Below are 115343 nucleotides of genomic sequence, written 5' to 3'. Positions count from 1 at the left end.
CGTCGACGCCGCAGTAAAGTACGCGCTCAAGCACGGGGCGAACCGTGTGACCCTCGTGGGCTGGTCGATGGGTGCGACCGCATGCCTCGTTGCGGCAGCACGGGGTGCGCACCGCGACCGGATCGACGGTCTCATCCTCGATTCACCTGCCGTTGACTGGCCGGGGCTACTCGAACACCAGGCGCGATTGCACCGCGCGCCGGGCTTCCTTGCGCGCCTGGGGATGTCGCTCATCGAGCGCGGTGTCGTGTCGACGGATGCCGCCGAGGGAATCGACCTGTCACAGGTGACGCCGGAGACCCTTGCCCGCGACCTGCGCGTACCCACCCTGATTCACGCAAGCCGAGGCGACACATTCGTTCCCTCGGCCGGCGCTGAGCGGCTGGCTGAGCTCTGCCCGGGGCTCGTGCACCTGCGTCTCGTGGACCGCGGAGAGCACGTCAAGCTCTGGAATGTTGAGCCGGAATCGTGGGAGCGCGTCACCGAGACGTTCGCGCGGGCGTTGCCTCGGCCGGCCTGGCGGGGATGAGCGGGAGGAAAGCGGCCCGGCGACCGCTAGACTGGCTCTGATGTCCGAACAGCAGCTCACGTCCGCACGCCTCGTCGACCGACGCCCGACCATTTCGGGCCCGGAGCTAGTGGCGACGCTCGTGCCCCCGCCCCAGTTCGCCCACGCCACGTTTGAGTCGTATCGACCAGACGACACGTTTGCCTCGCAGGCTCAGGCACGAGACGCCCTGAGTGCGTTCGCCGCGCCCCCTGCCCCCGTGGGACGGGGTGGATTCTTTGGGTTTGGACGCAAGAAGCAGGCCGAGGATCGCCCTGCGGCGCCAACGAAGCCGGGCATCTACCTCGACGGTGGCTTCGGCGTCGGCAAGACGCACCTGCTTGCTGCAACTTGGCACGCCACGAGCGGCCGCAAATACTTTGGCACCTTCATCGAGTACACCGCCCTTGTGGGGGCGCTTGGCTACGCGGGGGCCCTCAACGTGCTGCAGGGTGCTCGCCTCATCTGTATCGACGAGTTTGAGCTCGATGATCCGGGAGACACGATGCTCATGACGAGGCTCATTGGTGAGCTGACTGCGAGCGGCACCCGCATCGTCGCAACCTCGAACACGCCTCCGAACGCTCTGGGCGAAGGCCGCTTCGCGGCCGCCGATTTCATGCGCGAGATTCAGGCGATGTCTGATCGCTTCGAGACGATCCGGATCGACGGTACCGACTATCGCCAGCGCGATATCACCGGAGATGCGGTCGCGCTCACCGAAGACGAATACCGGTTCTCGCTCGCCGACGTTTCGGCCTCGGGTGAACGCATGAGCGACGATGATTTCTCGGAGCTCATCAAGCACCTCGCTACAGTGCACCCCTCGAGCTATTCGGGGCTGCTCGGCGGCGTGCAGTGCATCGGGCTGCGCGACGTGCACGAGTTGACGGATCAATCGGCCGCGCTGCGCTTCGTTGCGTTTATCGACCGCGTGTACGACGCGCAGATTCCGATCCGGGCGACCGGAACGTCACTGACTTCAATCTTTGGCGGCGGCATGATCGACGGTGGATACCGCAAGAAGTACCAGCGCTGCATGTCGCGCCTGAACGCGCTCACCTCGAGCGAGATCGCGTAGCGCGCCGTGGCAGCACGCGGTGTCCTGAAAGCCCTAGCGGCCGCGGTCATCGCTGCGCTGCTGCGGTCCACCAGGCAGCAGGGTGAGCCGCGTTCGCCGGGCGCGAAGCGTCCGCCATCGGGCGGCCAGCCCAGGCTTCGCGCGCAACGCACCCACGGCTCGCCGGTCGCTACGGTATCGGGCGCTACGGTATCGGGCGCTACGATCTCGCCAGCCGAGGGGAGCCCGGGCCAGTTCGGCCGAGACGCCACCCGAGACCTCACAGCGCAGGAAATCGCGAACCTGGCCCCCTCCTATGAACCCAACCCCGATGGCGATCCGGATCCCGGTGAAATCGTGTGGACCTGGGTGCCGTACGCCGAGCAAGATGGCCGCGGCAAGGACCGGCCCGTACTCATTATCGCCCGCACCTCCGACGGGGCGACCGCAGGGTGCTACCTGAGCACCAAGCAGCATCGTGGGTTCATCTCCGTGGGGCAGGGAGCCTGGGACCCACAGGGGCGCGAGAGTTTCCTGTCGCCAGAGCGCGTGCTGCGGGTGACTGAGCCGGGCATGCGGCGAGAGGGCCACGTGCTGAGCCCGGATCACTTCACCCGTGCCGTTTCGGGTCTCGCGCGCGTGCATCCCATGCGGGGCACGCGCTAGATTCGCGAGAAAGAAGTCTCGCGTGTCGTAGCGTTGCAAGACATACTGGTGGTGACGCGACTCGCGTCTCTATCGTATTGAGCGAACGGAGTAGGCAATGGGGCTGGAAGATCTGGGTAAGCAGGCGAGTGACTTCGCAAAGCAGAATGCCGAAAAGATTGATGGAGCGCTGAAGAGCGAGCAGGCCGAGGGCGTAAGCGACAAGGTTCTTGACGGAGCTGCCGGCCTCGCCAACAAGCTGACCGGTGGCAAATTCGCCGACAAGGTCGAGGGCGTGCGCGACACGCTCGACGGCAAGATCGGCAACGAGTAGCTCGCGAGTACACAGCACAAAGGCCGCGGCTCCGAAGAGCCGCGGCCTTTGTGTATCTGAGCGGATGACGAGATTCGAACTCGCGACCCCAACCTTGGCAAGGTTGTGCGCTACCAGCTGCGCCACATCCGCACTGTCTGCCCGCGGTTTTTTACAACCTCGGCGACCTGATTAAGTATATGGTGGCCCGCAGGCATCGGTTTACCGCCAGGGGTTCACCGTGCTGCCCGAATGGGGTGTCTCGCCATATGTGGCCTAGAATTTTGGGCAATCGGCGGGCTTAGGGGCGTGGGATGCTCGGGTGTGTCTTGGGGTGATCGAGTGCTTTGGGTGCCTCGCGGGGGCCTCCAAGCCCTAACCTGACCCTGCTCGCCGCCCAGGTCAGTGCACCGGCGCTGAGGAGCGCGAGCAGTAGGCCAGCGATGTGTAGCGAGAGCGACGGGAGCCCGTGCTCGGGGAGCATGAATCCGTAGGGCACCCAGCCGTCCGTGGCGCCGCGAATCAGAACCACCGTGAGCCAAACGAGGGGATACGGAAGTACGAGAGCCAGATCGTGCGCCAGGGGAGCGTGGGTCGGTCGGCCACGAGCACCCAGTCTGCCGCCACAAAGAGGGGGAGCCCGATGTGCAGCGCGATGCTCACCCACGCGGGGGCGGAGCCGGTGCCGGGCACGATGCCGTTGTAGATCGCGGACACGATCAACATGCAGGCGACGGAGACTGAGCGTGCATAGCTGAGCCAGGCGACGGGTTGGCCCCGCAGGGTCGTGACGCCCGTCGCGATCAGAATCGCGCCCGTGCCAAGGCTTGTCTGGTTGGTGAAGTAGCCAAAGAAGTCAAACGGACTACTGTTGCCGGCGGCGAGCCCATCGAGGTAGGCGTAGCCCACGACCGCAATGGCGGCCGAACCGATGGCGATCCGAATCCAAGCGATTGCGAACCGTGGGGTGCTCATCATGCGGGCCAGCCTACAGCGCAGAACAATGGGAGACTCCCTTTGCCTGGCTGGGGTCTTGTGGTGGTGGGCGCTACTGGGATCGAACCAGCGCAAGAATTTGGGGCCGACGCGAAGCGTTGGTGATTCTCGCGAGGTCACTGGTGGGATGGAAGAAGCCCCGACCGTGGTCGGGGCTTGGTGGTGGGCGATACTGGGATCGAACCAGTGACCTCTTCCGTGTGAAGGAAGCGCGCTACCGCTGCGCTAAACGCCCATTTTGTCATGCTTCCTTACGAAAGCCAACGAGTTCGATAGTACACGGATTTGGGTCGACGCTTGCGAGCCCGACAGGGAAGGCGCGAGATCCTGCGGATTCGCCACCACTAGTTCGGGCGTGTCGTTATCGGTGCGAGTGCGCTGTCGAGGTGGGCCTCGAGTTGGGTACTGACGTTACCTAGGTGCTCGAGTTCGGTGCGCATTTCGTTGTAGTGAGCGATGTCATCCTGGAGTTCAGTGAGGGTCTGGTTGAGGCCAGCACGCCGCTCCTTGAGCGATCTGTTTATTGCCTCGCCGGCTTTGGGGTTCGAGGCGAACTCGCGCTTCTTGTTTCTGCGGTTAAATTCTGCCGTATCCGCATCGAACGCGGCAACGGCCTTGTCGTATTCCACCTTGCGCTCTTCGACATCAATGCGCAGCTCTTTCATGCGAGACCTGAGGTCGCTCGCGTCGTTCTGGAGTCCCCGAAACACGCTCTGGTATCCCCGGTAGCTTTTGGTGATCTCCGCACGGTTTGTGAACCATTGCGCGTAATGCTCTTCAAGCCACTCGGGAAGATCCTCTTGTTCGCTGCCAAAGACCGAGTGGAGTTCGGCCGCAAATGCGGTGCGGGGGAGGCTGGCATACATCTCCATTCGCCGGGTAGGATCCGGTTCCTTCTGCGAACGTTCATCGTAAAGCTTGAGCAGTTTCTCGGCCAGTGCTGTGCGGTCGCCGGGCTGCATGCGCGCGTATGCGGCATGCAGAAGTTCGTGAGCGGCGGTTACCTTGACGATCCCGGATACGCGCGGATCGGCCACGTTGTACAGGTGGATGCGATCTTCGATGAAGCAGCCGAGGACGTGGCCTGCTGCACCGTGCTTCACTTCGGAGCACTGAGTGTTGAAGTACTGGGTACCGTCGAGGGTAGGGCGACTCGCGAGAAAGATGCGTGTTCCCTCATCGGTGAGTTTCAGTGAATCCTTGAGATCAATAACTGCAGCGGTGGGGGTGAAGCTTGCGGCCGAGATTTTGTCTTGAATCAGCTGTCGGTTCATCACCGCGACCACGGTTGCTGCGATGAGTGCGCACGCCAAGACGATCGCGATGATGTGCCGCACACGTGCGGCCGGCGGGCCACTCATGCCACAACCGTATCGGGGTGGAGGGCCCCGGGTCGAGGGGTGGAGGCACAAGAATCCGCATGATTTGGCGCGGCACGCCCGGGGTCGGTAGTGTGATTTGCGTGGGTGCCCGCGGCCCCCCTATAGTTATCTACGTCGCCGCAAACGGAAACGTGATCGGGTCAGACATGCGGATGTGGCGCAGCTGGTAGCGCACAACCTTGCCAAGGTTGGGGTCGCGAGTTCGAATCTCGTCATCCGCTCTAGTAGTTTTAGGTAACTAAGATTACTGCGTGGGCAACCACTTAGGTGGCGTGGCCGAGAGGATAGGCACCGGCCTGCAAAGCCGTTTACACGGGTTCGAATCCCGTCGCCACCTCTCTACAACTGAATAGCCTGAAATATATAGGCGCGATTGGCGCAGCGGTAGCGCACTTCCCTGACACGGAAGGGGTCACTGGTTCGATCCCAGTATCGCGCACTTGAGAAAAGCCTCGACTTCGGTCGGGGCTTTTCGTGTTGGATCTCCAGTGACCCGCGAGAATTGCCAACGCTTCGCGTCGGCTCTGAAATTCTCGCGCTGGTTCGATCCCAGTATCGCGCACTTGAGAAATGCCAGATCAGCCCTGGATTCCTGAAAATGGAATCCGGGGCTTTTTTGTTTTGCTTGGCAAGTGCTTGGCAAACTTAGGACACAAAGAGTGGATGGTGTGGGGCGCGTTTAGCTCCGTCTGGCCCATCCAATGCGTAGCCAGAGTCCTTCTGCCGCCTCTAGTCCTGCGTCGTAGAGACTGAGTGGGATTTCTTTGAACGTGAGGAACCATTCCGCGCCCCGCTGCATATGTCGTTCGCTCATGCCGCGAGAATTGCCAACCTGGCGGTCCCTGAGGGTCACCGTCGCAAGTTTAATTGGGCTCCGGCGCCTCAGGGGGCGTGGCCAATCGATTCGGCGATTCGGGGTCAGGCTGTGCCATCTGCGACGGGGCGCGACGTGCGGTGCCAGGATCATCAACCCGAGTTTTCCAGGGAACCGTGAACACCCCAGGGACACCGGCAAGCAGCTTGTACAGAGCCAGCGCAACGAGGATGGAAATTGCGACTGCGATTGGTACGAAGATCAGCTGAACACCCATCGGGACCTGCACAGTCACCTTGCTCAGTATGAGGGAAAGCGCGAGTAGCGGAAGGAAATGTATTAGGTAGATCGGCATTGTTCGTCGCCCTAGAAGCGCAACCCACCCGAAGCCCTTGATCCGAACGAGAAGGGACGCGAGCGCTACTCCTGCAGCGACGCCGAGAATGCAAATAATGAACCTCACGCCGACCACACTCGGAATGAGTCCGGCGCGATTGAAGACTGAAACCCCGAGGTATACGGTGATGAGAATCACCGCCGTGACCACGTTCAACTGTTCAACTTTGCGCAACGACCAGGCGCGAAGGTTAATGCCTGCAACATAAAAGAAGAAATAAGAAACGGTCTTCAACCATTCCAAGTTCGCAATTGGGAGCAGGCCAGATAGCGCCAACACTGAAATCAGTGCTGCTGCGATAAGCACGATGTTCGAGTTCACTCCACGCAGTGCCCAAATCGTGATGGCATACAGCGCAAGTGCGTAGAGAAACCAAAGACTCGTGTGCGGGCTCGTAAATAATTTGAAGGCGTCCTGCCAGTGGGGATCAAGCGCTGGCGGATGTATGAACTGGACGTACAGCGTCCTGCCCGCAACCCAGACTGCGTACAGGTAGAGGAGCAGTGACAGCCGCTTGTTCCACAGTGTCTTAAACGAATAGGTCGGTAGCTTGTACGAAACTAGCCCTGAGACGAACAGAAATAGAGGCATCCGCAGCGTTTCCAGAAGCTCCAGTGCTTTGTTCCAAAAAGGGGCGTATCCGACCAGCCCCAAGAGCAACGCCGCGTGGAAGAAGACCACAGCAATGATTGCAATGCCGCGGGCTGTGTCAATCCATAAGATACGACGAGGTATCATGCCATGAATCTACCAGGGTGCTGACCAAGTGTCATGAGCATGTTCAACGTGCTTCGGCTCGTCAATCCTGTGGACAGAAGCCAGTTCACTGATAGGCTGTCGTCGTGATCTCTTAAGTTTCGAAACACTCCCGCGCTGCGGCACTGCCCGGCGGGACCCTTCGATGCTTAAGGCTACCCATTGGCTCTATCGCCTCACGTCACCCCTCTTTCTCATGCGAGCGGGCGCACTACCTCTCCGCTGCACCTGAGCATCGATGCGATCTCGGTCGCATTCGCGACGCGCCGCGTGCTCACCAATGTCACCTTCACCGTGGCCTCAGGGGAGCGCACCGGACTTATCGGCGAAAACGGCTCGGGAAAATCCACGCTGCTGCGCGCGGCTGCGGGTCTCATCGTGCCGGATCGCGGCTTCGCGGGTCCCGTCGGCGCCGCGGCCGCGGCTGACGGTCGCGCCACCGTAGGACTCCTGCACTAGGAACCGCCATTTGCCCCTGAATCTTCGATACGAGACGCGCTCGAACAGGCCGTCGCGCCGTCGCGCAATGCTGTGGCCGAGGTCGACCTGGCCGCTGCAGCGCTCGGCGAGTCCATCGAGGGTGCCGCCGACCGCTATGCCGCTGCCCTCGACAATGCCGAACGGCTCGACGCGTGGACCATAGATGCGCGCATCGCGAGCATGTTGGCCGGGCTCGGGCTCGCGGGCATCGACGTCGACCGGGGCGCACATACCCTCTCGGGTGGCCAGCTTGCCCGACTCTCGCTGGCCTGGCTGCTCCTGCGTGCGCCAGACGTGCTGCTGCTCGATGAGCCCACCAATCACCTCGATGACTCAGCAATCGAGCATCTGCGACGCGTGCTCGACAGCTGGCGCGGCCCCGTGCTCATTGCGAGCCACGACCGCGCGTTTCTTGACGAAACGGTGACGAGCCTGGTCGACCTTGATCCCGCTCCGCGCACCGTGCGTGCCGCGGAATCGGGCAATGAGGCAGGCTCTGGGTTGGGTGTGACGCGCTTCACCGGCAGCTACAGCGAGTACCTCGCCGAGCGCGCCCAGACGCGCGCACGATGGGAGCGGCAGTACCGTGATGAACAGTCTGAACTCGCGCGGTTGCGCGCCGGCATCGGGGATAGCCAGCAGGTGGGGCACGAGGATTGGAAGCCGCGTTCTGAATCGCGGATGGCCCAAAAGTTTTACGCCGATCGCAACGCCCGAGTCGTCGCGCGTCGCGTCAACGATGTTCGTGCGCGGTTCGAGGAACTCGATGCCCGGCAGATTCGCAAACCGAGCGAGCAATTGCAGTTCCTGGGGATTGCGTCGATGGAAGACCCTGGTCGGCAGTTGGCCGATCCGGATCAAGACACGCCCGCCCCGCTCATGACCGCGACCCGAGCCGCGGTCGACGGGCGGCTCGGGCCCGTCGATCTGCAGCTCGAGGCGGGGGAGAAGCTGCTCATCACCGGCCCCAATGGCGTCGGCAAGTCCACCCTGTTGGGTCTGCTGGGCGGTTACCTCGCCCCGACCACGGGCGCGGTCGATCTCGCCCCGGGTGCGAGCGTGGGGCTTCTGACCCAGCGCGTACATATCCCTGATCCGGATCAGCGTGGGCCCGGGCGCACCGCGGCCGAGGCCTATCGCGATCGCGTGGGGATCGATCGTGCGGAGCTGGTGCCGCTCGCGACGTTCGGACTGTTGCGGGCAGAGGACGAACGGCAGCCGGTTGCCGTCCTCAGCCTCGGGCAGCAGCGTCGCCTCGCGCTCGCGATCCTGCTCGCAAGCCCGCCCGCCCTGCTCCTGCTCGACGAGCCCACGAATCACCTGTCGCTGACCCTCGTCAGTGACCTGGAACGCGCAATCGAGAGCTACCCGGGGACGGTGGTTGTGGCCTCGCATGACCGGTGGCTGCGCGAGCGTTGGCAGGGGGCGCGGCTCGCCCTCACTGAATAGGTCACGGGATTCACGCGCCGGTTCCCGATAGAATCATTGGGTTAGCATCCGACTTAAAAGGAGTGTGCCCCTGTGGCCGATGGCTTCTCGCTGTTTACCGATCGTTCGATCGTCGCCATGCGCGTCGATGGTGAGTTGAAAGATCTCGCCGCAGAGGTCACGGACACCAGCACAGTCGAGCCGGTGTCCATCGACTCCGAGGACGGCCTGAACATTCTGCGCCACTCGGCCGCGCATGTGCTTGCGCAGGCCGTGCAGCGAGTTAACCCCGAAACGAAGCTCGGCATTGGCCCGCCCATCACCGATGGGTTCTACTACGACTTTGCCCCCGAGACTGCATTCACCCCCGAGGACCTCAAGGCCCTCGAGAAGGAAATGCAGAAGATCATCAAGCAGGGCCAGCGCTTCGTGCGTCGCGTGGTGACTGAGGACGAGGCGCGGGCCGAGCTCGCCGCCGAGCCCTACAAGCTCGAACTCATCGGGCTCAAGGGGGGAGCAACCGGCGACGACAACGAGAGTGTTGAGGTCGGCGGTGCCGAGCTCACCATTTACGACAACGTCGATCCGAAGACCGGCGAGGTGTGCTGGAGCGACCTGTGCCGCGGGCCGCACGTTCCCTCAACGCGCATGATTGGCAACGGTTGGGCGCTGATGCGCTCGGCCGGTGCCTACTGGCGCGGCAGCGAGAAGAACCCGATGCTGCAGCGCATCTACGGCACAGCCTGGCCCACCAAGGACGAGCTGCGCGCCCACCAGACGCGTCTCGAGGAGGCAGCCAAGCGCGACCACCGCAAGTTGGGCGTCGAGCTCGACCTGTTCAGCTTCCCCGACGAGATCGGCTCAGGCCTCGCGGTGTTCCACCCCCGGGGCGGCATCATCCGCCACGAGATCGAAAACTTCATGCGCTCGGAGCTGATCAAGCACGGCTACGAGGTAGTGAACACCCCGCACATCACCAAGGGCAGCCTGTTCGAGACCAGCCAGCACCTGGCCTGGTACAAGGACGGCATGTTCCCGGCCATGCACCTCGATGCGGTCGTGAACGATGAGACGGGCGAGACGATCAAGCCGGGCCAGGATTACTACCTGAAGCCCATGAACTGCCCGTTCCACAACCTGATCTACCGGGCACGTGCTCGCAGCTACCGCGAGCTGCCGCTGCGCCTCGCCGAGTTCGGCACCGTCTACCGCTACGAGAAGAGCGGCACCCTCTCGGGCCTCACGCGCGTGCGCGGCCTGACTCAGGACGACGCGCACATCTACGTCACCGATGAGCAGGCCAAGGACGAAATCAAGCGCCAGCTCAACTTCGTGTTTGACACGCTGCGCGCCTACGGGCTCAACGACTTCTACCTCGAGCTCTCGACACGCGACCCTGAGAAGTCGGTGGGCACCGCAGAACAGTGGGCCGACGCCGAGCAGACGCTGCGCGAAGTGGGCGAGGAATCGGGTCTTGAGCTCGTCGCCGACCCCGGTGGCGCCGCGTTCTACGGCCCCAAGATTTCGGTCCAGGCGCGCGACGCTATTGGCCGCACCTGGCAGCTGTCGACTGTGCAGCTCGACTTCAACCAGCCTGCGCTGTTTGAGCTCGAGTACGCGGCCGCCGACGGCACGCGCAAGCAGCCCGTCATGATTCACCGCGCACTGCTTGGTTCGGTGGAGCGCTTCTTCGCCATTCTGCTCGAGCACTATGCCGGTGCATTCCCCGTGTGGCTGTCGCCTGTGCAGGTCGTGGGCATTCCCGTGGCCGAGCAGTATGGCGAGTACCTCGACGGTGTCATTGCCCAGCTGCGCGAGCAGGGTGTGCGAGCCGAGGTGGATCACTCCGACGACCGCATGCCGAAGAAGATTCGCACGCACACCAAGGCGAAGGTGCCCTTCCAGCTCATCGCTGGCGAGGACGACCGTGCGGCCGGTGCTGTGAGCTTCCGCTTCCGCGACGGCACGCAGCTCAACGGTGTGCCCGTGGCCGAGGCGATTGCGCGCATCACGGGCGCGATCGCGAGCCATGAGCAGGTGTCGACGGCGTGGACGGAGTAGAAACCCTCGCCACCACGGCCGCTGTGGGCTCGCCTGACGAGACGCAGCGGCTGTGGGTGCCGCACCGCATGGTGTACGTGGCAGACCACCATCAGCCCGATCACACCGATTGCCCGTTCTGCGCCGCACCCGCGAAGGCTGATGACGACGCGTTGATTGTCGCTCGCGGCAAGACCGCGTACGTATTGCTCAACCTGTTCCCGTACAACAGCGGGCACATGCTCGTGTGCCCATACCGGCATATTGCGAGCTATGAAGAAGCGACGCCCGAGGAGATCGCCGAGATCGGTGAACTCACCCAGCGCGCTATGCAGGCCGCCCGCGCGGCGCTCAACTGCGACGGCTTCAACATTGGCATGAACCAGGGTGAGGTTGCCGGCGCGGGAATCGCGGCTCACCTGCACCAGCACGTGGTGCCGCGGTGGGCGTCAGACGCTAATTTCTTTCCGATCATCGCAAAGACGAAGGCAATGCCGCAGTTGCTCGGTGATGTGCGCGACGCCATCGCCGCGGCCTGGCCGCACCCATAGAAGCAGCACGCACAGCCTCGCCCCCAGCGGCGAGGCGCACACCTAGACTGATATCCAACGTTTGAACTGAAGAAAGAGGAGCTCCAGTGGCAGGACACTCCAAGTGGGCAACCACTAAGCACAAGAAGGCAATCCTTGATTCGCGTCGCGCAAAGGCGTTTGCGAAGTACATCAAGGTGATCGAAGTTGCTGCACGTATCGGCGGGCCCGATATGGCAGGCAACCCAGCGCTGTCTGAGGCGGTGCACAAGGCGAAGAAGAACTCGGTACCGGGCGACAACATCGATCGCGCGATCAAGCGCGGCGCTGGTCTCGACGGTGACGCGGTCGAGTACATCACGATCATGTATGAAGCGTACGGGCCCAACGGCGTCGCGCTCATGGTCGAGTGTCTCACCGACAACAAGAACCGTGCCGCAGCAGAGGTGCGCACAGCGCTCAGCCGCAATGGTGCAACGCTCGCGGATCCGGGCAGCGTCGCGTACAACTTCGCTCGCAAGGGCGTCATTACGGTCCCCGCTGAGGGCACGACCGAGGACGACGTCATGATGGCAGTGCTCGAGGCCGGCGCCGAGGAGGTCGCGCAGACCCCCAACGGCGAGGCGTTCGAGATCATCACCGAGGCTGCCGACCTGGGCGCTGCTCGCGACGCCCTCGTCGCCGCTGGCATCGACTACGACTCGGCAGACGCTGAGTTCGTGCCGAGCATGAAGGTCGAGGTCGACGCAGACACTGCTCGCAAGGTGTTCCGCATCATCGACGCACTCGAAGACAGCGACGACGTGCAGAACGTGTTCTCCAACTTCGACCTGCCCGCTTCGGTGCAGGAGGAACTGGCGAACGACGAGTAACGTGCGCGTTATCGGAATCGATCCCGGCCTCACGCGATGTGGGGTCGGGATCGTCTCGTCTGGGGCGGGACGGCGTGTGGTGTTCGAGCACGTGGAGGTGCTGCAGAGTGCCGCGAGTGAGAGCCTGCCGCGTCGGTTACATTTGCTGGGATCCGGCATCGAACGCATTCTCGATGGTGAGCGACCAGACGCGATTGCTCTCGAGCGCGTCTTTGCGCAGCAGAACCTTCCCAGCGTGATGGGGGTCGCGCAGATTAGCGGCGTCGTGATGTTTCTCGCGGCCCAGCGCGATATTCCGGTCGCAATGTACACCCCCAACGAGGTGAAGGCGCAGGTGACCGGCTACGGCAGCGCCGAGAAAGCCCAGGTCACCACGATGGTGACGCGGCTTTTGGGGCTTGCCGCCCCGCCTCGCCCCGCTGACGCCGCCGACGCGCTCGCGCTCGCGATCACGCACGTGTGGCATCTGGGGCGCGGTGGTGCGCCGGATCGCGAGGGCCGTAGCCCGGCTCCAGGCGGGGAGACGCCCGCCCAGCGTGCGTGGCGCGAGGCTGAGGCCAGGGCCGGCGCGAAGCGTGGCGCGCGGGGCTAGTTGGGCTCCTCGAGCTTTTAGAGTGGTGCTGGTGCCTTCTGCCTGTATCGGAGGGTGAAATCGCGTCCACCCGCCTTGCTCGATCGGTTTTTGTAGGGCCCTCAACAACGAATCATTCGAAAGTTTGTATGGTGAGGCCCCGAAAATGGGGCCTGAATGTCGGAGGTATGGTCTGTACTTAGTACATGAACATCCCGGCTCCAGATTCCGTTCCCCGCGCGTCGCGTGGCGATGGTGCCGGCTCGGGTGCTGGTGATGGCTCGGCTGCGGCCGGGCCAGCTGGCGCCGACGGGATCGGGCTGGTTGAGTACTTTACTCGGCAGCAGCGGGCTCTGGACCGTGACCGGCTCGCGACCTATGCCGCGCTCCTGGGAGCTGCGGTCGAGGGTGAGGCCTCGACAGAATTTTCTTACCGCGCGTTGCGGGCCGAACTTGCGGCCGCTCAGCATGTGAGTGAGCACTCGGTTGAACGCGAACTCGATCTCGCCTGCGCCATCGATACGCGGTACCCCGGGTTGGGGGAGGTGCTCGGCGCAGGCCTGGTGAGCGTGGCTCATGTGCGCGTGATCTGTGATGCCGGCGTGGTGATCGGAACTGGCAGCGGGGCACTCCTGAACCATGCGCTCTACGAAGCAGCGGTGTTGCCCTACGCGATTGAAGAGACGCCAGCCCGACTGCGGTCGATCGCTAAGCGGCTTGCCGAAGAGTTTGCTGAGGTCTCGCTCGACGAGCGGCATGCGGCGGCGCGCAGATTACGCCGGGTCGAGGTGCACGACTGTGAAGACGGCATGGCTGAGCTCTATGCCTACTTGCCAGCCGAAGTGGCCTACGCCATCAAAGACCGATTGCATCAGATCGCGAAGACCGTGTGGCAAGCGGAACCCGGGGCGGCTCCCGACTCATCGGGGGTGGCTACCGCTGGTTTGCTGGCTGGCAGTGGCAGTGGCAGCGCGGCAGAACACGACTTGCCCCCGGCGCGGAGCCTGGACGAGGTCCGCGCCGACACCCTTGCCGAACTCCTGTTGAACGCGAACCCATATACGGACATGGACCTCAGCGACGGCGCGAAAGCGCGGGTCGCGGAGCGCGGCTACTTCGCTCATCTGCAGGTCCTGGTTCCGGTTGAGGCCCTGCAACCAGGCGATCAATTTTCGGCCGGTAGTTCTGGTTCTGGTTCTGGTTCTGGTTCTGCTTCGGGATCGGGCTTTTGCTCGGACCTCAACCTCACCGGGCGTCAGCGGCCGGTATGCGAGCTTGTCGGATACGGGCCTATCGCCACACTCCTGGCCGTCGAAATGCTCGAATCCTCCCACAACATCTACCGCGTTGATGTCAATGCGGTCGGCAACGTGTTGGCCGTCGAACGGCGGCATCCCTCAAAACGAATGAAAGACCTGCTGCGGGCTCGAGACCAGCGCTGTCGATTCGTGGGGTGTACTCGGCCCGCAGTGCGGTGTGACATTGACCACACCATTGACTGGCAAAACGGTGGACCGACCTCGACCACCAATCTTGAACACCTTTGCAAGGGGCATCACACTTTGAAGCACCACAGCGAGTGGAACCCTGAGCTCGATGAAACGGGTACGCTCACCTGGACGAGTCCTTCCAAGCGGGTCTACAGCGACAGGCCACCGGGGCGCCGCTATGGCGACCCACCGGGCCGCCCACGAACCCCTTCGTTGCGGACGGGGCGAACTGTGAGATTCACCGCCGAGTCCGACGCGGAAACCGGGACTGACGCCGAACCTTCGATACATCAGGCGCATCCATTCGGCGCAGACTTCTACAAACGTCTGGATAGTCTGGACAATCCAGATAGTTCCGACGAGCATGGCACTGATGCCTCCGCAGGCCCGTCCCCGTTCTAAAACGCTTGGAACGGCTATGCCTCCGGGGGGCGAGAATCACGAGTGTCACGAGCGTCGTGAGCGTCGTGAGCGTCGTGAGCGCTGTGGGCGTCGTGGGAATCGTGTGAGCCCCGACCAGTATCCGCATCGCTCGCGCTGGGCAGCGGTTCCGGGAGCGCGTCGAGAAGCGAGCCAGGAAGCGGCCTTGGCAGAGACTCCGGCTGCGTGCTGGGCCGCGAACCATCGTCGAGTGACTCCCCGGGCAACGAGATCGGCAGCGTGATCGCGCCGGTCGCGAGGGCTTCCTCGACGGCCTGTTCGACCTGCCGCTGCCTGCGTAGCTGAATCCGACTCAGGGTGCGCTGCTCGGGGAGGCTCCAGCCGAATCGCACCGCCAGCAACCGCAGCACAGCCGTCACCACGACGCAGACGATACCCGCAGTCATCACGGGCACGCCGAATGAGAGGAGCACTACGAGCGTCCCGACGCCCGCGAGGCTCGCGACCGCATACAGTGACCCGACGTGCATGAGCGCGATCGGAATGTTGAGCATGAGGTCGCGGAGCACGCCGCCACCCACTGCTGCCACGGTGCCGATGAAGAGCGCGGGCACGACGGGGAGCCCAAACGAGAGCGCCTTCGTGGTGCCCAGCGCGCCGAATATGCCGATGCTCACCGCGTCAAACACGGTGATGACAGGGTCAACCTTTTCGAGCAGTCGCGCGAGCAGCATGCCCATGAACGCGGCGAGTGTGCCCACGATGAGGTACAGGTTGTCGGAGAACGCGGCGGGGCTGATTCCGAGCAGCACATCGCGCAAGAATCCACCACCAATGCCCGAGAAGATGCCGATCATCGCCACACCGAGCAGATCGATGCGCTTAAACCCTGCCGCAAACATGGCGCCCTGCAGACTGCCCACGGCAGCGGCAATCAGATCAATCGGAAGGGCAATGCGGAAAGTCTCGTCAAGCACCCTTCCATTTTCCCTCATTCACATGAATGTGCAGAACCGGAGCGTGCCGTGCCAGCGCGCCGTGCCCAGCACCCGCGCACCCGGGTGCGTGATACTGGACGGGTGCCCCTCTATCGCGAAGAAGGCGTCGTCTTGCGCACGCACAAGCTCGGCGAAGCCGACCGCATCGTCACGCTGCTGACGCGCGGTCGCGGCTTGCTGCGCGCGGTTGCGAAGGGCGTGCGGCGCACAACCTCGAAGTTTGGGGCCCGACTCGAACCCTTTATGGTGGTCGACCTGCAGTGCTACGAGGGCCGCAGCCTCGACAGCGTCACCCAGGCAGAAACGCTCGGGGCCTACGGCGCGGCGATCAGCGCCGACTACGACCGCTACCGCGCGGGCAGCGCGATCGTCGAGACCGCCGAGCGGCTGGGCGAGGGAGGCCCGTCGCTGCCGCTCTACGCGTTACTCATTGGCGCGCTGCGCACGCTCGCGGCGGGCAAGATTGATCCGGAACTCGTGCGTGACGGTTACCTGTTGCGGGCGATGTCGGCGGCGGGCTGGACGCCCGGATTTGTCGACTGTGTGCGCTGCGGCGCGCCCGGACCGCACACCGTGGTGTCGGTGCAGGCGGGCGGCGTGCTGTGCGAGGCCTGCCGGGTGGCGGGGCCACCCCGACTCGACCCCGAAAGCGTCGCCCTGTTGAACGCCTTGCTCGAGGGGGACTGGGAGACCGCAGTCGCATCGAATGCGCGCCAGCGCGAGCAGGCCGCGGGGATCGCGGCGGCCTATGCGCAGTGGCATCTCGAGCGTGGGCTCCGGTCACTGGGAGTGGCGCGCCGCTGATCCGGAGACACCGGATCACGGGCCGGGCCGGGTAACGGCCTATGCTTTCAAACATGCCCGTAGCTCCACAATCCCTCGTGCCCGTCGACTGGACGGGTGAGCAGCCCCCCGTGTTTCGGGGCCCCGCGCCGGCGCACGTTGCGATCGTGATGGACGGAAATGGTCGCTGGGCGAACAAGCGTGGCTTGGCGCGTGTCGAAGGGCACCGCATGGGGGAGCAGGCACTGCTCGACGTGGTTGCCGGCGCCATCCAAGCGGGTGTGGAGCATCTCAGCGTCTACGCGTTCTCGACGGAGAACTGGCGCCGCTCGCCCGACGAGGTGCGCTTTCTCATGGGATTCAACCGCGACGTCTTGAGGCGACGGCGGGCGCAGCTTGATGCCTGGAATGTGCGCATGCGCTGGGCAGGGCGCAAGCCCCGGCTGTGGGGGTCGGTGATCAACGAGCTGCGTGCGTCTGAGCGTGCCACGGCCACCAACACGGGCCTCACCCTCACGATGTGTGTCAACTACGGTGGTCGTAACGAACTCACCGACGCAGTGCGAGCGATTGCCGCCGAGGTCGAGGCGGGAAGGCTCTCGCCCAAGGGCATCACGGAGCGCACGATCGAACGGCACTTGTACGTGCCGGAGCTGCCCGACGTCGACCTGTTCTTGCGCAGCTCGGGGGAGCAGCGCACCTCAAACTTCATGCTGTGGCAGTCGGCCTACGCCGAGATGGTGTTTCTTGACACGCTGTGGCCCGACTTTGACCGCGGTGAACTGTGGCGCGCGATCGAGATCTATCACGACCGCGACCGGCGCTTTGGCGGCGCGGTCGATACGCCTGACGACGGGAAATAGCCGGGGCCGTGGCCGGCATAAGAGCCGGGGCGCAGCGTTGGGCCGAACGTCAGTGGTCCATGCGAGAATGGACGCGATGTCTTCTCTTACGCTTTCGCAATCATCATTGACCGCGCCACGGCTGCGCATTGGCCCGATCGAGCTCGACGTACCTGTCGTGCTCGCGCCCATGGCCGGTATTACGAACACCGCGTTTCGCCGGCTCTGCCGCGAACACGGTGCCGGACTCTATGTGAGCGAAATGATCACGAGCCGTGCGCTCGTCGAGCGCACTCCCACGTCGATGCGCCTCATCAAGCACCACGAGAGCGAAACCCCGCGGTCGATTCAGCTCTACGGTGTCGATCCGAAGACGGTCGCCGAGGCCGTGAAGTTTCTGGTGGGCGAAGACCTAGCAGATCACATCGACCTGAATTTTGGTTGCCCCGTGCCCAAGGTGACGCGGCGCGGCGGCGGTTCAGCGCTGCCGTGGAAGAGTGACCTGTTTAACGCCATCGTGACCGATGCAGTGCAGGCGGCGGGCGACATTCCCCTCACGATTAAGATGCGCAAGGGCATCGACGAGGATCACCTCACGTTCCTTGACGCTGCACGCGCGGCTGAGCAGGCGGGTGTTGCCGCGATCGCGCTGCACGGCCGCACGGCAAGCCAGCACTACTCGGGCACCGCCGACTGGAACTCGATTGCAGAGCTGAAGCAGGCAATCACGAGCGTGCCGATCCTCGGCAACGGCGACATTTGGTCGGCCGAGGACGCGGTTCGCATGATGCGCGAGACCGGCTGCGACGGCGTCGTGGTCGGCCGTGGCTGCCTCGGGCGCCCGTGGCTGTTTGGTGACCTCGACGCAGCGTTTCGGGCCGAGGCCGGCGAGATCAGCCACGAGCAAGCTGCACAGCAGATGGCGAAGCCGCCGCTCGGATTCGTGTTGCAGACCATGCGCCGCCACACCGAGCTGCTCTCCGAGTTCTTCGAGGATGAGGCGCACGCGTGCCGCGACATTCGCAAGCACGTTGCCTGGTACTTCAAGGGCTACGGGCTCGGGGGCGATCTGCGTCGCTCGCTAGCGACCGTGGAATCGCTCGAACACATGGACGAAATTTTCGCCACCATGGACTCCGACATGCCGTACCCCGGTATCGGTGCCGAAGGCCAGCGTGGCCGAGCGGGCAGCCCCAAGCGCGTACACCTGCCTAACGGCTGGCTCGAGAGCCGCACCAGCGACAGCATCGACCGCGCGGCACTCGCGGAGGCCGAAATGTCGGGCGTCGGTGTCGACGGTGGCTGATCCGGCACTGCCCTCGGGCTACCGCGGCGAGGACGCCGAGCGGTTCGCCCCCGAGACCCACAGCGGTGCCCGCAGCGACTTCGCGCGCGACCGGGCCCGCGTGCTGCACTCGAGCGGCTGGCGCAGGCTCGCCGCGAAGACGCAAGTGCTGAGCCCCACGAGCGGCATCGACTTTGCGCGCAACCGCCTCACGCACTCCCTCGAGGTCGCCCAAATCGGCCGCGAGCTCGCGGTGTCGCTCGGGCTGTCGCAAGACATCGTGGACACGGCGTGCCTCGCGCACGATCTGGGGCACCCGCCGTTTGGGCACAATGGCGAGCGCGCGCTCAACGAGTGGGCCGAAGGCTTTGGCGGCTTTGAAGGCAACGCCCAAACCCTGCGCATTCTTACGCGCCTTGAGCCCAAGCGGTTCACGCCCGAGGGCGAGAGCATTGGGCTCAACCTGACCCGGGCGACGCTCGACGCGAGCTGCAAGTACCCCTGGGCGCTCGAAGAAGCTCCGGCAGGAAGCGCGAAGTTCGGGTACCTCGCCGACGATGCCGAGGTGTTCGACTGGCTGCGTGCCGGGGCTCCGGATCGGCACAAGTGTGCCGAGGCGCAGGTCATGGATCTGTCAGACGACATCGCCTATTCGGTCCACGATTTTGAAGATGCGATCGTCAGCGAACACATTGACCCGGCGATCCTGACGGCGCGATCGGGGCACGCCTCGCTGATCCGTGCCGTGGCGGAGTGGGCGGGCGGCGAATTCTCGAGCGACGAACTCGGGGCAGCGTTTGATCGGATGTCGCGCAGCGCGACCTGGCTGACGAGCTGGGACGGCTCGCGACGCGACCAGGCCAAGCTGAAGAACTTTACGAGTGACATGATTGGGCGCTTTGCCCGAGATTCGATCAAGGCGACGCTGGCGGCAACGAGCGGGCCACTCGCTCGGTACGGCGGTGATGTGGTCGTGCCACGCCACGTCGAGGCCGAGATTGCCGTGCTCAAGGGGATCGTCGCCGCGTTTGTGATGCAGGCGGGCCGACGACAGCCGACCTATCGGCGCCAACGCTCGCTGCTGACCGAGCTGCTGCACACGCTGTGGGAGTCGGGCCCCAGTCAACTCGAGCCCGCCTACGCCGCCGATTTTCGTGAGGCCGGCTCCGAAGCGGCCGCGCGTCGCGCGATCATTGACCAGGTTGCGTCGCTTACCGACCAGTCGGCGATCGCCTGGTACCAGCGGTTGTGTCAGGTACCTCTGGTCTAAAAGAAATCGCGAAGCGATTTCCGACCAGAGGTAGCGGCGCCACTGCGCCGGCTGGTTTAACCTGGTTGCCGCGCCGCGCTGCCCCGCCAGTCCGTTCACACCCGCGACTGAGTAGACTCTTGAGCTATGGCGGGGAGGATTCGCGCGAGCGACATAGAAGAGGTGAAGCGCCGCGTCAACCTTGCTGATCTGGTGGGCGATCACGTCACGTTGAAGAACGCGGGCGTTGACTCGATGAAGGGGCTCTGCCCGTTCCACGACGAGCGCAGCCCGAGCTTCCACGTGCGGCCAGCAGCGGGCTACTATCACTGCTTCGGCTGCGGCGAATCCGGCGACGCGATCACGTTCGTGCAGCGCACCGACCACCTCACGTTTTCAGAGGCGGTCGAGCGGCTCGCCGCGCGCATCCACTACGTGCTGACCTATGAAGAGGGCACGACGCGCCGCGACGACGGACCCAACCGCGCACGCTTGCTGGCTGCGAATCAGGCAGCCGCGGCCTATTTCGTCACGCAGCTCGCGAGCGACGAAGCGCAGACCGCGCGCGAATTTCTCGCCCAGCGCGGGTTTGACGCCGCCGCCTGTGAATCATTTGGAGTGGGATATGCACCCCGGGGCTGGGATGGCATGTCCAGCGCCCTGTCGCAGCAGGGATACACCGCCCCCGAGTTGATCCAGTCGGGCCTGGCCTCGGAAGGTCGTCGCGGCGCCTACGACCGGTTTCGGGGCCGCATCGTCTGGCCGATTCGAGACACGAGCGGGCAGGTGCTTGGCTTTGGTGCGCGCAAGCTCTACGAAGACGACCAAGGCCCCAAGTACCTCAACACGCCCGAGACGCCGGTGTACCACAAGTCCCAGGTGCTCTACGGCCTCGATCTCGCGAAGAAAGCGATCTCGCGCGGTAAACGCGCGGTCGTGGTTGAGGGGTACACCGACGTGATGGCGTGCCACCTTGCAGGAATTGACTCGGCGGTCGCCACCTGTGGCACCGCATTCGGCAAGGAGCACATTTCGGTGTTGCGGCGCATTATGGGCGACGACACATCGGGCGAGGTGATCTTCACCTTCGACCCGGATGAGGCCGGCCAGAAGGCGGCGCTGCGTGCGTTCGCCGAGGAGAAGCGCTTTACCGCCCAGACATACGTCGCAGTGCCACCGGAGGGTTTCGACCCGAGCGACCTGCGACAGCAGCGCGGCGACGAGGCGGTCCGTGATCTCTTCACCCAGAAGGTGCCGTTGTTCGAGTTTGCGCTGCGGCAGGCCGTGTCACGCTTCGATCTCAACAGCGTGGAGGGTCGCGCACTCGCGCTCCGGGAGTCGGCTCCCATCGTGGCCGAGATCCGCGACCCATCGCTGCGTCCCGGGTACACCCGCGAGCTCGCGCGCATGCTGGGACTTGAGCTTGCCGAGGTGGGACAGGCGATCCGGCGCGCCGAGGGTGCATCGCGACCCAGCGGGCGCCAGCAGCAGCAACGACGCCCTGACGCGCCATCTGGTGGGCAGTTTGGGCAGCAGCCGCAGTTCGCGCAGCAGAACCAGCAGGGCCAGCACAGCCAGCAGGGGCAAGGAAGCTATCAGGGCCAGTTCGGCGCAGAGGCGGCCCCGGCCCGGCGCATTGCCATGTCGACGCTGCGTCAGCAGCCGACGACCTGGCTGGAGCGTGACGCCCTCATGGCGATGCTGCAGCACCCCGACGACGTCGGCAGTGACCTCCTGCTGCAGGCTTCCACGGCACAGATGTTTGATCCGGATCTGGCCGTCGTGCGCGACGCGATCGGAGCGGCGCTCGCATCGACTGGAGCCTGCACGCTTGAATCCGTGCTCAGCGGCGCGCCCGAGACTCATCACGGTCTGATCCGTGAGTTGTCGATCGCGCCGATCCCAGAGCGGCGTGCCGACCAGGTCGCAATTTATGCCCGCGATGTCGTAATTTCGCTTCTGGACCGCGATCTGCTGTCACTCGGGCGCGAACTGCGCGCGCGGTTGCAGCGGATTCCGGATCCATCCGACCCCGGCTCCCGGCGCATTCAGGAGCAGCTGGTTGCGCTCGAGGCAGCCCGCCGAGGGCTGCGCGCGGAGTAGCCTACTAGGGTACTTTCCCCGATCAAGGAGTTTTAGATGGCACACCCGATACCTGAAGCGGACCCCTGCGTCAGCGTGTCTGACCTGTCGCTCGCGTATCCCGCGCACGCTGGGGGTCGGGCGTTCCAGGCCATCGAGGGGTTGAGCTTCGAGGTGCGGCGCGGTGAAGTCGTCGCTCTGCTCGGCGAGAGTGGTTCAGGCAAGTCGACGTTGGCGCGCTTCCTTGCCGCGCGCGGTGACGATGCCGGTGAAAAGTCCGCCCGAATCAAGCTGGTGGGTGGATCGGCGAGCGTAATGGATATGCCGATGAAGCGCTTGGGACGACGCAATCGCGCCCGGCTCACGGCCTACACCGGGTTTCTATCGCAGGAGGCCGGCGCAACGCTGACGCCCGAGCTCAACGTGGGCGACCTCCTAATGGAACCGATCGTTGAACGGGCGAAAGACTTCGATCGCGACGCGGTCGGCGAACGAGTGGCCGAGATGATGGACATCGTGGCCATGCCGCTCGCCAAACTGCAGGAGTACCCCTACGAGCTCTCGAAGGGGCAGCGGCAGCGTGTCGCCGTCATTCGTGCTCTGATGCTCGACCCTGCGCTACTCGTTGCCGACGAGCCCACTCTCGGCGTCGATGCAAACAATCGCCCCAAGATCGTCAACCTGCTCAAGTGGTATCGCGAACGTACCAATGCGTCGATGCTGCTCATTAGCCACGACATCGGCATGCTCGAAGCACTCGTGCAAGAAGTCATCGTGCTCCAGCAGGGCCAGCTCATCGGGCGTGGCGACATCAATGAGATCTTTCGGCATGCCGACCACGGGTACGTGCAGCTTCTCGCGCAGGCGCTGCGGGCAAACGCGTACGACGAGATTGCCGAGGAATAAGCGGCGGCTCGCCCGGGAACCGTGCCAACGCCCCGTCGATTTGCAATCGCTTTCTTGCCCTTGTTAATCTTTAAGAGTTGCAGCACGCAATGATCTCCCGTAGCTCAGTTGGCAGAGCGCTTGACTGTTAATCAGGATGTCGCTGGTTCGAGCCCAGCCGGGGGAGCAACACAGAAAGGCCCTCACTTCGGTGAGGGCCTTTTGCGTATCTGAAACAAAAGACTCGAACTTGAGTCGAAGTGGAACTCGAAGGGGAGTGGCATGCTTGAGGCGTCAGGTGCGGCAGGCGAGATGGGCGCGGCGGGAGCACTGGGGGGCCGACACGGGGTCGTGCTCACCGTGCCGCCATACGGAAGGCCTGAGGTGCACGAGTCGGTGTGGCTCGCACACGGGTCGGTGGTCGTCGGCGATGTCACGATCAGCGAGAACAGCGGCGTTTGGTACAACGCGGTCGTGCGCGGAGACTCTGATGCCGTGCGCATCGGCGCTCGCACGAACCTGCAAGACGGCGTCGTGGTGCACACCGAGGCTGGCCATCCCGCAGTGATCGATGACGACGTGTCGGTGGGCCACGGCGCTATCGTGCACGGAGCGCACATCGAAAGTGGATGCCTCATTGGGATGAACGCCACGGTGCTCAGTGGTGCCGTTGTTGGCCAGGGATCGCTCGTGGCTGCCGGTGCGCTCGTGCCGCAGGGAATGCAGATTCCCCCAGCGTCGTTGGTTGCCGGGGTGCCGGCACGTGTGGTGCGTGAGTTGCGGGAGTCGGACCGAACGGCCGTGCGGCTCAATGCTGAGCGCTACATTGGCTACACCGCGGCCCATCGGAACGCGACACGCGGTTAGCGCGACCGAGGTGCGAAGTGAGGCGTCGCATGTAGTACGATCGTGGAGGCGCAAGCGCCACCCCACCGTTCTTCGGTGCGGGGCTGTAGCTTAGTGGTAAAGCCCCAGTCTTCCAAACTGGTTATGCGGGTTCGATTCCCGTCAGCCCCTCTGAGTCAAAACCCCCACGCTCAACGGCGTGGGGGTTTTGTGTTTCTGTCGACCTGTGTGGGCTGCCTGTACACACCGAACGGGGCCCGAGATGCACGAAGGCACCGGTTTCGGCTAGACTTGCTCAGGTTGCGCGCTTCCGGGCGCCAATTAACACCAGAAACCTACAGGTTTCGGGGCGTAGCTCAGCTTGGCTAGAGCGCCCGCTTTGGGAGCGGGAGGTCGCAGGTTCGAATCCTGTCGCCCCGACCAGGGTCATTTGGCCCGACTCATGCATTTCCAAGATTTCAAACGATGAGAGGCCAAATTGCCGAAGACGACTGCTGAAAAGCTCACCCCGACCCGCGCAAAGCTGAGCGTAGAGGTTACGCTCGACGAGCTTGAGCCGCACCTGAAGCAGGCCTACAAGACCATTTCCGAGCAGGTTTCGGTCCCGGGCTTCCGCAAGGGCAAGGTTCCCGCACAGATCATCGACCAGCGCGTTGGGCGCGAAGCCGTGATCCAGGAGGCAGTCAACGCCTCGCTCGACACCTTCTTCCAGCAGGCGCTGGCCGAGTCGGGCGAGCAGCCCATGGGCCGCCCCACTGCTGACGTAGCGCAGTGGATCGAAGCCAAGGATCCCGAGAGCACCCTCGTTCTCGTGTTCGAGGTCGAGGTGCGCCCCGAGTTCACGCTCCCCAAGTACGACGGCCTGAAGCTGACGGTCGACAACGCTGAGGTTGACGAGGCTGCAGTTGAGGCCGAGATGACCAAGCTGCGCGAGCGCTTCGGCACCCTCGTGACCGTCGACCGCCCCGCGGCGACCGGTGACTTCGTTGAGCTCGACCTCAGCGCCACGATTGACGGCGAAGAGGTTGACCAGGCCAGCGGCGTTTCGTACGAGGTCGGCGCAGGCAACCTCCTCGAGGGCACCGACGAGGCAATCGAGACGCTCACCGCTGGTGAGTCGACCACGTTCACCTCGCAGCTGCTCGGTGGCGAGCACGAGGGCCGCGACGCCGAGGTTGCGGTCACGCTGACCGCTGTCAAGGAGCGCGAGCTGCCCGAGGCTGACGACGAGTTCGCACAGCTCGCAAGCGAGTTCGACACGATCGACGAGCTGCGCGAGAGCCTCAAGGAGCAGGCCGGCCGCGCGTCGGTCTTCGCCCAGGGCCAGCAGGCACGCGACCTCTTCACCGCAACGCTCATCGAGCAGGCCGGTATCCCGATCTCCGAGGAGCTCGTTGAAGAAGAGGTGCACCGTCACCTTGAGGGTGAGGGTCGTCTCGAGGACGACGAGCACCGCGCAGAGGTACGCAAGCAGGCTGAAGAGCAGATCCAGCTCCAGCTGCTGCTCGACGCTCTCGTCGAGGTCGAGGAAGTTACCCCGACTCAGAACGAACTGTCGCAGTACATCTTCCAGTCGGCACAGCAGTACGGCATGGAGCCCACCCAGTTCCTCCAGGCAATCAGCCAGGGCAACCAGATGGGCGTCATCCTCGGCGAGGTTACGCGCAACAAGGCTCTCGCCATCGCGCTTGCTAAGGCCGAGGTCGTCGACCAGGCTGGCAACAAGATTGACCTGACCGAGTTCACCGCCGTCGACAACGAGCCCGTTGAGGACGAGGTGGACGAGGACGCCGCTGAGGCGCCCGCCGCTGTCGAGGTCGCAACCGAGGCTCCTGCCGAGGATGCAGCAGCAGACGAAGAGGCCGCCAAGAAGGCAGCTCGTTCGGCTGCGGCCAAGAAGGCAGCCGCTACGCGCGCAGCCAAGAAGGCCGCCGCAGAGGCTGAGAAGGCCGCGGAGTAATCCAGCGCCTCTTACCTGAGCAATGCCGAGGATCCCTCGCCCCCTTTCGGGGGCGAGGGATCCTCGCATTTGACGCTGTGCCGACGGCGAACACGACCGTTTTTGGATCGGGAAGTCGGTACTCTCGAAACAGACGACAAACGATTGGAGCGCCGCATGGCTGAACAGACGCCACCCAACAGCGTGTTTGAACGACTGCTGAAGGACCGGATCATTTGGCTCGGGTCTGAGGTTCGCGACGATAACGCGAACGAGATCTGCGCAAAGATCCTGCTCCTCGCGGCCGAGGACCCCGAGGCCGATATCTACCTGTACATCAACTCGCCCGGTGGCTCGATCACCGCGGGCATGGCGATTTACGACACAATGTCGTTTGTGCCAAACGATATCGTCACGGTGGGCATCGGTATGGCCGCTTCCATGGGGCAGTTCCTGCTCACCGCTGGCACCAAGGGCAAGCGTTACATTACGCCGAACGCCCGCGTGCTGCTGCACCAGCCGCATGGCGGCTTCGGTGGCACGGCGAGCGACATTCAGACGCAGGCACAGCTCATCACCTCGATGAAGAACCGCCTGGCCGAGATCACCGCAGCGCAGACGGGCAAGACCGTCGAGCAGGTGAACGAGGATGGCGATCGCGATCGCTGGTTTACCGCTGACGAAGCGCTCGCCTACGGCTTTGTTGATTTCATTCGTGATTCGGCCACCGACGTCATCGGCGGCGGCGGCACGAGCAAGTAAGCCAGAACAGGAAGCCAGATTCAATGAACATGAACCACATGCCCAGTTCCGGCGGACCGCAGCTGCAGATGCCGAACTCACGCTACGTGCTCCCCACCTTTGAGGAGCGCACGGCCTACGGTTACAAGCGCCAAGACCCCTACGCCAAGCTTTTTGAGGATCGCATCATCTTCCTCGGCGTGCAGGTGGATGACGCCTCGGCTGATGATGTGATGGCCCAGCTGCTCGTGCTCGAGAGCCAGGATCCCGAGCGAGACATTACGATGTACATCAACTCACCCGGTGGCTCGTTCACCGCGATGACGGCGATCTACGACACCATGCAGTACATTCGCCCCCACGTCCAGACGGTGTGCCTCGGCCAGGCGGCCTCGGCCGCAGCTGTGCTGCTCGCCGGTGGTACGCCGGGGAAGCGCCTTGCGCTGCCGAATGCCCGCGTGCTGATTCACCAGCCCTCCTCCGGTCAGGGCGGCCACGGCCAGGCCTCTGACATCGAGATCCAGGCGCGTGAAATCATGCGTATGCGTGAGTGGACCGAGGAGACGCTTGCGAAGCACTCGAAGCGCACCCCCGAACAGGTGCACCTCGACATCGACCGAGACAAGATCCTGAGCGCGCAGGAGGCCCTCGAATACGGCCTCGTCGACCAGGTTCTCACGAGCCGCAAGAACCCCCAGCCGGTGCTGGGCGAGTAATCGCGTGGGGCCCGGGGGCGATGCCCCCGGGCCCGCGGCGTGCCGCACAGCTTTGTCAGTGGTGCGCGCTATCCTCTTCAGTAGTTCTCATTCGAGCGTAAAGGAGCCTCCGCATGGCGAAGATCGGCGAAAGCAGTGACCTGCTCAAGTGCTCCTTCTGCGGAAAATCGCAGAAGCAGGTGCAGCAGCTCATTGCTGGCCCGCAGATCTATATCTGCGATGAATGCGTTGCCCTGTGTAACGAAATTATCGAAGAGCGGCTCGCCGAAAACCAGACCGCGGAGCCCTCAGACTTTACACTGCATAAGCCCCGTGAGATCGCTGACTTCCTCGATGAGTATGTGGTCGGCCAGGAGCGTGCAAAGCAGTCGCTCGCGGTCGCCGTCTACAACCACTACAAGCGCGTGCGCGCGCTCTCAACCCTGACCAGCGCAGAGAACGCCGCCGATCAGGTCGAGATTGCCAAGTCCAACATTCTGATGATTGGTCCCACGGGCTGCGGTAAGACCTATCTCGCGCAGTCGTTGGCACGCCAACTCGGCGTGCCCTTCGCTGTGGCGGACGCGACCGCGCTCACCGAGGCTGGCTATGTTGGCGAAGACGTCGAGAACATCCTGCTGAAGCTGCTGCAGGCCGCCGACTTTGATGTGCAGCGTGCCGAGACCGGCATCATTTACATCGACGAGATCGACAAGATCACGCGCAAGGCCGAGAATCCGTCAATCACCCGCGACGTGTCGGGCGAGGGCGTGCAGCAGGCGCTGCTCAAGATTCTCGAGGGCACCGTCGCCTCGATTCCGCCCCAGGGTGGCCGCAAACACCCCAACCAGGACTTTATTCAGCTCGACACCACCAACGTGCTCTTCATCGTGGCTGGCGCCTTCTCGGGCCTCGAGGAGATCATCGGCTCGCGGCTCGGGCAGGGCGGTATTGGCTTCGGCGCCACCGTCGCGAGTAAGCGCAACGGCGACCGATTGTTCTCGCAGGTACAGCCCGAGGATCTCCACAAGTACGGTCTGATCCCCGAGTTCATTGGCCGCCTTCCCGTGGTGGCCACGGTCGATCCGCTCGATGTAGCGGCGCTGACTGACATTCTCACCGTGCCGAAGAACGCCCTCGTCAAGCAGTACCAGCGCATGTTCGAGCTCGACGGCGTAAGCCTGGAGTTCGAACCCGAGGCGCTTCACGCCGTCGCGGAGCTCGCGGTGGATCGCAAGACTGGCGCTCGTGGCCTGCGCGCAATACTCGAGGGCGTGCTGGGGCCGGTCATGTTCGACGTGCCTTCGAACGACAGCGTCACCAAGGTGATCGTCACACGGGAATCCGTGACCGGCGAGGCTCCGCCACGGGTGCTGCAGTCGCAGCAGCTCGACCGCGAAAGCGCCTAGGCAACCGCGTCCAGGGGCTCGGCGCCGTCAGGCGCTAGCTCAGCCAGTCGTCGTCGCCATCATCGGGCACGCCCTCAACCGTGGCGGTGCCCTGTGAGAATCGATCGGCCGTGAGGCCCAGCCCACCCTCGACGACGACGGAGCCCGCCGCGTCGAGGGTGACCGTGACGGCATCATCGAGGGCGCACCGGGGGCGGCCCTCCAGAAACGTGAGCGTCCATGCGGAGGCGGCGGGGTGCGCCGCCTCCTGCTCGGCGATCGCCGAGTAGAGCACCGGGGGCACGCCGCGGTGCGGTTCCTCGCCTGCGCGCCAGCGCGCCCCCAGCTGCACGGGTCTAGCCCTCTGCCTGCTCGAGCTGGATCTCGGCGACGGTGACGTGCTCCACGTCGGCCACCTCGATGCGCAGCTCGGTGATGCGGCCGACGGCCGACAGATCTGCCGCAGCGCTCGCGAGACGATCGCGGTCGGCCGCGGGCACCTGAACGACTGCGAGGGTCACCTGGGTGCGCTGCGATGCCTTGGCGTCGGTCTTGGCGCCGCGCACGCGAATTAGGGCGCCGCCGACGAGATCGAGCAGGCCGGCGTCAGCGTCATCCCCGGCGAGTGCCGAAGCCTCGGCGGCCGTTGGCCATGCGGCCTGGTGCACGGAGCCCTCGTTGAACCACGACCATACCTCTTCGGTCGCGTAGGGGAGGAACGGAGCAAACAGGCGCGCGAACACGCTGAGGGCCGTGCGCAGCGCGGTGACGGCAGAGGCCTGATCCTGGCCGGTGGCGTTGTGTGCGCGCTCCTTGACGAGCTCGAGGTAGTCGTCACAGAACGTCCAGAAGAACGACTCGGTGAGCTCGAGGGCCTTGGCGTGATCGTAGTTCTCGAACGCGGTGGTCGCGTTCTCGATGACGGTCGTGAGTCGCGCGAGCATCGAGCGGTCGATGGCCTCGGTGACCGATCCGGCACCCGAAGCGTCGAAGCTCAGCGTGAACTTCGCCGCATTGAGCAGCTTGATCGCGAGGCGACGGCCGATCTTGATCTGCGTGGGGTTCTGCGGATCGAACGAGGCATCCGTGCCGAGCTTCGCGGACGAGGCCCAGTAGCGGACGGCGTCGGAACCGTGCTGCTCGAGCATGCCGGCGGGCGTGACCACATTGCCCTTCGACTTCGACATCTTCTTGCGGTCAGGATCAAGGATCCAGCCTGAGATGCCGGCGTTCTTCCACGGCAGCTGACCGCAATCGAGCTCGGAGCGCAGCAGCGTCGAGAACAGCCAGGTGCGAATGATGTCCTGGCCCTGCGGGCGCAGGCTGTACGGGTAGACCTGTGCGAAAAGCTCGGAGTCGCGCTCCCAGCCGCCCGCGAGTTGCGGGGTGAGCGACGAGGTAGCCCAGGTGTCCATAACGTCGACCTCGCCCTGGAAGCCGCCGGGCTGGCCGCGCTGCTCCTCGGTGTAGCCAGCAGGCACATCGCTGGACGGGTCTACGGGGAGCTGATCGATCGCCGGGATGATCGGCTGGTCAAAGACCGGGTTGCCGTCAACATCGAGCGGGTACCAGACGGGGATCGGCACGCCGAAGAAACGCTGGCGCGAGATCAGCCAGTCACCAGCGAGGCCCTCAACCCAGTTTTCGTAGCGCACACGCATGAAATCGGGGTTCCAGTTGAGTTCGCGGCCGTGGGCAAGCAGACGCTCGCGCAGGCCCTCATCGTGGGCGCCGTTCTTGATGTACCACTGACGGGTCGACACGATTTCGAGGGGCTTGTCGCCCTTTTCGAAGAACTTGACGGGGTGCGTGATCTTGCGAATGTCACCCACGAGCTCGCCCGATTCGGTGAGCTTGTCGACGACAACCTGCTTGGCGCTGAACACGGTCTTGCCGGCGATCTCGGCGAACGCGGCACGGCCGGCCTCGCTCGTGATGGCCTCAGGGGCCTCCGAGATGATGCGGCCGTCAAAGCCCAGGATCGCGCGGTTGGGCAGCTGCAGCTCGCGCCACCAGACGACGTCGGTGACGTCACCGAACGTACAAATCATGGCGATGCCCGTGCCCTTGTCCTTCTGGGCCAGGTGGTGAGCCATGATGGGCACCTCGACGTCGAACAGCGGCGTGCGCACGGTCGTGCCAAACAGCGGCTGGAATCGCTCGTCATCGGGGTGCGCCACGAGCGCGACACAGGCCGCGAGCAGCTCGGGGCGCGTCGTGTCGATCAGAATGTCGCCGCCACCGTCGGTGCGGTGGAAGGCGAGCTGGTGGTACGCGCTCGGCTGCTCGCGGTCCTCAAGCTCGGCCTGCGCTACTGCGGTGCGGAACGTGACATCCCACAGCGTGGGGGCCTGGGCCTGGTAGGCCTCGCCACGCTCGACATTGCGAATAAATGCGAGCTGCGATGCGCGCAGCGAACCCTGGCCGATGGTGCGGTAGGTCTGTGCCCAATCCACGGACAGGCCGAGGGTGCGCCACAGGTCCTCGAACTGCTTCTCGTCCTCGATCGTCAGCTTCTCGCACAGCTCGATGAAGTTGCGGCGCGAGATGGGCTGCTGATCGGCGGCCTTGATGCTCTTGCCGTTGCCACCGTCGTGCGGGGGGACGAAGCCCTCGGTGTAGGGAAGCGTGGGGTCGCAGCGCACGCCGTAGTAGTTCTGCACGCGACGCTCAGTGGGCAGGCCGTTATCATCCCAGCCCATGGGGTAGAACACACGCTTGCCGCGCATCCGGTGGAAGCGCGCAACCGTGTCAGTGTGCGTGTATGAGAAGACGTGACCGACGTGCAGGGAGCCTGACGCGGTGGGCGGGGGAGTATCGATGCTGTAGACCTCGCCAGCGCCGTCGCGATCAAACGCGTAGGTGCCTGCGGTGTCCCAGACGGTTCCCCACTTTTCCTCGAGGCCTTCGAGTTTCGGCTTATCGGGGATCGCGCTCATGCGTGTTGCTCCGGTCTCGACGTGTCGTCGGGTTCGATATGGACGGCACCGTGTCGTCGGCCCGCAGGGCCGGGGTGCCTAATGGTCAACCCCACTAGTCTACCGTGACAGCCCAGATGACAGGCGGGAGACACGACTGCGCTCCTGCTTCATGCACGGGGTGTGCAAGAAGCAGGAGCGCAGTCTGAGGTCAATGTAACGGGACTACGCGGTGAGCGAGTCCACGTACTCCTGGTTCTCGGTGATCCACTCGGCGATGATCGGCTCGAAGTCGTCGCCGTCATACTCGTTGAACATCTTGTTCTCGAGCGAGTGCAGCTGATCCGAGCTCATCTTGAAGTTGCTGATCCACTCGGCGACCTCGGGGAAGTCCTCCGTGAAAGTGCTGCTGCCATAGGAGTAGAGGCTCTCGGCGTCACCCAGGGTGCCCTTGGGGTCCTTGAGGTCCTTCAGATCGTAGGCGTCGTAGGCCCAGTGGGGGCGCCACAGCGTGACGGCGATGTTGTCACCCTTCGACATGGCAGTGTCGAGCTCGGTGAGCATCGCGGGCGTCGATGAGACGATGTAGTCCATCTTCTCGAGGCCGTAACCGGGGATGACCGCATTCTCGGTGGTCTCGGTGAGCCCCGCGCCAGCCTCAATGCCCACCAGCTTGTTGTCGAACAGGTCAGCATTGGCGGCGAGCTCATCGAGCGAGTCGATGGGGGCGTCTGCGTTCACCGCGATGGTGAGCAGGGCCTCGTCGTTCCAGGCGCCCAGCTCGACGATCTTGTCGCCGTACTCTTCGAGGTAGGTGGCGTGCGTGAGCGGCAGCCATACATCGAGCACTGTGTCGTAGGCGCCGTCAGCCAGCCCCTTAAACACGGGACCCGGGTCAGCGGACTCGATGTCGACCTCGTAACCCTGCTCCTCGAGGATTGCCTTCCACAGGTGGGTGACGGCGATGTCTTCGTCCCAGTTGAACATGCCAATGGTGACGGTGCCCTTGCCGTCGCCGCCGTCGGCATTGTCCGTACCGCTGCTCGAGCAACCCGTGAGGGCAAGCGCTGCAGCGGCGCCAAGCGCGACCGCTCCGGTGATAAAACGCTTCTTCATGATGTTCCTTTCCTTCCGCGCCAGGCGCGGTTGTTGGGGATCCCCGCACGTAGCGCGCGGGGGTGCGACGGGCTGAGCCCGCCAAATTTATTGATCCGGATCGCGTGCCTACGCGGCCACGGGTGCTGCGGTCTCGGGCTCGGCCTTGGCCACCACCGCGGCGGCGGCCGGTTTGCGCTTCTTGGTGCGGGTGCCGAGTGCGCCGGTGGTGCGATCGAGAATCATGGCGAGAATCACTACGGATACGCCCGCCTCAAAGCCGAGCCCGACGTCGATGCGGTTTAGGGCCTTGACGACCTCGCCGCCGAGCCCACCGGCACCGACCATGCCCGCGATGACGACCATCGAGAGCGACAGCATGATGACCTGGTTCACGCCGGCCATGATGGACGGCATCGCGAGGGGGAGCTGGATCTGGCGCAGAATGCGGCCGGGAGTGGATCCGAATGCGTAGCCGGCCTCGACCACCTCCGAGTCGACTCCGCGAATGCCGAGCTCCGTGAGGCGAACGCCGGGGGCGAGCGCGAACACTATGGTTGCGACAATGCCGGGCACCGCGCCCACACTGAAGAACATGAGGGCGGGAATCAGGTAGACGAACGCGGGCATGGTCTGCAAGAAGTCGAGAATCGGTCGAATGACCTTCGATGCCGTGTCGTTTCGTGCCGCCAGAATGCCCAGCGGAATCGCGAGCGCGAGCGCGATGATGCTCGCGACCAGCACCAGGGCAAGCGTGTTCATTGCCGCTTCCCACTGATCGACGCCCACGATGATGAGCAGGCCAATGATGGTGCCGACAGCGAGCTTCCATCCCTTGGCGAGCCACGCTGCGGCGGCCAGCACAATGATGATCGCCCAGAAGGGCGGCTCCGCGAGCACAAAGTTGAGGCTCTCAAATGCGCCGTTGAGGATCAACTTGATGACCGAGAAAAGTCCCTCGGCCGAGGTGGTGAGCCAGTCGACGACGGCCTTTGCGCCATCACCGAGGGGGAGTCTGAAGTCGTTCATGCTTGTGCTCCCTGGGTTGAGGCCGGTGATTCGGGCGCGGGTTCACCCATCGGGAAGCCGGGGTGGGTTTGCGCGAGCGTCTCCGTGATGACGGCCTTGGGGACGTCGGGGGTGGGCTCGATGATCGGGATCTCCGTCGTGACTGCGGGCACGTTGGTGAGTGATGCGAGCAGCGTGACGCGGGGGACCACGCCGATGAGGCGATCCTGATCGTCGACCACGGCTACGGGCAGCGGGCTCTCGACTGCGAGCTCGAAGAGGTCGGCGATGTACTGGTCGCGGCCCACGATGGAGGGCGTGGGGCGCACCTTGTCGGTGAGATTCGTGCCGCCCTCTCGCACTTCACGCAGCATGTCCTTGTCGCGCACCACGCCGAGCAGCTTGCGGCCGTTCGTCGTGACGAAGCAGGCGGAGGTCTGCAGATCGCGCATCATGCGCAGCGCGGCACGCGGGCCGGCCGACGCGGGCACGACGGCGCGCGGCGGCTCCATGACGTCGCCCGCGGTCAGCACGCGGGCACGGTCGACGTCTTGCACGAACTGGGCGACGTAGTCGTTCGCCGGGTCGGTCAAGATGTCATTGGGCGTGCCCACCTGCACGATTCGGCCGTCGCGCATGACCGCGATCCGGTCGCCAAGGAACATGGCCTCATTGAGGTCGTGCGTGATGAACACGATGGTCTTGCCCAGCTCCTGCTGCAGCTCGACGAGCTGTTCTTGCATTTCGCGCCGGATCAGTGGGTCGAGTGCCGAGAACGCCTCGTCCATGAGCAAGATGTCGGTGTCAGCTGCGAACGCGCGGGCCAGGCCCACGCGCTGCTGCATGCCGCCCGAGAGCTCGCCTGGAAAGTGGTCTTCCCAACCGGTCAGCCCGACCCGCTCGAGCCAATGCTGTGCGCGCTCGCGTCGTTCGACTGACGCGACCCCTTGGATCTCAAGGCCGTAGGCGGCATTGTCGAGCACGGTGCGGTGGGGGAGCAGCGCGAAGTGCTGAAACACCATCGACATGCGGTCGCGGCGAATAGCCCGCAGCTCTGCACTGCTCATGCCCACGATCTCGTGGCCAAACACCGAGATCGAGCCCTCGGTAGTCTCGCCCAGTCCGTTGAGCATGCGAATCAAAGTCGACTTACCCGAGCCCGACAGGCCCATGACGACGAAGATCTCGCCGGGGTGCACATTAAAGTTCGCATCAATAACTGCGGCGGTGCCGAGCTGCTTAATGTCATCACGCGAGGCACCCGCGCGCAGCCGTTTGGCGGCCTCCTTCGAGCGGCGACCGAAAACCTTGGTTGCGCCGGTCACCTCGATCGCCGGGGCGGTGGGCGTTTCAGGCCCGCCCGGTGTTGCTGTGTTGGTCACGCTTAACTCCTACACGGAACGATCCGCGGTGTTGTGTGGGTATGCCAAACCGAGCGGGTTCGAGGTCGCACGGGCATCCCACTATGGCGGCTTCTCGCTGAAGCCGTTAAGAACCTGTATTGCGGGGCGAAAGGGGCCACTGCACCCGCTTGAGTCTCACGCGGGTCGCCGGCTCTCGACGATTGGGCCCGCGGACAAGTGGCGCAACGATCACGCTCTTTCGCACACAACGCTGTCATTGACGCTAACAACGTCCGTAGCCAAAGCGCAAGGCTTCGAGCGCGCCACGGGCGCGCGTAGCACATCCGCTTACGCCTCTGATCAGGGATTCTAATGTTCGCTGATCGTTACGCCGTCGTTATCTTGGGGCCCTGCTAGACTGAGCGCATACGACTTTGATCCGGCTATCACCGGGGAGTTTCTGGCAGAACAGCGGGCATATCGCGAGATGAACCCGCCCAGTAGATCCAGACGGGTACGGCCCGTTATCGCCGAATGAAGTGGCTCACTTCACGTCACCCGATGGGTGCGTGGGGCGGCAAGCGGGGTGGTACCGCGGGTGGGGTTGAAGGCCCCAGCTCGTCCCGGCGCGAAATGATCGCGCGCGCACTGCGCGTGTGAACAACAGCACCAGTAGCACCGAGTGAGGACCAACATGCCCTACCCCCAGCAGCCAACGGGCGACGCAGCGCAGCACAGCGCGGGCGCAGCTTTCGGAGTGACCCCGTCACCGTCATTGCCCGCCATTGAAACCGGCGTGCTCGACTTCTGGGCGAAGGATGACACGTTCGCCGAGTCGCTGCGCCAGCGTGAGGGCCAGCCGAAATGGGTCTTCAACGATGGCCCGCCGTTCGCCAACGGCCTGCCGCACTACGGCCACCTGCTGACGGGCTACGCGAAGGACGTCTTTCCCCGGTTCCAGACCATGCGTGGTCGCCACGTCGACCGCAAGTTCGGGTGGGATACCCACGGACTCCCCGCCGAGCTCGAGGCGATGAAGCAGCTCGGCATCACCGAGAAGTCTGAGATCGAAGAGATGGGCGTCGCCGCGTTCAACGCGAAGGCGCGCGAATCGGTGCTGCAGTACACCAAGGAATGGGAAGAGTACGTCACCCGCCAGGCGCGCTGGGTGGACTTCGAGGGCGGCTACAAGACCCTCGACCTCTCTTACATGGAGAGCGTGCTGTGGGCGTTCAAGCGGCTCTATGATCAGGGCCTCGCGTACGAGGGCTCGCGGATCCTGCCCTACTGCTGGCGTGACGAGACCCCGCTGTCGAACCACGAGCTACGCATGGATGATGACGTCTACCAGATGCGTCAGGACCCCTCGGTTACGGTGACGTTCCCGCTCGTGGGCGAGCAGGCCGAGGCGCTCGGCCTCGTCGGCACCCGCGCACTCGCGTGGACGACGACTCCCTGGACCCTGCCCACGAACCTCGCTCTCGCGGTCGGCCCCGCCATCGCGTACGCCATTGTGCCCGCGGGCCCCGCGGGTGCTGCAGACGGCGGCGAAACCGGTGTGGCCAGCTACCTGCTCGCTTCGGATCTCGTCGCCAACCACGTCAAGGAGCTGGGCTACGAGAACGCTGCGGAGGCGGCCGAGGCCATCACCCGCACCATCACGGGTGCAGAGCTCGGCGGCGTGCGCTACGAGCCGCTGTTCGACTACTACTCCGACGTTGAGGAGTGGAACACGGGTGCCGCCTGGCAGATCCTCGTCGACGACTATGTGCTCACGACCGACGGCACCGGCATCGTGCACCAGGCCCCTGCCTACGGTGAGGACGATCAGCGCCTCGCACAGGCCGCGGGGATCCCGACGATCCTGAGCCTCGATGAGGGCGGACGCTTCCTCAGCACCGTCAGCGACGTCGCGGGTGAGCTGTGGATGGAAGCTAACCGCCCCCTGATCCGGATCGTGAAGGCTGCGGGCCGACTGCTGCGCGAAGCAAGCTACGAGCACTCGTACCCGCACTGCTGGCGCTGCCGCAACCCGTTGATCTACAAGGCGGTGTCGAGCTGGTTCGTGCGCGTCACCGACATCAAGGGCCGCATGCTTGAGACGAACGAGCAGATCAACTGGGTGCCCGAGAACGTCAAGCACGGCCAGTTTGGCAAGTGGCTTGAGGGCGCACGCGACTGGTCGATCAGCCGCAACCGCTACTGGGGTAGCCCGATTCCCGTGTGGAAGAGCGACGACCCCGAGTACCCGCGCGTCGACGTGTACGGTTCGATCTCCGAGCTTGAGGCCGACTTCGGTGAGCTGCCGCGCAACGGCGAGGGCGAGATCGATCTGCACCGCCCCTACATTGATTCGCTGACGCGCCCCAACCCGAACGACCCCACGGGGCAGTCGACGATGCGCCGCATCGAGGACGTGCTCGACGTCTGGTTCGACTCGGCCTCCATGCCGTTTGCGCAGGCCCACTACCCGTTCGAGAACCAGGAGTGGTTCGATACCAACCAGCCCGCCGACTTCATCGTTGAGTACATTGGGCAGACGCGCGGTTGGTTCTACGTGCAGCACGTGCTGGCCACGGCGCTGTTTGACCGGCCCGCGTTCAAGAACGTGATCAGCCACGGCATTGTGCTCGGCTCAGACGGCAACAAGATGTCGAAGTCGCTGCAGAACTACCCCGATGTCAACGAGGTGTTCAACCGTGACGGCTCGGACGCGATGCGCTGGTTCCTCATGGCCTCGCCCGTCGTGCGCGGCGGCAACCTCGTCGTCACCGAAGAGGGTATCCGCGAGGGTGTGCGCCAGTTCATCCTGCCGCTGTGGAGCACCTGGTACTTCTTCAGCCTGTACGCGAATGCCGATGGCCTGACGGCCGAGCGTCGCACCGATTCCACGGATCCGCTCGACCGCTACATTCTCGCGAAGACGGGCCAGCTCGTGCGCGAGGTGGGCGACCACCTGGAGGGCCTCGACACCACGAGTGCCGCCGAGGCGCTGCGCAACTACGCCGAGGTGCTCACGAACTGGTTCGTACGCCGCTCGCGTGACCGGTTCTGGGAGGGCGTGCACGGCGAGAACGGCAAGGCCACCAACCAGCAGGCCTTCGACACCCTCTTCACCGTGCTCGAGACGGTCGCCCGCGTGGCAGCCCCGATGGCCCCGCTCGTCACCGAGGAGTTGTGGCGCGGCCTCACCGGCGGTCGATCGGTGCACCTCACCGAATGGCCCGACGCCGGCGAGTTCCCCGTCGACGACGAACTCGTCGCCGCGATGGACGAGGTGCGTCAGATCACCTCGCAGGCCCTCGCCCTGCGCAAGGCGCGCAAGCTGCGCGTACGTCTGCCGCTCGCGGAGCTCACCGTCGTGACGCAGCGCCCCGCCGCGCTCGAGCCCTTCGCTGGCATTCTCCGTGAAGAGCTCAACGTCAAGCAGGTGACCCTCATGCAGCAGACCGAGCAGAGCGCGGCCGAGCACGGCATCGTGCAGCAGCTCGCCGTCAACGCGCGCGCCGCAGGCCCCCGCCTGGGCAAGCAGGTGCAGCAGGCCATCAAGGCCGCGAAATCGGGCGACTGGTCTGAGACCAACGGCGTCGTGACCGCGGGCGACATCGACCTCGAGCCGCACGAGTACGAGCTCACGCTGCGCGCGGGCGACGACGGTGACACGGCCCTCACGCTCATCGCGGGCGGCGGCTTCGTGCTGCTCGACACCGAGATGACCCCCGAGCTTGAAGCCGAGGGCATCGCACGCGACGCGATCCGAGCCGTGCAGGAGGCGCGCAAGAACGCGGGTCTCGACGTGAGCGACCGCATCGTGCTCGCGCTGAACGCTGAACCGGCTCACGTGGAGGCACTGATGGCGCACAGCGCGCTCATCGCGGCCGAGACGCTCGCCGAGGGCATCGCGGTGCAGGAGGCAATCGGGATCGACGCGATCGTCGACGACATCGCGTCCCCCGGCAACGGCGTGTTCATCACCGGCGCTAAGGCGCTCGGCACCGACAAGGCTCCGTTCATCATCACCATCGACGCGACCGGCGCCGCTAGCCAGGCTGGGGGCGCACGATGAGCGCCGCCGAACTGGTCTTCGACGCGCTCCTCGAGCGCGTCGGCGAGGCGAACCCGCGGCCCCGGATCGAGCCGGTGCGCCGGCTGGCCGAGCTCGCCGGCTCCCCGCAGCTCGACTTCCCCGTGATTCAGGTGGCGGGTACGAACGGCAAGACGTCGACGAGCCGCGCGATCGAGTCGCTGCTGCGCGCTCACGGGCTGCGCACGGGGCTCTTCACGAGCCCGCACCTGGTTGACTTCACGGAGCGATTCATGATCGACGGCGAGCCGATCGCCGAGGACCTGCTCGCCTCGGCGTGGCAGGAACTGCAGTTGCCGCTCGAGGTCGTCGACGCCGAGCTCGCGGCGGCCGGCCACGGTCCCATCACCTTCTTTGAGGCGCTCGCGGTGCTCGCGTTCGGCGCGTTCGCTGACGCGCCCGTCGAGGTCGGCATCATCGAGGTCGGCATGGGCGGCGAATGGGACGCGACCAACATCGTCGACGCTCAGGTCGCCGTGTTCACGCCGATCGGGCTCGACCACACGTCGATTCTCGGCGACACCCTCGCTGCGATCGCCCGCACCAAGGCCGGCATCGTGAAGGCCGGGGCGACGGTCGTTTCTGCGCAGCAGGAAGATGAGGCCCTCGCGGCCATCACCGCGGCTGCCGAAGCGCATGGCGCTCCGCTGCACGTGTACGGGCGCGACTTTGCGCTTGTCGACGACCGCCTCGCGGTCGGCGGCCGACAGATCGACGTGCGCGGCACCTCGGGCGTCAGCTATCCTCCCTCGTTCGTGCCGCTGCACGGCGGGCACCAGGCCGAGAACGTGACGCTCGCGATTGCTGCGGTCGAGGCGTTCTTCGGCACCGACCGCCCCCTGCCGGGCGAGGTGCTCGAGGAGGGGCTGGGACAGCTCACCGCACCGGGCCGGCTGCAGCTCATCGGCACCGATCCCATCATCTACGTCGATGCCGCGCACAACCCGCACGGCGCCCGGGCGCTCGCGCGCGCGGTCGAGGAGTCGTTCGCGTTTGACGAGCTCGCGCTCGTCGTCGGTGTGCTCGAGGAGAAGGACGCCTCGGGGCTCCTGCGTGAGCTCGCGCCGATCGCGCACCGGGTCACCCTGACCCCCGTCTCCTCGCCCCGCTCGAGCGATGTCGAGGCGCTCTACGCCCTCGCCGAGACCGAGATCCCCGATACCCCGCTCGAGGTCGCGCACTCGCTGCCCGAAGCGCTCGAGGACGCCCGCAACTGGGCGGCTGAAAACAGCGGCCGCGCGGTGCTCGTGGTGGGCTCAGTGGTGCTCGCCGGCGAAGCCATTGCGATCGCCCGTGACGAAGGATGGAACGAGAAGTGAGGAAGCACCCTGCCGGCGCAGCCGGCGATCCGGAGCCCGAGGAGCTCGTGCTGTCGCCCTCCGAGGCCGCAGCCCACGACTCCGCCACGCGGATTGCGGGCAACGGTGTGATGCGCACGCAGAAGGCGCTTGCGTCGATCGTGCTGGGATTCGAGCTCATCATCGTTGTGCTGATCGGACTCACCCTGTTTGGTCTCAGCGCGCTCGAGCCGCGCGAGCTCGGGCTTTACATCGGTGGGGCGCTCGCGCTCGTCACCATCGTAGGGCTCGCGCTGATGCGCGTCGGACGCGCGGGCATCATCACCGGGTGGGTGCTGCACGTACTCATGCTTGCGACCGGATTCCTGGTCCCCATGGCCTTTTTCGTGGGGGGCATTTTCACCGCGCTGTGGATCTACTGCATGGTCAAGGGAGCGAAGATCGATCGCGATCGCGTTGCCTGGCTGTCGGGCCAGTAGCCGAGCCTCAGTAGTATTAACCCGACCTCTTGTATTGATAAAGGAGTATGCATGTCTGCAGAAGAAACCCTGATCCTGGTGAAGCCCGATGGCGTCGCCCGGGGCCTGACCGGCGAGATCCTGCGCCGCATCGAGGCGAAGGGCTACCAGCTCGTCGACCTGCGCATGGTGACGCCCAGCCGCGAACTGCTCGCCGAGCACTACGCCGAGCACGAGGGCAAGCCATTCTTCGAGCCGCTGCTCGAGTTCATGTCATCGGGTCCCGTGGTCGCCGTGCGCGCCTCGGGCAACCGCGTGATCGAGGGCTTCCGCTCGCTCGCGGGCGCAACCGATCCCACGACCGCAGCTCCCGGCACCATCCGCGGTGACCTGGGCCGCGACTGGGGCGTTGCCGTACAGCAGAACCTCGTGCACGGCTCGGACTCGACGCTGTCGGCGGAGCGCGAGCTCGAGCTCTGGTTCGCCTAAACGCATGACGAAGTGAGGCGCAGTTTCACTGAGCCCCGCCGAAGCGCGCCGTGTGGCACTCGGGGCACAGGGGTTTTCCGCTGTGCCCCGTTTGCGTCTGCGGCGTCAGTTTGACCCGGCACTCGAGCGGTTGCACGTATTGCAGATCGACTCGGTCAACGTGTTTGCGCGCAGCCACTACCTGCCCGTGTTCTCCCGCCACGGGGGCTATTCCACTGCGGCGCTTGACTCGCACCTCTGGTCGAGCGGCGAGTACACCGAGTACTGGGCGCACGAGGCCGCGTTCATTCCGGCGGCGGACAGGCCCCTCTTTCAGTGGCGCATGCGTGAGTTTCGCGACCGGCACGCAGACCGGGCCACCGCGCTTGCGCCAGAAATTGCGCGCGTGCGCGCCCAGCTCGCCGATGCTGGCCCGCAGTTCGTACGCGAACTCGAGGAGGGCCCGCGAGAGGCGCGCGGCCCTTGGTGGGACTGGAGCGAGACCAAGCAGGCCGTCGAGCTACTCTTCGCCCGCGGTGAGGTCGTCGCGGCGGGACGCGAAGGGTTTCAGCGCCGCTACGCCCTCGCCGAGCAGGCGCTGCCCAGTCGCGCCCTCGAGGACCGTTCGCGAACCGAGGCCCAGCGGGCGCTGATTGAGCGGGCCGCGCGGTCGTTGGGGGTGGCGACACTCGCTGATCTGGCGGACTACCACCGGATCCAGGTCGCCGATGCGCGGAGTGCCGTGCGCGACCTCGAGGATGCGGGGGATCTCGTGCCCGTGAGCGTGGCTGGCTGGGTGAGTACTCGAGGGGCGCCAGAGCAAGCCTGGATGCATCGCGAGACGCGCCTGCCCGCGCGGCTCGCCCCCGACGCGCTGCTCACACCGTTCGATCCGCTCGTGTGGTTTCGTCCGCGCACCGAGCGGATGTTCGATTTTCACTACCGCATCGAGATTTACAACCCGCAGGCGAAGCGCAAGTACGGCTACTATTGCCTTCCGCTCATGGTGGGTGGCCGCATTGCGGGCCGCATCGATCTGAAGGCCGACCGGGCAGGTCGCGCGCTGCTGGTGCAGGCCGCCTGGCGGGAGCCGGGCGCCCCCGCGCGGACCGTCGAGGCCGCTACGTCCCTGCTGGCGCGTGCGGCCGCGTGGCAGGGGCTCGAATCGATGCGCGTGACGGGGGTCGGCAATCTGCCGCTGCCCGCCGGGTTTCCGGCTGACTCGGGGTAACTCACGCGTTCATCCGTGACTAGGGGAGTTGCTCGCTGTCAAGGGCGGGAAGCAACTCCTTAAAGATGTGTGCGGGCACGTCGGCACCGGCGCCGGTGCCATTCACGAGGATCGCGACCGTACGGTCCGTCGCCGGATCGTGCATCACGAGCGACTGGTACCCAAGCCCGTTACCCGTGTGGCCGACCCAGCCCTCGATCTCGCCGAGGGCGAAGCCGTAGCGGTCATACTCGGGGCTCGCAGTGTCGTCGGTGGTGGGCCCCAGCGACTCGACGCGCTCCAACTGGGTGCTGTCCTCGACGAGCGAGCCGCTGCCCAGTGCCTCGCCCCAGACCGCCAGGTCTTGAATATTGCCGGTGAGTGCGCCAGCGGCGCCGAACCACTCGGGTGCGACCTTCGGCAGCGGCTCGGGCGCCGCGTCGGCGGACACGCTGAACCCCGTGACATCTAGGGGGCCGCCCGAGAAACCTTCGCCCACGCTGTGCAACTGCAGGGGCTGCACGATACGCTTCTCGACCTGCGCGTACCAGGATTCTCCGGTGACGGCCTCGATGATCTCGCCCAACAGGAGCGTATTGGTGTTCGAATACTCATACTCGCTGCCGGGCGCGAACTCGGGCGACGCGGCGTAGGCCCACTCAAGCAGCGTCGAGGTGTCCGGGGGATCATCGAGCCGGGTCTGCATGGCCTCATTCATGGCGGGAAGTGCCGAGTAGTTGGCAAGCCCCGACCGCATCCGCCCCAGGTCGTCGATCGTGATCTCGTCGCCGCCGGGTACCCCGGGCACGTAGCGGTCGACGGTGTCTGAGAGACGCAGTGCGCCCTCGTCGGCGAGCTGCAGCACGACAGTACCGATGAAAGATTTGGTGATGCTGCGGTACGCAAGCACGCTTTCGGTATCAATCGTGGAGTCCGTGGCCTCCTTAGCATCTTCGCTCCAGCCGCGGCTCTCCGATGAACCGTCGCCGTTGATCACGAGGACCTCGCCGCCCGGCATACCGGCCTCCAGGAGCGCGGGCATGAAGACTGCGTCGAGAGCGTCACTCGTGACCTTCGCCGCGCCGGTCGGCAGCCCCGCCGTCGGGGTATCAGGAGCCACCGGGCCCGTGTCTGAGCAGGCGGAAAGCGTGAGCAATGCCGCGGCGAGACCCGCGACGAGGGCGATGCGTCTCATGTTGTCATCAAAGCACGCGGGTCGGACCAGCACCAGAGGCAATCTCACGATATTGCCTGAGCGGGTTACTGCGGTTCGTGCAGTCCCTGGGCCCGCTCGTTCATGTGCCAGAAAACTGCGTTGAGCCCGCGTTCGAAGGCCTCCCGGTCGTCGGGGGCAACCGAGTTGAGGAGTTCGCGAGCAAGCCACTCACGGCTCGCCTGCACCTGCAGCATGGCGCGCTCGGCCTGTTCGGTGAGGGTCACGAGCACAGCACGGCGGTCGGTGGGGTGTGGGTTTCGGCGCGCAAACCCGGCCGCTTCGAGCCCGTCGACAAGGGCCGAAACGCTGCGCGGGGTTGTTCCGAGCACCTTGGCGAGCTGTTGCTGGGTCGACGCTCCGCCGTAGTGGAGCACGCGCAGCGCGTGCACGCGGGTTTCGGTGAGGCCGGTGTCGGCAAACACTAGTTGAGTCTCGCGGTCAAACATTGTCTCAACCGCGAGAATGCGGTCGAGAATCGTGGGCTCCATGTTGGTGACAGTATCACTTAGTTACAGTGTGGATCTAAAGTGTGATGCTTCCCGGGCGGTGCTCGCGGGTCATGCGGCGGCGAGAGCGCTCGCTGCGAGGCCAGCCATGGCATAGAGCGCACACCCGGCGCCGAGCACGCGCTCGGCCAAGGAACCGGTCCTGCCGACAATGGGAAGCGAAACGTAGCCATTTCGCTTCCACAGGCGATTGAGCCCGTGGATCTTGTGGGTGAACTTGGGTGCCTTGATTGTGAGGGGCCAGAGCCAATTGATCCCGCCTACCGTGAGGAAGTCGCCGAGGATGTGGGTGGCGAACCCGACGGTGACGCAGAGCTGAAACCAGCCGAGTTGATCCGGGAGGAATAGAAACATCGCTGCCGATCCGATGGTGCCCAGCTGCCAGGCGAGCGGCCAAGATTTTGCGATCTTGAGCGCGCGCGTCGCAAATGCGAACAGGGCCATGATCATGAACACCCCGGCGGCCGGGAGTGCCTGGTGCCACCAGTTGGGCGACCAGGTGAGGGTGCCGACCCAGCCGGTCACGAACCAGCAGGCCACGATCGCGAGCAGCGAATGCATACCCTTGCGGTGCCCGCCCGAGGCCGTGTTGACGATGCCCGCCGCCATCCGGCCCGCGACCGGGACGGAGCGGGCAATGGTGGCGCTGTGGTGGTCAAGATCCGGGAGGAGCGCGGCGCCCGCGCACACGAGGGTGCCCGTCAGTAGCTGCCAGGGCTCCACGTGGATGAGACCGAGGCTCGGAACGTTTGCGGATGTGGTGGCCACGGCCACCCAAGCGGCCGCGCCAGTCAGCGCGTGGTTGTAACCCATCATGTTGATGCAGTCTGCTCTGGGTTCCATTCGAAAGTCTATTCGACGCGCCGCGTGTATTTGTCGGTGCCCAGGAGTAGGCTCGAGGGCATGGAACCAACGCGCAGCGTCCGCCCCTTCGAGGTCATTTCTGACTACGAACCGAATGGTGACCAGCCGAAGGCGATCGAAGAACTGGCCCAGCGCATCAACGCCGGTGAAACCGACATCGTGCTCCTGGGTGCGACCGGCACGGGCAAGTCGGCAACGACGGCCTGGTTGATCGAGCAGGTGCAGCGGCCGACGCTGATCCTCGCGCACAACAAGACGTTGGCCGCACAGCTGGCCACCGAGTTTCGCGAGCTGATGCCCAACAACGCGGTCGAATACTTCGTCAGTTACTACGACTACTACCAGCCCGAGGCCTATGTGCCTCAAACCGACACCTTTATCGAGAAGGACTCGTCGGTCAACGCCGAGGTCGAGCGGCTGCGCCACTCCACGACCAACGCGCTGCTGAGTCGACGCGACACCATCGTGATCTCGACGGTGTCGTGCATCTACGGCCTGGGCAAGCCCGAGGAATACTACGAGGCGATGGTGCCGCTCGTCGTCGGTGATCGCATCGATCGCGACGTGCTGCTGCGCCGCTTCGTGGACATGCAGTACCAGCGCAATGACATTGAGTTCGTGCGCGGCAATTTCCGCGTGCGGGGCGATACGGTCGAGATCATTCCGATGTATGAGGAGCTCGCGATCCGGATCGAGTTCTTTGGCGACGAAATTGAGGCGCTGTACTACCTGCACCCGGTGACGGGCAACGTTGTCAAGCAGGTTGAGACCGTATCCGTGTTCCCCGGCTCGCACTATGTTGCGAGTCGCGAGGTCATGAATCGTGCCATGGTGCAGATCTCTGACGAGCTCGAGGAGCGCACGCGCGAGCTCAAGCAGCAGAACAAGCTTGTCGAAGAGCAGCGGCTGCGCATGCGTACCACATTCGACCTTGAAATGATGGAGCAAATCGGCTTCTGCTCGGGCATCGAGAACTACTCGCGACACATCGACGGCCGTAAGCCCGGTGAGGCGCCCCACTGTCTGCTCGATTACTTCCCCGACGATTTTCTCGTGGTCATCGACGAGTCCCACGTCACTGTTCCGCAGATCGGCGCAATGTACGAGGGGGACTCGTCGCGCAAGCGCACGCTCGTGGATCACGGGTTTCGGCTGCCGAGCGCGCTCGACAATCGGCCCCTAAAATTCGCTGAGTTTCAGAAGCGAGTCGGCCAGATTGTCTACCTGTCGGCGACCCCGGGCAAGTATGAGATGGAGCGTGCCGATGGGGTGGTCGAACAGATCATTCGCCCCACTGGGCTTGTGGATCCCAAGATTGTCGTGAAGCCCTCTGAGGGGCAGATTGATGACCTGCTCGAGGAAGTGCGGGTGCGCGCCGAGCGCAACGAGCGCGTGCTCGTGACGACGCTCACCAAGAAGATGGCTGAGCAGCTCACCACGTTTATGGAAGAGGCAGGGGTGCGTGTGCGTTACCTGCACTCCGACGTCGATACGTTGCGCCGTGTGGAACTGCTCACCGAGCTGCGGGCCGGAGTCTATGACGTGCTCATCGGCATCAACCTGCTGCGCGAGGGCCTCGACCTGCCCGAGGTTTCGCTCGTCGCGATCCTGGACGCCGACAAAGAGGGATTTCTGCGCTCCTCGACATCGCTGATTCAGACGATCGGGCGCGCGGCCCGAAACGTCTCGGGTGAAGTGCATATGTATGCCGACAGGGTCACCCGCTCGATGCACGCAGCGATCGAGGAGACGACCCGACGCCGCGAGATCCAGGTGGCCTACAACCTGGAACACGGTATCGACCCGCAGCCGCTGCGCAAGAAGATCGGTGACATCACCGAGATGCTGGCGCGCGAGGCAGCCGACACCGAAGACGTGCTCTCGCGCTCGGGTGCACACTCGCAACGCAAGGGTGGATCGCCTCAGCGGGCCAAGGGGAAGGCCGCGGCACGCGCCGGGGCGATCGCCGGCGAGGGTGCCGCAAAGCTTGAAGAGCTCATCTCGGAGCTGACGGAGCAGATGTTGGCGGCCGCCGACGAGCTGAAGTTCGAACTTGCAGCGCGCCTGCGCGACGAGCTCTCCGAGCTTAAGCGTGAGTTGCGCAGCATGGACGCGGCGGGCCACCTGTAACGAGCAACACGCTTACGCAGGGGGCTTTGTGGGGAGCGAAAATTTTTTCGTAGATATGTTCGACCATTCAGGTGTCGCGGCATAAGATGGAGCAGTGACCTCGCGAAGCACTCAAGCCAGCCCAACTCCCATTCGATCCTCTGCTGCTCACGCGCAGATTAGCGTGCAGGGGGCGCGGGTCCACAACCTTCAAAACGTGGATCTGAAGATTCCGCGCGACTCCATGGTTGTGTTTACCGGGCTCTCGGGAAGCGGTAAATCGAGCCTCGCGTTCGACACGATCTTCGCCGAAGGTCAGCGTCGCTACGTCGAGTCGCTGAGCGCGTATGCCCGCCAGTTCCTCGGGCAGGTCGACCGCCCCGACGTCGACTTCATCGAGGGCCTCAGCCCGGCCGTCTCCATCGACCAGAAGTCGACGAACCGCAACCCGCGTTCAACGGTCGGTACGATCACTGAGATCTACGATTACATGCGCCTGCTCTGGGCACGGATCGGCGTGCCCCACTGCGCGAAGTGCGGCGAGAAGATCGCGTCGCAGACGGTGCAGCAGATCGCCGATCAGCTCATGGAGCTCCCCGAGCGCACCCGCTTCCAGGTGCTGGCCCCCATCGTGGTCAAGAAGAAGGGCGAGTTCGTCGACCTCTTCCAGGAGCTGGCGGCGAGCGGCTACTCGCGCGCGATCATCGACGGGGAAGTCTCGCAGCTGTCTGATCCGCCCAAACTGAAGAAGCAGATTAAGCACGACATCTCGGTCGTCATCGACCGGCTCGTCGCGGGGCCCGAGGTGCTCGGGCGCCTCACCGACTCGCTGGAAACGGCGCTCAAGCTCGCCGGTGGCATCGTCACGATCGACTATGTCGATCTCGATGCGAAGGATCCGGGTCGCACGCAGCAGTACTCCGAGCACCTGTCGTGCCCCAATCAGCACCCCGTGCAACTCACCGAAATTGAGCCGCGCACGTTCTCGTTCAATGCCCCGTTTGGTGCCTGCGGCACGTGCTCGGGCCTGGGCACGAGCATGTCGGTCGACGAGGACCTGGTGCTGGGTGACCCGGTGCTGTCGATCTCCGAGGGCGTCATCGTGCCCTGGACCAGCCAGGGGAAGAGCCTGTACCAGTACTACGAGAAGCTGCTGAAGGGTCTCGCAGCCGATCTCGAGTTTTCGCTCGACACCCCCTGGGGTGAGCTGCCTGAAGAAGTGACGCAGGCCGTCGTATACGGAAATAACTTCAAGGTCAACGTGCGCTGGAAGAACCGCTTTGGTCGAGAGGTAAAGTACAGCTCAGGCTTTGAGGGCGTCATCCCGTTCATCGAGCGGCAGTACGCCGAGGCCGAGAGTGATACGAAGCGCGACCGGTGGCGTGAGTTTCTGCGCGAGGTTCCGTGCCACGCGTGTAACGGACAGCGGCTCAAGCCCGAGGTGTTGGCCGTCACGGTCAACGACGAGTCCATTGCGCAGGTGGGCGAGTTCAGTCTCGAGAATGCCAAGCGCTTCTTTGACGAGGTTACGCTCACCGAGCGTGAGGCCAAGATCGCGGCGCAGGTGCTGCGCGAGATCCGGCTGCGCTTCGACTTCTTGATTGAGGTGGGGTTGGGATACCTGACCCTTGCACGCGGCGCCGGCACCCTCTCGGGGGGCGAAGCCCAGCGAATTCGACTGGCGACCCAGATCGGCTCGGGGCTGACCGGCGTGCTCTATGTGCTTGACGAGCCCTCCATTGGGCTGCACCAGCGCGACAACCGACGCCTCATTGAAACGCTCATCAAGCTGCGCGACCTCGGCAATACCCTGATCGTCGTCGAGCACGACGAGGAGACCATCGAGGCCGCCGACTGGATCGTCGATATCGGCCCGGGCGCCGGCGTCGAGGGCGGCACAGTCGTGCACTCGGGGGAGTACGCCGAGCTGTTGCGCAACACCGACTCGATTACCGCCGACTACCTTTCGGGGCGCCGCGAGATCGAGACGCCCAAGAAGCGACGTAAGCGCGACAAGCAGCGCGCGCTGCAGGTCGTCGGGGCCCGCTCCAACAACCTCCAGGGCGTCGACGCGGTGTTCCCGCTCGGCATCATGACGGCTGTGACCGGCGTCTCCGGTTCGGGTAAGTCGACCCTCGTCAATGACATCCTGTACCGGGTGCTCGCCAACCAGCTCAACGGTGCCCGGCTCGTGCCCGGCAAGCACACTCGCGTAACCGGGCTCGAGCACCTCGACAAGGTCGTGCACGTCGACCAGGCGCCCATTGGGCGCACCCCGCGCTCGAACCCGGCCACGTACACGGGCGTCTTCGACAAGATCCGCACCCTGTTCGCGGAGACGCCCGAGGCGAAGACTCGAGGCTACCTGCCCGGCCGCTTCAGCTTTAACGTCAAGGGTGGCCGCTGCGAGGCCTGCTCGGGCGACGGCACACTGAAGATCGAAATGAACTTCCTGCCTGACGTGTACGTGGCGTGCGAATCATGCGGCGGCAAACGCTACAACCGCGAGACGCTGCAGGTTCGTTACAAGGGAAAGAACATCTCCGAGGTGCTCGACATGCCGATCGCTGAGGCCGAGCAGTTCTTTGAGCCCATCTCGTCGATCCACCGATTCATGAAGACCCTCGTCGACGTGGGGCTGGGGTACGTCCGCCTCGGTCAGAGCGCCACGACACTCTCGGGTGGCGAGGCCCAGCGCGTGAAGCTGGCCACCGAGCTGCAGAAGCGATCTAATGGCCGCAGCATCTACGTGCTCGACGAACCCACCACCGGTCTGCACTTCGAGGACGTGCGCAAGCTCTTGCTCGTGCTGAACGGCCTCGTCGACAAGGGCAACACGGTGATTACGATCGAGCACAATCTCGACGTGATTCGCAGCGCCGACTGGGTTATCGACCTGGGCCCCGAGGGCGGCTCGGGCGGCGGCATGATCATCGCTGAGGGCACGCCGGAGCAGCTCGCGAAGCACCCCGAGAGCCACACCGGTCAGTTCCTGGCCGAGGTGCTGCACGGGCGGGCGAAAGTCTCGGCGTGAGCTCCGATGCAGTCACCGAGCCCAGCACCGGGGTGTTCGGCCAGATCGACCGACGGCACGAATTTCGCCCAGACAAGGGTGAGATTCCGGTAAGCCCCGGCGTCTACCGCTTCAGCGACCGGCACGGCAGGGTTCTGTACATCGGTAAGGCTAAGAATCTGCGGGCCCGGCTGTCGAACTACTTTCAGCCGCTGCATGCGCTGCAACCGCGCACGCAGCGCATGCTGGCGCTCGCGGCTCGCGTCGACTGGACCGTCGTCGCGACCGACACCGAGTCGCTCGTGCTCGAGCACACCTGGATCACGGAGTTCAAGCCGCCCTTTAACGTCCAGTTCAAGGACGACAAGACCTACCCGTACCTCGCGGTGACCCTGCGCGAGGACGCGCCCCGGCTGATTATTACCCGCAATGAGAAGATTCGCGGTGCGCGGTACTTCGGCCCGTACCCCAAAGTGTGGGCGCTCAAGGAAACGACCACGCTGCTGCAGGAAGCGTTTCCGATTCGCACCTGCAACGACGCTGACTACAAGCGTGCGATGCGTTCGGGCAAGCCCTGCCTCGCCGGCCAGATCGGCCGGTGTGCGGGGCCGTGCTCGCAGCTGACCACCATCGAGGAGCATCGCGCTCGCGTCAATGATCTGGTCGAATTTCTCAACGGCGGTGACCAGCGCCACCTGCGCGCCCTGCAGCGCAGCATGCGCGATGCGGCCGCCGAGCAGCGCTACGAGGACGCGGCGAAGCTGCGCGACCAGGCGAGCGCCGTGGAACACGTCCTCGAGAAGAATGCGATCGTGCTGGCGCATGACGTGAACATTGACGTGTTTGGGCTCCGATCTGACGAACTCGCGGCGGCCGCGCATCAGTTTATTGTGCGCGGGGGCCGGATCCGGGGCGAACGCAGTTGGATCGTCGATGTTGAGCTCGATGATTCGCCCGCCTCGTTGCTCGAGCAGGTGATTCAGTCGGCCTATGACGGCGATCGCGTCCCCCCGGCCCAGATCATGGTGCCGATGGAACCCGAAAACCATGCGGCGCTCGAGGCCGCACTTAGTGAGCAGCGGCCCCGCGGCGGCAAGGTGAGTGTGCACGTTCCTGAGCGCGGCGATAAGGCGCAGCTGCTCCAGCGCGCCGTGCTGAACGCCGGGGAGCACCTGCTCCGGTACAAGCTCAAGCGCGCGGCCGACATAACGGCCCGCACTGATGCGCTCGCTGAGCTGCAGCAGGCGCTCGATATGCCCGAGCCGCCGTTGCGCATTGAGTGTATTGACGTGTCGCACCTGCAGGGCACCGGTGTGGTTGCGTCGCTGGTCGTGTTTGAGGACGGGCTGCCTGCTAAGGGCGCCTACCGCAAATATCGCATCGAAGAAACGACCGACGATACCGACTCGATTTACCAGGTGGTCTCGCGACGGGCCGCGCAGCTGAACCAGGCACAGGCGGCGGGGGAGGCCCCCACCGGTATTTACCGCGATCGACCGCAGCTGCTGATCGTTGACGGCGGTGAGCCGCAGGTGAAGGCCGCGGCACGGGCGCTGGCCGAGGCGGGCATCGATGATGTGGCGCTGTGCGGCATCGCCAAGCGCCTTGAAGAGGTGTGGTTGCCCGACGACGACTTCCCGGTGATCTTGCCGCGCACCAGCGAGGCGCTGTTTCTGGTGCAGCGCGTGCGCGACGAAGCTCACAGGTTCGCGATCACGTTTCAGCGTCAGCGGCGCAGCACCGCGATCACCAGTCAGCTCTCGGAGGTTCCCGGCCTGGGCCCGAAGCGCGTCACAGCCCTGCTCAAGCACTTTGGCTCCGTGGCTCGGTTGCGCGCTGCTTCGCGCGAAGAATTGGGCTCCGTTCCGGGGCTGGGCGGAGCGCTTGCAGATGCAGTTCTTAGCCACCTGAGTGCGAGCGGCCCACACGAGGGCGCGGCTGACGCTAAGATTGATGAATCAAGCGAAACGAACGAGGGAGGTGCTGTGTGAACGAGTCGGTCTCAAAACAGGAGATTCTCATTGTCACCGGCATGTCTGGTGCCGGTCGCAGTACCGTCGCCAACACCCTTGAAGACCTCGGCTGGTACGTGGTCGATAACCTGCCACTCGCCATGCTCAAGACCCTCGCCGACATGGCGGACCGGTCGGGCGGTGCCCTGCCTCGTATCGTCGCGGTCGTTGACGTGCGTGGCCGTGACCTCTTCGCTGATATTCAAGAGACGGTCTCGCAGCTGCGGGAATCGGCTACGGTTCGTGTCGTGTTCCTCGACGCCACCGACGAAATCCTTGTGCGCCGCTATGAAGCGGTGCGCAGGCCCCACCCGCTGCAAGGCGAGTCGGGCAGCCTCCTCGAGGGAATCCGCCTCGAGCGCGAGCGGCTGCAAGAGCTGCGCGCCTCGAGCGACGTGGTCATCGACACCTCGCGCTACAACGTGCACGACCTGTCGACCGCGACGCGCGAGCTCTTCTCAGACGCAGATACGCCCGGGCTGCAGCTCTCGATTGTGAGCTTTGGCTTTAAGTACGGCACCCCCACGGATGTCGATCTGATGGTGGACATGCGTTTCCTTCCCAATCCTTTCTGGGAGCCCGACCTTCGGGCCCTAACCGGCGTTGATGCCGAGGTAAAAGACTATGTACTCAGTCGCGATGGCGCGGCAGAGTTCCTCGACCACTACGTCGCGGCGCTCACGCCTGTCCTCGCGGGATTTCAGCGCGAGAACAAGAGGCATGCGTCGCTCGCAGTCGGCTGTACCGGCGGTAAGCACCGTTCGGTGGCGACGGCCCGCGAACTCGCGGATCGCCTCGCCGGGCTTCCGGGCGTCAGTGTGAGTCTGCGCCATCGCGACCTCGGTCGCGAATAAGACGCGCTCACGCCCGCGCCGTTTCTTTTTCGCCTTCCTGTTTGAGAGGATCCCTATTCGTGCTGTCTACCCCCGAGGTTAAGAACGAACTCGTTCGTGTTCCGGTGCAGCGCACCGCAGAGCGCATGGCCGAGGTTGCGACCGTATTGCGGGTAGCGGGCGGTCTGCACTCGATCTCGGGCCGCATTGCCCTTGAGGTCGAGCTCCACACGCCTCAGATCGTTCAGCGCGTGCGCAAGGACCTCGCAGAGCTCTATGGCGTTCGCTCTGATGCAAAGCAGTTGCCGCCCTCGACGACTCGTCCCGGTGCCCCGCAGTTCCTCGTACGCGTGATCGATGGCGAGACGCTCGCCCGCCAGCTTGGTCTGCTCGACCAGCGTCGTCGTCAGATCCGCGGTTTGCCGAACCGCCTCACTACGGGCGCTCAGCCCGAGCTTGCTGCCATTCTGCGCGGCGCGTTTCTCGCCCGCGGCAGCCTCACCGCTCCTGGCCGCTCGGCGAGCCTCGAGCTCGCGTGCCCGACGAGCGAGGTCGCGATGGCCCTCGTGGGCGCCGCTAGCCGCCTGGGTGTCGATGCGAAGAGCCGTGAGATCCGTGGTCAGAACCGCGTGATCGTGCGCGACACTGACGCGATCGGGCTGATGCTCGGCGTCATGGGGGCCGAGGATGCTCGCGCCCGCTGGGAGGAGCTCAAGCGCGCCCGCGAGACTCGTGCGACCGCCAACCGCCTCGTGAACTTTGATGACGCCAACCTGCGCCGCTCGGCGCAGGCTTCGGTCGCCGCGTGTGCTCGGGTCGAGCGCGCCCTCGAGATTCTGGGCGATGGTGTGCCCGAGCACCTGAAGTACGCCGGCACCCTGCGCCTTGCGCACCGCGAATCAAGCCTCGATGACCTCGGTGCACGCGCTGAACCGCCGCTCACGAAGGACGCAATTGCGGGCCGGATCCGGCGTCTGCTGGCGATGGCAGACAAGGAAGCCGAGACTCGCGGCCTCCCCGGGACAGAAGCCAGCCTGCCCGACATGATCGATTAATTCGGTTAATTCAGCAGTACCCCGTACGCCGGGGGTCCGCCCTTCGAGAAATCGACGGCGGGCCCCCGGCGTTCGTGTCGTTGGGGGCCTAGACTAGGGATGATAACCGTTCGCCACTCGAATTGGAGGGCCCACATGGCTGCCTACTCACTTCCTGAGCTTCCCTACGATTACTCGGCACTCGAGCCGCACATTAGCGGCAAGATCATGGAGCTGCACCACAGCAAGCACCACCAGGCATACGTGACGGGCGCAAACGCTGCGCTCGAGTCGCTCGCCGAGGCCCGCGATTCGGGCAACCTGGCGAACGTCAACAAGCTGGAGAAGGATCTCGCCTTCAACGTTGGCGGTCACGTCAACCACACGATCTTCTGGAACAACATGTCGCCCGAGGGTGGCGACCGCCCCGAAGGTGAGCTCGCGGCAGCGATCGACGAGTACTTTGGCTCGTTTGAGAAGTTCCAGGCACAGTTCACGGCTACCGCCATGGGCGTTCAGGGCTCCGGCTGGTCGGTGCTCGCATGGGACGCACTGGGACAGCGCGCCAACGTTGTGCAGCTCTTCGATCAGCAGGGCAACCTGCCGGCTGGCACCGTGCCGTTGCTCATGCTCGACGTGTGGGAGCACGCGTACTACCTCGACTACCTCAACGTGCGCGCTGACTACGTGAAGGCGTTCTGGAACCTGGCGAACTGGCAGGACGTTGCCAAGCGTTTCGAGGCGGCCCGCACCCAGACCCCGGGTCTGATCTAACTCGACCAATCACCCCGTGGCCCGCGATTCGCGGGCCACGGGGCGCTTTCATTCTGGCAACCTGAAGGAACCACGCACCGCATGCGCACTATTGAATCACTGGGCTCGCTTCGTTCACGGACCGTTATCGTCCGCTGCGATCTCAACGTCCCGCTTTCCGAAGGCGTCATCACCGACGATGGCCGCATTCGCGCCTCGCTCACCACGATCCGGGAACTGCGTGACGCCGGTGCCCGCGTGGTCCTGATCAGCCACCTGGGACGCCCCAAGGGCGAACCCGAGGAGCGTTTCTCGTTGCGCCCCGTAGCGGCGCGCATGGCGGAGCTGCTGGAAACCCCGGTCGCATTTGTTGCGCAGACCGTGGGTGCCGACGCAGATGCAGCCGTGACCGGTCTGGGTGACGGCGACATCGTGCTGCTGGAGAACCTGCGATTTAACCCGGGCGAGACCAGCAAGGATGCGGGCGAGCGGCTCGCGTTTGCGCAGCAGTTGGCCGCGCACGCTGACGCGTTTGTCTCTGACGGCTTCGGCGTGGTGCACCGCCGGCAGGCGAGCGTTACTGAACTCGCGGGCGTGTTGCCCAGCGCGGCCGGCCGGCTGGTCGCGGCGGAGCTAGAGGTCCTTGAGCGCCTCACCGATCGCGCCGAGCGTCCGTACGCGGTCGTGCTCGGGGGATCGAAGGTCTCGGACAAGCTCGGCGTGATCTCACACCTGATCGAGCGCGTGGATACGCTGCTCATCGGTGGCGGCATGCTGTTCACTTTTCTCGCGGCGCAGGGGCACGACGTTGCCTCGAGCCTGCTCGAGAAGGATCAGCTGGACACGGTGCGTGGTTACCTCGCCGAGGCTGAGCGCCGCGGAGTGCGCATCGTGCTGCCGACCGACGTCATCGTTGCCGAGGCTTTCGCCGCGGACGCGGCACACGAGACCGTGGCGGCAGACGCCATTGGCCGCAGCAGCTTCGGTGCGGCCGCCATAGGGCTCGACATTGGACCCGACTCGGCCGCAGAGTTTGCCCGCGTGATCCGCGAATCGGCCACGGTCTTCTGGAACGGGCCCATGGGCGTGTTCGAGATGGCCGCCTTCGCCGAGGGCACCCGCACGGTCGCCCAGGCGCTCACTGACACCGCAGGGTTCACCGTGGTGGGCGGCGGAGATTCGGCCGCCGCGGTGCGCGCGCTCGGATTTGCCGACACCGACTTCGGCCACATTTCTACCGGCGGCGGCGCCAGCCTCGAATTCCTCGAGGGCAAGCAGCTGCCAGGATTGGAGGTGCTCGTATGAACGACGCACAGAACACCGTAGAGACGGCCGCTGCCGGGCGCGCACCGCTGCCCTTCGTGCAGCGGACCCCGCTGATCGCGGGCAACTGGAAGATGAATCTCGACCATCTGCAGGCCATCGCGCTCGTGCAGAAGCTTTCGTGGTCGTTGAAGGACGCTCGTCACGACTACACCGACGTCGAAGTCGCAGTCTTTCCCCCCTTCACCGATCTGCGTTCGGTGCAGACACTGCTGACCGCAGACAAGCTACCGATCGTGCTCGGCGCTCAGGATCTGTCACCCGAGGCCGCTGGTGCGTTCACGGGTGACATCTCGGCGGCCATGCTCGCCAAGCTGGGCGTGCAGTACGCGCTGGTGGGCCACTCCGAGCGCCGCCAGGGTCACGCCGAGGGCGACGAGCTGGTCGGAGCGAAGGCGGCTGCGGCTCACGGTGCCGGTATCGTGCCGATGATTTGCGTGGGTGAAACCGCGGCTGATCTTGAGGAGCACGGCCCCGCCGCGATCCCGCTCGCGCAAATGCTCGCGGCGGTTGCGCAGCTACCCGAGGGCGCCGAGTTCGTTGTTGCCTACGAGCCGGTCTGGGCGATTGGCAGCGGTCAGGCTGCATCGGCCGAACAGGCCGAAGCCGTCGCAGCGAGCCTGCGCGAGGCGCTGCGCGACGTCGTGGGTGACGATCGTGCCGCGGCGACCCGCATCCTCTATGGCGGATCGGTGTCGAGCCAGAACATTGCTGGCTTCATGTCGCAGCCCAACGTCGACGGCGCGCTCGTCGGTGGGGCAAGCCTCAAATCCGACGAATTCTCGCGGATTATCCAATTTCGTAAGCACGTCACGGGCGCCTAACTAGCCCGACTATACTGGGGCGTAGGTTTTCCACGCCCGCAACCCGTGAAAGGTCACTCGCGTGCTCATTCTAAAGATCGCTCTGATCGTCATCCTCGTGCTGACGAGTCTTCTGTTGACGCTGTTTATCCTGCTCCACAAGGGTAAGGGCGGCGGCATGTCCGATATGTTCGGCGGCGGTGTCACCTCGAGCCTCGGCTCCTCAGGTGTTGCCGAGCGCAACCTGAACCGGATCACGGTCGTCGTCTCCATCGTATGGGTCACGTCGATTGTGGGCCTTGGATTGCTCGATCGGTTCTCGGTCGTTTAAGCGTCATCACGTGTGCTCCGCTGCCGACTCGGCGGCGGAGCACACGTTCGCACTCGAAAGAAAGGTTTCAAGTGGCAGGCAGTAACGCCATTCGCGGCGCACGCGTCGGATCAGGCCCCATGGGCGAACAGGATCACGGCGCACGCGCTGAGCGTACGCAGATTTCGTATTGGGACGCCCTCGGTAACGAGACGGTGCGATACTTCGCGGCTGATGTGGCCGTTGAGGACATCCCCGAGCAGATCGATAGCCCGACTTCGGGTCTCCCCGCTGGGCGAGACCAGGCGAACCCGCCGCAGGTGCTCAAGAACGAGCCGTTCAAGACGCACCTGGCGTACGTCAAGGAGCGTCGCACCGAAGAGGAAGCCGTCGAGCTCCTCGACGCGGCCCTCGACAAGCTTCGTGCCCGCCGCGGCACCGCACGCAGCAAGGCGTAACGGGACACACCGAAACAACGAAGCGGGCGAGACCATTGGTCTCGCCCGCTTTGCTGTGTCCAGATGCTACGCCGTGAGCGCAGCAGTCAGCTGTTCGATTACACTCGCGTCCTGTGACGCAAGCTCGAGCGCGAGGACGGGCCTGCCGCGCTGTACGAGCACCCCGCGATCGCCCCGGGCCTGAGCGTCGATGAGCGTGGCGAAGCTGCTCTCCGATTTCGCGATCGCGAGGTCGGCATCACCGGGGCTCGTGATCTGGAGAAAGGCGCCGAGCGCTGGTCCGCCCTTGTGGAGCTGCCCCACCGAGTGGAGGTAGCTCGGGCCGTAGCCGAGAGATACGGGCACCTGCAGCGCCGTGGCGAGGCTCGCCCGCAAGCGCTCAAGCGGTGCGCGCAGTGCCCCCTGGGGGTCGACATAGGCCTGGATCGCGAGATAACCGGCCGCGGGCGTCATGGCGCGCAGCGTGCGCGCGATGTCCGAGGCGGATTCGACGGTGGCGCCTGCGGGCTGTTCGACGACAGTGACCGCGCCGGTGCGGGGGCCCTCGTGTGTCGCGGGTGCCCCCTGCAACTCGGCGAGCGCCGCGCGAGCGGCGACCTTGGCGGATTCGACGTCGGGCTGATCGAAGGGGTCAATGCCCATCAGTCGCCCGAGCGCGGCGGTGGCGACCTCCCACGCGAGAAACTGCGCGCCCAGGGAGCCCGCGACCGTGATGTCGCGCGATCCGGATCCGGATCCGGATCCCTCGGAGTCACCTGGGTCAATGCCCAGGTCGGCCCCGGGCCCGGCGACGCGCGCCGTGATGGCTGCGACGGGAACCCGCGAGAACTCGGGAGCGTCTGACGGGAGCGCGATCGGCAGGATACCGAGGCCCTCCTTGCCCGTCGACTCGGCTACGAGCTGTTCAGCCCAACGGCCGAGGTCCCAGCGTGCAGAGGGGGCCTCGTCGAGGGCGAGCACAAACCGATCGGGGAGGCCAGCGAAGAGCGCGGCGGCAAGCCGAAGTGCCGGGTTTGATGGGGCATCGGGGACGAGTTCGGCGCGGGCGGCGTCGCCCGCCTCGACGAGGCTCGCGACATCGGCGCCGGCGAGCCCGGCGGGCACGAGACCAAACGCGGTGAGCACTGAAAACCTGCCCCCGACGTTGGGGTCCGCGAGAAATACGTGGCGGCCCGCGTCTCGCGACTCCTGCTCAAACGGCGAGCCAGGGTCGGTGACGATGACGATTCGTGCTTCGGGGGCGATACCAGCCGCCTCGAAGGCCTGCTCGAACGTGTCGAGGTGGCTGCGCGTCTCAATCGTGCTGCCCGACTTTGAGCTGACGACGACTGCGGTGCGGGTGAGGTCGCTGGCGGTGGCCCGCTGTACGGCGACGGGGTCGGTCGTATCGAGCATCGTGAGTTCGACCCCCGCCCAGCGTGCGATCACGGCCGGGCCGAGGCTCGAACCGCCCATGCCGCACAGCACGAAGCGGTCGATGCCCCGCGCAAGAAACGCTTGCCGGAGCGCCTCAATCTGGGGGAGCAGCGCCCGGGCACCCGGCGCGCTGTCGGTCCACCCCAGGCGCATCCGCGCCTCGGGTTCGGCGGCGGGCCCCCACAGCGTGGGATTTTGGGCGAAGATCTGGCCTGCCACGCCATCGTTCACCAACCGGCCGAGGGCGTCGCGGAACGCGAAGGACTCGAGCACCCCGTCGGAGAGGTGAATCCTCAGGTGGGTCACGCTTGGTCCTCCAGCGCCGCCTCAACCGTGGCGGTGAGCTCGTCCCAGGAGACATCGAACTTCGACAGACCCTCGATCTCGAGCAGCTCGGTGACCACGGCGTAATCAATGCCGAGCGCATCGAGGGCGTTAAGCACCTGGTTTGATTCGGCGTACGCGCCGGTGACGGCCGCAGTGGCATCTGCGAAGTCGCCGTGGTCGGCGACCGCCTGCAGCGTGGCCTCGGGCATGGTGTTCACCACGTTCGGCGCGACCAGACCAGCGACGTACAGGGTGTCCGGGAGCGCCGGATCCTTCACCCCGGTCGAGGCCCAGAGGGGTCGCTGGCGATTCGCGCCGAGGGAAGCGAGGTGGCGCGCGCGCTCGCTCGCGAAGGATTCCTCGTAGACCTCGTAGGCGAGGCGGGCGTTAGCGAGCCCCGCCTTGCCCTTGAGCTCGAGGGCCTCGGCGGTACCGATCCGTTCGAGGCGGGCATCCACCTCGGTGTCCACGCGCGATACGAAGAACGAGGCGACCGAGTGAATCTTGGACAGGTCGAGCCCCGCCGCACGCGCCTGCTCGAGGCCCGTGAGGTAGGCGTTAATGACCTGACGGTATCGCTCGAGGCTGAAGATCAGCGTGATGTTGACGCTGACACCCGCCGCGGTTGCCGCGGTGATCGCGGCGAGTCCCTCGACGGTGGCCGGGATCTTGATCATCGCGTTCTCGCGGTTGACCTTGGACCACAACTCCAGCGCGCGCGCGGCGGTGCCCGCCGTGTCGCGGGCTAGGTGTGGTTCTACCTCGATGGAGACGCGCCCATCACGGCCGCCGGTGGCGTCGTAGACGCCCCGCAGCACGTCACACGCGTCGGCGACGTCGGTGCTCGTGAGCTCCGTAATCGTCGCCTCTGCGTCGAACCCGCGACTCGCGCACTCGGCGATGCGGGGGCCGTAGCCCACGCCCGCTCCGATTGCCTTTTGAAAGATCGTCGGGTTCGTGGTGACACCGACGACGCTGAGCGTCTCAACGGCGGCGGCGAGGCTACCCGATTCAATGCGCTCTCGTGAGAGGTCATCGAGCCAGATGCTAACGCCAGCGTCGCTGAGCGCCCGGGTGCGTGAGTTCGTCATGGAACGCGCCTCCTTCAGGGGTAGAAAATGAGTAACTAGGCCTGAGCCAAGCTGTCGTGCGCCGCCGCCACAACGGCGTCGGTGGTGATGCCGAACTTCTTGAACAGCGTCTCATAGTCGGCTGATGCGCCAAAGGTTTCAATCGAAACTGAGCGGCCAGCGTCGCCCACGTAGCGCTCCCAGCCGAGCGAAATGCCGGCCTCGACGCTCACGCGTGCCTTCACATTGGCGGGCAGCACCTCTGCGCGGTAATCGGGGGTCTGCTCGGCAAACCACTCGAGACAGGGGGCCGACACGACGCGCGCGCCAATGCCCTCGGCCGCGAGACGCTCGCGCGCCTCCACGGCGAGCTGCACCTCGGAGCCCGTGCCAATGAGGATGACGTCGAGGTTACCAGTGGGGGAGTCGGCGAGCACGTATGCGCCGCGGCGCACACCCTCGTTCGCGGTGCCCTCGAGCACGGGCACGTTCTGGCGCGTCAGCGCGAGGCCGGTGGGGCCCGCGTGACGGCTCAGCACCTCGTGCCACGCAATAGCGGTCTCGTTGGCGTCGGCGGGGCGCACCATCGCGAGGTTGGGGATCGCACGCAGTGCGGCAATGTGCTCGACCGGCTGGTGCGTCGGGCCGTCCTCACCGAGGGCGATCGAGTCATGGGTCCACACGAAGATGCTGGGCACGTTCATGAGGGCCGCGAGACGCACGGCGGGGCGCATGTAATCAGCGAACTGCAGGAACGTGCCGCCGTAGCTGCGCGTGTTGCCGTGCAGCTGAATGCCGTTGAGGATCGCGCCCATGGCGTGCTCGCGAATACCGAAGTGCAGCACGCGGCCGTACTCGTTACCCGTCCAGGAGGACGTCGAGTGGTTCGCGGGCACGAAGGATGCGGCGCCGGGAATCGTGGTGTTGTTCGAACCGGCGAGGTCGGCAGAGCCGCCCCACAGCTCGGGCATGATCGGGCCGAGGGCGGCAAGCGTCTTGCCGCTGGCCGCGCGGGTTGCGATGCTCGCGCCCGTCTCGAACTCGGGCAGCGCCTCGAGTGCGCCCGCGGGCAACTCGCGCGCCTCGAGCCGATCGAAGAGCGCCTTGCGCTCGGGGTTCGCGGCGGCCCACGCGTCAAAACGCGCCTGCCACTCAGCGCGGCGAGCCGCACCGCGGTCGACCGCGAGGCGAGTGTGCTCAATGACCTCGGGGGCTACGGCGAAGTGCTGATCCGGATCAAATCCCAGAGCGGTCTTCAGGCCAGCGAGTTCGTCAGCACCCAGCTTCGAACCGTGGATGCCGCCCGTGTTCTGCTTACCGGGCGAGGGCCAGCCAATGACGGTCTTGAGGATGATGAGGCTTGGCTTGCCGGTCTCGGCCTTGGCCGCTTCGATCGCACTGTTGAGCTCGGCGATGTCCTCGACATACGCGCCGGTCTTCTTCCAGTCGACCTCGATGACCTGCCAGCCGTAGGACTCGTAGCGCTTCGCCACGTCCTCCGAGAAGGAGATGTCAGTGTCGTCCTCGATCGAGATCTGGTTCGAATCGTAGATCGCGATCAGGTTGCCGAGCTCCTGGTGGCCTGCGAGCGACGAAGCCTCGCTCGTGACGCCCTCCTGCAGGTCGCCGTCGCCCGCGATCACGTAGATGTTGTGGTCGAAGGGGCTCGTGCCGGGGGCGGCCTCGGGATCAAACAGCCCGCGCTCGTAGCGCGCGGCATACGCGAAACCCACGGCGGAGGCGAGGCCCTGGCCGAGCGGGCCGGTCGTGATCTCGACGCCGTCGGTGTCGCCGTACTCGGGGTGACCGGGGGTCTTCGAACCCCAGGTGCGCAGGGCCTTGATGTCCTCAAGCTCGAGGCCGTAGCCACCGAGGTACAGCTGCACATACTGCGTGAGGGACGAGTGCCCGATCGAGAGAATGAACCGGTCGCGACCCGCCCACTTGTGGTCTGCCGGGTCGTGGTTCATGACCTTCTGATGCAGCAGGTACGACACCGGTGCCAGGCTAATTGCCGTACCCGGGTGGCCGTTGCCCACCTTCTCGACAGCGTCCGCCGCCAACACGCGCGCGGTATCTACCGCTTTGTTGTCGAGCTCTTCCCACTGCAGTTCGTTACCCAAGGCACACCTTTCCTCGTTACGTGCGCGTGAATGCGCACCCTCCGAGAGTCTACAGACTCGAATAGGTATCATGGGGTGTGATGTCCACCCAGAATGAAGCTCCGGTTCAGGCTCCCGCGACCCGTCGGTCGGTGGGGCGCACGATCAAGAACTACGTCGCGCTCACGAAGCCGCGCGTTATGGAGCTGTTGCTCGTTGTCACCGTGCCCGCCATGATTCTCGCGGAGGGTGGGCTGCCGAACCTGTGGCTCGTGCTCGCAACCCTCATCGGCGGCGCGATGAGCGCCGGCTCGGCGGGCGCGTTTAACTGCTACATCGACCGCGACATGGATCGCAAGATGAAGCGTACGAAGAGCCGGCCGCTCGTCACGGGAGAGATCTCCGACCGCAACGCGCTCATTTTCTCCTGGGTGCTCGGCGTGCTCTCTGTCGCATGGCTCGCGCTCACGACGAACTGGCTCGCGGCTGCCCTCGGTGCTGGCGCGATCTTCTTCTACGTCGTGATCTACACCCTGCTGCTCAAGCGTCACAGCGAACAGAACATCATCTGGGGTGGCATCGCAGGCTGCTTCCCGGTGCTCATCGGGTGGGCAGCCGTGACCGGTTCACTCGACTGGGCCGCCTGGGTGTTCTTCCTCATCATCTTCCTCTGGACCCCGGCCCACTACTGGCCGCTGTCGATGCGCTACCGCGAGGACTACGCCGCCGCCGGAGTGCCGATGCTCGGCGTGGTGCGTGGGCGAGTCACCGTCGGTCTGCAGATCATTCTGTACACGTGGGCCACCGTCGCATCAAGCCTGCTGCTGATCCCGTTCGGGCCGATGGGCTGGACGTACACGGTCGTCGCCGTCGCCGCCGGCGTGTACTTCCTGGTCGAGGCGCACCGGCTCTATGGCAGCGCGATTCGCGGCCACGAGGGCAAGCCCATGCGCGTGTTCCACAGCTCGATCACGTACCTCTCGGTGCTGTCGATCGCGATTGCAGTGGACCCGCTGCTTCCGTTCTAGCCGATTCGTCGCCCGCCCGGCTGCTACATTGTGGGCCATGGCTGACGATTACGCACATGGGCACCACGCGAGCGTGCTGCGCTCACACACCTGGCGTACCGCCGAGAACTCCGCGGCATACCTGCTGCCCCGGCTTGCTGCCGGGCAGCGCGTGCTCGACGTGGGCTCGGGCCCAGGCACGATCACGGCAGATCTCGCCCGGATCGTGGCCCCCGGGCTCACGGTCGGGCTCGACGCCTCGGCCGAAGTGATCGCGAAGGCCGCCGCCGATTTTGTCTCGTCCGCGCAGCCGAACCTGCGGTTTGAGACCGGGGACGCCTACGCGCTCGAGTACGCGGATGACTCGTTTGACGTGGTGCACGCCCATCAGGTGCTGCAGCACGTCGGCGACCCGGTCGCCATGCTGCGCGAGATGCGTCGCGTCACGGCCCCGGGCGGCACCGTTGCCGTGCGCGATGTTGACTACGAGGGCGTCATCTGGTCGCCGCGGTTTCCCGAGCTCGATGAGTGGCTCGCGCTGTACCTGCGCGTGCACCGCGGTGTGAGCGGAGAGCCGGCTGCCGGCCGCTATCTCAAGAGCTGGGCGCGTGAGGCCGGGTTTACGTCGGTCGCGTGTACGGCCTCGCTGTGGCTGTTTGAAACCGACGAAGACCGGGCGTGGTGGGGTGGCATGTGGGCCGAGCGTGCCCTCGAATCGGCGTTCGCCGACAACGCGCTGCGGCTCGGGCTCGCCGACCGCGTCGCGCTGGAACGGATCTCAGCGGGCTGGCGGCGGTGGGCAGAGGATCCCGACGGCTGGCTGTTGATGCCGCACGCCGAGATCCTCGCCGCTGTGTAGCGCTGCTTCGTTACTTCGCAGTGGCCGTTGCGGCCTCAACCTCGGCCACCGGGCGCTTAAGACGCAGCACCGCGACGGTCATCGTCGCGGTCGTGAGCGTCGCCAGCACCATGTGCACGCCCACCGCAAACGGGGGCAGACCCTCGCGGGCCTGGTAGACGCCCACCAGAATCTGTACGACGAGCACCGCGAGAAGCGTCACGAGCCAGGGGAGCGGCCGCAGCTTCTTCGCTGCAGCCCACACCACGAGCGCTACGGTGCACGCGAGGGCCGCGTATCCGGGCCACGAGTGCACATGGCTCATGAACGTCGCGTCGACACCGTCGCGCTGAATCGTGGCGTCGCCCGAGTGTGGGCCCGAAGCGGTGGTAATCACTCCGAAGAGCACGGTGACGGCCATGACCAGCGTCGACACGTGTGTGGCGATGCCGAAGGGCTTCGGGACGACCGAGACCCGCTTGCCGCGAGCCTCATTCATGCGTGCCAGATACGCCGCGGTGAGGCACACCAGCACGAGTGAGACAACGTAGTGGAAGGCCACGAGGTTGGCGTTCAGGTGCATCCAGACGATCACGCCGCCCACGAAGGCCTGCAGCGCGACAAGGCCCAGGATGACGCAGGAGAGCGAGAAGAGGTCTCGCCGCTCTGCGCGAATGCGCCAGCTGAAGATGACGACGAGCAGACCGGCAATGAGGAGCGGGCCAGAGATTGTGCGGTTCCCGAACTCGATGAGGGAGTGGTACGTCAGCTCCTGGGTGGGGACCAGCGAACCGGGAGCGCAGAGCGGCCACTCGGGGCAACCGAGGCCCGAACCCGTGAGGCGCACCGCGCCGCCGGTCGCGATAATCAGCGTGTTGAGTGCAAATGAGGCCCACGCGCTGAAGCGCAACCACCGCGAGGTGACGGCGCCAGGGGCGAGGGTTTCCCTCGCGGGGGATTTGCTAGCGGTCGCGCGAGACAACGGGGCTCCTCTCAAGCCGCTTCCTATACACCAGGGCAGTTGGCGTGCCCCTCCCGTTTTCAGACAAAAAACTGTAGAATAGGAAGCTGTGGTTGTGATCGTCGATCCGATTGGCAATTTCTCGCTCTCGGATCGCCATCGGTTGCGGCCCAGACTACTGCACCGTGGCAGGGAACCCGATGAGTGCGGCCTTGGCCGCCGGGCCACTAATTCGGCGCGGCATGGGGTTTCTCGCGAGACGGACTGAACTAACTATAGGGAGGGATCATGCCAGAGGTATTGATCGACCGGCCCGAGCTTGAAGGCTTGGGCCAGTACGAGTTCGGCTGGCACGACACCGATAAGGCCGGTGCGCTAGCAAAGCGTGGCCTTAGCGAGCAGGTCGTGCGTGAAATCTCTGCTCTGAAGAATGAGCCAGAGTGGATGCTTGAGCGACGCCTAAAGGCCCTTAAGATCTTCGAACGCAAGCCCATGCCCACGTGGGGTGCCGACCTGTCGGGCATCGACTTCGACAACATCAAGTACTTCGTGCGGTCGACCGAAAAGCAAGCGACCAGCTGGGAAGAGCTTCCCGAGGAAATCAAGGAAACGTACGAGCGCCTCGGTATCCCCGAGGCCGAGCGCCAGCGCCTCGTCGCCGGTGTCGCCGCTCAGTACGAGTCCGAGGTTGTCTACCACCAGATCCGCGAGGATCTGGAGCAGCAGGGCGTTCTGTTCCTGGACACCGACACCGCGCTCCGCGAGCACCCCGAGATCTTCGAGCAGTACTTCGGCACGGTCATCCCGTCGGGTGACAACAAGTTCGCCGCGCTGAACACCGCCGTGTGGTCAGGTGGCTCGTTCGTGTACGTGCCAAAGGGTGTGCACGTCGAGATCCCGCTTCAGGCTTACTTCCGTATCAACACGGAGAACATGGGCCAGTTTGAGCGCACGCTGATCATCGCCGATGAGGGCAGCTACGTTCACTACATTGAGGGCTGCACGGCTCCGATCTACAAGTCGGACTCGCTGCACTCGGCCGTCGTCGAGATCATCGTGAAGAAGAACGCCCGCGTTCGATACACGACGATCCAGAACTGGTCGAACAACGTCTACAACCTCGTCACGAAGCGCACGATCGCTGAAGAGGGCGCGACCATGGAGTGGGTCGATGGCAACATTGGCTCCAAGGTCACCATGAAGTACCCTTCGGTGTACCTCGTGGGCGAGCACGCAAAGGGCGAAACCCTTTCGGTCGCATTTGCCGGCCCCGGCCAGCACCAGGATGCGGGCGCCAAGATGGTGCACCTCGCTCCCCACACGAAGTCTTCGATCCTGTCGAAGTCGATCGCTCGTGGTGGCGGACGCACCGGCTACCGCGGCGAGGTGCGCGTTGAAGCCAATGCTCACCATGCTGCCAACTCGGTGGTGTGTGACGCGCTGCTCGTAGACACGATCTCGCGAAGCGACACCTACCCGGCGATCGACATTCGCACTGACGACGCGACGCTGGCACACGAGGCCACCGTGACGCGCGTGAGCGAAGAGCAGCTCTTTTACCTCATGAGCCGCGGTCTCTCCGAAGAGGAGTCCATGGCAATGATCGTGCGCGGCTTTATTGAGCCGATTGCCCGCGAGCTGCCCATGGAGTACGCGCTCGAACTGAACAAGCTCATTGAGATGAGCATGGAAGGATCCGTCGGTTAACGATGTCAACGCTTCAGACAGAACAGCACGGGTTCAAAGCCCACTCTGACGGAGACTGGGACAACCGGGCACCGATCCAGACGCGCTCACAGCGCTTCAAGTCCACCAACATCGCTGATTTCCCCGAGGTCACCGGTCGCGAGGTCAATTGGAAGTACACGCCCGTCGCACAGCTGAAGGGCCTGCTCTCAGGCGAGCTGCGCGGTGGCGAACTGCCGAGCACGATCAGCGAGGCCGACGGCCTCAAGATCAGCTTCATTCCAATGGACTCCGAGCTCGTTGGCCGTGCGGGTCTTCCCGAGGACCAGGCCGCCGCAAACGCATGGGGTCAGGCCCAGGTCGCTCAGCACATTCTGCTGACGAGCCCCGAGCGTCAGACCGTCACGATCCAGCGCTCGGCACTGGGCAGTGACGCGACCGCCGCTCACACCATCATCGAGGCAGCTCCGCAGGCCGAGGCGCTCGTGATCATCGAGAACTCGGGCAGCGCAAACCTGACCGAGAACGTCGAGATCGTTGTCGGTGCGGGCGCAAACCTCACCGTCGTGTCGATTCAGGAGTGGGACGCAGACGCGATCCACCTGGCAAGCCACAACGTCACGGTCGGCCGCGATGCGAACCTGCAGCACATCGTGGTTTCGCTCGGTGGCAAGGTCGTGCGCCTCAACCCGTCGATTCACCTCGACGAGCAGGGCGCAAACGGCGAATGCTACGGCGCGTACTTCGCCGATGCTGGCCAGCACCTCGAGCACCAGGTCTACATGGATCACAATGCTCCCCGCACCCGCAGCCGCGTCGCCTACAAGGGCGCACTGCAGGGCGAGGGCGCACACGCTGTTTGGATTGGCGACGTGCTGATTCGACGTGTCGCGGCGGGCACCGACAGCTACGAGGAGAACCGCAACCTCACGCTGACCGAGGGCACGCGCACCGACTCGATCCCAAACCTGGAGATCGAGACCGGCGACATCGCCGGTGCCGGGCACGCGTCTACCACGGGTCGCTTTGACGAAGAGCACATCTTCTACCTGCAGAGCCGTGGCATCTCCGAGGACGAGGCTCGCAAGCTGGTTGTGCGCGGCTTCCTCGTCGAGGTGATCCAGCGCATCGGCAACGAGCAGATCGAAGAGCGCCTGCAGCGCGCTATCGATGCGGAGCTCGAGCAGAGCGTGCTCGCGTAATGGCTCGCCAGAAAGCGATTGCCCTCGCAGACCTGACCCAGGATCAAGCGGTCAAGGTCGATGTTGACGGGGTGCCGATCGCTCTCGTGCTCGACTCGAGCGGTGTAGTGCACGCAATTGGCGACACCTGCACCCACGGTCAGATCAGCCTGTCCGAGGGTTTTGTTGAGGACGACACCCTTGAGTGCTGGGCGCACGGCTCCCAGTTCTCGCTCACCACGGGTGTGCCGCAGAACCTTCCGGCGTACGAGCCGGTTCCCGTTTATGTCGTCGAGATCGAAGACGACGACGTGTACATTGACCCCACCATCACGAAAGAGATTTAAAGCTATGGCTTCCGTTCTTGAAATCAAGGACCTGCACGTCAGCGTCACGACCGAGCAGGGCGACAAGGAGATCCTGAAGGGCGTGGACCTCACGCTCAAGCAGGGCGAGATCCATGCCATCATGGGCCCCAACGGCTCGGGCAAGTCCACCCTGTCCTACGCAATCGCGGGCCACCCCCGCTACGAGGTCACGAGCGGCTCCATCACGCTCGACGGTGAGGACGTCCTCGAGATGAGCGTCGACGAGCGCGCACACGCGGGCCTGTTCCTCGCGATGCAGTACCCCGTCGAGATCCCCGGCGTGACCAACTCCAACTTCCTGCGCACCGCGAAGACCGCAATCGACGGCGAGGCCCCGGCCATTCGCACGTGGATGAAGGACGTCAAGGCAGCAATGGACAACCTCCGCATGGACCAGTCCTTCGCGAACCGCAACGTGAACGAAGGCTTCTCGGGCGGCGAGAAGAAGCGCAACGAGATTCTGCAGCTCGAGCTGCTGAAGCCGAAGTTTGCCGTGCTCGACGAGACCGACTCGGGTCTCGATGTTGACGCGCTGAAGATCGTCTCCGAGGGTGTCAACCGCGCCAAGGAGAACACCGGCCTGGGCGTCATGCTCATCACGCACTACACGCGCATCCTCCGCTACATCAAGCCCGACTTCGTGCACGTCTTCGTTGACGGCCGCATCGCCGAAGAGGGTGGCCCCGAGCTCGCTACCCGACTCGAAGAAGAGGGCTACGACCGCTTCCTCACCAAGGCGTAAGCTACTCCTATGGCTGACGAAGCGGTAGTTTCACCTATGTCGATTGATCCCGACTTTCGGGAACAAGCGATCGAGGCGTTGAAGAACGTCTCCGACCCTGAGCTGGGCGTGAACATCTACGACCTGGGCTTGATCTACGATCTAGCCTTCGACGAAGAGCACGATGCGCTCGTTATCAGCATGACGCTCACGAGCGCGGGTTGCCCGCTCACCGACGTCATCGAGAACGACATCGCTGAGTGCCTTGATGGGCTCGTGACGGCGTTCCGTATCAACTGGGTATGGATGCCGCCGTGGACCCCGGCACGGATCACCGACGATGGGCGCGACATGATGCGCGCTCTGGGCTTCTCGATCTGATCCGGTGAGCCCGAACCCGCTCCGTTCGCCCGGCGATCCGCGTCTTAACCGGATCGCCGGGCCGAGCTCCCTCGTCATCTTTGGGGTGACGGGGGATCTGTCTCGCAAGAAACTGATGCCAGCGGTGTACGACCTCGCGAACCGGGGGCTTCTGCCCCCGGGTTTCGCGCTCGTCGGCTTTAGCCGACGGGACTGGGCGGACCGCGACTTCGCGGAGATCGTGCACGATGCCGTGCGTAAGTACGCTCGCACCCCATTTCGGGAGTCCACCTGGCGGCAACTCGTCGAGGGAATCCGGTTCGTGCAGGGCCGTTTCGATGACCCCGACGCCTACGTCCGTTTGCGTGAGACCGTTGACGCGCTGGATCGTGAGCGCGGCACCATGGGCAACCACGCCTTTTACCTCTCGATTCCCCCCAAATCTTTCCCCGAGGTGGCCCACCACCTGTCAAGTTCGGGCCTTGTTGACCGTAAGACCGACGACCAGCGTTGGCGTCGCGTCATCATCGAGAAGCCCTTTGGCGAAGACCTCGAATCAGCACAGGCGCTGAACGCGACGCTCGAACACGCCTTCCCCGCAGATTCGATCTTTCGGATCGACCACTACCTCGGCAAAGAGACAGTTCAGAACATCCTGTCGCTCAGGTTCGCGAACTCGATGTACGAGCCGATCTGGAACCGCAATTATGTCGACCACGTGCAGATCACGATGGCCGAAGACATCGGTGTCGGCGGTCGTGCGGGGTACTACGACGGCGTCGGGGCAGCCCGCGACGTGATCCAGAATCACCTGCTGCAGCTGCTTGCGCTGACCGCGATGGAAGAGCCGATCTCGCTCAGCGCCGATCATTTGCGCGCCGAAAAGGAAAAGGTGCTCGAGGCAGTTCGGCTCCCGGACAACCTCGCTGAAGCTACTGCGCGCGGCCAGTACGGTGGCGGCTGGCAGGGTGGCGAACTCGTGCGCGGGTTCCTCGCCGAAGACGGCATGAACCCGCAGTCGCACACCGAGACGTACGCCGCACTCAAGCTGGTTGTGAACACCAGACGGTGGGCCGACGTACCCTTCTACCTGCGCACCGGCAAGCGTCTCGGGCGCAGGGTCACCGAAATCGCCGTCGTATTCCGTCGCGAGGCCGGCGAGCTGTTTGCCAAGACGCACGGCACCGACATGGGGGCCAACGCCCTCGTGATTCGCGTGCAGCCCGATGAGGGCATCACGATGCGGTTCGACGCCAAGGTGCCGGGAACCGGGACCCGCGTGCGCGACGTCACGATGGACTTTGGGTACGGTCACGCCTTCACTGAGGCCAGCCCCGAGGCCTACGAGCGCCTCATCCTCGACGTGCTGCTCGGCGATGCGCCGCTGTTCCCGCGGCAGGCTGAGGTGGAACTGTCCTGGAAGATTCTTGACCCGATCGAGCGGTTCTGGGAATCCCAACACGAGCCTCCCGAGCAGTACGCGCCCGGTTCATGGGGCCCCGAATCGGCCCACGCGCTCATCGCGCGGGACGGCAGAAGCTGGAGACGGCCGTGATCGAACAGCTCCCCAACACGACCGTTAGCAAGATCGCCAATCGACTCGTGTCGCTGCGTCTCGAGGGCGGCGTCTCGGCTCTGGGGCGCGTGCTCACCCTCGTGATTTCTGCGACTGATCCGGTGGACGAAGCGGCCGTCGAGGCCGCCAACCACGCGTCGAGCGAGCACCCGATGCGCGTGATCGTGTTGGTGGCATTGCCCGAGGCCTCCGAGTCGCGGCTCGACGCGGAGATTCGCGTCGGCGCCGATGCCGGGGCGAGCGACGTGATCATTTTGCGCGCGTACGGCGAGGTGTCCAGCGGGCTCGAGAGCCTCGTGAATGGCCTGCTGCTGCCCGACGCCCCGGTGGTCGTGTGGTGGCCGGGCGAAGCCCCCGAGCTTCCCGGGGCGGACCCGCTGGGCCGCATCGCCCAGCGCCGCATTACCGACAGCGCGGCCGTTGACGCGGACGCTTTTACCGATCGCGTGCTCGCCTACACGCCGGGCGACACGGACCTCGCGTGGACGCGCCTCACCCGCTGGCGGGAATACCTCGCCGCGATCCTGGATCAGGCTGGGTTTGGCCCGGTCACCTCGGTAGACGTGGTGGGCGGCCTCGATTCGCCCTCGACTCGCGTGCTGGCCGCCTGGCTAAAGCTCGCGCTCGAGGTGCCCACCGAGTTTCAGATTGTACGCGACGACTCACCGCTTGGCGGGGTGCGATCGGTCACGCTGCACAGCGCGAACGGCGCGGCGCGACTTGCGCGCGTGGCTCCGGATCGGGCCGTGCTCAGCCAACCGGGTCAACCGGATCACGAGATCGTGCTGCCGCGGCGAACACTGCGGGAGTGCATCGCAGAAGAGCTGCGTATCCTCGACGAGGACGTCACCTACGGTCGCGTTGTTGGGCAACTTGAATTAGACACACGAACGGAGCAGCCCGCATGAGCGTAGGCGCATCACACGGTCCAGCCAACATTGGCGTCGTCGGTCTCGCGGTCATGGGCGCCAACCTGGCGCGCAACCTTGCGAGCCGCGCGGGCAACACGGTCGCCGTGTTCAACCGCAGCCACTCGCGCACCGAGGCCCTCGTTGCTGAGTTCCCCGAGGCAGGCTTTGTGCCCGCGGCCTCCTACGAGGCGTTTGCCGCGAGCCTCACGAAGCCGCGCACCGCGATTCTGATGGTGCAGGCCGGGGCCGCCACCGATGCCACGATCGAGGCACTGACCGCCGTGTTCGAGCCGGGCGACATCATCGTCGACGGCGGCAACGCCTACTTTCCCGACACGATTCGCCGTGAGCGGGCGCTGCGCGAGCGCGGCATCAACTTTGTGGGCGTCGGCATCTCGGGCGGCGAGGAGGGGGCGCTGAACGGCCCGAGCATCATGCCGGGTGGTTCTGACGAGGCGTGGGCCACCCTCGGCCCGATCCTCACGAGCATCGCCGCCGTCGCCGAGGGGGAGCCGTGCGTCTCCCACGTCGGCCACGATGGGGCTGGTCACTTCGTCAAAATGGTGCACAACGGCATTGAGTACGCCGACATGCAGCTCATCGCGGAGGCCTACGACCTGATCCGGCGCGGCACCGGCAAGTCACCCGCCGAGATCGCCGACATCTTTGCGGAGTGGAACACGGGGGAGCTGGAGTCCTACCTCGTCGAGATCACCGCCGAGGTGCTGCGCCAGGTAGATGCCACCACCGGGGCGCCGCTCGTCGACGTGATTCTTGACCAGGCCGGGGCGAAGGGCACCGGGGCGTGGACCGTGCAGACGGCGTTGTCGCTCGGTGTGCCGGTGTCGGGAATCGCCGAGGCAACGTTTGCGCGCTCGCTGTCAGCCCAGGCCGCTCAGCGGGCCGCCGCCACGGCGCTCCCTGGGCCCGATGAGACGTTTGCGGTCGCCGATGAGGCGGCATTTATCGAAGACGTTCGCCAGGCGCTGTACGCCTCAAAGATCGTCGCCTACTCGCAGGGATTCGACGAGATTCGGGCCGGGGCGGCCGAGTACAACTGGAGTATCGATCTGGGCGCGGTGTCGCGCCTGTGGCGAGCCGGCTGCATCATTCGCGCCCAGTTTCTGAACCGCATTGCCGACGCGTTCGCAGCGAATGAGCAGCTCACGCTTCTGATGGCTGCGCCCTACTTCGCCGACGCACTCGCGCGCGGCCAGGGTGCCTGGCGGCGCGTGGTGGCTGCGGCCGCACAGGCCGGGATCCCAGCCCCAGCGTTCTCCTCATCGCTGGCCTACTACGACGGGCTGCGCGCAGACCGCCTGCCAGCTGCGCTCATCCAGGGACAGCGGGACTTCTTCGGCGCGCACACCTACCGGCGCACCGACCGCGACGGGTCGTTCCATACGCTGTGGTCGGGAGACCGCAGCGAGGTGGAGGCATAGCCGTGGAGCAGCAGACCGCGGGAGCACCGCTTTCAATTCGTGAAGTCGCCGGACTCAGCGAGCTGGGACTTGCCTGCGCCGACGAAATTCTTCGCGTGTTTCGGGAGCGCCAGGCGGCGGGCGACGTGCCTTCGATCGCGCTCACGGGCGGGCGCGCTGGCGCCGCGGTGCTCGCGGCGCTTGGCGCGCGTGCGCAGGCTGATCCGGGAGCCGACGGTGTAGCCGCGGGGGTCGACTGGCGCCGTGTGAGGTTCGCATGGGGGGACGAGCGGTGGCTGCCCGCGGGTGACGTCGAGCGCAACGATCTCCTCGCCGACAGCACACTGTTTCAGGTGGTCCCGGTGACGGCGTCGCATGTACACCGCGTCGTCTCGAGCGAGACCGGTATCGATCTCGACGCCGCTGCGTCAACCTATTCGTCGATCGTAGCGGCCCTGGGGCGACTCGACATCGTGCTGTGCGGGGTCGGGGAGGATGCCCACGTCGCTTCGCTCTTCCCTGGCCGCGACGATTTGCTCATGGAGGGCCCCGGTACACCGTTCGCGATCGCCGTGCGTGATTCGCCGAAGCCGCCGGCCGAGCGCGTGTCACTCACGCTCCCCGCGCTGCGTCACGCCGAGCGGGTGTGGCTGCTCGCCTGTGGTGCGGGCAAAGCCGAGGCGGTCGCAGACCTGCGCGCGCGACGCGAGCCGCTCGTGCCCGCTGCCCGGGTGGCCGGGCAGCAAGCGACGGTGCTCTGGGCTGACGCGGCCGCGCTGGGGTCGGCAGGCTAGCGCGGTAGGGCGAGACTAGGGCGACCTCGGGAGCCTCAGCATCGCCCCTGCAGGGAATGCGGGTAGACTAGTGAGGTTGCCCACCCACCGGGTGGGGGCCTACACACCTGCATAAGGAGCTTCATTCGTGATCACCGTTGAGGACCTCGCGATCGACGTCGGCGCGCGCCGACTGATGGGCGGCGTCAACTTCCGCGTGAACCCCGGCGACAAGATCGGCCTCGTCGGCCGAAATGGCGCCGGCAAGACGACGCTCACGCGCACCCTCTCGGGGGAGCTGCAGCCCGCAGAGGGCAAGGTCACGATCTCGGGCGAGCTCGGCTTTCTGCCGCAGGATCCCCGCGTCGGCGACCCCGAGCAGATCGCACGGCACCGGATCCTCGATGCTCGCGGCCTCGGCACGCTCCAGCAGAACATCGAAAAGGCGACCGAGGACATGTCTTCGGAGGACCCGGTCGTCGCCGAAAAGGCGATGAAGCGATTCGGCAACCTGACCGATCGATTCCACGCGCTCGGTGGCTACGCCGCCGAGTCGGAGGCTGCCTCGATTTCGAGCAACCTGGGTCTGCCCGACCGCATTCTGGATCAGCCGCTGAAGACGCTTTCGGGTGGTCAGCGACGCCGTATCGAGCTCGCTCGGATTCTCTTCTCGGATGCCGACACGATGATCCTCGATGAGCCGACGAACCACCTCGACGCCGACTCGATCGTTTGGCTGCGCGAGTTTCTGAAGACCTACAAGGGTGGCGTCATCGTCATCTCGCACGATATCGAGCTCGTGGGTGAGACCGTGAACCGAGTCTTCTACCTGGACGCGAACCGCCAGGTCATCGACACGTACAACATGAACTGGAAGCTGTACCTGCGCCAGCGTGCCGCCGACGAGGAGCGTCGCCGCAAGGAGCGCACCAACGTCGAGAAGAAGGCGTCGGCGCTCAAGGATCAGGCTGCCAAGTTCGGCGCGAAGGCCTCAAAGGCCGCGGCCTCGCACCAGATGGTGGCCCGCGCCGAGAAGATGCTCTCGGGCCTCGACGACGTGCGTCAGGTCGAGCGTGTTGCCAAACTGCGCTTCCCCGATCCCTCGCCGTGTGGCAAGACCCCGCTTATGGCGCAGGGCCTGTCGAAGTCGTACGGCTCGCTCGAGATCTTTGCGGGCGTCGATCTCGCGATCGACCGCGGTTCGAAGGTCGTCGTGCTGGGGCTCAACGGTGCGGGCAAGACCACGCTGCTGCGCATGCTCGCGCAGGTGGACGAGCCCGACACGGGCGAGATCATTGCGGGCCACGGCCTCAAGGTGGGCTACTACGCGCAGGAGCACGAGACGCTCGACGTCAAGGCGAGCGTGCTGCAGAACATGGTCTCCGTGTCGTCGCACCTCACCGAGACAGAGGCGCGACGCGTGCTCGGCTCGTTCCTCTTCACGGGTGACGACGTGCTGAAGCCCGCAGGGGTACTCTCGGGTGGCGAGAAGACGCGACTCGCGCTCGCGATGCTCGTGGTCTCTAGCGCCAACGTGCTGCTGCTCGATGAGCCCACGAATAACCTGGACCCCGCGAGCCGCGAGGAGATCCTCGACGCGCTCGCGCACTTCACCGGCGCTGTCGTGCTCGTCTCGCACGACCACGGTGCCGTCGAGGCGCTCAATCCCGAGCGCGTGCTGATCATGCCCGAGGCTACCGAGGATCACTGGTCGAAGGATTACCTGGAGCTCATCGAGCTGTCCTAGTATCAACGCAGAAAGCCCCCGCGCAATCATTGCGCGGGGGCTTTCTGCATTCGGTGGGCTGCACTTGATTTGTTACATACCCTCACGACTCATGTGCATCGCGCACATGCAGTGAGCATATGTAACGGCCATGCTCGCGCTAGCTGTCGAGCAGCGCGTCCTCTTCGTCAGAGTCGCTTGGCCCGCGGCGCTTCTTGCGTGCGGCGGTGCGGCGGTCCTGTTCACGCACAACGTCGCTGCCGGCGTTGAGCGTGCGGTACTCGCGGCGCGCAGCGTAGCCGACGCCGATGCCCGCGATGAGAATGAAGACGTACCACTGGAGGGCGTACGACAGGTGGGGGCCCTCGTCGCGCTCGGGCTTTTCGGGGAGCGCGCCGTGTTCGGCGGAGGGGGTCTCCGAGATGAGCATGCCGTAGGCACCGGTGTAGGTCTCGGCGTCGATCCCCGTGACCTCCGCCACGACCGGGACATTGATGCTGGCGACGCTCCGCTCGCCCGCCGTGCGGCCCGAGATGACGGGCTCGGAGGCGCGAAGCCGCGCCTCGACGGTGACCGGGCCCTCGGGGGCCGCAGGAACCAGATCCGGATCAAAATCGCCGGCCTCAGCTTCGTTGCCGTTGACCGGAATCCAGCCGCGGTTGACGTAGAAGACTCGGCCGTCGTCGGCCTGGAACGCCTGAATCAGGTCGGACCCGACGCCGTCGGGGCCCGGCCGGTTGCGGGCGAACACGGGCTCGCCGACGTACTCGCCCTCGACCACCACGGGCAGCCACTTGTGCGCGTCGAGATCAAATGCCGCGGGGTCGCTCAGCGCGGAGGCGAGCTCGGTGGCGGGCGCCTCGTAGTTGCTGTCGATGCGGTCGATCTCGGCGCGCGCCTCGGCGCGGCGATCAAACTGCCAGTTGCCCAGCCACACGCAGACAACGGAGAACACGAGCAGCATGGCAAAGTAGCCCAACCACCGGCGCGACCGGAGAAAGCTCCATCCGGGGGGCGGAACTGTAGCGGAGTCAGCGCCGGCAGCCGGTTCGGCGGCGGTCTGCGTGTCAGTCATCGATCTCCTCGATCGTGCGCACCTCGAGCGGAAAATCCCGCGTGGCGAGAAAATCGCGCAGTATGGGCAGGTGTGGCTCGCAGGCGAGCCAAGTCTTACGTCGGTCTTCCGTGTGGATTTTGGGGTTGCGCCACAAAATGGCGAAGTCGGCGCGGTCTCGGCAGCCGGCGCGGGAGCACTCGAAGCGCTCGGCGGCCTCGCCGCCCAGCCCGAGCGGGGAAATGACGCCGCTCACGAGGCATCGTCCGAGGCATCAGGGGGAGTCGCGGCGGTGCGGGTGGACCGGCGTGTGGGTTCGACGTCGAGCACGATCAGCTCGGGTTCCTGGACGGTCTCCGTGGGTTCTGCAGGGAGCAGCTCGAGCGGCTCGGGCGCGTCGACCTCCTCATCGACGGTCTGCGCCACGGCGTTGCCGACCATGACGGCGAACCAGGGGAGCACCACGGTACCGACCGCGGGCAGAATAATCCACCAGCCGTGTACCCAAAACAGGGAAACGACGCAGGCCACGCGCAGCGCCATGGCAATGAAGTACATCCGCATGCGGTGCGCGCGGTCTTCAGCTGCGCTCACGCCCGCGGATGTCACGCGATATTCCTTGCTCATGCGCTCCCTCTTCAACCACCCCAGCCTACTTCTTTCGGCTGAGACCTCTCCGAGGCGTCACCTAAGCTAGAGCGAGGTTGTATCGACGGAAGGACCTTCATGACCACATCGCGCATCGTACTCATCACGGGTGGAAATCGGGGGATTGGCTATGCCATCGCTGAGCGCATGCTCGCCGACGGCCACCGCGTAGCCGTCACGGCTCGTTCAGGTGAGGGCCCCGAGGGCTCACTCACCGTGCGCGCCGACATGGGGGACTCGGCCTCAATCGATGCCGCGTTCACGCAGATCGAGGCCGAGTACGGCCCGGTCGAGGTGGTCGTCGCCAACGCGGGCATCACCAAGGACACGCTGCTGCTGCGTATGACGGAGGAGGAGTTCACGAGCGTCATCGACACCAACCTCACCGGCACCTTCCGCGTCGTCAAGCGCGCCGCAAAGGGGCTCCTCAAGGGCCGCTTCGGGCGTGTCATTCTGCTCTCGAGCGTCGTGGGACTCTACGGCTCGCCCGGTCAGATCAACTATTCTTCGTCGAAGGCCGCGCTCGTCGGCTTCGCGCGGTCACTCACGCGTGAGCTCGGCTCCCGCAACATCACCGCCAATGTCATCGCTCCCGGGTTCATCGAGACCGATATGACTGCGGCGCTGCCCGAGGCGCAGCAGGAGAAGTACCTGTCTTCGATTCCCGCAGCACGTTTTGGGCAGGTCTCCGAGATCGCCGGCGTCGCATCGTTCCTTGCGGGCGATGACGCCGCCTACATTTCGGGTGCCGTGATCCCGGTCGATGGCGGCCTGGGCATGGGCCACTAACCTCCGCAGCATACAAACGCCGCTGGCCCCCGATCCGGATCGGGGGCCAGCGGCGTTTGTGCGTTATGCGGCCGAATGGCCGAGGGGCCGGGCCGGCCCGGGCGGTACTAGCCCAGGCGGTCGAGGAACGGGATCGCCCGCGCGAGGTCATCGGTGATGGCCTCGTCGGCGCGTTCGACGACCACGGGCTTGCCGTTGAAGGAGACGCCGATCGCGGCGACGCCCATCATGTCGAGGTCGTTGGCGCCGTCACCGATCGCGACGGTCGCGCTGAGTGCGATCTCGCTGGCGTTCGCCCACTCCTGCAGGGCCTCAGCCTTTGCGGCGGCGTGAATGATCGGGCCGACCGTGCGGCCCGTGAGCACGCCGTCGACGACCTCGAGCCGGTTGGCGCGCCAGAAATCCAGGCCTAGATCCTTCGCGAGGGGGTCGAGTACCTCGTGGAAGCCGCCGGACACGACGCCGACCTTGCCGCCGCGGCGGTGTACCTCGGCGATGAGCTCGGTGATGCCGGGGGTGAGGCGCACGCGGGCGTAGGTCTCGGCAAACACGGACTCGGGCGTGCCGGCCAGGGTGGCGACGCGCTCGCGCAGGCTCTCGGCGAAGTCGAGTTCGCCGCGCATTGCGCGTTCGGTGACCTCGGCTACGGCCTCGCGGCTACCGGCGGCCTCGGCGATCAACTCGATCACCTCATCCTGGATGGTCGTGGAATCGCAATCAAGCACAACAAGGGGAGATACGGTCATGACTCCCAGTCTATGCACCAGGCGGCCCGCAGATTGTGGCCTGCGAATGCGCCGCGTGCCGTACCGGCCTTGCGCGGGTGAAGTCGTTAGGCTGAGGGACATGACCAACGTGCTGCGCCTCACCGATGTCTCCTACGTGCGAAATCAGCGCCCCATTCTTGACGGCCTGAACTGGGCCGTTGAGGATTCCGAGCGCTGGGTCGTGCTCGGCCCCAACGGCGCGGGCAAGACGACGCTAATGAAGCTGGCGACGGCCTCCGACTTTCCGACCCGCGGCACCGTAGACGTGCTCGACGAGCGGCTGGGCAAGGTCGACGTATTCGAGCTGCGTACCCGCATCGGCTTCGTGTCCTCGGCCTCGGCGCGCCGGATCCCGGCGAGCGAGCTCGTGCGCGACGTCGTGCTGACCGCGGCCTACTCGGTTGAGGGGCGCTGGCGAGAGCAGTACGACGAGATCGATGTGCGGCAGGCCGAGCGCGTGCTCGCCGAGTGGAATCTCGAGGGCTTCGCCGATAGCAAGTTTGGCACCCTTAGCGATGGCGAGCGCAAGCGCGCCATGATCGCCCGCGCAGTGATGACCGATCCCGAGATGCTGCTGCTCGACGAGCCGAGCGCGAGCCTTGACCTCGGGGCCCGTGAGCGGCTGCTGCAGATGCTTTCGGGCTTCGCGCAGTCCCCGTACTCGCCCGCGATGATCATGGTGACCCACCACGTCGAGGAAATTCCGCCCGGGTTCACGCACGTGTTGATGCTCAATGAGGGTCGCGTGCAGGCCGCCGGCCCAATCACTGAAACGCTCACAGCAGCAAACCTTGAAGCAACGTTTGGGATGCCGTTCGAGCTGACGGAGGCCAACGGTCGGTTCTCGGCGACGGCGCGAGCGTAAGCTTCGCCAGATCAGGCGTTCACGTCTGCTAAACTGATTGTCTGTGTGCGGCCATCCGCACCTTCCCAAGACCTCGGAGCGTGCTGTTACACGCCCCATTCCAGGCAAACTACTGAAGGAACACTCATGAAGACCGGCATTCACCCCGAGTACAACGCAATCGTTTTCCGCGACCTCGCATCGGGAGAGACGTTCCTCACCCGTTCGACGATGACGAGCGCGAAGACCATCGAGCTTGACGGCGTCACGTACCCCGTTCTCGACGTTGAGATCTCGAGCGCTTCGCACCCCTTCTACACGGGTAAGCAGCGCATCATGGACTCGGCTGGCCGCGTCGAGAAGTTCAACCAGCGCTTCAAGGGCTTCGGCGCCTAAGCAGCTGCTGCAACACAAAGCGGGGCCGGATCCAATGGATCCGGCCCCGCTTTGTTGTGCGCGGAGCTAGCCGCGCACGGGCCACCGTCCGTCGGCAACAAACTGCGGATCGCGAGCACGACGCATGTAGGCCTGGAAATTCTCGGCCTGCGCCTGCGACCAGCCGATCTGCGCCTGATGCAGCTCGTCGAGCTCGGGGGGAGCGACGTCGGCGTACTTCAACGCGATGCACTGCAGCACGCGCCCGGCAGCAATCGCGTCCTCGCCCGCGTCGTGGGCGTTGCCCAGGTCGACCCCGTAGTGTGCGGCGACGGCCTCGAGCGTGCGCTTGCCCTTGCGGTATCGGTCGAACTGCTTGTCGAGCAGCAGCGGGTCAACCACGGGGGAGACCTCGGCAGGCCACGCCACACCGTGACGAGCGGCCTCGGCCGCGATCAGCGTGAGGTCGAACGGCGCGTTGTAGGCGACGATGGGGTAGCCACGGTCGATCATTTCGCGCAGTTGTGCGGCGATCTGCGCGACACCGACGCTCGCGTCGATGCCGCTGGCCTGAGCGATCTCGGTGGTAATGCCGTGCACGTTCGCGGCGCCCTCGGGAATCGGAACTCCCGGATCAAGGAGCCAGTCGTAGCGCTCGAGCACTTCGCCAGCGGGGCCGAGCAGCGCGATCGCCGCGCTCACAATGCGGGCTTCTGCGGTGTCGACTCCGGTTGTCTCCGTGTCAAACACGGCAAGGTGCGTGGCCCACAGGGGAAGAGGTTTGGTCACGTCACATCCTTTCGTTAAGTCGATGTTATCGGGCACCTCCGACACGCCCGGCGTCCTGCGCCCCGCGGGCAAGCCCAGACCGCTGTCAGTGCCTATCGCTACGATGACTTAAGTGACTGAAGCCGCTCAAACACTGACCGTAGACACGCTGGGTGTACCCACGAAGGCGTGGCAGTATGGCGCCGCTGAGGGGTCGCCAGATAGCGCCACCATCATCTTCGTGCACGGCTTCCGCGGCGACCACCACGGCCTCGAGGGTATGGCCCAAGAGTTGGCGCGCATTCGCCCGAACGCGCGTGTCATCGTGCCCGACCTGCCAGGGTTCGGCGAGACGCCGGCCATCCCCGGCCGCACGCACGACATTGCGCTCTACGGGGAGTGGCTGCGCGAGTTCACCCGGGCGGTCGCGCCCGAGAAGTTTGCGATCCTGGGACACTCCTTTGGCTCGCTCGTCGTGACGGCCGCGCTCAAGGGTGGCCTTGATCCGGCGCGCGCCGTGCTCATTAATCCCATTTCGGCGCCCGCCCTCGAGGGGCCGCAGGCCGTGTTGACGCAGCTGGCGATCGGCTACTACCGGGTGGCGGACATGCTGCCCGAGCGTGCGGCCCGGGCGCTCCTCGGCAACCCGCTGATCGTGCGGGGTATGAGCGAGGTCATGGCGAAGACGCGCGACAGCGAGCTGCGGGCCTGGATTCACGGGCAGCACAACGCCTACTTCAGCAGGTTCGCCGACGCAGGCACGCTGCTCGACGCGTTTCGCGCATCGGTGTCGCACACCGTCATCGAAGACGCCGCGGTGTACACGATGCCGACGCTCATCGTGGCGGGAGACCGCGACGACATTACACCGCTGCCCAAGCAGCTTGAGCTGCACCGGCGCATCCCGGGATCCACGCTGCACGTGATCCCGGGCACGGGCCACCTGGTGCACTACGAAGCAGTTGAAGACGCGGTCGCGTTTGTCGCCGACCACCTGACGAGTGAGGTCTCTGCGTGAACATCGTACGCATCACCGATATTTCCGCTCCCGAGCTGCACGATTTCACAGGGCTCACCGACGTCGCCATGCGGCGCGTACGCGAGCCCGCCGAGGGGCTCTACCTGGCCGAGTCACCCAAAGTAATCGAACGGGCGCTGCGGGTCGGGCACCGGCCGCGCGCGGTGCTGCTCGCCGAGGTTTGGTTGGAGCAGATGGAGCCGTTGTTTGCGGCGTATCCCGACGTGCCGGTGTACGTGGGGGACTCGGAGCAGCTGGAGCAGCTCACCGGGTTCAACATGCACCGCGGGGCGCTTGCGTCCATGCACCGCCCGGCGCCGCTCGATCCGGTCGAGCTGCTGCGGTCGTCGCGCCGGGTCGTGGTGCTCGAGGATCTTGCTGACCACACGAACGTGGGGGCCGTGTTCCGTTCGGCGGCCGCATTGGGCGTCGACGCCGTGCTGCTGAGCCCCGGCTGTGCCGACCCGCTCTATCGGCGCGCGGTGCGCGTGAGCATGGGCGCCGTGCTGCAGGTGCCCTGGGCCCGGCTGCCCGACTGGCGCGAAGCTGGCCCGCTGTTTCGCGACGAAGGCTATGAGCTCACGGCATTTGCGCTGCGTGATGACGCGCAAGATCTTGCGGAGTTCGTAACTGATATTCCGGATCGCCTCGCGCTGATGTTTGGCACCGAGGGGCCGGGACTCAGTCGCCGTGCGCTCGCATCGGCGGCACGCTCGGTCGTGATTCCCATGGAGCACGGAGTCGACTCGCTCAACGTGGCCACGGCCGCGGCGCTCGCTCTGTGGGCCGTTCGCACGGGCGACGCGCAGGCGCTCAAAGCGACTGCGGGGGTCGGGGCCGCTTCGTGAGGCAGGTGACGGGGCGCAGGCGTGCCCTGTGGTTTGTGATCTTCTGGGCGGCGGTGGGCGTTGGTTCGTACGTGCTCGGGGTGCGCAACGAGCTCGGGCAGCGCGCCGAGGACAGCGCACTGGATGCGGCGAACTTTACGACGAGCCCACCGCCGCCACTCAACCTGGTGTCCATTCCGTCGGTTGCTGTGGCACTCCTGGTGGTGGGTGTCATTGCGCTCGCGGTGCACGGTATTCGCCGGGCGGTTGTCGTGACGGTCGTGCCCGCGCTTGCGATCGTGGCCTCGCAGCTGCTCAAGCAACAGCTGTTGACGCGGCCCGCGCTCTTCGAGCTGGATCTGCCCAACACGTTTCCGAGCGGCCACATCACGGTCTTTACCGTGCTCACTGCGGCGCTGATCTGGGCGGTACCCGCCCGAGGCCGTGCGATCGTGACGCTCGGCTGTGCGGCGCTGCTCGGGGCGGCTGGCTGGCAGCTGTTGGCCTTCGGCTGGCACCGACCGAGCGATGTTTTTGGGGGAGTGGCGCTCGGCGCGGTCGCCTTCTCGCTTGCGTGCCTGATCAAGCCGGTGACGGTCAGCGGCTCGGCGGTGCTGGGGAGAACGGTGTCGGTGGGGGTCGCGATGGTTGGGTGGATTCTGCTCGGCGGTGCTGGTGTGCTCGCGTTGGCGGCATGGGCGGGCAACAGCCCGGCGTTGATGCTCAGCGCGGGGGAGTTCGGCAGCTTGGGTGTGAGCGCGCTCGCGAGCCGCACGCTGTTGCTGCTGAGTACGCCCCGGTAGCTCGCCAGCGTGTTGCTCGAGGGTGGGGTGTAGCCCATATGAGAATATTCGTCTACACTGGGAGAAACTAACCCCATGTGTTCGAAGTTGAGCGCGGGGTTGGGTGATCGCCGGCATTCCGCTGCCGCCCAACCGGGGTGAAGGGTGCCAGCTGGTGGACTCGCAGGCGCAGCGCGATCCGAAGGCGCACGTGACGATCGATGGCGAAACGCGTGTGGTTGCGCAGTCGAGATCCATTTACATTCCAGCTGGCACCAAGCATTCACCCCGGGTCGGAGTGGCCGGGCCAATAATTGGCTCGGGTCTCGCCTCGGAATATAATACCGATAATCTATATTATGTCAGCTTAAGTGGGTTGAGCCCTCGAAACAAAGGCCAATCCCAGCCTGCAGCTACCCGATTTCGAACCAGAACGCCGCGGTGGGAACCTCGTCACGTGTCAGCGTGAGGTTCCAGCATCCGAAGTCATCAAACTTGAGACCCATGTCCCATTCCTCACCGGCGCTGCTCGCGTCGCCGCCCTCGTGGGGCTCGGGGCCCCACGCGAGCGCTGAGGGCTTGCCCGACGGCCCGACGAGCTCGGCGCCGAACTCACCCTCACCAGACACTCGCACCACGAACTTCCGCTCCAGGACCTTATTGCGCTGTGCTGGATTCGCGTTGTCCTCGAAGAACAGACCCGAGGCGGTGGCGCCCTTGGCGAGCGGTGTGCCCTGGATCTCGAAGTTCTGATCCGGCCCTGCGGCGGGTGAGGCTGGTTTGCAACCCGCCTGGCCCGGAGTTGGATTGAGTGACTCCTGGAGCGTCGGACCAGAGCAGCCGGCGGTCAGCGCGATCACAAGGCCGGCCGCCACCGCAGCCACTCGCGTCTTCACAGAAGCCAAAAATTCCTCAATTCACACCGATGATCGCAGTACTCATTCAGGCTAGTCCTAGACTGGATGTGTGACCAAAAGCGCAGCTGAAGACTCCCCCAGGATCTACGTCAAGATCTGCGGCATGCGGGACCCCAATCTTACGCGCCTCGCCGTGCAGCTCGGCGCGCAGGCGATCGGCGTCGTGATGAGCCCCGGCACGCCCCGGGACGCCAGCGATGCCGAGGCTGTTGCCGTCATCGCGGCCGCGCGCGCAGAGAATCCCGCCATTGACACTGTGCTCGTGGTGAACAAGATGCCAGCACGCGAGGCCGCCGAGCGGGCCTTCGCACTGGGCTTTGACGTGCTGCAACTGCACGGCCGATACGCGGCGACGGACTTCGCTGCCGCCCGGGCCGTGCTCCCCCGCGTGTGGCGTGCAGCCTCGCTGACCCACTTCCCGGGCCTTACGCCCGGGGAATATGGTGAGGAACGACTGCTACTCGACGGTGCAGATCCCGGATCCGGGGCTCGCTGGAGCTTCGAGGGTCGCGACCCGAGCGAGTTCGGAGACAGCTGGCTGCTGGCTGGTGGGCTCTCCCCCGTAAACGTCGCGGCCGCGGTGGAGCAGGTCTCCCCCGCGGGCGTGGATGTCTCGAGCGGTGTTGAGTCGTCCCCCGGCGTGAAGGACCCCGAACTCATCGCGCGATTCATTGCTGAGGCAACAGGCGTATCACATCCGCACCCATAAATCATTTAATTATGGTGCTTTTCAGTAAAGCGTTGTAACCTATTCGTTATGTTTCCATGCGCGTCAATTTGAGCGCATTCGCCGAGTCGAAAGTTTGCATGCCTGACGAATTGCCAGAACCGAATAGGGATCTCCCCTCGCGTCGCGGACTCCGTGCCACCCTCCGGCACGCTGGAGAAGAGATCTCCTTTCGGGTCCCCCGTCGCACGCACGTCCCGGCCGCGGCTCCCGAGCCCGTGGTGCCGCGAGCGCCGCGTACGAAGCGTCAAAAGTTTGCCGCAGCCGCCGCTCTGACGAGCGTGTGCGGGCTCGCCCTGGTGGCCGCCGTGCCGATCGCCGCACAGACCGACGTCACCGAGGCCGCTGCCGCACAGCAGGAGCTGTTCTCCGAGTTCTCCGCGGCCGACATGCCCGATTCGTTCACGGACGTCGAAGGCATCGCATCCGAGGAGATCACGGCCGCGTCGTACACCTTCAATCCGAAGGTGCTCGTGAACTACCCGTTTGCGTCCCCCGTCATGCTGACCGACCCGTTCGGGTACCGCACGGCCCCGGTCGAGCAGTTCCACGACGCGCAGGACTTTGCGGCCTCGGCTGGCACGCCGATCCAGGCGATCGCCGACGGCGTCGTGCTGGAGGCTGGCCAGACCACGGACGGCTGCGGATTCGGGCTGAAGCTCGAGCACGAGATCGACGGCCAGACGGTGACGAGCCGCTACTGCCACATGATCGATAACTCGCACACGATTCAGGTGGGCGACACGCTTAAGATGGGCGACCCTGCCGGCGAGGTCGGTTCAACGGGCATGTCGTTCGGAGCGCATCTGCATCTCGCGCTTCGCGTGAACGACGAGCCGGTCGATCCGATGCCGTTCCTCGCAAAGTACAACACGACCCCGCGAGACATTCCCGACCGCATTCCGACGTCCGTCAAAGCGAGCAGCAGCGACAAGTCGTAACGGATTGCCGCGCTAGCGACTTCCGCGCACAGAACAGCCTCCGAAGCCCTTGGGCATCGGAGGTTGTTCTCGTTGTGCTGGGCCGGGAGCGACCCCGTGCCCGCTACTGCTCGGGGCGAGCGATCGGAATGCGCACGCCGCGCACCTGCTCGGCGACCTGCTGCGCAATCTGAGGCGCGGTGAGCCCCGCGGCTTCGAGCAGCTCGTCTCGCGTGGCATGATCCGGAAACTCATCGGGCGTACCCAATTCGCTCACGGCGGTATCGACGCCCGCATCGCGCAGTGCCTGCCGGATCCGGGTGCCCACGCCGCCCACGCGGATACCGTCCTCAATGCTGATGAGGAGGCGATGCGAGCGCGCGATCTCAACCACTGAATCGGCGACCGGCACCACCCAGCGCGGGTCGATCACCGAGCAGGTAATCCCCTGTTCGCGCAGCAGCTCGGCCGCTTCGAGCGCGACCTGCGCCATCGGGCCGACCGTGACGAACAATACATCGGTGGCCTCCCCCGGCGTGTCCGCGAGCAACAGGTCGACGCCATCGGCGCGTCGCTCGAGCACCTCGAGGTCGTCAGGGACGGCGCCCTTCGGGTACCGAATGACCGTCGGCCCGTCATCAATCGTGACAGCCTCGGCGAGCAGCTCCCGCAGCGTCCCGGCGTCGCGAGGTGCCGCGATCCGGATCCCGGGAACCACCTGCAGGGTCGCGAGATCCCAGACGCCGTTGTGGCTCGCGCCGTCGGGGCCGGTGATGCCCGAGCGGTCGAGTGCGAATGTGACGCCCGCGTGGTGCAGCGCGACATCCATGAGCAGCTGGTCGAACGCGCGATTCATGAACGTGGCGTAGACGGCGACCACGGGGTGGAGTCCACCGTAGGCGAGGCCGGCGGCGCTCGTCACTGCGTGCTGCTCGGCGATGCCCACGTCGTAGACGCGCTCGGGGTGCCGCTGCGCGAGCAGGTCGAGCCCCGTAGGCTGCAGCATGGCTGCGGTGATGGCAACAATGCGCTCGTCAGTCTCGGCGAGCTCTACGATGTGCTCGCGAAACACGCCCGTCCAGCTGAGTCCCGCGGACTTCGACACGGGAATACCGCTGTCGGGGTCGATGCGGCCGATCGCGTGAAACTGGTCGGCGAGATCGTTCTCGGCCGGGGCGTAGCCGTAGCCCTTCTCCGTGATGACGTGCACGAGCGTGGGGCGCCCGTAGCCCTTCGCCTGCGCGAACGCCTCCTCGACTGCCTTGAGATCGTGGCCGTCGATGGGGCCCAGATACTTGATCTCGAGGTTCGAGTACAGGTGATCGTTGTTGCTCGCGCGGCTCAGGAAGCCGTGCAGTGCACCGCGGGCGCCGCGGTAGATAGTGCGGCCCGGGCGGCCGAGGCGTGAGAACAGCTTCTCGCTGCCCTCCTGCAGGTCCCGGTAGCTCCCCCGCGACCGCACGCCGTTCAGGAACCGGGCCATGCCGCCAATGGTGGGCGCGTACGAGCGGCCGTTGTCGTTGACGACGATGACGAGGTTGCGGTCGTTGTCGTCGGTGATGTTGTTGAGGGCCTCCCACGTCATGCCGCCCGTGAGCGCGCCGTCGCCCACGACGGCGACGACGCTGCGGTCAAGCTGACCCGTGCGCGTGAACGCACGCGAGATGCCATCGGCCCAGCTGAGCGAGCTGGAAGCGTGCGAGCTCTCGACAATGTCGTGCTCGGACTCCGACCGCTGCGGGTAGCCGGCGAGACCCCCGCGCTGGCGCAGGCCGCTGAAGTCCTTGCGGCCCGTGAGGATCTTGTGCACATAGCTCTGATGCCCCGTATCGAACACGATGGGGTCGTGCGGCGAATCGAAGACGCGGTGCAGGGCAATGGTCAGCTCGACCACGCCCAGATTCGGCCCCAAGTGGCCGCCGGTCTTCGCCACCTCGGCGATTAGGAACTCGCGGATCTCCGCCGCCAGCGTCAGGCACTCGTCATACGAGAGCTGCTTGAGGTCTGCAGGAGACTCAATGCGGTCCAGAATCGCCACCCGTTACACTCCGTTTCTTCGTGGGCTGTGGGGCCCACGCATCCCCCCAGTCTACCGCGAAACGAACGCCGCCCCCGCTTCGCATGATGCGAAGCGGGGGCGGCGTAGGGATGCGTCGGGTTAGACCAGCGAGCGCAGCACGTACTGCAGGATGCCGCCGTTGCGGTAGTAGTCCGCCTCGCCCGGGGTATCGATGCGCACGACCGCGTCGAATGCAACGACCGAACCGTCAGCCTTCGTGGCCGTCACTGCAACCGACTTGGGCGTGGAGCCCTCGTTGAGCTGCGTGATGCCCGAGATGTTGAACGTCTCGGTGCCGTCGAGGCCCAGGCTGTCTGCGCTCTGGCCGGCGGGGAACTGCAGCGGCAGCACGCCCATACCGATCAGGTTCGAGCGGTGAATACGCTCGAAGCTCTCGACGATCACCGCGCGCACGCCCAGCAGGCTCGTGCCCTTGGCTGCCCAGTCGCGCGACGAGCCCGAACCGTACTCCTTACCGCCGAGCACTACGAGCGGCACGCCAGCGGCCGCATAGTTGTTCGCAGCGTCGTAGACGTACGACTGCGGCGCGCCCTCGACGGTGAAGTCGCGGGTGAAGCCACCCTCGACGTTGTCGAGCAGCTGGTTGCGGATGCGGATGTTCGCGAACGTGCCGCGAATCATGACCTCGTGGTTGCCACGGCGCGAGCCGTAGGTGTTGAAGTCCTTCGGAGCGATGCCGTTTTCGACCAGGTACTGACCGGCGGGCGTCTCCGCCTTGAAGCTACCGGCGGGGCTGATGTGGTCAGTCGTGACCGAATCACCGAGCTTGAGGAGCACGCGTGCGCCCTCGATGTCGGTGACAGGCGACGTCTCAAGCGTCATACCGTCGAAGTAGGGAGCCTTGCGCACATAGGTCGACTTCTCGTCCCACTCGAAGGTGTTGCCCTCGGGGGTCGGCAGCGAGGTCCAGTGCTCGTCACCATCGAAAACGGTGGCGTACTTGGAGCGGAACATGTCGGCGTCAATCGACGCGTCGGCGATCTTCTGCACCTCGGTGGGGTCGGGCCAGATGTCGCGCAGGAACACGTCGTTACCGTCGGGATCCTGGCCAAGCGGCTCAACATCGAAGTCGAAGTCCATCGAGCCCGCAAGCGAGTACGCAACCACGAGCGGGGGGCTCGCGAGGTAGTTCATCTTGATGTCGGGGTTGATGCGACCCTCGAAGTTACGGTTACCCGAAAGTACCGCGGTCACCGCGAGATCGTTGTCGTTGACTGCCTGCGAGATCTCCTCGTTCAGCGGGCCAGAGTTACCAATGCAGGTCACGCAGCCGTAGCCGACCGTGTAGAAACCGAGGGCATCGAGGTCGGCGTTCAGGCCTGACTTCTCGTAGTAGTCGGTGACAACCTTCGAGCCGGGCGCGAGGGTGGTCTTGACCCAGGGCTTCGGCTTCAGGCCGCGGGCGTTCGCGTTGCGGGCGAGGACGCCAGCTGCGAGCATGACCGACGGGTTCGACGTGTTGGTGCACGAGGTGATCGAGGCGAGGGTCACTGCGCCGTGGTCGATCGTGTACTCGCGACCCTGCTCGTCGGTGACGGCGGCGGGGTTTGACGCGGGGGCGTAGTTCTTGAGGTCGAGCTCGAACTGGTCCTTTGCGCGGGTCAGCTCGATGCGATCCTGCGGGCGCTTCGGGCCGGCGATCGACGACACCACGGTGCTGAGATCGAGCTCAAGGTACTCGCTGAACTGGGGCTCAACGGCGGGGTTGTGCCACATGCCCTGCTCCTTCGAGTACGCCTCGACGAGAGCGATCTGCTCCTCGGGGCGACCGGTAAGGCGCATGTAGTCAAGCGTGACCTGGTCGATCGGGAAGATCGCCGCGGTCGAGCCGAACTCGGGGCTCATGTTGCCGATGGTGGCGCGGTTTGCGAGCGGGACCGAGGTGACACCCTCGCCGTAGAACTCGACGAACTTGCCCACGACACCGTGCTTGCGCAGCTGCTGTGTGATGGTCAACACCACGTCAGTGGCGGTGACGCCTGCGGGGATCTGGCCCTTGAGCTTGAAGCCCACAACGCGGGGAATCAGCATGGAGATGGGCTGACCGAGCATTGCCGCCTCGGCCTCGATGCCACCGACGCCCCAGCCGAGCACGCCCAGGCCGTTCTGCATCGTGGTGTGCGAGTCGGTGCCGACGCTGGTGTCGGGGTACGCCTGCGTGACGCCGTTGACGTCGCGCGTGAAGGTCATGCGCGCCAGGTACTCAATGTTGACCTGGTGCACGATGCCGGTCCCGGGGGGAACGACCTTGAAGTCATCGAACGCGCCCTGGCCCCAACGGAGGAACTGGTAACGCTCACCGTTGCGCTGGTACTCCTTCTCGACGTTGCGTGCGGCAGCGTCAGCACGGCCGTACACGTCGGAGATGACGGAGTGGTCGATCACGAGCTCGGCCGGAGCCAACGGGTTGATCGAGTCGGGGTTGCCCCCCAGATCGGTAACGGCCTCGCGCATGGTGGCAAGGTCCACGATGCAGGGCACGCCGGTGAAGTCCTGCATGATCACGCGCGCAGGGCTGAACTGGATCTCGGTGTCCGGCTCTGCGTTCGGGTCCCAGTTGCCGAGGGCCTCAATGTGGCCCTTCGTGACGTTCGCACCGTCCTCAGTGCGCAACTGGTTCTCGAGAAGCACCTTCAGGCTGTACGGCAACCGCTCGTGACCAGCTACCTGGTCAATGCGGTAAATCTCGTATTCCTTCTCGCCAACTGCGAGGGTGCTCTTAGCGTCGAAGCTGTTTACTGCTCCCATGAGGCTCCTCCAAAATATCTCGATGTCAAGATAACTCTACACTGAATCGGCGGCACCGGCCCGCTATGGGGCTGGGGTGCTCTCGCCTGTATTTCCAACGATATCGCCCCGCTGATCATCTGATGAACGGTGTACGCCGCTGAGCACTACCCAGGTCACCACGACCACGAGTGCAAACAGCGGCATTCCCATGACGAGGCGCGCGACGCCCAGGGCGTCGGTGAACCCGGCATCTGCTCCAGATCGGGCCGCAAAATACAGCGGCAGCTGCACGCCCAGGCGGGCGAGAAACATGCCCAACCAGACGACCGTGAGCCACACTGCGGCCCGGCGCACGGGCCGATTCTGGCGCCACGCACTCCCCTGCCCGGTAGCGACGCCGTACACGATGCCAAACAATGGCCAGCGCACGGCGAGCGAAATTAGCAGCCCGAGCGACCATGCCGCGTTCGTGATGAACCCGGGCAGATAGAAGTCTTCGCCGCGCCCCGTGAAGAGCGTGGCGGCAACCGCGACGCCGGCCCCCAGCGCGCCAGAAATGGCGGAGGTGATGTTCTCGCGCCGGGCGAGCCTCACGATGATCGCGAGCACGACGAACGCGGCGGGCGCGATCGACGAGAGGCGGGGATCGCGGGTGATGGTGAACCCGACGAGAAACAACAAGCCGGGGACGACGGCCTCAATGATGCCGCGTGTGCCGCCGATCGCGTCCAGGACGCCGCGCGAGGACAGTGCCTCGCCGTCCTGCACGCGGCCGATCGCGTGGCCCATGCCGCCCATGACCTTGGGGCCCTGGCGCTTCTCGGGATCCGGATCATTCATTGCGCCCGCATCGGGCGCAATGTTTGGCTCCTCGGGCGCGCTCACGCCTGCTGCGTCGTGCCGGGCTGCTGAGCAGCCTGCACTCCCGCGGGGACCTTCAGGGGAAGGAGCTCGCTCGGCGGCATCGGGCTCTCGCCGCGCACAACCACGATCTCGCGGAACAGGTCGATGACGTTCGCGAGCGCCTCACTGTCGGTCGCAGCCTTGCCCATGATCACGCCGCGCAGCAGCCAGCGGGGGCCGTCGACCGCGATGAAGCGCACGGGGCGGGTGCCGCCGCCCTGCTCTGCGGTCAGAGGCGTCTGCGCGAGCAGCTCGATGCCGAGCGCGCCGGGCTCCTCGGTCGTGGTGGCACCCTGCGCGGCCAGCTGCTGTGCGAGTTCGCCGCGTACGCCGTGCCACAGGCCCGTCGTCTTGGGGGCCGCGAACGCCTGCACCTGCAGCAGTGACTCGGAGTATTCGAGGGAGACCGCGACGACGCGATTCGCCCGCTCGTCGACCTCGAGCCGCAGCTGGAGGCCCTCGCGCGGTGCAACCTTGATGCCACCCAGATCAACGTATGGGCGCATGGTGGGCACCTCGGCGGCATCGAACGGACCCGCTTCACTGCGGTCCGCAGGCGCCGACTTTGAGTCGTCTACCTCGGGTGCGCTCTCGGCGCCCTCGTGCAGTTCGATCTCATCCGCCGCGTTTGCTGCGGCGTCTTGTTGTTCAGCCATCTTGACTACTTCACTTCCTCATGTTCCGCCTTCGGCGGAGTGGTTCAATTGCCCGGGCGCCCACCAAAGGGCGTCGGGCTACGGGGTGTTGTTCCCGCCGGGAGTATCCTTCACGCCCGTGGAGCCAAAGCCGTTCGCGCCGCGCACGCTATCGGGCAGATCGTTGACCGGCACGAAGATGGCCCGAGACACAGGCATGATGACGACCTGGGCGATCCGGTCCCCCGGCTCGACGGTAAAGGCCTGCTCGAGGTCAGTATTGAGCAGCGTCACCTTGACCTCGCCGCGGTATCCGGCATCCACGGTTCCGGGTGAGTTAAGCACGGTGATGCCGTGCTTAGCGGCCAGTCCACTGCGCGGCACGACAAACGCGGCATACCCCTCGGGGAGGGCAATAGCAACACCGGTCCCGACCAGCGCGCGTGCGCCTGGGGCAATCACGACCCCCTCGGAGGCGCGCAGGTCTGCGCCCGCATCATCGTGGTGCGCGTAGCTCGGCGCACTCTCGGCAAGAATTGGAATCGTTACGACATCAGTCACGCAGACAGGCTATCTGATTGAGCGAGCGGGGAGGTGAACCGCGTGGCCCTCTTTGTCAGGTGAATCACGAGATAATGAGAGCATGACGAGTGACTCTTCTGCCACGACCCAGCAGGCTTCCTATCGCGAACGGCTGGTGCCTGGCCCGGGCCTGTTCGTTGCGCTCTTGCTCGTGGTGCCCGCCGTGGCGCTCGTGCTGACGCCGATTAACGCCGATATTGCTTGGTATGTGGGTGGCTCCGTCTACGTCATCCTGATCGCCACGTTTCTACTGCTCGCAGCTACGGTTTCGGTGAAGGGCAACACGCTCACTGCGGGGCACGCCAGCATCCCCGTCGCGATGCTTGGAGAGGCAGAGGCTCTGGGCACGGACGCACTGCGCGCCGCCATCGGGCCCGGTCTCGATGCGCGCTCATACCTCGTCGTGCGCGGCTGGATTCATCGCGGCGTGCGCCTGGAAAACATTGATCCGGCCGATCCGGCGCCGTACTGGATCATTACGACCAGGCACCCGCAGCAGCTGATCGACTCGATTGAGGCCGCGCGCCAAGGGTCTGCGAAGTAACCGCGAATCAATTGGCGGTATAGCAGAAGCCCCGCAGCTGATTTCTCAGCTGCGGGGCTTCTGTGTTTCTCAAAGCAAGCTTACGCTGCGCACTCAGCACACACAGGCCCGAGCTTGGATTGGTGATCCAGCTGCGAGCGGTGGCGAACCAAGAAGCAGGTTACGCAGGTGAACTCGTCATCCTGCTGGGGAAGCACGACGACGTCGAGATCCACGTCGGACAGGTCAGTTCCGCCCATCGTGAAACTCGGGTTGTCTGAGTCCTCTGTATCCGAACCCGAGGCACCCTTGGCGGGGCCGCGCTCCTTCAACGCTTCAATGGACTCGGCGTCTTCTTCCGTCTTGCGCGGGGCGTCGTAATCGGTGGCCATTATCTCCTGCAATCTTGTGCCGTGTCTTCGGCACTTCAACTCTCGAGCGGCCACAGTCTGCCCTATTTGTGGCACCGAGCGCAAACCCTCTGGCCGTGAGTTCACTGAGCGCGTACTGTGTGCCGTGTAGATATCAATGGGAATCGGGGCTGATGTTGGTTACGCGCCGCGTCAATGCGCCATTTCCCTTGCGACCTGTGACAACCTTATTCGCGGACCACGAAGGGAGCGCGCCGATGAACGAACTGCGTTTTGTGCGACGCGAAGAGCGATCGCTGATTCTCGCGAACGAGAGCGACGAAGAATTTCGTCTCGTGATCGACGACCTGTTGATTGCTGAGCTGAAGCACGCCAGTCGTAAGGAGCGCGTCGGGGGCGGCAAGGTGCGCCCGCGAGAGATTCAGTCCCTCGTGCGAGCCGGCAAGAGCCGCGCCGAAATTGCAAGCCTTACCGGGCTCGATGAAGCCAACATCGAGCGCTACGAAGAGCCCGTGCTCGCTGAGCGCCGCTACATTCTCGAACGAGCCCACGCGGTTGAGGTGCGCACCGAGGCCAGCGATGAGGCCGAACAGAAGTTTGGCGGCGTCATTGCCGAACGACTGCTCGCCCTGGACGCCGAGGCGAGCGAGTGGGCCGCGTGGCGCGATGAGGAAGCCGGGTGGCTGATTAGCCTCGAATTCATTTCTCGCGATGTTGCGCACCGGGCGGTATGGAGCTTCGACCACCGTAAGCAAACCCTCGCCCCCACGAACCCCGACGCCGTCAGCCTCTCCAAGCAGGGCGATGTGGGCGACCGCCTCATCCCCAAGCTCAGGGCCGTCGACAATGGCGAACGCACGTCTCAGTTTGCCGCCGTGGCGGAGCCCGCCCAGGAGAAGCCGACATCGAATGGCCGGCCCCCGGGCAAGCCTGTGACCCCGCAGGCAGCACCCGAGGTCGTAGCTCCCGTGGTGCCATCGGCACCGGCGGCTCCGCAGAGCGCTCCCGGGCCCGACTCCGTGTCCCCTCCCCTCGACGTCAACGCCGAGTACGCGCGTCGGCGCGAGATCGATCAGCGCGCCATCAAGAGTGAAGACTCGGGCCCCGTGGACTTCAGCCAGACGGCAGATCTACTTGACGCGCTGCGTCGTCGCCGGGGCGAGCGTCAGCTCGCCGAGGCGCAGGATCCGGACGACACCGCAACGACTCCCGTCGCCACGCAGCAGCCGGTCGCGGCGCCACCCGTCGCGACACCGCCCGCTGCGGTGGTCGAGCCCGAGGCGCCCGTGCGGGGCTTGAAGAAGCCTCGCAGCATCTGGGGTGGCGCTGGTGTGGCATCGGGCGTCACCGCGGCGAGCCAGCGTGATGCCGGATCCGGCCAGGGCCAGGCTCCGAGCACCCCCGCGTCCGCGTCAGAGGTGTCTCAGGCGACGCCGGCGTCGGTCGCCCCCGTCGCGCCGATCGCACCCGTTCCCGATGCGCCCGCGGCCACTCCGTCCGCGGGCGGAGCCGCAGATGCGACCGCGGATCCTCGCTCATCGAAGAAGGGGCGCGCGTCGATTCCGAGTTGGGATGACATCCTGTTCGGCACGCGAAGCGATGAGGACCCGGCGGGCTAGATATTTCGTGCTGGCCTGAGGTCAGCGCTAGCGCGTGGGCGCANNCGCGGCCCTCGTGACGAGCGACACAAACGGGGTTCCGGCGAGGGCGCCCGCGAGCGCGAGCGGAACCCCGCGCTCCTCCTCGCTCAACGAACCGTGCTGGCCGATCATCTCGAGCGCCGCTGGATCATCGGTCGAGAGGTAATAGGCGACCCGTTTGCGGGCAGCGATGATCACGTCTCCCAGCCGGTGGGCGACGGCGGGAGCGACCTCGCCGAAGTGGCCCGCCTCAATGAACTCCTCGCGTGTGCCGACCCAGGCGCGATTGCCCTCGCGTTCCACCCAGCCCTGAGCGATCGCTGCAGCGTCGGCGCCGGGCTCGAGATAGAGCGAGCGCATGCGGGGCTCGCCACCCACTTCGGCTACGCCCTCAAGCAGCTCTGGCGTCGCGTCAAGCAGCACCTGCTCGTAGTCGGCGACGTCGATGATGCCGTGGTCGGCGGTGAGCGCGACGCCCACATCTGAGGGGAGCGTGCGCAAGAAGCCGTCGAGGGCCGCGTCTAACTGTTCCAATCTGCGTACCCACTGCTCGCTCTGCCAGCCATAGGTGTGCGCGGCCCGGTCGAGCTCGTCCACGTACAGGTAGACGTAGCTGGATTCGCCATTGCGCACCACCCGCGCGGCCTCGGCAAACCGATCCTCGATGCGCTGACCCTCGAGATACTCGGCCCCCGACAAATTCGCGTGCGTGAGGCCGCTGTGTCGGTGCGCCGGTCGCCCGATCGTGTAGGCCCGCGCGCCCATCTGTGACGCGAGATGGAACAACGGCTCGGCACGCTGCCAGTCACGCACCTGGTCAATCCCTTCCCACTCGCTGAGGGTCGTGCGCAGCCCAAACTCCGGGTGCCGGATCCGGTACCCAATGAGCCCGTGACTGCCCGGGAGCTGGCCGGTGAGCAGGGTCGTGAGGGCTGCACCCGTGGTGGACGGCGCAACCGTCTCGATGCGCTTGCGGGGCATCCGCGCGATTGCTGGTGCATGCCCGATGCGTGCGCCGAGGTTGGCATGGCCGAGACCGTCGACCGCGATCAGCACAAACGAACGCAGCGCGGGGAGCTCGTCGAGGTTGGGGGCGGTCGCGGGATCGGGCATTGAGCCGAGCTGCCCGGGCGTTTCGGGGTCACCCGGGCGCGCAAAGGCGCGGGCAAGAATTTCGGCGGGGTCATGGCCCAACCCGCGGGCCAGCGCAGCAAGGCCAGTTGGCGCAATCGCGGCAAGCCTCCCGCCGTTGTCAGTGGCTGTCGATAGCATAAGTTCATTATGACCGACGCCCCCAACAGCGCCTCTGCAGCAACGCCCGCCCTCCCCCACGAATTCGCGGGCGAACGCATTGAGGACATCGATATCTCGAAAGAGATGGAGGGTTCGTTTCTCGAGTATGCCTATTCGGTGATCTACTCGCGGGCGCTCCCTGACGCTCGCGACGGGCTCAAGCCCGTGCAGCGTCGCATCCTGTTTATGATGCAAGACATGGGTCTCAAGCCCGAGAAGGGCCACGTGAAGTCGGCCCGCGTCGTCGGCGAGGTCATGGGCAAGCTCCACCCTCACGGCGACTCGTCGATCTACGACGCCCTGGTGCGACTAGCGCAGGACTTCGCGCTGCGGCTTCCCCTCGTAGACGGCCACGGCAACTTTGGCTCGCTCGATGACGGCCCCGCGGCCTCGCGGTACACCGAGGCGCGCCTCGCCGGCGCAGCCCTCGCCATGACGGACTCGCTCGACGAGGACGTCGTCGACTTCGTGCCCAACTATGACAACCAGATCATGCAGCCCGACGTGCTGCCGTCGGCCGTACCGAACCTGCTGGTCAATGGCGCGAGTGGCATCGCGGTGGGTATGGCGACGAACCTCGCCCCACACAACCTCATCGAGGTTGTCGACGGCGCGAAGCATCTGTTGTTCAATCCGAAGGCCACGGTCGACGAGCTCATGGAGTTCATTCCCGGGCCCGATCTGCCGGGCGGCGGCACGATCGTCGGTCTCGACGGCGTGAAGGACGCGTACCGCACGGGCCGCGGCGCCTTCCGCACCCGCGCAAAGGTCTCGGTGGAGCAGCTCGGGCCGCGCCGCACCGGCCTCATCGTCACCGAACTGCCCTACCTGGTGGGCCCCGAGCGTGTGATCGAGAAGATCAAGCAGGGAGTCGATGCGAAGAAGCTTTCGGGTATTTCCGACGTCGCCGACCTGACCGACCGCAAGAACGGCATGCGGCTCGTCATCACTCTGAAGACGGGTTTCTCCCCCGAGGCCGTGCTCGAAGCGCTGTACCGCTACACGCCGCTCGAGGACTCCTTCAGCATCAACTCGGTCGCCCTCGTCAAGGGGCAGCCGCAGACCCTCGGTCTGCGCGAGATGCTGCGCGTCTTCCTCGATCACCGCATCTCGGTCATCACGCGCCGGTGCGAGTTTCGGCTTCGCAAGCGGCGCGAGCGGCTGCACCTCGTCGAGGGCCTGCTCGTCGCGATCCTCGACATCGACGAGGTCATCCAGCTGATCCGCACGAGCGACGACTCCGAGACGGCGCGCACGCGCCTGATGCAGGTGTTTGATCTCAGTGAAGTGCAGGCCGAGTACATTCTTGAGCTGCGGTTGCGTAGGCTCACCAAGTTCTCACGCGTCGAGCTCGAGGCTGAGCGTGACGAGCTAAACTCCGAGATCGAGAAGCTGCTCGAGATCCTCGGCAGCGATGAGCGCTTGCGCGGGGTGGTGTCGAGCGAGCTGGATCAGACCGCCGAGGCATTCGGCACGCCCCGTCGCACGTTGCTCACGGGCGCGGTGGCGCGGCCCACGAGATCCGGAGCGGCCGCGAAGTCGCTCGAGGTCGCGGACTCCCCCTGCACCGTTATGCTCTCGGTCACCGGGCGGGCGCTGCGCGTCGAGCGCGAGCCCGATTCCACCGAAATGCCGCGTTCGACCTCGCGGGCCACGAAGCATGGCGCGGTGTTCGCGACCGTCGACGGCACTGTGCGCGGCGAACTCGGCGCGGTGCTGAGCGACGGAACGCTGCAGCGCTTCACCCCCGTTGACCTGCCGATGGTGCCCGGGGCGAGCATTGCGTTCTCTGCGGGCGTCAAGCTCACCGACTACCTGGGCCTCACCGACAAGAAGCTCAAGGTGGTGGGACTCGTCCAGCTCGAAACCGAGACACTCATCGGGCTCTTCACCCAGCAGGGTGTGGTCAAGCGCGTGCTGCTCACGGACCTGCCGGCAAAGCCCTCGTTTGAGGTCATCACGCTGAAGGGTGACGATCGCCTGCTCGCCGCCTTCCCCGCCGTTGACGGCTCAGAGTTTGCCGTCGTGACGAGCGACGCACAGCTGCTGCGGTTCCCGGCCGACTCGGTGCGGGCGCAGGGCCGCCCGGCCGCGGGAATGGCCGGCGTGAGGCTTGGCGCTGAGGCGCGAGTCGTCTTCGCGGGGGCCATCCCCGCGGGGGCCGACGCCCGCGTCGTGACCGTTGCCGACAGCTCCATCACGCTGCCGGGCACCGACGTCGCCACCGCCAAAGTCACCGACTGGGCCGAGATTCCCGCCAAGGGACGCGCCACGGGCGGCGTGCGCGTGCAGCGATTCTTGAAGTGGGAAGACCAGATCGCATGTGCCTGGGTCGGCACGGGTGAACCCCGCGCGCTGTCGGCCGACGGTGCAGCGCGCAAACTGCCGACGGAGCTCGGCAAGCGCGATGGATCCGGCACTCCGATCGACGGCGCCGCGGCCTACGTGGGCCTCGCCCCCTAGCGCGCCTGGTCGGGCAAGCGTACTGTTCGGGCAAGCCGCCTGCCAGCTAGGCTACTGCCCGATCAGCACGACGCCCGCCACGACAACGAGCGCGGCGATGATGCGCAGCACCGGTTTGGACTCGCGAAACTTCCACGCGCCGTATAACCCGATTAACACCACGCTCACCTCGCGCATGGGCGCGACCAGGGCGACGGGCGCCATCGTGAAGGCGGTCAGCACCAGCACGTACGACAGCGGCGAGAGTAACGAGAACGCCGCCATACGCCGCCACTGCAAACGCAGCTCCGAGCGTAGGTCGCGCACGGCCACCCGCCACCCGCGCCGCAGCATCGCCGCGGAGAAGAACGGCACCTCGGCCAGGGAACACCCGACCATGAACGCGACCGGGGCCATGCCGAGCTCATTGACCGTATAGGCATCCCACACCGTGTAGGCGGCGATGGCGGTGCCGGTCAGAAGCCCGTAGCTGAGGGACGGGTCGAACCGTGAACGGCCGGCGGTGACGGGCCGCGCGTTCACACGCGAGATGAGGCCAAATGCCACGACCCCCGCGAGCACGAGGCCTACCCCGGCCAGCGCGACGGCCCCGGGGCGATCCCCCAATGCCACGACGGCAAAGAGCACGGTGAGGGTGGGGCCGGTGCCGCGCGCGGTCGCATAAACCGTTGACAGCTCGCCGTGCGCGTACCCGCGCTGCAAGACGAGCATGTAGGCAACGTGCAGCACGCTCGAGACGCCGACGCCGAGCAGCACGTCACCTACCCGAGCTGAGCCGATGCCGCCGGTGAACGGAATCGCGCCCGCCCACAGCAGGGCAGAGCCCACCGACCCCCACCACAGGAAGGGCATGCCCGAGCGGCTCGCGCTGTGGGCGATGATGTTCCAGCTAGCGTGGGCGACGGCGGCAGCGAGCACCAGGATGAGGGCCGTAACAGACACGGGAACTTTCTGTTCGCCGAATGGGTACGACGAAGCCAGTTCCTCCAGGCTTTTGTCCGTTCAGATGACGACGCGCCATGGGGCACATCGTGGCGCCGCTCGGACCAGGCGGGGCGGAACCCCCGGAACCCTAGGCGCTTTCACTACTTAGGTTACTTGGCCCCGGTGACGCCGTGCTGTCTCCCGCGTGAACGCTAGGCGTCGATCCGGTCGCGATCGAGGTCGTCAGCGTTCTCAATGATGAACTCCTTGCGCGGCGCCACCTCGTTGCCCATGAGCAGCTCGAAGACCTGTGAGGCCGCGTGGGCGTCCTCCATGCGCACGCGGCGCAGGGTCCGGTGCTCGCGGTCCATGGTCGTCTCCGCGAGCTGATCTGCATCCATCTCACCCAGGCCCTTGTAGCGCTGGATGGGCTCCTGGTGCTTCTTGCCGCGCTTGCGCAGGTTTGAGAGCAGCGCCGCGAGCTCCTTCTCGCTGTACGTGTACACGATCTCGTTCGGCTTGCGGCCGGCGTGCTGAATGATGACACGGTGCAGCGGCGGCACCGCGGCATACACGCGCCCGGCCTCGAGCATGGGCCGCATGTACCTGAAGAACAGGGTGAGCAGCAGGGTGCGAATGTGCGCGCCGTCGACATCGGCGTCGCTCATGAGGATCACCTTGCCGTACCGGGCCGACTCAAGATCAAAGTCGCGGCCCGATCCGGCACCGATCACCTTGATGATCGCGCCGCACTCGACATTATTGAGCATCTCGGCGACGGAGGCCTTTTGTACGTTGAGAATCTTGCCGCGAATGGGCAGGAGCGCCTGGAACTCGCTGTCACGAGCGGGGCGCGCCGTGCCGAGCGCGCTGTCGCCCTCCACGATAAAGAGTTCGGTCTCGGCCACGTTCTTGGAGCGGCAGTCGATGAGCTTCGCGGGCAACGATGAGCTCTCAAGCGAGCTCTTGCGCCGCGCGGTGTCCCGTTGGGCGCGCAACGAGATGCGCGCCTTCATCTCGGAGACCATTTTTTCGAGCAGCGTGGCCGTCTGTGCCTTGTCGGCCTTCTTGGCCGACTCGAAGCGCTCCGTGAGCCCCTTCGTTACCGCGCGTGCCACGATGGCGCGCACCGCGGCGGTGCCGAGCACCTCCTTGGTCTGGCCCTCGAACTGCGGCTCGGGCACCCGCACCGTCACGATCGCGGTGAGCCCGGTAAGAATGTCGTCTTTGTCGGGCTTGTCGCTGCCGGCCTTGAGCTTGCGCGCGTTCTGCTCGATCTGCTTGCGGAAGAACCGGGTGAGCCCCTGCTCGAACCCGGTGAGGTGTGTGCCGCCCTTGGGTGTCGCGATGATGTTGACGAAGCTCTGCACCTCGGTGTCGTAGCCCGTGCCCCAGCGCAGCGCGATATCGACCTCGCACGTGCGCTCGACCTCGCGAGACACGAGGTGGCCGGTGTGTTCGTCCATCACTGGGACGGTCTCCGAGAACTTGCCCTCATCGGTGAACCGCCAGGTGTCGGTGAGCGCGGAGTCGACCGCGAGAAACTCGACGAACTCCGAGAGTCCGCCCTCGTACTTGAACTCGTGCACCGTGGGAGCGCCGGCCTCGTCGAGGCTTTCGGGGCGTTCGTCGCGAATCTCGATGGCGAGGCCCGGCACCAGGAACGCGGTCTGACGCGCGCGCGACACGAGGGCATCGAGTTCGAACTGGGCGGTCGCGAGGAAGATCTGCGGGTCGGCCCAGTAGCGCACGCGTGTGCCGGTGACCCCGCGCTTGGCCTTGCCCACGAGTCGCAGCTCAGAGGCATTCTCATATGGAGTGAATGGACTGTCAGGGGTGTCCCCCGCGAATTCGCCGGGCTCTCCGTGCCGAAACGACATCGCCCAGGTCTTGCCGCCGCGGTCGACCTCGACGTCGAGTCGTGAGGACAACGCGTTGACGACCGAGGCGCCGACACCGTGCAAGCCGCCCGAGGACGCGTAGCCGCCGCCACCGAACTTACCGCCCGCGTGCAGCTTCGTGAACACGAGCTCGACGCCCGAGAGCCCGCTCTTGGGTTCGATGTCGACAGGCACACCGCGCCCACGGTCGGTGACGGTCACGCTGCCGTCGGCGTGCAGGGTGATGCCGATCTCGGTGCCGTGACCCGCGAGGGCCTCGTCTACCGAGTTGTCGATGATTTCCCACAGGCAGTGCATGAGGCCGCGGGAGTCGGTCGTGCCGATATACATGCCCGGGCGCTTACGCACCGCCTCGAGGCCCTCGAGTACCGTGAGGTGCCGTGCCGAATAGTTCGACTCGGCCGACGCGGCCTTGGGTGCTCCTGAAGCTGTGTTCTGCTCGGCCACTCGGCGGATCTCCTCACGATACGTTGACCTCCCTAGCCTAATTGACCCCACTGACATTGCGCCCACCCGGGCTCGGCGCGTACAAATAGGAAGCGTCGTATAGCGTCGTATCTGGCACTCGGGCCGTCGGTCGCTCTGCTGGTTCGCCCGCATGCGCTACGCGCTCAGCGAACCGGGCACTCCCGGAATCGCGGTTCTAAGGCTTGAGTGCTTGTATAGAGAGTGAAGTATGTCGGACGAGGAACGGGAGGACGAGATGTCGACGATTGAGCAAGACCGCACAACCGATACTCTGGCCGCGGATCGCCCACTCTCAGCGCTGGATCGCTGCGATAGCTGTGGAGCACAGGCGTACGTCCGTGCGGTGCTGGGCGGGAGCGAGCTGTTGTTCTGCGCGCACCACGCAAACAAGCACGAAGCGAAGCTGAAGCCCATCGCTGAGGCGTGGCACGACGAGAGCCACAAGCTCAACGCATAGGTCGCGAGTGTGCGCGAGAGTTATTCTCCCGCTCTGCTGCGCAGATACAAGAACGGCCCCGGGTGATTCACCCGGGGCCGTTCTTCTGTGTTCGCTGTCGATTTACTCGAGGTAGTCGCGCAGCTGCTGCGACCGCGACGGGTGGCGCAGCTTGGCCATCGTCTTGGACTCGATCTGACGAATGCGCTCACGCGTCACGCCAAACGTGTCACCAATCTGATCCAGGGTCTTCGGCATGCCGTCACCCAGGCCAAAGCGCATCCGGATCACGCCGGCTTCGCGCTCGGAGAGCGAATCGAGCAGCTGCTCGAGCTGCTGCTGCAGCATCGTGAAGCCAACCGCGTCAGCCGGAACAACTGCCTCGGTGTCCTCGATGAGGTCACCGAACTCGCTGTCGCCGTCTTCGCCCAGCGGGGTGTGAAGCGAAATCGGCTCGCGGCCGTACTTCTGCACCTCGACGACCTTCTCAGGGGTCATGTCGAGCTCGCGGCTCAGCTCCTCGGGAGTGGGCTCGCGGCCCAGATCCTGAAGCATCTGGCGCTGCACGCGGGCGAGCTTATTGATGACCTCGACCATGTGTACCGGAATACGAATGGTGCGGGCCTGGTCTGCCATAGCGCGCGTGATCGCCTGGCGGATCCACCAGGTGGCATAGGTCGAGAACTTGAAGCCCTTGGTGTAGTCGAACTTCTCGACTGCACGAATGAGGCCCAGGTTGCCCTCCTGGATGAGATCCAGGAACTGCATGCCGCGACCCGTGTAACGCTTCGCGAGCGACACCACGAGACGCAGGTTCGCGCCGAGCAGGTGACTCTTGGCACGCTGGCCATCGCGGGCGACCCACTTGAGCTCGCGCTCAAGCTTCTTCGGGATGTTCTTCTCGGTCGACAGCTTCTCGGCGGCGAACAAGCCAGCTTCAATACGCATGGCAAGCTCGACCTCTTCGGCCGCGTTTAGCAGTGCGACCTTGCCGATCTGCTTCAGGTAGTCCTTGACAGGGTCGGCGGTCGCACCGGGGATCGCCGTAGTGACGGTCGGTACGTCCTCTTCCTCGTCGCTGGCCTTCAGGACGATCGCGCCGGTCGGAACCGGATCGATGACCGTCGAAGCCGACTTCTTGGCTTCTACCTGCTCTTCTTCGTGATCAAGGGCGTCATAGTCGATTCCATCGGACGACTTCTTCCTCGAAGTCACCTTCTTGGCGGCCGGAGCCTTAGCGGCGGCAGGTGCCTTTGCGGCAGCCGGAGCCTTCGCTGCAGTCGTCTTCTTTGCGGCAGCCTTCGTGGTCGTGGCCTTCGCCGCGGCAGTCTTGGTTGTCGCAGCCTTTGTTGTTGCGGTCTTCTTCGCAGCAGCAGTTTTGGTGGCGGTCTTCTTTGCGGCAGCCTTCGGCGCCGCTTCGGTAGTGTCCTTCACCTCTGCGGCGTCCTCAGCGACCGACTTCGTGGTCTTGGCCGAGGTCGTGCGAGTCTTGGGGGTGGATGCAGTTGCCACGCAGCCGCCTCTCTGTGTCGGAAATCGGGCTGTGTCGCCTAGGGCGAGTGCTCACAGCATGAAAACCCATGTCAAGTCTCGCTTGTTTCCGCGACGGAAACGAGCCAGTGCTCTCGAATGGGCTAGCGCTTCTATTATTGCATGATCAGGCGAGTCATTCTGACCGTCAGCACATGTAGGAGCGCGGTTTATTACTCCCCGCGCCCCTGGTCGTCGCCGGAGTCATCGTTCAAGCGGTCATCGAAGCTGTCGTCGAGGCCATTCTTCGGCTCGTTGCCGGGAGTTTGGTCACCGGGAGTCCCCTGCACGCCGCCGTCGGGCTGGCCCAGCTCCTGCGCCAAAAACTTCTCGAGCTCGCTGGCGATCTGATCGGCTGTGGGCAGCGAGCCGTCCTCGCTGACGAACGGTGACCGCACCTCTTGGTCCTCCATATAGGCGTCGTAGCGCTTCTCGAGGGTGTGCACCATCTCGATCGACTCGTGGTTGTCTGCGATCTGGGCGTTTACCTGCTCGATGAATGTGCGTGCCCGGTTGCGCACGTCATCGGTCGCAAAGATGAGGCCGGTAGCCGCCATAAGTCCGTCGAGTGCCGCGTACAGGGCCTCCGGGTACTCGGTGTTGGCGAGGTAATGAGGAATGAGCAGGGCAAACCCTGCGACCTCTTCGCCCAGCGAGTGCAGTCGATATTCGAGTACATGCGAGGCCGACGCCGCGAGCTTGGTAGTAGGACGCCACGACGAACGGGCTTCGATCAAATCCTCGCGTGAACCGCTCACCGTTGTTGATATGGGACGCGTGTGGGGCACCGGCATGGGGACGGCGTGGCTCCACGCCGTGATGGACACCTCAAACTCATGCACCAACATGAGCACGGTGTCGATGAACTGGTCCCAGCGGAAGTCGGGCTCGTACCCGCTGAGGAGCAGGAACGGGTTGCCGAGCTCGTCGCGAGCAAGGCTCAGCGTGAGCTCTTCGGGGGTGTAGTCCGTGAAATGGTCACTGTCGAAGGTGATCACAGGCCTGCGCGCACGATAGTCAAGCAGCAGGTCTGCGTTAAAGCGCACAATCACCTCGGGGTGGCATCGGTCCCAGAGGTACTCCTCGAGTTGAGAAGTTGCGCCGCCAGCATCGTTGAGCCCCTGAAGCGCAACAATCATGGGGATGCCACGGGGCACACTTGACCTGCGGTCGGCGTACTCGGCAGAAAAGATTGAATCGCTCACGTGTCCATCCTACGAAGTGGAGCGGCGATACGCGTAGCCTCCGGTGACGCTGCGAGCGAAACATTTCGGGGAATAAAAGTCAGACATGATTCGCGTGAAAACGCGCGCTCAACCGGGTGGTGTGTGGGCAGTCATTTCAATGGCTGCCGGGTGTAGGGTGGATCAAGTACGCCCTCACCGGGCCTCACATACATTGCGAATACACCGAGGGAGATCCCACTTGGCCGATCAGCAGTTTGACATTGTTGTCCTTGGCGGAGGAAGCGCAGGCTACGCCACCGCGATCCGCGCAACTCAGCTGGGCATGACCGCCGCTGTCATTGAAAAAGACAAGCTCGGCGGCACTTGCCTGCACAGGGGCTGCGTTCCCACGAAGGCACTGCTGCACGCAGCAGAGGTTGCGGACGTTGCGAGGGACGGTGAGAAGTACGGCGTGCGCTCAAGCGTCGCCGGCATCGACATCGCCCAGGTGAACAACTACCGCACCAATCTGGTGGCTGGTAAGCACAAGGGTTTGCAGGGTCTGCTCAAGGCAAACGGGATCACCGTCATCGACGGGCTGGGCAAGCTCGTCTCACCCACCACCGTGCAGGTCGGCGCAGACCGCATCGTGGGTAAGCACGTCGTGCTTGCGACGGGCTCCTACTCGCGCTCGCTGCCCGGTCTCGAGATTACCGGCCGCGTTATCGCTAGCGAGCACGCACTCGAGCTGACCGAAGTACCCGCCAAGGTCATCATCCTCGGCGGCGGCGTGATCGGCGTCGAGTTCGCGAGCGTCTGGCGCTCGTTCGGCGCAGAGGTCACCATCGTCGAGGGCCTGCCCCACCTCGTTCCCAACGAGGAAGAGTCCGTCTCAAAGCAGCTCGAGCGCGCATTCAAGAAGCGCGGCATCGCGTTCAATCTGGGGGTGCGGTTCCAGTCGGTGACCCAGGACGCCTCAAGCGTCACGGTCGCACTCGAAGACGGCACGCAGCTGACCGCGGACTACTTGCTCGTGGCCGTGGGCCGTGGCCCGGCAACGCAGGATGCAGGTTTTGAAGACGTAGGTGTGTCGATGGATCGCGGCTTCGTGCTGACCAACGATCGGCTCGCCACTAACGTGCCCGGCGTATACGCAGTAGGCGACATCGTTCCCGGCCTGCAGCTTGCACACCGCGGGTACCAGCAGGGTATCTTCGTGGCCGAAGAGATCGCGGGGCTCTCCCCCGTGATCGTCGACGACGTGAACATTCCCAAGGTCACCTACTGCGACCCCGAGATCGCATCGGTTGGGCTCACCGAGGCGAAGGCCAAGGAAAAGTTTGGCGCTGACAACGTCACCGCCTACGAGTACAACCTGGCTGGCAACGCCAAGAGCTCCATTCTGGGCACTGCCGGCTCAGTGAAGGCCGTGCGCGTCAACGACGGCCCGGTCGTGGGTGTGCACATGATTGGTGCCCGCGTCGGAGAACTCGTCGGCGAGGCGCAGCTCATCGTGAACTGGGAAGCTTACCCAGAGGACGTCGCGCCCCTGATCCACGGTCACCCCACGCAGAACGAAACGATCGGCGAGGCCATGCTGAAGCTCGCTGGCAAGCCCCTCCACGCGATCTAACTCGCCCAGATTTTTAAGAAACGAACGGAGAAATTCACGATGAGTGAATCGGTAGTCCTCCCCGCACTGGGTGAGAGTGTAACTGAGGGTACGGTCACCCGCTGGTTGAAGAACATCGGCGACACGGTAGAGGTCGACGAGCCGCTGCTCGAGGTCTCCACCGACAAGGTCGATACCGAGATCCCCTCACCGGTCGCAGGCGTGCTTGAGGCAATCCTCGTGGAAGAAGACGAGACCGCTGAGGTGGGCGCAGAGCTCGCTCGCATCGGTGACGGCTCGGGCGCAGCCCCCGCCGCCCCGGCAGCACCCGCTGAGGCTGCTCCTGCTGCTCCTGCTGCCCCGGCAGCGCCCGCCGCTCCGGTTGAGGCACCCGCGGCTCCGGCAGCAGCCGCAGCCCCTGCGGCTGACGGCCAGGATGTCGTGCTCCCTTCCCTCGGTGAGAGCATCACCGAAGGTACAGTCACGCGCTGGCTGAAGAGCGTCGGCGACTCAATCGAGGTCGACGAGCCGCTGCTCGAGGTCTCCACCGACAAGGTCGACACCGAGGTGCCCTCGCCGATCGCAGGCATCGTGCAGGCGATCATGGTTCAGGAAGACGACACCGTCGAGGTGGGCGGTGTGCTCGCGCGCATCGGCTCGAGCGCGCCCGCTGCTGCACCCGCTGCACCCGCAGCACCTGCTGCAGCTGCACCAGCCCCTGTGGCAGCCCCGGCTCCCGCGGCAGCGCCTGCTGCTCCCGCACCGGCACCCTCGGTTGCTGCTCCGGCTGCTCCTGCGCCCGCCGCAGCAGCTCCCGCCGCACCGGCGCCCGCGTCAGCTCCGGCTGAAGCGGCCAGCGCAAACTACATCACCCCGATCGTCCGCAAGCTCGCAAACGAGCGCGGCGTCGACCTCGGCACCATCACCGGCACCGGTGTGGGCGGCCGCATTCGCAAGGAAGACGTCCTCGCCGCTGCAGTGCCGGCGCCCGCCGCTTCGGCAGCACCCGCTGCTCAGGCCAAGGCCGAGGTTGAGGTCTCGCCGCTGCGCGGCACCACGGTAAAGATGAGCCGCCTGCGCAAGGTCATCTCCGAGCGTGCGGTGCAGTCGCTGCAGAGCACCGCTCAGCTGACGACCGTTGTCGAGGTGGATGTCACCCGCATCGCAAAGCTTCGCCAGGCCAAGAAGGACGAGTTCCTCGCGAAGACGGGCTCGAAGCTTTCGTTCCTGCCCTTCTTTGCGCTGGCTGCCGCTGAGGCGCTGCGCACCTACCCCATCGTCAACGCGACGGTGGATGGCGACCAGATCGTCTACCCCGATCACGAGAACATCAGCATCGCGGTTGACACCGAGCGTGGCCTGCTGACGCCCGTGCTCCGTGACGCTGGTGAGAAGAACCTCGCACAGATCTCGGGTGACATCGCAGACCTGGCGGCACGTACTCGCGACAACAAGCTGACGCCCGATGAGCTGAGCGGTGGCACCTTCACCCTCACGAACACGGGATCGCGCGGCGCACTGTTCGACACGCCGCTCGTCTTCTTGCCCCAGGTTGCCATCCTCGGCACCGGCGCGGTTGTGAAGAAGCCTGTGGTGGTCTCCACTCCCGATGGTGACACCATCGCGATCCGCTCCACGGTCTACCTGGCGCTCTCTTACGATCACCGCATCGTAGACGGCGCTGATGCGGCTCGCTTCCTCAGCCAGGTGCGCACGCGCCTCGAGGCCGGCGACTTCGTGGGCGACCTCGGCATGTAGGTCATACCCTGCAGCGCAAGCTGCTGACACTGCGGCCGCGGCTTCTTCGGAAGCCGCGGCCGCAGTGCGTTTCCTGTGCCGAGTGGAGCCATGACTCTCTGGCTTCACCCGCACACGCTACGTCGCTGGCGTGATTCTGATCCGGATCGCGTAGGCCACACACTCCCGCGCCAATTGTGCGCTCCAGGCAATGCCGCCTGCAGATCCGGCCGTGGGTACCGTGTCAGCGAGCGCGCTGATGGCCTCATCTACTGCCTCCAGCAGGAGCGGAGCTGCGCCCTCGTCATCCCACATCTGCAGCGTCAACTCAATCGAGCGGCGAGGCACGCCGAGTGTGGCACATCCCGCGTCGTGGCCGAGCCTCCGATGGGTGCGCGCAGAGACACCCGGCTCGACGCATTCACCGAGCGCGCGATAGCCAATCCCGACCCCGCAAAACCGCTCGAGTCGCGCGGCGAGGCGAGCCGCGGCGCCTGGAGAGGGTGGACTGCGGGAGGGTAGCATCGAGGATTTCATACCCTCCACGATCCGGCGGCGGGGCCTTCAAGACAAGAGCCCTCAGAAGAATGTGAATAACTTGCCGATCCGGGCCCAAACCCGGGCGCTGTGAGCGAACAGTGGGCCCCTGGGCACCCGGTGTACGCCGAGTCGCCCCAGAGACGATATTCTGGGGGCATGGCAGAAAAGAAGGCGAAGCGTACCGGTCGCATCAAGCAGATGATCGAGATCTACCGGACCACGAAGGTTCACGATCGAAACCTGCCGCTAGCGCTGCTTGCGTGCTTCCTCGGCCCCATTGCGGTGGCCGTGCTGCTCGCCCTGCTTCTGCCCGGCGGCACCTGGTTTAGCTGGATCCTGTGGCCCCTCACTGGCGTCCTCATCGGCATCCTGCTGGTGATGATCGTGCTCGGTCGTCGTGCCGAGAAGGTGGCATACAACCAGATCGAGGGGCGCCCGGGCGCCGTTGGCGCAGTAATCCAGAGCTCGCTGCGTCGTTCGTGGCGCGGTTCGGAGACCCCGATTGCGATCAACCGCAACCAGGACGCGGTGTATCGCGTCATCGGACGCGGCGGTGTGGTCCTCATCTCTGAGGGATCGCAGCAGCGTACCCAGCGCATGGCCGCCGATGAGGAGCGCAAGGTTAAGCGCGCACTGCAGGGCGTCAAGGTCGTGCACCTCTACGTGGGTCCCGACGGGGACGGCATTCCGCTCGCGAAGCTCTCGAAGGCGCTCGTGAAGCTCAAGCCGGCCCTCAACCGCAACGAGATCGCGGCCGTTTACAACCGCCTTTCCTCGCTGCAGGGCACGCCCGTCGGCATCCCCAAGGGCATGGACCCCAACAAGGTCCGCTCGCAGCGCCCGCGCTAGGCGGCCCCGCACACAATGTCGAAACCCTCCTCCTCTCAGCCGCAGAAGTTCGGCGATCTCGCACCGAGCGAGTGGCCCGGAGAGCGCCTGGGGCTTCCTGAAACCGGCCCCCGGTCGGTCGGGCGCCTGGGGCGCCGCATCGGTGCCATCGTCATCGACTGGGCGCTGGCCGCGATTCCCGCCTACCTGCTCATTGGCGGCCCGCAGGCCTCCTGGTGGCAGCTCGCGATCTTCGCGGGCATGCAGATCGTGTTTATCCCCACGATCGGCGGCTCCCTCGGGCACCGAATCATGGGGATGCGTGTGCTGCCCATCGCGGGCGGCTGGGTGGGCCCGTGGCGTCCGATCGTGCGCACGCTGCTCCTGTGCATCGTGATCCCTGTGGCAGTGTGGGACTCGGACCAGCGCGGCTTCCACGATAAAATCGCTGGCACCGTGTTGATCCGGAGCTAACAGCTGTAGATTTAGCACCCGCTTATCGAGACGTCCTCAGTAATTGGGCAAGCCCGGTACAGGCCTCAGCCTGTGCCGGGCTTTTTGTAACACGCGCGTAACACTTTTCTCACGGTCGTGAAACCGAGGACGCGTAAGCTGGGGCGTAGCGCGCCATATCGTTCGGTGCACCAGCTACGAGGAGCAGCATGTTCAAGAGCCCCCAGGAAGTCATCGACTTCATCAAGGAAACGGACGTAAAGTTCGTCGATATTCGTTTCACCGACCTCCCGGGTGTGCAGCACCACTTCAACATCCCCGCCTCGGCAGCCGACCTCGACTTCTTCGAGATTGGCCAGATGTTTGACGGTTCGTCAATTGCTGGCTTCTCGGGCCTCGCTGACTCGGACATGCAGCTGATCCCGGATCCCACGACGATCTACCTCGATCAGTTCCGTGCCGAGCGCACCATTATTGTGATCTGCGACATCTTCAACCCGCGCACGGGCGAGATCTACTCGAAGGATCCCCGCCAGGTTGCCAAGAAGGCTGAGCGCTTCCTTTCGTCTACTGGCATCGCCGACACTGCGTTCTTCGCACCGGAGGCCGAGTTCTACATTCTCGATTCCGTGCGTTACGAGACGACGCCGCGTCGCTCGTTTTACGAGATCGACTCTGAAGAGGCGCACTGGAACTCGGGTCGCAAGATGGAGGGCGGCAACCCCGGGTACACGACCCGCGAAAAGGGCGGCTACTTCCCTGTCTCCCCCACCGACAAGCAGGCCGATCTGCGCGATGACATCTCGCTGCGCCTGATCGAGGCTGGACTGCACCTTGAGCGTGCGCACCACGAGGTTGGCGCTCCCGGCCAGGCTGAGATCAACTACCGCTTCGACACCATGGTGTGCGCAGCTGACGACGTGCTCAAGTTCAAGTACATCGTGAAGAACACCGCCGACCTGTGGGGCAAGACCGCAACGTTCATGCCGAAGCCCGTCTTCGGCGACAACGGTTCGGGTATGCACACCCACATGTCGCTGTGGCAGGACGGCGAGCCGCTGTTCTACGACGAGAACGGCTACGCAGGCCTCTCGGACCTCGCGCGCTGGTACATCGGCGGCATCCTGCACCACGCTCCCGCGCTGCTTGCGTTCACCAACCCGACGATCAACAGCTACCGCCGCCTGGTCAAGGGCTACGAGGCACCGATCAACCTGGCCTACTCGGCGGGCAACCGCTCGGCGGCAGTGCGCATTCCGCTCACCGGATCGAACCCGAAGGCCAAGCGCATCGAGTTCCGTGCACCCGACGCTTCGAGCAACCCCTACCTGGCGTTCGCGGCTCAGCTGATGGCTGGCCTCGACGGGATCCGCAACCGCATCGAGCCGATGGAGCCGATCGATAAGGATCTCTACGAGCTGCCGCCCGAGGAGGCTAAGAACATTCCTCAGGTGCCGGCGTCGCTCGAGGAGGCCCTCCGCGAGCTCGAGGCTGATCACCAGTTCCTGCTCGAGGGTGGCGTGTTCACCGAGGAGCTTATCGAGACCTGGATCAAGCTCAAGCGCGAGACTGAGATCATGCCGATGGCCCTGCGCCCGCACCCGTACGAGTTCGAGCTGTACTACGGGATCTAACGCTCCGAGCTCATGAACTCCGCCGGGCCGCGATTGCTTCTGCAGTTGTGGCCCGGCGGAGTTCTTTGTATCTGGCCACGCATCACGTATGACCGTGTGGGCGATGAGGTCGTCGGTTCTTCTCGGGCTCAGCGATGCTGGGATACTGCGACTCGCTTCGCGCGCACAGCATGCCGAAGGAGAGAGGGGACCCGCACCCACACCCACAGCACAACGCCCCGGTTCAATCGAAGCTGATTGAACCGGGGCGTTGCAGTGTCTCGGGCGCAACATCGCTGGTGCGCGGGTGGATGATTAGGATTCTAGTTCATCTTCGAACTCAGCCCCGTCTTCTGAAAGCAGGGCTTCGAGGAAGCTTTGTAAGTACTGCATAACGATCAGATTACGCTTGGGTAACGAATTTTGCTAGAGCCCAGTCCAAACTTGGCGTAATAATTTGGTAAACAGCGAGTGAACCAACATTTGGTTCCTTACCTTGTCAGGAAGTGCTCATCTTCTTCGTATCCAAAGAACACCCGCTCGGTCACGTTCCGGGCTCGGCGTGACACCGCAAGCCAGCGCTCCTCGAGCTCGGTGGTACGCCCCGATTCCCAGCCCAGGACACCCGTGATGCCCTCGAGATCGCGCCAGTCGGTCGGCAGAAAATCGCCGCCCCGACCGTTCCATAGCTTGAGCGCCGAGCGCACCGAGCTTGCGAACTCCCAGGACTCCTCGAGATGTTCGGCGTCCTGCGCCGAGACCAGCCCCAGCGACACCGCCGCCGCCAGCGCGTCCAGCGTCGACACGGTGCGCAGCGCCGGGTGGGCTCCCCCGTGTTCGAGCTGCACCAGCTGCACCAGCCACTCAACGTCCGAGACCCCTCCGGGCCCGAGTTTAAGCTGGCGCCGCGGATCTTGCCCGCGCGGCAACCGCTCGGCCTCGACGCGTGCCTTCATGCGGCGCACCTCGCGCACCCGGTCTTCAGGGAATGATTCGGGGTAACGAAGCTCATCAGCGAGCGACCCAAATGCCTGCCCGAGCCCCACGTCGCCCGCCACGGGGCGCGCGCGCAGCAACGCCTGGGCCTCCCACGTCACCGACCACCGCTCGTAGTAGCTACGGTACGACTCAAGGCTGCGCACAATGGGCCCGTTCTTGCCCTCCGGGCGCAGGTCGAAGTCGAGGTCGACAGGGAAACGCGGGTCCGAAACGAGCCTGCGCAATTCCCCCACTGCGCTGGCCGCGTGCCGGGACGCGACGTCGCCAGCGACCCCGGGATCCGCGCGAAACACTGCCATCAGATCGATGTCTGACGCGAACCCCATTTCGCCCCCACCAAACCGGCCCATGCCAATCAGCGCGAGCGCGAATCCCGGGGGCGACACGTCGGCGCTCTCGCGCCGCACAGAAGCGAGCAGGGCGTCGAGTAGCGCGGTGTGCGCCGCGTCGAGGCCCTGCGAGACCTCGGTATCGTCGAGCACGCCGGTGAGTCTGCCGAGGGCGATGCGCAGAATCTCGCGGCGGTGCACCGCGCGCAGCGCGACTGCGGACTCCTCAGCGGTGTCTCGGCGCGACGCGAGCGACCGCATCTCTTCCATGAGCAGCTCCAGCGAGCGCGGCCGCAGCTGCTCGTCGCGCTCGAGCCACGCGACCGCATCTGGCATCGACTCCAGCAGCTCCGCGGCATAGCGCGAGCACGAGAGCACCCGCATCAGCCGCTCGGCGGCCTCGGTGCCATCGCGCAGCAACCGCAGATACCACGGGCTCTCCACATTCGCCTCGCTCACGCGGCGAAACGCGAGCAACCCAAAGTCGGGGTCGGTGCCATTCGACAGCCAGCCGAGCAGCACCGGCATGAGATTGCGCCGGATCCGGGCCCGCCTCGTTGTGCCCCGCGTGAGCGCCGCGAGGTGCCGCATCGCGCCCGCCGGGTCGCGGAAGCCGATGCTCGTGAGCCTGGCGAGCGCAGCATCGCTTCCGAGTACGAGCTCCTCGTCGGGCAGCGCCGCGACCGCGCTCAGAAGCGGCGCGTAGAAGATCTTGAGGTGCAACTGGCGCACCTCGAGCTTGGTACGTTCCCAGAGCGCGCGCAGGTCGCTCCCAGTGGTCGCGAACCCCGATGCGCGGGCGAGGACACGGAGCTCGTCATCCCCCGTCGGCATAAGGGCGGTGCGGCGTAGGCCCTCCAGCTGCAGCCGGTGTTCGAGCACTCGCAGCACGCGATAGTCGTTTGCGAGCTGCTCACCATCGGCCCGGGCGATGTAGCCCCGCTCCACCAGTGCACGCAGCGCGTCGAGGGTGCCCGCGACATGCAAGCGGTCGTCGTACTGGCCATGCACGAGCTGCAGCAACTGCGCACTGAATTCAATATCGCGCAGGCCGCCGGGCCCGAGCTTGAGCTGCACCTCGAGATCGTCGTCGGCGATGTGCTCGGTGACTCGCTGCCGCATGCGCTGCACCGAGCCCACGAAGTCGGGGCGTGAC

The 115343-nt window shown here is 65.2% G+C and carries 102 protein-coding genes and 8 tRNA genes (2 of these 110 cut by a window edge); 72 read left to right on the top strand and 38 right to left on the bottom strand.

Annotated elements, in window-relative coordinates:
- The 4 genes from C795_RS0113460 to C795_RS0113445 form a co-directional block, all read left to right on the top strand.
- Window positions 1-529 carry the 3' portion of an alpha/beta hydrolase family protein gene (locus tag C795_RS0113460; RefSeq protein WP_017794270.1) on the top strand. Its footprint begins 692 nt before the window's first position, so 529 of the gene's 1221 nt are visible here — the last part of the coding sequence; the start codon falls outside the window, past its left edge; its stop codon occupies window positions 527-529.
- 40 nt (window positions 530-569) lie between these two features.
- A complete protein-coding gene (zapE, locus tag C795_RS0113455) occupies window positions 570-1628 on the top strand; it encodes a cell division protein ZapE (RefSeq protein WP_017794269.1) in 1059 nt (352 codons plus the stop codon).
- Between the two features lie 6 nt (window positions 1629-1634).
- Window positions 1635-2273, top strand: a complete 639-nt coding sequence (locus C795_RS0113450; protein WP_017794268.1) for a hypothetical protein — start codon at window positions 1635-1637, stop codon at window positions 2271-2273.
- 97 nt (window positions 2274-2370) lie between these two features.
- Complete coding sequence (locus C795_RS0113445; protein ID WP_017794267.1) at window positions 2371-2586, top strand: Rv0909 family putative TA system antitoxin; 216 nt, start codon at window positions 2371-2373, stop codon at window positions 2584-2586.
- Window positions 2587-2645: 59 nt separating this feature from the next.
- Here the strand turns inward: C795_RS0113445 and C795_RS0113440 are convergent.
- The 5 genes from C795_RS0113440 to C795_RS0113425 form a co-directional block, all read right to left on the bottom strand.
- Window positions 2646-2718 (bottom strand) — tRNA-Gly (locus C795_RS0113440).
- Between the two features lie 148 nt (window positions 2719-2866).
- Window positions 2867-3097, bottom strand: coding sequence for a hypothetical protein (locus C795_RS17320; protein ID WP_157487148.1), 231 nt, complete (start codon window positions 3095-3097; stop codon window positions 2867-2869).
- Window positions 3088-3543, bottom strand: a complete 456-nt coding sequence (locus C795_RS16350) for a Pr6Pr family membrane protein (protein ID WP_157487147.1) — start codon at window positions 3541-3543, stop codon at window positions 3088-3090. The genes C795_RS17320 and C795_RS16350 overlap by 10 nt, the downstream gene beginning before the upstream one ends.
- Window positions 3544-3721: 178 nt before the next feature.
- Window positions 3722-3796: transfer RNA gene (locus C795_RS0113430), tRNA-Val, on the bottom strand.
- Window positions 3797-3905: 109 nt separating this feature from the next.
- Complete coding sequence (locus C795_RS0113425) at window positions 3906-4922, bottom strand: hypothetical protein (RefSeq protein WP_026139682.1); 1017 nt, start codon at window positions 4920-4922, stop codon at window positions 3906-3908.
- 169 nt (window positions 4923-5091) lie between these two features.
- Between C795_RS0113425 and C795_RS0113420 the strand changes: the two genes are divergently transcribed.
- The 3 genes from C795_RS0113420 (at window position 5092) to C795_RS0113410 (ending at window position 5382) form a co-directional block, all read left to right on the top strand.
- Window positions 5092-5164, top strand: a tRNA-Gly gene (locus C795_RS0113420).
- Window positions 5165-5209: 45 nt separating this feature from the next.
- Window positions 5210-5280, top strand: a tRNA-Cys gene (locus tag C795_RS0113415).
- Window positions 5281-5310: 30 nt separating this feature from the next.
- Window positions 5311-5382: transfer RNA gene (locus C795_RS0113410), tRNA-Val, on the top strand.
- 424 nt (window positions 5383-5806) lie between these two features.
- Here C795_RS0113410 and C795_RS0113405 read toward each other — a convergent pair.
- The gene (locus C795_RS0113405) at window positions 5807-6892 is read right to left on the bottom strand and encodes an acyltransferase family protein (protein ID WP_083879309.1); all 1086 of its coding nucleotides are present in this window, start codon (window positions 6890-6892) and stop codon (window positions 5807-5809) included.
- Window positions 6893-7072: 180 nt separating this feature from the next.
- Between C795_RS0113405 and C795_RS17760 the strand changes: the two genes are divergently transcribed.
- The 7 genes from C795_RS17760 (at window position 7073) to C795_RS0113375 (ending at window position 14723) form a co-directional block, all read left to right on the top strand.
- On the top strand, window positions 7073-7369 hold the full coding sequence (locus tag C795_RS17760; protein ID WP_017794264.1) for an ATP-binding cassette domain-containing protein: 297 nt from the start codon (window positions 7073-7075) through the stop codon (window positions 7367-7369).
- A gap of 72 nt (window positions 7370-7441) precedes the next feature.
- Complete coding sequence (locus C795_RS16345; RefSeq protein WP_017794263.1) at window positions 7442-8839, top strand: ATP-binding cassette domain-containing protein; 1398 nt, start codon at window positions 7442-7444, stop codon at window positions 8837-8839.
- Between the two features lie 72 nt (window positions 8840-8911).
- Window positions 8912-10879: a threonine--tRNA ligase gene (gene thrS, locus C795_RS0113395; RefSeq protein ID WP_017794262.1), complete on the top strand. Its 1968-nt coding sequence runs from the start codon at window positions 8912-8914 to the stop codon at window positions 10877-10879.
- Window positions 10867-11409, top strand: a complete 543-nt coding sequence (locus tag C795_RS0113390; protein WP_017794261.1) for an HIT family protein — start codon at window positions 10867-10869, stop codon at window positions 11407-11409. Before thrS ends, C795_RS0113390 begins: the two co-directional genes overlap by 13 nt.
- A gap of 86 nt (window positions 11410-11495) precedes the next feature.
- Window positions 11496-12260 carry a YebC/PmpR family DNA-binding transcriptional regulator gene (locus C795_RS0113385; RefSeq protein ID WP_017794260.1) on the top strand — a complete coding sequence of 255 codons (765 nt, stop codon included), beginning with the start codon at window positions 11496-11498 and terminating at the stop codon, window positions 12258-12260.
- Window position 12261: 1 nt separating this feature from the next.
- The gene (gene ruvC / locus C795_RS0113380; RefSeq protein WP_017794259.1) at window positions 12262-12852 is read left to right on the top strand and encodes a crossover junction endodeoxyribonuclease RuvC; all 591 of its coding nucleotides are present in this window, start codon (window positions 12262-12264) and stop codon (window positions 12850-12852) included.
- Window positions 12853-13037: 185 nt separating this feature from the next.
- Entirely contained in the window at window positions 13038-14723 is a 1686-nt protein-coding gene (locus tag C795_RS0113375; protein WP_017794258.1) for an HNH endonuclease signature motif containing protein, read from the top strand.
- A gap of 14 nt (window positions 14724-14737) precedes the next feature.
- Here C795_RS0113375 and C795_RS16085 read toward each other — a convergent pair whose 3' ends face one another.
- On the bottom strand, window positions 14738-15679 hold the full coding sequence (locus C795_RS16085; RefSeq protein WP_017794257.1) for a trimeric intracellular cation channel family protein: 942 nt from the start codon (window positions 15677-15679) through the stop codon (window positions 14738-14740).
- Between the two features lie 102 nt (window positions 15680-15781).
- Here C795_RS16085 and recO point away from each other — a divergent pair, with 102 nt between their 5' ends.
- The 14 genes from recO (at window position 15782) to clpX (ending at window position 28456) form a co-directional block, all read left to right on the top strand.
- Complete coding sequence (gene recO, locus C795_RS0113365) at window positions 15782-16504, top strand: DNA repair protein RecO (protein ID WP_026139681.1); 723 nt, start codon at window positions 15782-15784, stop codon at window positions 16502-16504.
- Between the two features lie 53 nt (window positions 16505-16557).
- Window positions 16558-17346: an isoprenyl transferase gene (locus tag C795_RS0113360; protein ID WP_026139680.1), complete on the top strand. Its 789-nt coding sequence runs from the start codon at window positions 16558-16560 to the stop codon at window positions 17344-17346.
- A gap of 76 nt (window positions 17347-17422) precedes the next feature.
- A complete protein-coding gene (gene dusB / locus C795_RS0113355; protein ID WP_033349818.1) occupies window positions 17423-18631 on the top strand; it encodes a tRNA dihydrouridine synthase DusB in 1209 nt (402 codons plus the stop codon).
- Window positions 18624-19880 carry a deoxyguanosinetriphosphate triphosphohydrolase gene (locus C795_RS0113350; RefSeq protein ID WP_157487146.1) on the top strand — a complete coding sequence of 419 codons (1257 nt, stop codon included), beginning with the start codon at window positions 18624-18626 and terminating at the stop codon, window positions 19878-19880. Before dusB ends, C795_RS0113350 begins: the two co-directional genes overlap by 8 nt.
- A 126-nt stretch (window positions 19881-20006) precedes the next feature.
- Window positions 20007-21962 carry a DNA primase gene (gene dnaG / locus C795_RS0113345; protein ID WP_017794252.1) on the top strand — a complete coding sequence of 652 codons (1956 nt, stop codon included), beginning with the start codon at window positions 20007-20009 and terminating at the stop codon, window positions 21960-21962.
- A gap of 36 nt (window positions 21963-21998) precedes the next feature.
- Window positions 21999-22847 (top strand): ATP-binding cassette domain-containing protein, encoded by an 849-nt coding sequence (locus C795_RS0113340; protein ID WP_017794251.1) that lies wholly within the window; start codon window positions 21999-22001, stop codon window positions 22845-22847.
- Window positions 22848-22940: 93 nt separating this feature from the next.
- A tRNA-Asn gene (locus tag C795_RS0113335) sits at window positions 22941-23013 on the top strand.
- A gap of 95 nt (window positions 23014-23108) precedes the next feature.
- Window positions 23109-23693, top strand: a complete 585-nt coding sequence (locus C795_RS0113330; RefSeq protein WP_017794250.1) for a gamma carbonic anhydrase family protein — start codon at window positions 23109-23111, stop codon at window positions 23691-23693.
- Between the two features lie 79 nt (window positions 23694-23772).
- Window positions 23773-23843, top strand: a tRNA-Gly gene (locus tag C795_RS0113325).
- A gap of 174 nt (window positions 23844-24017) precedes the next feature.
- Window positions 24018-24095 (top strand) — tRNA-Pro (locus C795_RS0113320).
- Window positions 24096-24150: 55 nt separating this feature from the next.
- Complete coding sequence (gene tig / locus C795_RS0113315; RefSeq protein WP_017794249.1) at window positions 24151-25632, top strand: trigger factor; 1482 nt, start codon at window positions 24151-24153, stop codon at window positions 25630-25632.
- Between the two features lie 156 nt (window positions 25633-25788).
- A complete protein-coding gene (locus tag C795_RS0113310) occupies window positions 25789-26373 on the top strand; it encodes an ATP-dependent Clp protease proteolytic subunit (RefSeq protein ID WP_017794248.1) in 585 nt (194 codons plus the stop codon).
- 23 nt (window positions 26374-26396) lie between these two features.
- A complete protein-coding gene (locus C795_RS0113305; RefSeq protein WP_017794247.1) occupies window positions 26397-27068 on the top strand; it encodes an ATP-dependent Clp protease proteolytic subunit in 672 nt (223 codons plus the stop codon).
- A 113-nt stretch (window positions 27069-27181) separates the two neighbouring features.
- Window positions 27182-28456 (top strand): ATP-dependent Clp protease ATP-binding subunit ClpX, encoded by a 1275-nt coding sequence (gene clpX, locus C795_RS0113300; protein WP_017794246.1) that lies wholly within the window; start codon window positions 27182-27184, stop codon window positions 28454-28456.
- Between the two features lie 34 nt (window positions 28457-28490).
- On the opposite strand, the gene C795_RS0113295 is transcribed toward clpX, so the two are convergent.
- The 5 genes from C795_RS0113295 to C795_RS0113275 all read right to left on the bottom strand — a co-directional run bounded on the left by C795_RS0113295 (window position 28491) and on the right by C795_RS0113275 (window position 34838).
- Window positions 28491-28787, bottom strand: coding sequence for a hypothetical protein (locus C795_RS0113295; protein ID WP_017794245.1), 297 nt, complete (start codon window positions 28785-28787; stop codon window positions 28491-28493).
- 4 nt (window positions 28788-28791) lie between these two features.
- Window positions 28792-31374 carry a valine--tRNA ligase gene (gene valS / locus C795_RS0113290; protein ID WP_017794244.1) on the bottom strand — a complete coding sequence of 861 codons (2583 nt, stop codon included), beginning with the start codon at window positions 31372-31374 and terminating at the stop codon, window positions 28792-28794.
- 204 nt (window positions 31375-31578) lie between these two features.
- Window positions 31579-32469, bottom strand: coding sequence for a glycine betaine ABC transporter substrate-binding protein (locus C795_RS0113285; RefSeq protein ID WP_017794243.1), 891 nt, complete (start codon window positions 32467-32469; stop codon window positions 31579-31581).
- 108 nt (window positions 32470-32577) lie between these two features.
- Entirely contained in the window at window positions 32578-33477 is a 900-nt protein-coding gene (locus C795_RS0113280; RefSeq protein WP_017794242.1) for an ABC transporter permease, read from the bottom strand.
- Entirely contained in the window at window positions 33474-34838 is a 1365-nt protein-coding gene (locus C795_RS0113275; RefSeq protein ID WP_017794241.1) for a quaternary amine ABC transporter ATP-binding protein, read from the bottom strand. The genes C795_RS0113280 and C795_RS0113275 overlap by 4 nt, the downstream gene beginning before the upstream one ends.
- A 655-nt stretch (window positions 34839-35493) precedes the next feature.
- Here C795_RS0113275 and ileS point away from each other — a divergent pair.
- The 5 genes from ileS to C795_RS0113245 all read left to right on the top strand — a co-directional run bounded on the left by ileS (window position 35494) and on the right by C795_RS0113245 (window position 42338).
- Window positions 35494-38865, top strand: a complete 3372-nt coding sequence (gene ileS / locus C795_RS0113265) for an isoleucine--tRNA ligase (protein ID WP_017794239.1) — start codon at window positions 35494-35496, stop codon at window positions 38863-38865.
- Complete coding sequence (locus C795_RS0113260; RefSeq protein WP_017794238.1) at window positions 38862-40202, top strand: bifunctional folylpolyglutamate synthase/dihydrofolate synthase; 1341 nt, start codon at window positions 38862-38864, stop codon at window positions 40200-40202. The genes ileS and C795_RS0113260 overlap by 4 nt, the downstream gene beginning before the upstream one ends.
- Entirely contained in the window at window positions 40199-40660 is a 462-nt protein-coding gene (locus C795_RS0113255) for a DUF4233 domain-containing protein (RefSeq protein WP_017794237.1), read from the top strand. The genes C795_RS0113260 and C795_RS0113255 overlap by 4 nt, the downstream gene beginning before the upstream one ends.
- 51 nt (window positions 40661-40711) lie before the next feature.
- On the top strand, window positions 40712-41128 hold the full coding sequence (gene ndk / locus C795_RS0113250) for a nucleoside-diphosphate kinase (RefSeq protein WP_017794236.1): 417 nt from the start codon (window positions 40712-40714) through the stop codon (window positions 41126-41128).
- Window positions 41129-41210: 82 nt separating this feature from the next.
- Entirely contained in the window at window positions 41211-42338 is a 1128-nt protein-coding gene (locus tag C795_RS0113245) for a winged helix-turn-helix domain-containing protein (RefSeq protein WP_232225494.1), read from the top strand.
- Window positions 42339-42357: 19 nt separating this feature from the next.
- Here the strand turns inward: C795_RS0113245 and C795_RS0113240 are convergent, their stop codons facing one another.
- The 3 genes from C795_RS0113240 to C795_RS0113230 all read right to left on the bottom strand — a co-directional run bounded on the left by C795_RS0113240 (window position 42358) and on the right by C795_RS0113230 (window position 44882).
- Window positions 42358-43512: a serine hydrolase domain-containing protein gene (locus tag C795_RS0113240; RefSeq protein ID WP_017794234.1), complete on the bottom strand. Its 1155-nt coding sequence runs from the start codon at window positions 43510-43512 to the stop codon at window positions 42358-42360.
- A 65-nt stretch (window positions 43513-43577) separates the two neighbouring features.
- On the bottom strand, window positions 43578-44021 hold the full coding sequence (locus tag C795_RS16080; RefSeq protein WP_017794233.1) for a MarR family winged helix-turn-helix transcriptional regulator: 444 nt from the start codon (window positions 44019-44021) through the stop codon (window positions 43578-43580).
- Between the two features lie 69 nt (window positions 44022-44090).
- Window positions 44091-44882, bottom strand: coding sequence for a metal-dependent hydrolase (locus tag C795_RS0113230; protein ID WP_083879305.1), 792 nt, complete (start codon window positions 44880-44882; stop codon window positions 44091-44093).
- Between the two features lie 60 nt (window positions 44883-44942).
- Here C795_RS0113230 and uvrB point away from each other — a divergent pair, with 60 nt between their 5' ends.
- From uvrB to C795_RS17615, 10 genes are all read left to right on the top strand, one after another.
- Window positions 44943-47033, top strand: a complete 2091-nt coding sequence (gene uvrB, locus C795_RS0113225) for an excinuclease ABC subunit UvrB (protein ID WP_017794231.1) — start codon at window positions 44943-44945, stop codon at window positions 47031-47033.
- Window positions 47034-47163: 130 nt separating this feature from the next.
- Entirely contained in the window at window positions 47164-50046 is a 2883-nt protein-coding gene (gene uvrA / locus C795_RS0113220; RefSeq protein ID WP_033349810.1) for an excinuclease ABC subunit UvrA, read from the top strand.
- A gap of 32 nt (window positions 50047-50078) precedes the next feature.
- A complete protein-coding gene (gene uvrC, locus C795_RS0113215; protein WP_232225496.1) occupies window positions 50079-52016 on the top strand; it encodes an excinuclease ABC subunit UvrC in 1938 nt (645 codons plus the stop codon).
- Window positions 52013-52891: an RNase adapter RapZ gene (gene rapZ / locus C795_RS0113210; protein WP_017794228.1), complete on the top strand. Its 879-nt coding sequence runs from the start codon at window positions 52013-52015 to the stop codon at window positions 52889-52891. Before uvrC ends, rapZ begins: the two co-directional genes overlap by 4 nt.
- 59 nt (window positions 52892-52950) lie before the next feature.
- Window positions 52951-53925, top strand: coding sequence for a DNA-binding protein WhiA (gene whiA / locus C795_RS0113205; RefSeq protein WP_017794227.1), 975 nt, complete (start codon window positions 52951-52953; stop codon window positions 53923-53925).
- 135 nt (window positions 53926-54060) lie between these two features.
- The gene (locus C795_RS0113200) at window positions 54061-54678 is read left to right on the top strand and encodes a superoxide dismutase (RefSeq protein ID WP_017794226.1); all 618 of its coding nucleotides are present in this window, start codon (window positions 54061-54063) and stop codon (window positions 54676-54678) included.
- Between the two features lie 81 nt (window positions 54679-54759).
- On the top strand, window positions 54760-55962 hold the full coding sequence (locus tag C795_RS0113195) for a phosphoglycerate kinase (RefSeq protein WP_017794225.1): 1203 nt from the start codon (window positions 54760-54762) through the stop codon (window positions 55960-55962).
- Complete coding sequence (gene tpiA / locus C795_RS0113190) at window positions 55959-56804, top strand: triose-phosphate isomerase (protein WP_017794224.1); 846 nt, start codon at window positions 55959-55961, stop codon at window positions 56802-56804. Before C795_RS0113195 ends, tpiA begins: the two co-directional genes overlap by 4 nt.
- 61 nt (window positions 56805-56865) lie before the next feature.
- A complete protein-coding gene (secG, locus tag C795_RS0113185) occupies window positions 56866-57114 on the top strand; it encodes a preprotein translocase subunit SecG (RefSeq protein WP_017794223.1) in 249 nt (82 codons plus the stop codon).
- 71 nt (window positions 57115-57185) lie between these two features.
- The gene (locus tag C795_RS17615; RefSeq protein ID WP_017794222.1) at window positions 57186-57551 is read left to right on the top strand and encodes an RNA polymerase-binding protein RbpA; all 366 of its coding nucleotides are present in this window, start codon (window positions 57186-57188) and stop codon (window positions 57549-57551) included.
- Between the two features lie 66 nt (window positions 57552-57617).
- On the opposite strand, the gene C795_RS0113175 is transcribed toward C795_RS17615, so the two are convergent.
- Genes C795_RS0113175 through tkt form a run of 3 tightly spaced genes read right to left on the bottom strand, consistent with a single transcriptional unit; the run spans window position 57618 to window position 62487 of the window.
- Entirely contained in the window at window positions 57618-59273 is a 1656-nt protein-coding gene (locus C795_RS0113175; RefSeq protein ID WP_017794221.1) for a hypothetical protein, read from the bottom strand.
- On the bottom strand, window positions 59270-60385 hold the full coding sequence (gene tal, locus C795_RS0113170) for a transaldolase (protein ID WP_017794220.1): 1116 nt from the start codon (window positions 60383-60385) through the stop codon (window positions 59270-59272). The genes C795_RS0113175 and tal overlap by 4 nt, the downstream gene beginning before the upstream one ends.
- 35 nt (window positions 60386-60420) lie before the next feature.
- Window positions 60421-62487, bottom strand: coding sequence for a transketolase (gene tkt / locus C795_RS0113165; RefSeq protein WP_017794219.1), 2067 nt, complete (start codon window positions 62485-62487; stop codon window positions 60421-60423).
- A gap of 80 nt (window positions 62488-62567) precedes the next feature.
- On the opposite strand from tkt, the gene C795_RS0113160 reads away from it, so the two are divergent.
- Both C795_RS0113160 and C795_RS0113155 read left to right on the top strand, forming a co-directional pair.
- Complete coding sequence (locus tag C795_RS0113160) at window positions 62568-63494, top strand: heme o synthase (RefSeq protein ID WP_026139672.1); 927 nt, start codon at window positions 62568-62570, stop codon at window positions 63492-63494.
- 37 nt (window positions 63495-63531) lie between these two features.
- Window positions 63532-64332, top strand: coding sequence for a methyltransferase domain-containing protein (locus tag C795_RS0113155; protein WP_017794217.1), 801 nt, complete (start codon window positions 63532-63534; stop codon window positions 64330-64332).
- Between the two features lie 10 nt (window positions 64333-64342).
- Here the strand turns inward: C795_RS0113155 and C795_RS0113150 are convergent, their stop codons facing one another.
- Entirely contained in the window at window positions 64343-65293 is a 951-nt protein-coding gene (locus C795_RS0113150) for a COX15/CtaA family protein (RefSeq protein WP_026139671.1), read from the bottom strand.
- A gap of 267 nt (window positions 65294-65560) precedes the next feature.
- On the opposite strand from C795_RS0113150, the gene sufB reads away from it, so the two are divergent.
- The 10 genes from sufB (at window position 65561) to C795_RS0113100 (ending at window position 76016) form a co-directional block, all read left to right on the top strand.
- On the top strand, window positions 65561-66979 hold the full coding sequence (gene sufB / locus C795_RS0113145; protein ID WP_017794215.1) for a Fe-S cluster assembly protein SufB: 1419 nt from the start codon (window positions 65561-65563) through the stop codon (window positions 66977-66979).
- 2 nt (window positions 66980-66981) lie between these two features.
- Window positions 66982-68160, top strand: a complete 1179-nt coding sequence (gene sufD / locus C795_RS0113140; RefSeq protein ID WP_017794214.1) for a Fe-S cluster assembly protein SufD — start codon at window positions 66982-66984, stop codon at window positions 68158-68160.
- Window positions 68160-68486: a non-heme iron oxygenase ferredoxin subunit gene (locus C795_RS0113135; RefSeq protein ID WP_017794213.1), complete on the top strand. Its 327-nt coding sequence runs from the start codon at window positions 68160-68162 to the stop codon at window positions 68484-68486. Before sufD ends, C795_RS0113135 begins: the two co-directional genes overlap by 1 nt.
- A gap of 4 nt (window positions 68487-68490) precedes the next feature.
- Window positions 68491-69249: a Fe-S cluster assembly ATPase SufC gene (gene sufC, locus C795_RS0113130; RefSeq protein ID WP_017794212.1), complete on the top strand. Its 759-nt coding sequence runs from the start codon at window positions 68491-68493 to the stop codon at window positions 69247-69249.
- A 36-nt stretch (window positions 69250-69285) separates the two neighbouring features.
- Window positions 69286-69609, top strand: coding sequence for a metal-sulfur cluster assembly factor (locus tag C795_RS0113125; protein ID WP_017794211.1), 324 nt, complete (start codon window positions 69286-69288; stop codon window positions 69607-69609).
- A gap of 4 nt (window positions 69610-69613) precedes the next feature.
- Window positions 69614-71143, top strand: coding sequence for a glucose-6-phosphate dehydrogenase (gene zwf / locus C795_RS0113120; protein ID WP_017794210.1), 1530 nt, complete (start codon window positions 69614-69616; stop codon window positions 71141-71143).
- Window positions 71140-72072, top strand: a complete 933-nt coding sequence (locus tag C795_RS0113115; RefSeq protein ID WP_017794209.1) for a glucose-6-phosphate dehydrogenase assembly protein OpcA — start codon at window positions 71140-71142, stop codon at window positions 72070-72072. The genes zwf and C795_RS0113115 overlap by 4 nt, the downstream gene beginning before the upstream one ends.
- Entirely contained in the window at window positions 72069-73517 is a 1449-nt protein-coding gene (gene gndA, locus C795_RS0113110) for an NADP-dependent phosphogluconate dehydrogenase (RefSeq protein ID WP_017794208.1), read from the top strand. Before C795_RS0113115 ends, gndA begins: the two co-directional genes overlap by 4 nt.
- A gap of 2 nt (window positions 73518-73519) precedes the next feature.
- Window positions 73520-74290: a 6-phosphogluconolactonase gene (pgl, locus tag C795_RS0113105; protein WP_017794207.1), complete on the top strand. Its 771-nt coding sequence runs from the start codon at window positions 73520-73522 to the stop codon at window positions 74288-74290.
- Window positions 74291-74417: 127 nt separating this feature from the next.
- Complete coding sequence (locus tag C795_RS0113100) at window positions 74418-76016, top strand: ABC-F family ATP-binding cassette domain-containing protein (RefSeq protein WP_017794206.1); 1599 nt, start codon at window positions 74418-74420, stop codon at window positions 76014-76016.
- 139 nt (window positions 76017-76155) lie between these two features.
- Here C795_RS0113100 and C795_RS0113095 read toward each other — a convergent pair whose 3' ends face one another.
- The 3 genes from C795_RS0113095 to C795_RS16075 are packed head-to-tail and all read right to left on the bottom strand — an operon-like array spanning window position 76156 to window position 77676.
- Window positions 76156-77070: an SURF1 family cytochrome oxidase biogenesis protein gene (locus C795_RS0113095; RefSeq protein WP_017794205.1), complete on the bottom strand. Its 915-nt coding sequence runs from the start codon at window positions 77068-77070 to the stop codon at window positions 76156-76158.
- On the bottom strand, window positions 77063-77305 hold the full coding sequence (locus tag C795_RS0113090) for a hypothetical protein (protein ID WP_017794204.1): 243 nt from the start codon (window positions 77303-77305) through the stop codon (window positions 77063-77065). The genes C795_RS0113095 and C795_RS0113090 overlap by 8 nt, the downstream gene beginning before the upstream one ends.
- On the bottom strand, window positions 77302-77676 hold the full coding sequence (locus C795_RS16075) for a DUF3099 domain-containing protein (RefSeq protein ID WP_033349759.1): 375 nt from the start codon (window positions 77674-77676) through the stop codon (window positions 77302-77304). Before C795_RS16075 ends, C795_RS0113090 begins: the two co-directional genes overlap by 4 nt.
- Before the next feature lie 99 nt (window positions 77677-77775).
- Here C795_RS16075 and fabG point away from each other — a divergent pair, with 99 nt between their 5' ends.
- On the top strand, window positions 77776-78486 hold the full coding sequence (gene fabG, locus C795_RS0113080) for a 3-oxoacyl-ACP reductase FabG (protein WP_017794202.1): 711 nt from the start codon (window positions 77776-77778) through the stop codon (window positions 78484-78486).
- A 107-nt stretch (window positions 78487-78593) separates the two neighbouring features.
- On the opposite strand, the gene serB is transcribed toward fabG, so the two are convergent.
- Window positions 78594-79232 carry a phosphoserine phosphatase SerB gene (serB, locus tag C795_RS0113075; protein WP_017794201.1) on the bottom strand — a complete coding sequence of 213 codons (639 nt, stop codon included), beginning with the start codon at window positions 79230-79232 and terminating at the stop codon, window positions 78594-78596.
- A gap of 100 nt (window positions 79233-79332) precedes the next feature.
- On the opposite strand from serB, the gene C795_RS0113070 reads away from it, so the two are divergent.
- Window positions 79333-80118 (top strand): ABC transporter ATP-binding protein, encoded by a 786-nt coding sequence (locus C795_RS0113070; protein ID WP_017794200.1) that lies wholly within the window; start codon window positions 79333-79335, stop codon window positions 80116-80118.
- A 126-nt stretch (window positions 80119-80244) separates the two neighbouring features.
- On the top strand, window positions 80245-80493 hold the full coding sequence (locus C795_RS0113065; protein WP_017794199.1) for a type B 50S ribosomal protein L31: 249 nt from the start codon (window positions 80245-80247) through the stop codon (window positions 80491-80493).
- A gap of 66 nt (window positions 80494-80559) precedes the next feature.
- On the opposite strand, the gene C795_RS0113060 is transcribed toward C795_RS0113065, so the two are convergent.
- Window positions 80560-81261 (bottom strand): exonuclease domain-containing protein, encoded by a 702-nt coding sequence (locus tag C795_RS0113060; protein ID WP_017794198.1) that lies wholly within the window; start codon window positions 81259-81261, stop codon window positions 80560-80562.
- 112 nt (window positions 81262-81373) lie between these two features.
- Here C795_RS0113060 and C795_RS0113055 point away from each other — a divergent pair, with 112 nt between their 5' ends.
- The 3 genes from C795_RS0113055 to C795_RS0113045 are packed head-to-tail and all read left to right on the top strand — an operon-like array spanning window position 81374 to window position 83888.
- A complete protein-coding gene (locus C795_RS0113055) occupies window positions 81374-82258 on the top strand; it encodes an alpha/beta fold hydrolase (protein ID WP_017794197.1) in 885 nt (294 codons plus the stop codon).
- Window positions 82255-83106 (top strand): TrmH family RNA methyltransferase, encoded by an 852-nt coding sequence (locus C795_RS0113050; protein WP_017794196.1) that lies wholly within the window; start codon window positions 82255-82257, stop codon window positions 83104-83106. Before C795_RS0113055 ends, C795_RS0113050 begins: the two co-directional genes overlap by 4 nt.
- Window positions 83103-83888, top strand: a complete 786-nt coding sequence (locus C795_RS0113045) for a phosphatase PAP2 family protein (protein WP_157487145.1) — start codon at window positions 83103-83105, stop codon at window positions 83886-83888. Before C795_RS0113050 ends, C795_RS0113045 begins: the two co-directional genes overlap by 4 nt.
- 392 nt (window positions 83889-84280) lie before the next feature.
- On the opposite strand, the gene C795_RS0113040 is transcribed toward C795_RS0113045, so the two are convergent.
- Window positions 84281-84763 (bottom strand): hypothetical protein, encoded by a 483-nt coding sequence (locus tag C795_RS0113040; protein ID WP_157487144.1) that lies wholly within the window; start codon window positions 84761-84763, stop codon window positions 84281-84283.
- A 70-nt stretch (window positions 84764-84833) separates the two neighbouring features.
- Here C795_RS0113040 and C795_RS0113035 point away from each other — a divergent pair, with 70 nt between their 5' ends.
- Both C795_RS0113035 and C795_RS0113030 read left to right on the top strand, forming a co-directional pair.
- Window positions 84834-85493 carry a phosphoribosylanthranilate isomerase gene (locus tag C795_RS0113035; protein WP_017794193.1) on the top strand — a complete coding sequence of 220 codons (660 nt, stop codon included), beginning with the start codon at window positions 84834-84836 and terminating at the stop codon, window positions 85491-85493.
- 98 nt (window positions 85494-85591) lie between these two features.
- Window positions 85592-86452 (top strand): M23 family metallopeptidase, encoded by an 861-nt coding sequence (locus C795_RS0113030; protein ID WP_157487143.1) that lies wholly within the window; start codon window positions 85592-85594, stop codon window positions 86450-86452.
- A gap of 103 nt (window positions 86453-86555) precedes the next feature.
- Here the strand turns inward: C795_RS0113030 and dxs are convergent, their stop codons facing one another.
- The 5 genes from dxs to dut all read right to left on the bottom strand — a co-directional run bounded on the left by dxs (window position 86556) and on the right by dut (window position 93340).
- The gene (gene dxs, locus C795_RS0113025) at window positions 86556-88469 is read right to left on the bottom strand and encodes a 1-deoxy-D-xylulose-5-phosphate synthase (RefSeq protein ID WP_017794191.1); all 1914 of its coding nucleotides are present in this window, start codon (window positions 88467-88469) and stop codon (window positions 86556-86558) included.
- 120 nt (window positions 88470-88589) lie between these two features.
- On the bottom strand, window positions 88590-91259 hold the full coding sequence (gene acnA, locus C795_RS0113020) for an aconitate hydratase AcnA (protein ID WP_017794190.1): 2670 nt from the start codon (window positions 91257-91259) through the stop codon (window positions 88590-88592).
- 63 nt (window positions 91260-91322) lie between these two features.
- The gene (locus C795_RS0113015) at window positions 91323-92126 is read right to left on the bottom strand and encodes a DUF3159 domain-containing protein (protein WP_017794189.1); all 804 of its coding nucleotides are present in this window, start codon (window positions 92124-92126) and stop codon (window positions 91323-91325) included.
- On the bottom strand, window positions 92123-92800 hold the full coding sequence (locus C795_RS0113010; RefSeq protein ID WP_017794188.1) for a DUF3710 domain-containing protein: 678 nt from the start codon (window positions 92798-92800) through the stop codon (window positions 92123-92125). The genes C795_RS0113015 and C795_RS0113010 overlap by 4 nt, the downstream gene beginning before the upstream one ends.
- A 78-nt stretch (window positions 92801-92878) precedes the next feature.
- Window positions 92879-93340, bottom strand: coding sequence for a dUTP diphosphatase (gene dut / locus C795_RS0113005; RefSeq protein ID WP_017794187.1), 462 nt, complete (start codon window positions 93338-93340; stop codon window positions 92879-92881).
- 82 nt (window positions 93341-93422) lie between these two features.
- On the opposite strand from dut, the gene C795_RS0113000 reads away from it, so the two are divergent.
- Window positions 93423-93905: a DUF3093 domain-containing protein gene (locus C795_RS0113000; RefSeq protein ID WP_017794186.1), complete on the top strand. Its 483-nt coding sequence runs from the start codon at window positions 93423-93425 to the stop codon at window positions 93903-93905.
- 80 nt (window positions 93906-93985) lie between these two features.
- Here the strand turns inward: C795_RS0113000 and C795_RS0112995 are convergent, their stop codons facing one another.
- On the bottom strand, window positions 93986-94276 hold the full coding sequence (locus tag C795_RS0112995; RefSeq protein WP_017794185.1) for a DUF4193 domain-containing protein: 291 nt from the start codon (window positions 94274-94276) through the stop codon (window positions 93986-93988).
- A gap of 236 nt (window positions 94277-94512) precedes the next feature.
- Between C795_RS0112995 and sepH the strand changes: the two genes are divergently transcribed.
- Complete coding sequence (sepH, locus tag C795_RS0112990) at window positions 94513-95874, top strand: septation protein SepH (RefSeq protein ID WP_017794184.1); 1362 nt, start codon at window positions 94513-94515, stop codon at window positions 95872-95874.
- A 27-nt stretch (window positions 95875-95901) separates the two neighbouring features.
- Here sepH and C795_RS0112985 read toward each other — a convergent pair whose 3' ends face one another.
- Window positions 95902-97008, bottom strand: a complete 1107-nt coding sequence (locus C795_RS0112985) for an alkaline phosphatase family protein (RefSeq protein WP_456297464.1) — start codon at window positions 97006-97008, stop codon at window positions 95902-95904.
- A 168-nt stretch (window positions 97009-97176) separates the two neighbouring features.
- On the opposite strand from C795_RS0112985, the gene C795_RS0112980 reads away from it, so the two are divergent.
- A complete protein-coding gene (locus C795_RS0112980; protein WP_017794182.1) occupies window positions 97177-99651 on the top strand; it encodes a DNA gyrase/topoisomerase IV subunit A in 2475 nt (824 codons plus the stop codon).
- 51 nt (window positions 99652-99702) lie between these two features.
- Here C795_RS0112980 and C795_RS0112975 read toward each other — a convergent pair whose 3' ends face one another.
- Together C795_RS0112975 and C795_RS0112970 are read right to left on the bottom strand one after the other, a co-directional pair.
- The gene (locus tag C795_RS0112975; protein ID WP_017794181.1) at window positions 99703-100593 is read right to left on the bottom strand and encodes an EamA family transporter; all 891 of its coding nucleotides are present in this window, start codon (window positions 100591-100593) and stop codon (window positions 99703-99705) included.
- 194 nt (window positions 100594-100787) lie between these two features.
- A complete protein-coding gene (locus C795_RS0112970; protein ID WP_017794180.1) occupies window positions 100788-102923 on the bottom strand; it encodes a DNA gyrase/topoisomerase IV subunit B in 2136 nt (711 codons plus the stop codon).
- 229 nt (window positions 102924-103152) lie between these two features.
- On the opposite strand from C795_RS0112970, the gene C795_RS0112965 reads away from it, so the two are divergent.
- Window positions 103153-103401 carry a DUF7455 domain-containing protein gene (locus C795_RS0112965; RefSeq protein ID WP_017794179.1) on the top strand — a complete coding sequence of 83 codons (249 nt, stop codon included), beginning with the start codon at window positions 103153-103155 and terminating at the stop codon, window positions 103399-103401.
- A 102-nt stretch (window positions 103402-103503) separates the two neighbouring features.
- Here C795_RS0112965 and C795_RS0112960 read toward each other — a convergent pair whose 3' ends face one another.
- Window positions 103504-104892, bottom strand: coding sequence for an RNA polymerase sigma factor (locus tag C795_RS0112960; RefSeq protein WP_017794178.1), 1389 nt, complete (start codon window positions 104890-104892; stop codon window positions 103504-103506).
- A gap of 191 nt (window positions 104893-105083) precedes the next feature.
- Window positions 105084-106115 carry a proteasome assembly chaperone family protein gene (locus tag C795_RS0112955; protein WP_017794177.1) on the bottom strand — a complete coding sequence of 344 codons (1032 nt, stop codon included), beginning with the start codon at window positions 106113-106115 and terminating at the stop codon, window positions 105084-105086.
- Window positions 106116-106335: 220 nt separating this feature from the next.
- Between C795_RS0112955 and lpdA the strand changes: the two genes are divergently transcribed.
- The gene (gene lpdA, locus C795_RS0112950) at window positions 106336-107709 is read left to right on the top strand and encodes a dihydrolipoyl dehydrogenase (protein ID WP_017794176.1); all 1374 of its coding nucleotides are present in this window, start codon (window positions 106336-106338) and stop codon (window positions 107707-107709) included.
- A gap of 39 nt (window positions 107710-107748) precedes the next feature.
- On the top strand, window positions 107749-109446 hold the full coding sequence (gene sucB / locus C795_RS0112945) for a 2-oxoglutarate dehydrogenase, E2 component, dihydrolipoamide succinyltransferase (protein ID WP_017794175.1): 1698 nt from the start codon (window positions 107749-107751) through the stop codon (window positions 109444-109446).
- A 117-nt stretch (window positions 109447-109563) separates the two neighbouring features.
- Here sucB and C795_RS17315 read toward each other — a convergent pair whose 3' ends face one another.
- Window positions 109564-109773, bottom strand: a complete 210-nt coding sequence (locus C795_RS17315) for a hypothetical protein (protein WP_157487142.1) — start codon at window positions 109771-109773, stop codon at window positions 109564-109566.
- A 348-nt stretch (window positions 109774-110121) separates the two neighbouring features.
- On the opposite strand from C795_RS17315, the gene C795_RS0112935 reads away from it, so the two are divergent.
- The 3 genes from C795_RS0112935 to glnA all read left to right on the top strand — a co-directional run bounded on the left by C795_RS0112935 (window position 110122) and on the right by glnA (window position 112880).
- Window positions 110122-110814, top strand: a complete 693-nt coding sequence (locus tag C795_RS0112935; RefSeq protein WP_017794173.1) for a DUF4191 domain-containing protein — start codon at window positions 110122-110124, stop codon at window positions 110812-110814.
- A 15-nt stretch (window positions 110815-110829) separates the two neighbouring features.
- On the top strand, window positions 110830-111267 hold the full coding sequence (locus C795_RS0112930; RefSeq protein WP_017794172.1) for an RDD family protein: 438 nt from the start codon (window positions 110830-110832) through the stop codon (window positions 111265-111267).
- Between the two features lie 188 nt (window positions 111268-111455).
- The gene (gene glnA / locus C795_RS0112925; protein ID WP_017794171.1) at window positions 111456-112880 is read left to right on the top strand and encodes a type I glutamate--ammonia ligase; all 1425 of its coding nucleotides are present in this window, start codon (window positions 111456-111458) and stop codon (window positions 112878-112880) included.
- Between the two features lie 470 nt (window positions 112881-113350).
- Here the strand turns inward: glnA and C795_RS0112920 are convergent, their stop codons facing one another.
- Window positions 113351-115343 carry the 3' portion of a bifunctional [glutamine synthetase] adenylyltransferase/[glutamine synthetase]-adenylyl-L-tyrosine phosphorylase gene (locus C795_RS0112920; RefSeq protein WP_017794170.1) on the bottom strand. Its footprint extends 1034 nt past the window's final position, so the window shows 1993 of its 3027 coding nt (coding positions 1035-3027); its start codon lies off the right edge, out of view — the gene reads right to left on this strand; its stop codon occupies window positions 113351-113353.

Source organism: Leucobacter salsicius M1-8 (genome assembly GCF_000350525.1).
In the GTDB taxonomy this organism is placed as follows: Bacteria; Actinomycetota; Actinomycetes; order Actinomycetales; family Microbacteriaceae; genus Leucobacter; species Leucobacter salsicius.
The sequence above is the reverse complement of the archived record's forward strand: the minus strand, read 5'-3'. Positions and strand labels throughout refer to the sequence as shown.

Bases quoted from the DNA above. Each gene is read 5' to 3' on its own strand.
- C795_RS0113030 (WP_157487143.1), top strand. From the start codon at position 85,592: ATGCCTGACGAATTGCCAGAACCGAATAGGGATCTCCCCTCGCGTCGC.
- C795_RS0113260 (WP_017794238.1), top strand. From the start codon at position 38,862: ATGAGCGCCGCCGAACTGGTCTTCGACGCGCTCCTCGAGCGCGTCGGC.
- acnA (WP_017794190.1), bottom strand. From the start codon at position 91,259: ATGGGAGCAGTAAACAGCTTCGACGCTAAGAGCACCCTCGCAGTTGGC.
- ileS (WP_017794239.1), top strand. From the start codon at position 35,494: ATGCCCTACCCCCAGCAGCCAACGGGCGACGCAGCGCAGCACAGCGCG.
- sufC (WP_017794212.1), top strand. From the start codon at position 68,491: ATGGCTTCCGTTCTTGAAATCAAGGACCTGCACGTCAGCGTCACGACC.
- C795_RS16080 (WP_017794233.1), bottom strand. From the start codon at position 44,021: ATGGAGCCCACGATTCTCGACCGCATTCTCGCGGTTGAGACAATGTTT.
- C795_RS0113285 (WP_017794243.1), bottom strand. From the start codon at position 32,469: ATGAAGAAGCGTTTTATCACCGGAGCGGTCGCGCTTGGCGCCGCTGCA.
- C795_RS0113240 (WP_017794234.1), bottom strand. From the start codon at position 43,512: ATGAGACGCATCGCCCTCGTCGCGGGTCTCGCCGCGGCATTGCTCACG.
- dusB (WP_033349818.1), top strand. From the start codon at position 17,423: ATGTCTTCTCTTACGCTTTCGCAATCATCATTGACCGCGCCACGGCTG.
- sufD (WP_017794214.1), top strand. From the start codon at position 66,982: ATGTCAACGCTTCAGACAGAACAGCACGGGTTCAAAGCCCACTCTGAC.
- C795_RS0113065 (WP_017794199.1), top strand. From the start codon at position 80,245: ATGAAGACCGGCATTCACCCCGAGTACAACGCAATCGTTTTCCGCGAC.
- C795_RS0113280 (WP_017794242.1), bottom strand. From the start codon at position 33,477: ATGAACGACTTCAGACTCCCCCTCGGTGATGGCGCAAAGGCCGTCGTC.
- C795_RS0112980 (WP_017794182.1), top strand. From the start codon at position 97,177: ATGACCGACGCCCCCAACAGCGCCTCTGCAGCAACGCCCGCCCTCCCC.
- C795_RS0113195 (WP_017794225.1), top strand. From the start codon at position 54,760: ATGCGCACTATTGAATCACTGGGCTCGCTTCGTTCACGGACCGTTATC.
- C795_RS0113340 (WP_017794251.1), top strand. From the start codon at position 21,999: ATGGCACACCCGATACCTGAAGCGGACCCCTGCGTCAGCGTGTCTGAC.
- C795_RS0113375 (WP_017794258.1), top strand. From the start codon at position 13,038: ATGAACATCCCGGCTCCAGATTCCGTTCCCCGCGCGTCGCGTGGCGAT.
- glnA (WP_017794171.1), top strand. From the start codon at position 111,456: ATGTTCAAGAGCCCCCAGGAAGTCATCGACTTCATCAAGGAAACGGAC.
- sucB (WP_017794175.1), top strand. From the start codon at position 107,749: ATGAGTGAATCGGTAGTCCTCCCCGCACTGGGTGAGAGTGTAACTGAG.
- C795_RS0112995 (WP_017794185.1), bottom strand. From the start codon at position 94,276: ATGGCCACCGATTACGACGCCCCGCGCAAGACGGAAGAAGACGCCGAG.
- C795_RS0113000 (WP_017794186.1), top strand. From the start codon at position 93,423: ATGACGAGTGACTCTTCTGCCACGACCCAGCAGGCTTCCTATCGCGAA.
- valS (WP_017794244.1), bottom strand. From the start codon at position 31,374: ATGAGCGCGATCCCCGATAAGCCGAAACTCGAAGGCCTCGAGGAAAAG.
- C795_RS0113160 (WP_026139672.1), top strand. From the start codon at position 62,568: ATGTCCACCCAGAATGAAGCTCCGGTTCAGGCTCCCGCGACCCGTCGG.
- uvrB (WP_017794231.1), top strand. From the start codon at position 44,943: ATGGAACCAACGCGCAGCGTCCGCCCCTTCGAGGTCATTTCTGACTAC.
- C795_RS0112965 (WP_017794179.1), top strand. From the start codon at position 103,153: ATGTCGGACGAGGAACGGGAGGACGAGATGTCGACGATTGAGCAAGAC.
- C795_RS0113445 (WP_017794267.1), top strand. From the start codon at position 2,371: ATGGGGCTGGAAGATCTGGGTAAGCAGGCGAGTGACTTCGCAAAGCAG.
- C795_RS0112930 (WP_017794172.1), top strand. From the start codon at position 110,830: ATGTCGAAACCCTCCTCCTCTCAGCCGCAGAAGTTCGGCGATCTCGCA.
- sepH (WP_017794184.1), top strand. From the start codon at position 94,513: ATGAACGAACTGCGTTTTGTGCGACGCGAAGAGCGATCGCTGATTCTC.
- C795_RS0113070 (WP_017794200.1), top strand. From the start codon at position 79,333: ATGACCAACGTGCTGCGCCTCACCGATGTCTCCTACGTGCGAAATCAG.
- C795_RS0113095 (WP_017794205.1), bottom strand. From the start codon at position 77,070: ATGACTGACACGCAGACCGCCGCCGAACCGGCTGCCGGCGCTGACTCC.
- zapE (WP_017794269.1), top strand. From the start codon at position 570: ATGTCCGAACAGCAGCTCACGTCCGCACGCCTCGTCGACCGACGCCCG.
- C795_RS16350 (WP_157487147.1), bottom strand. From the start codon at position 3,543: ATGATGAGCACCCCACGGTTCGCAATCGCTTGGATTCGGATCGCCATC.
- C795_RS0112935 (WP_017794173.1), top strand. From the start codon at position 110,122: ATGGCAGAAAAGAAGGCGAAGCGTACCGGTCGCATCAAGCAGATGATC.
- tpiA (WP_017794224.1), top strand. From the start codon at position 55,959: ATGAACGACGCACAGAACACCGTAGAGACGGCCGCTGCCGGGCGCGCA.
- C795_RS16075 (WP_033349759.1), bottom strand. From the start codon at position 77,676: ATGAGCAAGGAATATCGCGTGACATCCGCGGGCGTGAGCGCAGCTGAA.
- C795_RS0113230 (WP_083879305.1), bottom strand. From the start codon at position 44,882: ATGGAACCCAGAGCAGACTGCATCAACATGATGGGTTACAACCACGCG.
- C795_RS0113135 (WP_017794213.1), top strand. From the start codon at position 68,160: ATGGCTCGCCAGAAAGCGATTGCCCTCGCAGACCTGACCCAGGATCAA.
- dnaG (WP_017794252.1), top strand. From the start codon at position 20,007: ATGGCGGGGAGGATTCGCGCGAGCGACATAGAAGAGGTGAAGCGCCGC.
- gndA (WP_017794208.1), top strand. From the start codon at position 72,069: ATGAGCGTAGGCGCATCACACGGTCCAGCCAACATTGGCGTCGTCGGT.
- clpX (WP_017794246.1), top strand. From the start codon at position 27,182: ATGGCGAAGATCGGCGAAAGCAGTGACCTGCTCAAGTGCTCCTTCTGC.
- C795_RS0113360 (WP_026139680.1), top strand. From the start codon at position 16,558: ATGCCCGTAGCTCCACAATCCCTCGTGCCCGTCGACTGGACGGGTGAG.
- C795_RS0113425 (WP_026139682.1), bottom strand. From the start codon at position 4,922: ATGAGTGGCCCGCCGGCCGCACGTGTGCGGCACATCATCGCGATCGTC.
- tal (WP_017794220.1), bottom strand. From the start codon at position 60,385: ATGACGAACTCACGCACCCGGGCGCTCAGCGACGCTGGCGTTAGCATC.
- C795_RS0113010 (WP_017794188.1), bottom strand. From the start codon at position 92,800: ATGGCTGAACAACAAGACGCCGCAGCAAACGCGGCGGATGAGATCGAA.
- serB (WP_017794201.1), bottom strand. From the start codon at position 79,232: ATGACCGTATCTCCCCTTGTTGTGCTTGATTGCGATTCCACGACCATC.
- sufB (WP_017794215.1), top strand. From the start codon at position 65,561: ATGCCAGAGGTATTGATCGACCGGCCCGAGCTTGAAGGCTTGGGCCAG.
- C795_RS0113330 (WP_017794250.1), top strand. From the start codon at position 23,109: ATGCTTGAGGCGTCAGGTGCGGCAGGCGAGATGGGCGCGGCGGGAGCA.
- fabG (WP_017794202.1), top strand. From the start codon at position 77,776: ATGACCACATCGCGCATCGTACTCATCACGGGTGGAAATCGGGGGATT.
- C795_RS0113305 (WP_017794247.1), top strand. From the start codon at position 26,397: ATGAACATGAACCACATGCCCAGTTCCGGCGGACCGCAGCTGCAGATG.
- C795_RS0113200 (WP_017794226.1), top strand. From the start codon at position 54,061: ATGGCTGCCTACTCACTTCCTGAGCTTCCCTACGATTACTCGGCACTC.
- C795_RS0113310 (WP_017794248.1), top strand. From the start codon at position 25,789: ATGGCTGAACAGACGCCACCCAACAGCGTGTTTGAACGACTGCTGAAG.
- C795_RS0113125 (WP_017794211.1), top strand. From the start codon at position 69,286: ATGTCGATTGATCCCGACTTTCGGGAACAAGCGATCGAGGCGTTGAAG.
- C795_RS0113155 (WP_017794217.1), top strand. From the start codon at position 63,532: ATGGCTGACGATTACGCACATGGGCACCACGCGAGCGTGCTGCGCTCA.
- ndk (WP_017794236.1), top strand. From the start codon at position 40,712: ATGTCTGCAGAAGAAACCCTGATCCTGGTGAAGCCCGATGGCGTCGCC.
- C795_RS0113405 (WP_083879309.1), bottom strand. From the start codon at position 6,892: ATGATACCTCGTCGTATCTTATGGATTGACACAGCCCGCGGCATTGCA.